Origin of the sequence: Pseudarthrobacter sp. NPDC092424, assembly GCF_044754925.1 — a bacterium.
In the GTDB taxonomy this organism is placed as follows: domain Bacteria; phylum Actinomycetota; class Actinomycetes; order Actinomycetales; family Micrococcaceae; genus Arthrobacter.
Genome location: NZ_JBIVQC010000006.1, coordinates 1 through 113,857 on the forward strand (window position 1 = coordinate 1; position 113,857 = coordinate 113,857).

At 66.9% G+C, this 113,857-nt stretch carries 104 protein-coding genes (1 of these 104 cut by a window edge); 40 read left to right on the forward strand and 64 right to left on the reverse strand.

The genetic code is table 11. From position 1 onward, the window contains the following. Positions 1–92: 92 nt before the first annotated feature. From ACIQCN_RS10365 to glpD, 4 genes are read right to left on the reverse strand one after another with little or no spacing between them, the layout of a single operon-like run. Entirely contained in the window at positions 93–1,811 is a 1,719-nt protein-coding gene (locus tag ACIQCN_RS10365) for a glycerol-3-phosphate dehydrogenase/oxidase (RefSeq protein ID WP_400610776.1), read from the reverse strand. Further along, positions 1,801–2,601, reverse strand: a complete 801-nt coding sequence (locus ACIQCN_RS10370; protein ID WP_400610778.1) for a lipoyl protein ligase domain-containing protein — start codon at positions 2,599–2,601, stop codon at positions 1,801–1,803. Before ACIQCN_RS10370 ends, ACIQCN_RS10365 begins: the two co-directional genes overlap by 11 nt. Further along, positions 2,598–4,109 carry an FGGY family carbohydrate kinase gene (locus ACIQCN_RS10375; protein ID WP_400607918.1) on the reverse strand — a complete coding sequence of 504 codons (1,512 nt, stop codon included), beginning with the start codon at positions 4,107–4,109 and terminating at the stop codon, positions 2,598–2,600. Before ACIQCN_RS10375 ends, ACIQCN_RS10370 begins: the two co-directional genes overlap by 4 nt. Beyond that, positions 4,106–5,752, reverse strand: a complete 1,647-nt coding sequence (glpD, locus tag ACIQCN_RS10380; RefSeq protein WP_400610780.1) for a glycerol-3-phosphate dehydrogenase — start codon at positions 5,750–5,752, stop codon at positions 4,106–4,108. The genes ACIQCN_RS10375 and glpD overlap by 4 nt, the downstream gene beginning before the upstream one ends. Positions 5,753–5,884: 132 nt before the next feature. Between glpD and ACIQCN_RS10385 the strand changes: the two genes are divergently transcribed. From ACIQCN_RS10385 to pepD, 8 genes are all read left to right on the forward strand, one after another. Further along, a complete protein-coding gene (locus tag ACIQCN_RS10385) occupies positions 5,885–6,919 on the forward strand; it encodes a sugar-binding transcriptional regulator (RefSeq protein ID WP_400610782.1) in 1,035 nt (344 codons plus the stop codon). A gap of 143 nt (positions 6,920–7,062) precedes the next feature. After that, entirely contained in the window at positions 7,063–8,010 is a 948-nt protein-coding gene (locus tag ACIQCN_RS10390; protein ID WP_400532422.1) for a 3-keto-5-aminohexanoate cleavage protein, read from the forward strand. A 38-nt stretch (positions 8,011–8,048) separates the two neighbouring features. Next, the gene (locus tag ACIQCN_RS10395; RefSeq protein ID WP_400607927.1) at positions 8,049–9,293 is read left to right on the forward strand and encodes an epoxide hydrolase family protein; all 1,245 of its coding nucleotides are present in this window, start codon (positions 8,049–8,051) and stop codon (positions 9,291–9,293) included. A 189-nt stretch (positions 9,294–9,482) separates the two neighbouring features. Beyond that, entirely contained in the window at positions 9,483–10,607 is a 1,125-nt protein-coding gene (locus ACIQCN_RS10400; RefSeq protein ID WP_377215116.1) for a sugar ABC transporter substrate-binding protein, read from the forward strand. Positions 10,608–10,692: 85 nt separating this feature from the next. Continuing rightward, positions 10,693–11,727, forward strand: coding sequence for an ABC transporter permease (locus tag ACIQCN_RS10405; RefSeq protein WP_400610784.1), 1,035 nt, complete (start codon positions 10,693–10,695; stop codon positions 11,725–11,727). Then, positions 11,724–13,274 (forward strand): sugar ABC transporter ATP-binding protein, encoded by a 1,551-nt coding sequence (locus ACIQCN_RS10410; RefSeq protein WP_400610786.1) that lies wholly within the window; start codon positions 11,724–11,726, stop codon positions 13,272–13,274. Before ACIQCN_RS10405 ends, ACIQCN_RS10410 begins: the two co-directional genes overlap by 4 nt. Before the next feature lie 5 nt (positions 13,275–13,279). Beyond that, complete coding sequence (locus ACIQCN_RS10415; RefSeq protein WP_377215113.1) at positions 13,280–14,299, forward strand: ABC transporter permease; 1,020 nt, start codon at positions 13,280–13,282, stop codon at positions 14,297–14,299. Between the two features lie 79 nt (positions 14,300–14,378). Continuing rightward, positions 14,379–15,842 (forward strand): beta-Ala-His dipeptidase, encoded by a 1,464-nt coding sequence (pepD, locus tag ACIQCN_RS10420; protein WP_400610788.1) that lies wholly within the window; start codon positions 14,379–14,381, stop codon positions 15,840–15,842. 400 nt (positions 15,843–16,242) lie between these two features. On the opposite strand, the gene ACIQCN_RS10425 is transcribed toward pepD, so the two are convergent. The 15 genes from ACIQCN_RS10425 to ACIQCN_RS10495 all read right to left on the reverse strand — a co-directional run bounded on the left by ACIQCN_RS10425 (position 16,243) and on the right by ACIQCN_RS10495 (position 31,240). Next, positions 16,243–16,911, reverse strand: a complete 669-nt coding sequence (locus ACIQCN_RS10425; protein ID WP_400610790.1) for a 2-oxo acid dehydrogenase subunit E2 — start codon at positions 16,909–16,911, stop codon at positions 16,243–16,245. Beyond that, positions 16,908–17,771 (reverse strand): ketose-bisphosphate aldolase, encoded by an 864-nt coding sequence (locus ACIQCN_RS10430; protein WP_400607940.1) that lies wholly within the window; start codon positions 17,769–17,771, stop codon positions 16,908–16,910. The genes ACIQCN_RS10425 and ACIQCN_RS10430 overlap by 4 nt, the downstream gene beginning before the upstream one ends. Positions 17,772–17,799: 28 nt before the next feature. Next, positions 17,800–18,042 (reverse strand): biotin/lipoyl-containing protein, encoded by a 243-nt coding sequence (locus ACIQCN_RS10435; protein ID WP_377215109.1) that lies wholly within the window; start codon positions 18,040–18,042, stop codon positions 17,800–17,802. 38 nt (positions 18,043–18,080) lie between these two features. Beyond that, a complete protein-coding gene (locus ACIQCN_RS10440) occupies positions 18,081–19,127 on the reverse strand; it encodes an alpha-ketoacid dehydrogenase subunit beta (protein ID WP_400607942.1) in 1,047 nt (348 codons plus the stop codon). Further along, positions 19,124–20,110, reverse strand: coding sequence for a thiamine pyrophosphate-dependent dehydrogenase E1 component subunit alpha (locus tag ACIQCN_RS10445; protein ID WP_400607944.1), 987 nt, complete (start codon positions 20,108–20,110; stop codon positions 19,124–19,126). Before ACIQCN_RS10445 ends, ACIQCN_RS10440 begins: the two co-directional genes overlap by 4 nt. A gap of 114 nt (positions 20,111–20,224) precedes the next feature. Then, positions 20,225–21,061: an HAD-IIA family hydrolase gene (locus ACIQCN_RS10450; RefSeq protein ID WP_400607947.1), complete on the reverse strand. Its 837-nt coding sequence runs from the start codon at positions 21,059–21,061 to the stop codon at positions 20,225–20,227. After that, positions 21,058–22,569, reverse strand: coding sequence for an FGGY-family carbohydrate kinase (locus ACIQCN_RS10455; protein ID WP_400607949.1), 1,512 nt, complete (start codon positions 22,567–22,569; stop codon positions 21,058–21,060). Before ACIQCN_RS10455 ends, ACIQCN_RS10450 begins: the two co-directional genes overlap by 4 nt. A gap of 4 nt (positions 22,570–22,573) precedes the next feature. Then, positions 22,574–24,055 carry an iron-containing alcohol dehydrogenase gene (locus ACIQCN_RS10460; protein WP_400610792.1) on the reverse strand — a complete coding sequence of 494 codons (1,482 nt, stop codon included), beginning with the start codon at positions 24,053–24,055 and terminating at the stop codon, positions 22,574–22,576. Positions 24,056–24,083: 28 nt separating this feature from the next. Beyond that, on the reverse strand, positions 24,084–25,145 hold the full coding sequence (locus ACIQCN_RS10465; protein WP_400607953.1) for an ABC transporter permease: 1,062 nt from the start codon (positions 25,143–25,145) through the stop codon (positions 24,084–24,086). Positions 25,146–25,159: 14 nt separating this feature from the next. Continuing rightward, positions 25,160–26,689, reverse strand: a complete 1,530-nt coding sequence (locus ACIQCN_RS10470) for a sugar ABC transporter ATP-binding protein (RefSeq protein WP_400607956.1) — start codon at positions 26,687–26,689, stop codon at positions 25,160–25,162. A 7-nt stretch (positions 26,690–26,696) separates the two neighbouring features. After that, entirely contained in the window at positions 26,697–27,692 is a 996-nt protein-coding gene (locus tag ACIQCN_RS10475; RefSeq protein WP_400607959.1) for a substrate-binding domain-containing protein, read from the reverse strand. 215 nt (positions 27,693–27,907) lie between these two features. Continuing rightward, entirely contained in the window at positions 27,908–28,051 is a 144-nt protein-coding gene (locus ACIQCN_RS10480) for a hypothetical protein (protein WP_400607962.1), read from the reverse strand. A gap of 1 nt (position 28,052) precedes the next feature. Further along, on the reverse strand, positions 28,053–29,447 hold the full coding sequence (locus ACIQCN_RS10485; RefSeq protein WP_400610794.1) for an OFA family MFS transporter: 1,395 nt from the start codon (positions 29,445–29,447) through the stop codon (positions 28,053–28,055). A gap of 133 nt (positions 29,448–29,580) precedes the next feature. Continuing rightward, positions 29,581–30,816, reverse strand: coding sequence for a hypothetical protein (locus ACIQCN_RS10490; protein WP_400610796.1), 1,236 nt, complete (start codon positions 30,814–30,816; stop codon positions 29,581–29,583). 4 nt (positions 30,817–30,820) lie between these two features. Next, the gene (locus ACIQCN_RS10495; RefSeq protein WP_400607971.1) at positions 30,821–31,240 is read right to left on the reverse strand and encodes a hypothetical protein; all 420 of its coding nucleotides are present in this window, start codon (positions 31,238–31,240) and stop codon (positions 30,821–30,823) included. 533 nt (positions 31,241–31,773) lie between these two features. Here ACIQCN_RS10495 and ACIQCN_RS10500 point away from each other — a divergent pair. The 3 genes from ACIQCN_RS10500 to ACIQCN_RS10510 all read left to right on the forward strand — a co-directional run bounded on the left by ACIQCN_RS10500 (position 31,774) and on the right by ACIQCN_RS10510 (position 34,548). Beyond that, positions 31,774–32,202, forward strand: coding sequence for a MarR family winged helix-turn-helix transcriptional regulator (locus ACIQCN_RS10500; protein ID WP_400607974.1), 429 nt, complete (start codon positions 31,774–31,776; stop codon positions 32,200–32,202). Beyond that, entirely contained in the window at positions 32,199–33,440 is a 1,242-nt protein-coding gene (locus tag ACIQCN_RS10505) for an MFS transporter (protein ID WP_400610798.1), read from the forward strand. Before ACIQCN_RS10500 ends, ACIQCN_RS10505 begins: the two co-directional genes overlap by 4 nt. Positions 33,441–33,546: 106 nt before the next feature. Then, positions 33,547–34,548 carry a bile acid:sodium symporter family protein gene (locus tag ACIQCN_RS10510; RefSeq protein WP_400610800.1) on the forward strand — a complete coding sequence of 334 codons (1,002 nt, stop codon included), beginning with the start codon at positions 33,547–33,549 and terminating at the stop codon, positions 34,546–34,548. An 11-nt stretch (positions 34,549–34,559) separates the two neighbouring features. Here ACIQCN_RS10510 and ACIQCN_RS10515 read toward each other — a convergent pair whose 3' ends face one another. After that, the gene (locus tag ACIQCN_RS10515; RefSeq protein WP_400610802.1) at positions 34,560–35,423 is read right to left on the reverse strand and encodes a DUF1524 domain-containing protein; all 864 of its coding nucleotides are present in this window, start codon (positions 35,421–35,423) and stop codon (positions 34,560–34,562) included. Between the two features lie 380 nt (positions 35,424–35,803). Between ACIQCN_RS10515 and ACIQCN_RS10520 the strand changes: the two genes are divergently transcribed. After that, on the forward strand, positions 35,804–35,974 hold the full coding sequence (locus ACIQCN_RS10520) for a hypothetical protein (RefSeq protein ID WP_400610804.1): 171 nt from the start codon (positions 35,804–35,806) through the stop codon (positions 35,972–35,974). A gap of 162 nt (positions 35,975–36,136) precedes the next feature. Here the strand turns inward: ACIQCN_RS10520 and ACIQCN_RS10525 are convergent, their stop codons facing one another. Next, a complete protein-coding gene (locus ACIQCN_RS10525) occupies positions 36,137–36,520 on the reverse strand; it encodes a VOC family protein (protein ID WP_400607989.1) in 384 nt (127 codons plus the stop codon). 173 nt (positions 36,521–36,693) lie between these two features. Next, complete coding sequence (locus tag ACIQCN_RS10530; RefSeq protein ID WP_400610806.1) at positions 36,694–37,611, reverse strand: 2-hydroxyacid dehydrogenase; 918 nt, start codon at positions 37,609–37,611, stop codon at positions 36,694–36,696. A 390-nt stretch (positions 37,612–38,001) separates the two neighbouring features. Here ACIQCN_RS10530 and ACIQCN_RS10535 point away from each other — a divergent pair, with 390 nt between their 5' ends. From ACIQCN_RS10535 to ACIQCN_RS10545, 3 genes are all read left to right on the forward strand, one after another. Further along, positions 38,002–38,700, forward strand: coding sequence for a hypothetical protein (locus tag ACIQCN_RS10535; protein WP_400610808.1), 699 nt, complete (start codon positions 38,002–38,004; stop codon positions 38,698–38,700). Between the two features lie 108 nt (positions 38,701–38,808). Then, a complete protein-coding gene (locus tag ACIQCN_RS10540) occupies positions 38,809–39,360 on the forward strand; it encodes an RNA polymerase sigma factor (RefSeq protein WP_400607997.1) in 552 nt (183 codons plus the stop codon). Then, positions 39,357–40,133 (forward strand): hypothetical protein, encoded by a 777-nt coding sequence (locus tag ACIQCN_RS10545; RefSeq protein ID WP_400610810.1) that lies wholly within the window; start codon positions 39,357–39,359, stop codon positions 40,131–40,133. Before ACIQCN_RS10540 ends, ACIQCN_RS10545 begins: the two co-directional genes overlap by 4 nt. Here the strand turns inward: ACIQCN_RS10545 and ACIQCN_RS10550 are convergent. Further along, a complete protein-coding gene (locus ACIQCN_RS10550; protein WP_400608002.1) occupies positions 40,108–40,443 on the reverse strand; it encodes a cupin domain-containing protein in 336 nt (111 codons plus the stop codon). The two genes, ACIQCN_RS10545 and ACIQCN_RS10550, sit on opposite strands and share 26 nt — an antisense overlap. Positions 40,444–40,590: 147 nt before the next feature. Between ACIQCN_RS10550 and ACIQCN_RS10555 the strand changes: the two genes are divergently transcribed. Together ACIQCN_RS10555 and ACIQCN_RS10560 are read left to right on the forward strand one after the other, a co-directional pair. Then, positions 40,591–42,018, forward strand: a complete 1,428-nt coding sequence (locus ACIQCN_RS10555) for an FAD-binding oxidoreductase (RefSeq protein ID WP_400610811.1) — start codon at positions 40,591–40,593, stop codon at positions 42,016–42,018. Between the two features lie 44 nt (positions 42,019–42,062). Next, positions 42,063–43,253 carry a mechanosensitive ion channel family protein gene (locus tag ACIQCN_RS10560; RefSeq protein ID WP_400610812.1) on the forward strand — a complete coding sequence of 397 codons (1,191 nt, stop codon included), beginning with the start codon at positions 42,063–42,065 and terminating at the stop codon, positions 43,251–43,253. Positions 43,254–43,319: 66 nt separating this feature from the next. On the opposite strand, the gene ACIQCN_RS10565 is transcribed toward ACIQCN_RS10560, so the two are convergent. From ACIQCN_RS10565 to ACIQCN_RS10595, 7 genes are all read right to left on the reverse strand, one after another. After that, a complete protein-coding gene (locus ACIQCN_RS10565) occupies positions 43,320–44,681 on the reverse strand; it encodes an MFS transporter (RefSeq protein WP_400610813.1) in 1,362 nt (453 codons plus the stop codon). A 126-nt stretch (positions 44,682–44,807) separates the two neighbouring features. After that, positions 44,808–46,025, reverse strand: a complete 1,218-nt coding sequence (gene fdhA, locus ACIQCN_RS10570; RefSeq protein ID WP_400608014.1) for a formaldehyde dehydrogenase, glutathione-independent — start codon at positions 46,023–46,025, stop codon at positions 44,808–44,810. A 338-nt stretch (positions 46,026–46,363) separates the two neighbouring features. Further along, on the reverse strand, positions 46,364–46,705 hold the full coding sequence (locus ACIQCN_RS10575; RefSeq protein WP_400608017.1) for a hypothetical protein: 342 nt from the start codon (positions 46,703–46,705) through the stop codon (positions 46,364–46,366). Then, positions 46,698–48,641 (reverse strand): glycogen debranching N-terminal domain-containing protein, encoded by a 1,944-nt coding sequence (locus ACIQCN_RS10580; protein ID WP_400610814.1) that lies wholly within the window; start codon positions 48,639–48,641, stop codon positions 46,698–46,700. The genes ACIQCN_RS10575 and ACIQCN_RS10580 overlap by 8 nt, the downstream gene beginning before the upstream one ends. Next, positions 48,638–49,984 carry an MGH1-like glycoside hydrolase domain-containing protein gene (locus ACIQCN_RS10585; protein ID WP_400610815.1) on the reverse strand — a complete coding sequence of 449 codons (1,347 nt, stop codon included), beginning with the start codon at positions 49,982–49,984 and terminating at the stop codon, positions 48,638–48,640. The genes ACIQCN_RS10580 and ACIQCN_RS10585 overlap by 4 nt, the downstream gene beginning before the upstream one ends. Beyond that, entirely contained in the window at positions 49,981–50,778 is a 798-nt protein-coding gene (locus tag ACIQCN_RS10590; protein WP_400610817.1) for a sugar phosphate isomerase/epimerase family protein, read from the reverse strand. The genes ACIQCN_RS10585 and ACIQCN_RS10590 overlap by 4 nt, the downstream gene beginning before the upstream one ends. Then, positions 50,775–51,839: a zinc-binding alcohol dehydrogenase gene (locus tag ACIQCN_RS10595; protein ID WP_400610819.1), complete on the reverse strand. Its 1,065-nt coding sequence runs from the start codon at positions 51,837–51,839 to the stop codon at positions 50,775–50,777. The genes ACIQCN_RS10590 and ACIQCN_RS10595 overlap by 4 nt, the downstream gene beginning before the upstream one ends. 121 nt (positions 51,840–51,960) lie before the next feature. Here ACIQCN_RS10595 and ACIQCN_RS10600 point away from each other — a divergent pair, with 121 nt between their 5' ends. After that, positions 51,961–52,944: a Gfo/Idh/MocA family protein gene (locus ACIQCN_RS10600; protein WP_400610821.1), complete on the forward strand. Its 984-nt coding sequence runs from the start codon at positions 51,961–51,963 to the stop codon at positions 52,942–52,944. On the opposite strand, the gene ACIQCN_RS10605 is transcribed toward ACIQCN_RS10600, so the two are convergent. Next, positions 52,941–53,972, reverse strand: coding sequence for a LacI family DNA-binding transcriptional regulator (locus ACIQCN_RS10605; RefSeq protein WP_400610823.1), 1,032 nt, complete (start codon positions 53,970–53,972; stop codon positions 52,941–52,943). The two genes, ACIQCN_RS10600 and ACIQCN_RS10605, sit on opposite strands and share 4 nt — an antisense overlap. Before the next feature lie 89 nt (positions 53,973–54,061). Here ACIQCN_RS10605 and ACIQCN_RS10610 point away from each other — a divergent pair, with 89 nt between their 5' ends. Continuing rightward, positions 54,062–55,000 (forward strand): ROK family protein, encoded by a 939-nt coding sequence (locus ACIQCN_RS10610; RefSeq protein ID WP_400610825.1) that lies wholly within the window; start codon positions 54,062–54,064, stop codon positions 54,998–55,000. Here the strand turns inward: ACIQCN_RS10610 and ACIQCN_RS10615 are convergent. Continuing rightward, positions 54,967–56,742, reverse strand: a complete 1,776-nt coding sequence (locus ACIQCN_RS10615) for a class I mannose-6-phosphate isomerase (RefSeq protein ID WP_400610827.1) — start codon at positions 56,740–56,742, stop codon at positions 54,967–54,969. The genes ACIQCN_RS10610 and ACIQCN_RS10615 overlap by 34 nt on opposite strands. Before the next feature lie 77 nt (positions 56,743–56,819). On the opposite strand from ACIQCN_RS10615, the gene ACIQCN_RS10620 reads away from it, so the two are divergent. After that, positions 56,820–57,404: an SGNH/GDSL hydrolase family protein gene (locus ACIQCN_RS10620; protein WP_400610829.1), complete on the forward strand. Its 585-nt coding sequence runs from the start codon at positions 56,820–56,822 to the stop codon at positions 57,402–57,404. Here ACIQCN_RS10620 and ACIQCN_RS10625 read toward each other — a convergent pair. Genes ACIQCN_RS10625 through ACIQCN_RS10640 form a run of 4 tightly spaced genes read right to left on the reverse strand, consistent with a single transcriptional unit; the run spans position 57,385 to position 61,917 of the window. Then, entirely contained in the window at positions 57,385–58,581 is a 1,197-nt protein-coding gene (locus ACIQCN_RS10625; RefSeq protein WP_400610831.1) for an MGH1-like glycoside hydrolase domain-containing protein, read from the reverse strand. The two genes, ACIQCN_RS10620 and ACIQCN_RS10625, sit on opposite strands and share 20 nt — an antisense overlap. After that, positions 58,578–59,501, reverse strand: coding sequence for a carbohydrate ABC transporter permease (locus tag ACIQCN_RS10630; RefSeq protein ID WP_377215053.1), 924 nt, complete (start codon positions 59,499–59,501; stop codon positions 58,578–58,580). Before ACIQCN_RS10630 ends, ACIQCN_RS10625 begins: the two co-directional genes overlap by 4 nt. Next, positions 59,501–60,502 (reverse strand): carbohydrate ABC transporter permease, encoded by a 1,002-nt coding sequence (locus ACIQCN_RS10635; protein WP_400610833.1) that lies wholly within the window; start codon positions 60,500–60,502, stop codon positions 59,501–59,503. Before ACIQCN_RS10635 ends, ACIQCN_RS10630 begins: the two co-directional genes overlap by 1 nt. Next, on the reverse strand, positions 60,499–61,917 hold the full coding sequence (locus ACIQCN_RS10640) for an ABC transporter substrate-binding protein (protein ID WP_400610835.1): 1,419 nt from the start codon (positions 61,915–61,917) through the stop codon (positions 60,499–60,501). The genes ACIQCN_RS10635 and ACIQCN_RS10640 overlap by 4 nt, the downstream gene beginning before the upstream one ends. 288 nt (positions 61,918–62,205) lie before the next feature. On the opposite strand from ACIQCN_RS10640, the gene ACIQCN_RS10645 reads away from it, so the two are divergent. Both ACIQCN_RS10645 and ACIQCN_RS10650 read left to right on the forward strand, forming a co-directional pair. Continuing rightward, positions 62,206–63,354, forward strand: coding sequence for an ROK family protein (locus ACIQCN_RS10645; protein WP_400608057.1), 1,149 nt, complete (start codon positions 62,206–62,208; stop codon positions 63,352–63,354). A gap of 117 nt (positions 63,355–63,471) precedes the next feature. Beyond that, a complete protein-coding gene (locus ACIQCN_RS10650) occupies positions 63,472–63,801 on the forward strand; it encodes a DUF6457 domain-containing protein (protein WP_400608059.1) in 330 nt (109 codons plus the stop codon). 94 nt (positions 63,802–63,895) lie between these two features. Here the strand turns inward: ACIQCN_RS10650 and ACIQCN_RS10655 are convergent, their stop codons facing one another. After that, positions 63,896–66,193 carry an FdhF/YdeP family oxidoreductase gene (locus ACIQCN_RS10655; protein WP_400608062.1) on the reverse strand — a complete coding sequence of 766 codons (2,298 nt, stop codon included), beginning with the start codon at positions 66,191–66,193 and terminating at the stop codon, positions 63,896–63,898. 253 nt (positions 66,194–66,446) lie between these two features. Between ACIQCN_RS10655 and ACIQCN_RS10660 the strand changes: the two genes are divergently transcribed. The 3 genes from ACIQCN_RS10660 (at position 66,447) to ACIQCN_RS10670 (ending at position 73,239) form a co-directional block, all read left to right on the forward strand. Further along, positions 66,447–68,165, forward strand: a complete 1,719-nt coding sequence (locus ACIQCN_RS10660) for a RecQ family ATP-dependent DNA helicase (protein WP_400608065.1) — start codon at positions 66,447–66,449, stop codon at positions 68,163–68,165. A 36-nt stretch (positions 68,166–68,201) separates the two neighbouring features. Beyond that, positions 68,202–69,401, forward strand: coding sequence for a TerC family protein (locus ACIQCN_RS10665; RefSeq protein ID WP_400610837.1), 1,200 nt, complete (start codon positions 68,202–68,204; stop codon positions 69,399–69,401). Between the two features lie 163 nt (positions 69,402–69,564). Continuing rightward, positions 69,565–73,239, forward strand: a complete 3,675-nt coding sequence (locus ACIQCN_RS10670; protein WP_400610839.1) for a TM0106 family RecB-like putative nuclease — start codon at positions 69,565–69,567, stop codon at positions 73,237–73,239. Here ACIQCN_RS10670 and ACIQCN_RS10675 read toward each other — a convergent pair. The 3 genes from ACIQCN_RS10675 to ACIQCN_RS10685 all read right to left on the reverse strand — a co-directional run bounded on the left by ACIQCN_RS10675 (position 73,226) and on the right by ACIQCN_RS10685 (position 75,828). Next, positions 73,226–73,525 carry an acylphosphatase gene (locus tag ACIQCN_RS10675; RefSeq protein WP_400608072.1) on the reverse strand — a complete coding sequence of 100 codons (300 nt, stop codon included), beginning with the start codon at positions 73,523–73,525 and terminating at the stop codon, positions 73,226–73,228. The genes ACIQCN_RS10670 and ACIQCN_RS10675 overlap by 14 nt on opposite strands. Before the next feature lie 49 nt (positions 73,526–73,574). Beyond that, on the reverse strand, positions 73,575–74,513 hold the full coding sequence (locus ACIQCN_RS10680; RefSeq protein ID WP_400610841.1) for a glycosidase: 939 nt from the start codon (positions 74,511–74,513) through the stop codon (positions 73,575–73,577). Between the two features lie 274 nt (positions 74,514–74,787). Continuing rightward, a complete protein-coding gene (locus ACIQCN_RS10685) occupies positions 74,788–75,828 on the reverse strand; it encodes an adenosine deaminase (RefSeq protein WP_400610843.1) in 1,041 nt (346 codons plus the stop codon). 270 nt (positions 75,829–76,098) lie between these two features. On the opposite strand from ACIQCN_RS10685, the gene ACIQCN_RS10690 reads away from it, so the two are divergent. Further along, complete coding sequence (locus tag ACIQCN_RS10690; protein ID WP_400610845.1) at positions 76,099–76,743, forward strand: transglycosylase family protein; 645 nt, start codon at positions 76,099–76,101, stop codon at positions 76,741–76,743. Positions 76,744–76,935: 192 nt separating this feature from the next. Here ACIQCN_RS10690 and ACIQCN_RS10695 read toward each other — a convergent pair whose 3' ends face one another. Then, positions 76,936–77,463 (reverse strand): hypothetical protein, encoded by a 528-nt coding sequence (locus tag ACIQCN_RS10695; RefSeq protein ID WP_400608269.1) that lies wholly within the window; start codon positions 77,461–77,463, stop codon positions 76,936–76,938. 216 nt (positions 77,464–77,679) lie between these two features. Between ACIQCN_RS10695 and ACIQCN_RS10700 the strand changes: the two genes are divergently transcribed. The 3 genes from ACIQCN_RS10700 (at position 77,680) to ACIQCN_RS10710 (ending at position 81,258) form a co-directional block, all read left to right on the forward strand. Then, positions 77,680–78,582, forward strand: a complete 903-nt coding sequence (locus ACIQCN_RS10700; RefSeq protein ID WP_400610847.1) for an MSMEG_6728 family protein — start codon at positions 77,680–77,682, stop codon at positions 78,580–78,582. A 4-nt stretch (positions 78,583–78,586) separates the two neighbouring features. Continuing rightward, the gene (locus tag ACIQCN_RS10705) at positions 78,587–79,447 is read left to right on the forward strand and encodes an SDR family oxidoreductase (RefSeq protein ID WP_400610849.1); all 861 of its coding nucleotides are present in this window, start codon (positions 78,587–78,589) and stop codon (positions 79,445–79,447) included. Between the two features lie 146 nt (positions 79,448–79,593). Further along, entirely contained in the window at positions 79,594–81,258 is a 1,665-nt protein-coding gene (locus ACIQCN_RS10710; protein ID WP_400610851.1) for a DUF222 domain-containing protein, read from the forward strand. Between the two features lie 15 nt (positions 81,259–81,273). Here the strand turns inward: ACIQCN_RS10710 and ACIQCN_RS10715 are convergent, their stop codons facing one another. Next, positions 81,274–81,609, reverse strand: coding sequence for a hypothetical protein (locus tag ACIQCN_RS10715; RefSeq protein ID WP_400608091.1), 336 nt, complete (start codon positions 81,607–81,609; stop codon positions 81,274–81,276). Positions 81,610–81,672: 63 nt separating this feature from the next. Between ACIQCN_RS10715 and ACIQCN_RS10720 the strand changes: the two genes are divergently transcribed. After that, positions 81,673–82,470, forward strand: a complete 798-nt coding sequence (locus tag ACIQCN_RS10720; RefSeq protein ID WP_400610852.1) for a ZIP family metal transporter — start codon at positions 81,673–81,675, stop codon at positions 82,468–82,470. A 19-nt stretch (positions 82,471–82,489) separates the two neighbouring features. On the opposite strand, the gene ACIQCN_RS10725 is transcribed toward ACIQCN_RS10720, so the two are convergent. Continuing rightward, on the reverse strand, positions 82,490–84,979 hold the full coding sequence (locus tag ACIQCN_RS10725; RefSeq protein WP_400610854.1) for a Tex family protein: 2,490 nt from the start codon (positions 84,977–84,979) through the stop codon (positions 82,490–82,492). Between the two features lie 119 nt (positions 84,980–85,098). On the opposite strand from ACIQCN_RS10725, the gene ACIQCN_RS10730 reads away from it, so the two are divergent. Continuing rightward, entirely contained in the window at positions 85,099–85,416 is a 318-nt protein-coding gene (locus ACIQCN_RS10730) for a hypothetical protein (protein ID WP_400610962.1), read from the forward strand. Positions 85,417–85,435: 19 nt separating this feature from the next. Here ACIQCN_RS10730 and ACIQCN_RS10735 read toward each other — a convergent pair whose 3' ends face one another. From ACIQCN_RS10735 to ACIQCN_RS10745, 3 genes are all read right to left on the reverse strand, one after another. Further along, positions 85,436–86,506 carry an alkene reductase gene (locus ACIQCN_RS10735; RefSeq protein ID WP_400610856.1) on the reverse strand — a complete coding sequence of 357 codons (1,071 nt, stop codon included), beginning with the start codon at positions 86,504–86,506 and terminating at the stop codon, positions 85,436–85,438. 129 nt (positions 86,507–86,635) lie between these two features. Further along, positions 86,636–87,568 (reverse strand): hypothetical protein, encoded by a 933-nt coding sequence (locus ACIQCN_RS10740; protein WP_400610858.1) that lies wholly within the window; start codon positions 87,566–87,568, stop codon positions 86,636–86,638. 5 nt (positions 87,569–87,573) lie between these two features. Beyond that, positions 87,574–88,221 (reverse strand): DUF6318 family protein, encoded by a 648-nt coding sequence (locus ACIQCN_RS10745; RefSeq protein ID WP_400610860.1) that lies wholly within the window; start codon positions 88,219–88,221, stop codon positions 87,574–87,576. Between the two features lie 281 nt (positions 88,222–88,502). Here ACIQCN_RS10745 and bioB point away from each other — a divergent pair, with 281 nt between their 5' ends. From bioB to ACIQCN_RS10770, 5 genes are all read left to right on the forward strand, one after another. Continuing rightward, positions 88,503–89,522 (forward strand): biotin synthase BioB, encoded by a 1,020-nt coding sequence (bioB, locus tag ACIQCN_RS10750; protein WP_400610862.1) that lies wholly within the window; start codon positions 88,503–88,505, stop codon positions 89,520–89,522. 8 nt (positions 89,523–89,530) lie between these two features. After that, positions 89,531–89,785 carry a hypothetical protein gene (locus ACIQCN_RS10755; protein WP_400610864.1) on the forward strand — a complete coding sequence of 85 codons (255 nt, stop codon included), beginning with the start codon at positions 89,531–89,533 and terminating at the stop codon, positions 89,783–89,785. A gap of 68 nt (positions 89,786–89,853) precedes the next feature. Next, positions 89,854–90,288 carry a pyridoxamine 5'-phosphate oxidase family protein gene (locus ACIQCN_RS10760; RefSeq protein ID WP_400610866.1) on the forward strand — a complete coding sequence of 145 codons (435 nt, stop codon included), beginning with the start codon at positions 89,854–89,856 and terminating at the stop codon, positions 90,286–90,288. 19 nt (positions 90,289–90,307) lie between these two features. After that, positions 90,308–90,814, forward strand: coding sequence for a very short patch repair endonuclease (locus ACIQCN_RS10765; protein ID WP_400610868.1), 507 nt, complete (start codon positions 90,308–90,310; stop codon positions 90,812–90,814). 79 nt (positions 90,815–90,893) lie between these two features. Then, the gene (locus ACIQCN_RS10770; protein WP_400608273.1) at positions 90,894–91,316 is read left to right on the forward strand and encodes an Hpt domain-containing protein; all 423 of its coding nucleotides are present in this window, start codon (positions 90,894–90,896) and stop codon (positions 91,314–91,316) included. Here ACIQCN_RS10770 and ACIQCN_RS10775 read toward each other — a convergent pair. The 9 genes from ACIQCN_RS10775 to ACIQCN_RS10815 form a co-directional block, all read right to left on the reverse strand. After that, positions 91,277–92,107: a response regulator transcription factor gene (locus ACIQCN_RS10775; RefSeq protein ID WP_400610870.1), complete on the reverse strand. Its 831-nt coding sequence runs from the start codon at positions 92,105–92,107 to the stop codon at positions 91,277–91,279. The two genes, ACIQCN_RS10770 and ACIQCN_RS10775, sit on opposite strands and share 40 nt — an antisense overlap. A gap of 9 nt (positions 92,108–92,116) precedes the next feature. Next, a complete protein-coding gene (locus ACIQCN_RS10780; protein WP_400610964.1) occupies positions 92,117–93,346 on the reverse strand; it encodes a restriction endonuclease in 1,230 nt (409 codons plus the stop codon). A 28-nt stretch (positions 93,347–93,374) separates the two neighbouring features. After that, a complete protein-coding gene (locus ACIQCN_RS10785; RefSeq protein ID WP_400610871.1) occupies positions 93,375–95,606 on the reverse strand; it encodes an McrB family protein in 2,232 nt (743 codons plus the stop codon). Positions 95,607–95,673: 67 nt separating this feature from the next. Continuing rightward, positions 95,674–95,907, reverse strand: coding sequence for a hypothetical protein (locus ACIQCN_RS10790; protein WP_400608122.1), 234 nt, complete (start codon positions 95,905–95,907; stop codon positions 95,674–95,676). Positions 95,908–95,980: 73 nt separating this feature from the next. Beyond that, the gene (locus tag ACIQCN_RS10795; protein ID WP_400610966.1) at positions 95,981–96,397 is read right to left on the reverse strand and encodes an acyl-CoA thioesterase; all 417 of its coding nucleotides are present in this window, start codon (positions 96,395–96,397) and stop codon (positions 95,981–95,983) included. A gap of 320 nt (positions 96,398–96,717) precedes the next feature. Next, on the reverse strand, positions 96,718–98,424 hold the full coding sequence (locus ACIQCN_RS10800; protein WP_400610873.1) for a thiamine pyrophosphate-binding protein: 1,707 nt from the start codon (positions 98,422–98,424) through the stop codon (positions 96,718–96,720). Positions 98,425–98,429: 5 nt separating this feature from the next. Then, positions 98,430–99,494 (reverse strand): agmatinase, encoded by a 1,065-nt coding sequence (speB, locus tag ACIQCN_RS10805; protein ID WP_400610875.1) that lies wholly within the window; start codon positions 99,492–99,494, stop codon positions 98,430–98,432. 113 nt (positions 99,495–99,607) lie between these two features. Beyond that, positions 99,608–100,183: a helix-turn-helix domain-containing protein gene (locus tag ACIQCN_RS10810; RefSeq protein WP_400608129.1), complete on the reverse strand. Its 576-nt coding sequence runs from the start codon at positions 100,181–100,183 to the stop codon at positions 99,608–99,610. Between the two features lie 172 nt (positions 100,184–100,355). After that, positions 100,356–100,577 (reverse strand): hypothetical protein, encoded by a 222-nt coding sequence (locus tag ACIQCN_RS10815; RefSeq protein ID WP_400608131.1) that lies wholly within the window; start codon positions 100,575–100,577, stop codon positions 100,356–100,358. A gap of 303 nt (positions 100,578–100,880) precedes the next feature. Between ACIQCN_RS10815 and ACIQCN_RS10820 the strand changes: the two genes are divergently transcribed. Together ACIQCN_RS10820 and ACIQCN_RS10825 are read left to right on the forward strand one after the other, a co-directional pair. After that, positions 100,881–102,017: a VIT1/CCC1 transporter family protein gene (locus tag ACIQCN_RS10820; protein WP_400608279.1), complete on the forward strand. Its 1,137-nt coding sequence runs from the start codon at positions 100,881–100,883 to the stop codon at positions 102,015–102,017. A gap of 4 nt (positions 102,018–102,021) precedes the next feature. Next, positions 102,022–102,930 (forward strand): matrixin family metalloprotease, encoded by a 909-nt coding sequence (locus ACIQCN_RS10825; protein WP_400610877.1) that lies wholly within the window; start codon positions 102,022–102,024, stop codon positions 102,928–102,930. A gap of 27 nt (positions 102,931–102,957) precedes the next feature. On the opposite strand, the gene ACIQCN_RS10830 is transcribed toward ACIQCN_RS10825, so the two are convergent. Further along, entirely contained in the window at positions 102,958–104,091 is a 1,134-nt protein-coding gene (locus ACIQCN_RS10830) for an LOG family protein (protein WP_400610879.1), read from the reverse strand. Positions 104,092–104,385: 294 nt separating this feature from the next. Here ACIQCN_RS10830 and ACIQCN_RS10835 point away from each other — a divergent pair, with 294 nt between their 5' ends. Both ACIQCN_RS10835 and iolB read left to right on the forward strand, forming a co-directional pair. Beyond that, positions 104,386–105,126, forward strand: coding sequence for a GntR family transcriptional regulator (locus tag ACIQCN_RS10835; protein ID WP_400608137.1), 741 nt, complete (start codon positions 104,386–104,388; stop codon positions 105,124–105,126). 17 nt (positions 105,127–105,143) lie between these two features. Beyond that, positions 105,144–106,037: a 5-deoxy-glucuronate isomerase gene (gene iolB / locus ACIQCN_RS10840; protein ID WP_400608139.1), complete on the forward strand. Its 894-nt coding sequence runs from the start codon at positions 105,144–105,146 to the stop codon at positions 106,035–106,037. 178 nt (positions 106,038–106,215) lie between these two features. On the opposite strand, the gene ACIQCN_RS10845 is transcribed toward iolB, so the two are convergent. From ACIQCN_RS10845 to ACIQCN_RS10880, 8 genes are all read right to left on the reverse strand, one after another. Beyond that, positions 106,216–107,259: a Gfo/Idh/MocA family oxidoreductase gene (locus tag ACIQCN_RS10845; RefSeq protein WP_400610881.1), complete on the reverse strand. Its 1,044-nt coding sequence runs from the start codon at positions 107,257–107,259 to the stop codon at positions 106,216–106,218. Between the two features lie 79 nt (positions 107,260–107,338). After that, positions 107,339–108,265 carry an ATP-binding cassette domain-containing protein gene (locus ACIQCN_RS10850; protein ID WP_400610968.1) on the reverse strand — a complete coding sequence of 309 codons (927 nt, stop codon included), beginning with the start codon at positions 108,263–108,265 and terminating at the stop codon, positions 107,339–107,341. Positions 108,266–108,279: 14 nt separating this feature from the next. Further along, a complete protein-coding gene (locus tag ACIQCN_RS10855; RefSeq protein WP_400608143.1) occupies positions 108,280–109,329 on the reverse strand; it encodes an ABC transporter permease in 1,050 nt (349 codons plus the stop codon). A 56-nt stretch (positions 109,330–109,385) separates the two neighbouring features. Beyond that, positions 109,386–110,381 (reverse strand): substrate-binding domain-containing protein, encoded by a 996-nt coding sequence (locus tag ACIQCN_RS10860; RefSeq protein ID WP_400608145.1) that lies wholly within the window; start codon positions 110,379–110,381, stop codon positions 109,386–109,388. Positions 110,382–110,625: 244 nt separating this feature from the next. Then, positions 110,626–111,501, reverse strand: a complete 876-nt coding sequence (locus ACIQCN_RS10865; protein ID WP_400610883.1) for a sugar phosphate isomerase/epimerase family protein — start codon at positions 111,499–111,501, stop codon at positions 110,626–110,628. 41 nt (positions 111,502–111,542) lie between these two features. Beyond that, positions 111,543–112,556, reverse strand: coding sequence for a Gfo/Idh/MocA family protein (locus ACIQCN_RS10870; RefSeq protein ID WP_400610885.1), 1,014 nt, complete (start codon positions 112,554–112,556; stop codon positions 111,543–111,545). Between the two features lie 43 nt (positions 112,557–112,599). Then, positions 112,600–113,511: a sugar phosphate isomerase/epimerase family protein gene (locus tag ACIQCN_RS10875; RefSeq protein ID WP_400610886.1), complete on the reverse strand. Its 912-nt coding sequence runs from the start codon at positions 113,509–113,511 to the stop codon at positions 112,600–112,602. A 23-nt stretch (positions 113,512–113,534) separates the two neighbouring features. Next, positions 113,535–113,857, reverse strand: the 3' end of a protein-coding gene (locus tag ACIQCN_RS10880; protein ID WP_400610888.1) for a CoA-acylating methylmalonate-semialdehyde dehydrogenase. It continues 1,207 nt past the right edge of the window; 323 of the gene's 1,530 nt are visible here — the last part of the coding sequence; its start codon lies off the right edge, out of view — the gene reads right to left on this strand; it ends in the stop codon at positions 113,535–113,537.

The window sequence follows — 113,857 nt, forward strand, 5'->3', positions numbered from 1 at the left end:
CTTCGCCTTGATCCACTCCGGCTTCCGCTCCACCGGGACAGCCGCGTTACGCTGCTCAATCCGCAGCATCTTCCGGCCCTCAGGTGCCAATGTCATGACCGCACCCCCAGTGCCGCAGCGCCCGCGCCGTGGCGTTGGGCGAGCAGCATGAGCGCGTCCTGTGCCTCCTGCTCGATCCGGCGCTGGCCCCACCCGAGGTGCGGCGCCAGCTGCGCGGCCACCTCGTAGGCCACCTCCGCGGTGACCAGGCCACGGAAGGCCAGGCCCGTCCGGCGGATCAGGACGTCGGCCACGTGGGCCACCTGTTCGTGCGCCGCCATCCAGGCCAGCTCGCGGGTGCTCAGCTCAGCGGTGCTCCGCAAGGGCGCGTCGTCCCCCTCTGCCAGGAACGCCAGCACTTCGTCGGCGCGGGTGCCGTAACGGGCCAGAAGAGTCCGGGCGCGGTCCGCACTGATCCCGGGGCCGGTGCGGGCAGCGATCCAGGCCTCGACGGCGGAACCATCCTGCGGGTAGGCCCGTCCTCCGCCGATGGGAAGGTTCCGGGTGTCCACCGAGCGGACCCGCCCAAGCAGGCCCAGGACCTCGTCGGCCACCTGCTCGGACAATGCCCGGAAGGTGGTCCATTTACCCCCGACGATGCTCAGGACAGGCCGGTCGGTTCCGGGCAGGACCGAGCGCTCGATGCGGTAGTCGCGGGAAACAAAGCCCGGGGCGGTGTCGTCGTGCCGCGGCAGGGGCCGGACCCCGGAGAAGGTATAGACAATGTCCTCGCGGGAAACCGACACAGCCGGGAACACATGGCGGATCAGGTCGAAGAAGTACTGGATCTCGGCGTCGGTGCAGACGGGCTCCAGGTCCTCCCCCGCGTCGATGTCCGTGGTTCCCACCAGCACACGGTCAACCATGGGGTAGATCAGCACGATGCGCCCGTCGCTGTGCTCGAAGAAGATTTCGCGGCCGCCCGTGGCGGCCAGCAGGCCCGGGTGGTCCAGGACAATGTGCGAGCCTTTGGTCCCTCCCATGAAGCGCGACGGCGACCCCAGGGCGCCGTTGGTCGCGTCCACCCACGCGCCGGTCAGGTTGACGACGACGTCCGCGGCGAAGGTGAATTCCTCACCGGTGAGCTCGTCGCGGAGCCGCGCGCCGCCGTCGTGCGTTCCAACGAAGGAAAGGTAATTGGCAGCGCGGGCGTGGGGGCCTGCCTCGAGGCCGTCCCGGAGGGCGTCCAGGGTGAGCCGCTCGGGATCATGCACCGAGGCGTCGAAATAGGTGGCAGTGTATTTAAGATCGGCCCGCAGGGCGGGCAACTCCGCCAGAGAGCGTTTGCGGCCCACGAACCGGTGCCGCGGCACCGACCCGCCCCGGCGCGAGAACGCGTCGTAGAGGCTCAGGCCCACCTTCACCAGGATTGCCCCGCGTTCCTTCGGTTTGCCGGAGCGGTGCGTGATGAAACGCAGCGGCGCGTTCAGCAGCCCGGAGAACGTTGAGAACACCGGGATGGTGGTCTGCAGCGGCTTGACGTAGTGCGGCGCGATGTTCAGGAGCCGGTTCCGCTCCACCACGGACTCGTGCACCAGGCGGAACTCGCCGTTCTCGAGGTACCGGATGCCGCCGTGGATCATGTGGGAGGAGGCACCGGATGCCCCTTGGCAGAAGTCGCCCCGTTCCACCAGCGCCACCTCGACGCCCTGCAGCGCAAGGTCGCGGAAGGTGCCGACGCCGTTGATGCCGCCGCCGATGATGAGGACTCGGGCGCGGGGGCGGTCCTGGAGGGCCTGGACGGTGGGGCGGGTGGAATGGTCAGTGGACACGGGTGGCTCCAGAGAGGGTGTGTTGCGAATGGTGGTTGATGGCACGCGGGGCGCGGCACGCCGTGGACGTGGCCCCGGGGCGGGCGGCTGGCTCAAGCAGGGGCATCAGCGTGCCGGCCAGGGCGTCGCGGACATCGTCCACGGTGGTCCCCGGAACGGCGTCAGCGACGCAGCCGACGGATTCCGGCCGGAAGTCGAGGTCCAGGAGGGCGTAGGCCTCCTCGAGGGCCGCCCGTGCCGGGCCGGCGTCCTCGACCATGACGACGGCGCTGAACAGGTATCCGTGCTTGGTGAGCCGCTGCCCGGTCCCTGCCAGCTTGGCGCGCCCGGCGTCGTTGACGCTGAATTCGCCGGTGCAGTATTCGCCCGGTACGGCACCGACCCGCGCGTCGGCTCCGAGGACCCGGAGGGCGGCGGCGGAGTGGTGGGCGAAGGACTCGAAGCGTTCTTTGATCGAGGACCTGGCGTCCGGGTTGGGCGCCCAAAGGTGGACCACCAGGTCGCCGGGACCGTACAGCGCCAGGTGTCCCCCAACCGGCCTGATGATCGGTTCATAACCGCGTGCTGCCAGGAACTCGCGGGCCGCCGGGTAACCGGCGCGGAGCGAATCCCTGCGGCTGAAAGCCGCCGTCGGAAGCGGCCGGGAGAAGTTCAGCTCACCGGCCCGTGCGGAAGGGAGCGCGAGGAGCCGGCCGGCGATGAACTCCATGTCCTCCGGACCGGAGCGCGGTTTCGGATCATGGACCAGCCGGACCGGCCCGGAGCCGAACGGCGGATGGACGGCGTTCACAGCGTTCCGGGACCCGGACTCCGCCCGGTCACGGTCCTCACGGCGTCACACCAGCCGGCGTACAGCTCCTCGCGCCGCTCCGCGGACATCTCCGGTTCAAAAACCCGGTCGATCTGCCAGCCTGTCGCCAGGTCGTCACGGCTCCAGAGGCCGACGCCCATCCCCGCAAGGTGGGCGACGCCCAAAGCGGTCCGCTCCAGCTCAGTGGGACGAAGCACCGGGACGCCGAGGATGTCCGCCTGGAACTGGCAGAGCAGGTTGCTGCGCGCCGCACCGCCGTCGACCTTAAGCTCCGGAACCGGGTTGCCGCCGGCGACGAGCACATCGATGTTGTCCCGCGTCTGGTATGCCATCGCCTCGATGCCCGCGCGCACAATGTGCTCGGAACTGCTCTCCAGCGTCAGCCCCACGATGCTCGCCTTGCTGTCCCGGGACCAGTGCGGGGCGCACAGTCCGGCGAAGGCCGGGACGATGTACACGCCTCCGGTGTCCTGGACCCGCCGCCCTAGTTCCTCGAGGTCGGTATCCTCGGAAAGGATCCCCAGCCGCTCACGCATCCACTGCAGGGTCTGGCCGCAGTGAAACACGACGCCTTCGATTTCATAGGCGGTTGTTCCACCCTCGGTCCAGCCGACGCTGGCGGTGAGGCCGTCCAGGATCGCGGGAGCGGGGCCGCTGTTGGCAGTCAGGACCCCGGCGGTGCCGTAGGTGTTCTTCACTGACCCGGCCTCGAAACACGCCTGGCCGAACATCCCCGCCTGCTGGTCTCCCATGATCGCCATGATGGGGACACTTGACGTGCCCGGGAGCCCGACGTCGGCCGGCCGCATGTCGCCAAAGTGCGAATCGGACGGCAGTGCCGGGGGCAGCAGCCGGCCCGGGATACCGCACGCCTCGATAAGCTTCTCGTCCCAGTCGCGTGTTTCGAGGGAGAACAGCGCCGTGCGGGACGCCTCGCTGTGGTCCGTGAAATGCGAACGGCCACCGGTCAGCTGCCACAGCAGCCAGGTGTCCACCGTGCCGGCGGCCAGCTCTCCGCGCTGGGCGCGTTCCCGCACACCGGCCACGTTCTCCAGCACCCAGGCGAGTTTGGCGGCACTGAAGAACGAATCGTTGAACAGGCCGGTCCGCTGCCGGAACTCCTGGTCAAGGCCGTCCGTACTCCAGCGCTGGACGATCCCGTCCGTCTGCTTGGACATCCACATGATCGCGTTGTGGACCGGCTCCCCCGTCCGGCGGTCCCACAGGAGGCAGGACTCCCGGTGGGTGGTGATCCCGACGGCGGCCAGATCGTCCGTCGTGGCGCCCACCTTGGCCATGACGGCCTGCATGCTGTTCCGCTGGGCCTCCCACAGCGCCGCGGGGTCGAGTTCGACCCACCGCGGTTTGGGGAAAAGGGGGACGACCGGATGGCGGGCCTCGGCCACGATCTGCCCGTCGAGGGACACCAGCACCGCGCGGGCGCTGGTGGATCCTTCGTCCAGGGCCAGGACGTAGCGCGCCGTCATGACGCGGAGCCCTCCGCTGTGGCCCGGTCCTGGGCAGCATGGGCAGGAACAGCCAGGCGTTCCAGCCATTCGCGGTAGCCCCGGATTTCGGCGGCCTGACGCTCACTGTCCCAGCCGCACTCGTCGCCCATGACGGCGGCGGCCCGCTCCACGACGTCGAGCCCGTGGCCCGGTTCGAAGGCCAGGAGCATCCGGCGTGCCAGGACGTCGGTGAGGGTCTGGGCGAACTCGTGCCGCACGGCGAGGAGGATCTCGGCCTCCAGCGCACCCGTTGCGGGATCGAGGACGGGGTAACCGCCGCCGGCCGTATCCGCCTCGGAGATGACGTCAAGGGCCCTGGTTCCGTAAAGGGCCAGCAGCCGTTCAACCGTCCGGCCGTCGAGGCCTTCCCGGCCGAGGGCAGTCCGCGCAGCCGTGAAGTCGCTGAAGTCGCCCGCCGCGCCGGGGAGCGGGAGGCTGGCGGTCACGCACCTGGGGCTCTTGCGTCCGAGGCGCTTGAAGACGTCGTCGATCGCGTCCTGGGCGAGCTGCCGGTAGGTGGTCAGCTTCCCGCCCACCACGGTGATGAGGCCGGGCAGGTCCGGGGCGTGGTCGTGCAGGACATGGCTGCGGGGAATCTCCCACTCCTCCACGTCCGGTGCGTACGGCAGCGGGCGCACCCCGGAATAGGTGAAGAGAACGTCTGCGGGGGTGAGTTTTGCCGATGGTATGAGTTCGTTGACCTCGCCCAGCAGGTAGTCCATTTCGTCGGCGTCGCAGCGGGCTTCGCCGGGATCCCTGTCGAAGCGCAGGTCCGTTGTTCCGATGAGGTAGCGGCCCATCCACGGGATCACGAGGACCAGGCGGCCGTCGGTCTTGGACTCGTAGTAGACGACGTCGTCGGGGGCTCCCGGGAAGGGGTCAACGATGAGGTGGCTGCCCTTGGTTCCTCCGTTCAGCCGCGGCTGCTCCGGCGCACCGCGCCGGAAAATCCGGTCAATCCAGGGGCCTGCCACGTTGAGGACGATCGGTGCACGGACCTCGTGCATCTCATCGGTCAGCGTATTCCGGTAGCGCACCCCGACAACGCGCCCGCCCTCCATGACGGGTTCTTCGACCCGCGCCTTGGTCCGGATCACTGCCCCGGCGCCGGCGGCGGCAAGGGCAACCTCGGTGCAGAGCCGCTCCGCGTATTCAACCTGTCCGTCGGTGAAGACCACTGCCCCGCGGAGGCCGTCGGGAGAGATCCCGGGGAACCGGCGGAGGATCGCGTCCCGGTTCAGGACCTCGTGGCCCTGGGTCTTCTTGTCGAAGGACAGGGCATCGTAGAGGAACATGCCGATCCGGATCAGCCAGGCGGGACGGCGGCTGTGCGAGCTCAGTGGCATGATGAGACGCAGCGGCTTGACCAGGTGCGGAGCCAGCCGGAAAAGAAGCTCACGTTCGCGCAGCGATTCACGGACCAGGGCGAAGTCACGGTGTTCGAGATACCGCAGCCCGCCATGGACCAGCCGTCCCGACCATGCGGAGACGCCGCTGCAAATGTCATCCTGTTCAAGCAAGACAACCCGCAGCCCCCGAAGGGCGGCATCCCGGGCGATTCCCAGGCCGTTGATTCCTGCCCCCACGACGACGACGTCGAACGGAGTGCTGAACTCCTCCATAGCGCTTCCCTTTCCTGCCCCACAAGCGATAGAATAAATATTTATGGGCTGCATTTACATTTACAAGTGTCATGTGCCCCGGATCACGTGTCAAGGGGGCCCTAAGATGGGCGGAGCAACAAAAGGAGTGCAATGAACGACGTCGACGCGCAGCGACTGATGATCAAGGTGGCGCGCCTTTACCATACCCACGAGATGCGCCAGACCGACATCGCGAAACGGCTGCAGATTTCGCAGTCCCGCGTGTCCCGGCTCCTGGCCCAGGCCGAGGAGGCCGCGATCGTGCGGACCGTGGTGGCGGTCCCCCCGCACGTCCACGCGGAGCTCGAAGAGCGCGTGGAGGCGCTGTATGGACTAAACGAGGTCCACATCATCGACGCCGTCAGCGACAACGAGGAAGAGCTGGGCAAGGACCTGGCGCACACCATGGCCTCGCTCCTTCAGGACGTGGCCTTCGAGGTCCGCACCATAGCCCTGACCTCGTGGAGCAAGACCATGCGGACCATGATCAACGTCATGCTGCCCATGCGCACCCGCTGCAAGCACGTCATCGAAACGCTCGGCGACCTTGGCCCGCCCTCCCTCCAGCACGACACCGCCCGATCCACCCAGCAGTTCGCCGCCCTCACCGGGGCGCAACCTGTCTTCCTCCGGACGCCCGGCGTCGCAGCGAGCCGGGAAATGAAGGAACTCCTGCTGAGCGGCGATCCGCACGCACGGGAGGCGCTGCAGATGCTCGATTCGGTGGACCTGGCGCTGGTGGGTATCGGTGCCGACGAGATCGATCCGGACCTCCGCCCCGGTGACAACTTCTTCACGGACGAGCAGTTCGCCCGCGTGCGTGAGCTCGGGGCGGTAGGGGAAGTCTGCCTGCACTTCCTGGACGCCGACGGGAACCCGATCGACTCGGAACTCGAAGACCTGGTGGTTGGCATCACCCGCGAGCAGCTCCGCAACGCGAAGCACCGCTGGGCGGTAGCCGGCGGTGCCCGCAAGCACCGCGCCATCAGGGCGGCAGCGGCCGGCGGCTGGGTGGACACGCTGGTCACCGATGCAGCCACGGCCCGCTTCCTGGTGGACACGGCGCCCGAGGACCGCAAGGCGGCGGCCGAACTGAAGCCGGCGCGGACTACGTCCCGGCGCCGCACGTCCGCGACCAAGGACTGAACCTCCCCGCACGGCGGTGACCTATTGACAACGGTGTGCCGTACGTCCCATGATCGATGGCATATTCATTTCAAGTGCGCATAACGATTCATGCCCGGCAGGTTGCCGTTGGATCGGCGCCACGCCATCTGCCAGGAGGTACTGTGACCACCGCCCTCGACAAGTATGCCGACATGAAGCCGAACTGGGACTACCCGGTGGTGATCGAGTCCCACATCAACGGCATCCGCACCAAGGAGATGAACCCCAATACCCCCATCTCCTACGAGGAAATCGCCGAAGACGCCATCCGGTGCTGGGAAGCGGGCGCCGGCGCGATCCACGCCCACAACACCAGCTTCGACCTGCTCGGCGAGAACGCCTACAAGGACTACATGCGGACGTGGGACCGGGTCTTGGAAAAACACCCGGACATCACCTGGTACCCCACCACCTGCAACAACCTCCGCCTGCTGCCCCATGAAAACGGACTCGAGCACGTACCGCACCTGTACGAGGGCGGCAACGTACGCATCGGCTGCGTCGACACCGGCCTGACCCTCTTCGCGGTCGAGGAGGACGAGGAAGGATACCTCTCCGGGCCGGAATTCGGATTCAACTACCAGCGCGTGGCCAGCCAGGTGAAGATGTTCCGGGAGCGGGACCTCGCCATGGTGTTCGGCGTGTACGAGCCGGGCCACCTGCGCCACGCCATGCACTACGTCAACCGGGGCCTGTCCACCAAGGGCTCCATGTGGGACTTCTACCTCATCGGCGACTACGGGCTCACCGCCATGGAGCCGATCGGCACCAACGGCATGAAGCCCAGCCTGGAAAGCCTCTACTACTACCTCTCCATGATCGAAGAGGCGAAGGTCAAGCACCCCTGGTACATCTCCATCTGGGGCCAGGGCGCCCTCGACGACACCGGCATCCTCCGCCGGGCGATCGAGCTCGGCGGCCACATCAAGACGGGCCTCGAGCTCTTCTACGACCCCGCCCGCAACCCCACCAACCTGGAACTGCTGCAGCAGGCCCAGGAAATCGCGCGCGAGGTCGGCCGGCCCATCGCCACGCATGAAGAAGCCCGGGCCCTCTACAACATCACCTGAGCACGTCAATTCCAACCACCTATTTCCGAGGAGGCGCAATGGCTGCGCACAACGAAGGCGGGGTAACCCCCTTCACCATCTCGATCCCCGATGAGGACCTCAAGGACATGAACGAGCGGCTCCGCCGCACGCGGTACCCTGTGGACTTCGCCAACGACGACTGGCGGTACGGCTACAACACCGACTACCACAAACAGCTCGTCGACTACTGGATCAACGAATACGACTGGCGCGACGTCGAGCAGCGCATGAACGAGCTGCCGCACTTCAAGACCGAACTGATGGGCGTCCCGCTCCACTTCATCCACGTCAAGGGCAAGGGGCCGAACCCCATGCCCCTGCTCATCCACCACGGCTGGCCCTGGACCTTCTGGGACCTGCGCAAGGTGATCGGACCCCTCTCCGACCCGGCGAGCCATGGCGGGGACCCGGCCGACTCCTTCGACGTGGTCCTGATCTCGCTGCCGGGGTACGGTTTCTCCTCGCCGCTGACCGAACCGGGCTGGAACTGGTGGCGGACGGCCGACCTGGAGAACGCCCTCATGAAGGACGTCCTGGGTTACGAGAAGTACGCCACCGCCGGCGGCGACTGGGGTGCCCTGATCGCCCAGCAGCACGGCCATAAATATGAGGACGACGTCTATGGCGTCTACACGCACTTCCCGGCACAGATGAGCCACTACCTCGCCGACCACCCGGACGCGCCTCCGGGCGTGAAGTACGACCCCTTCCTGGGGCTTCCGGACGAAAGCGAATACAACGACGCCGACGAGAAGGGCTGGTTCGAACGCGGCAAGCTCTTTGTCCAGAAGGAGAGCGGGTACGGCGAGATCCAACTGACCAAACCGCAGACGCTGGCCGCCCTCGTGGCGGACTCCCCTGCCGCCCAGCTGGCGTGGATCACCGAAAAGCGCTACTTCTGGGGCCTGGAGGAACGCGGCCAGGGCACCGAAGCGTTCGAACGGGTATGGCCAAAGGAAGACCTGGTCACCACCGCGGCCGTGTACTTCCTGACCAACACGGGCGGCACGTCCTCGCGCTACTACTGGGAATGCAGGGGCAACCCCTGGAAGCCCTCGCACGACCGCTTCCCCGTGGTGGGTGCGCCGACCGCCGTCGGAATCTATCCGGGTGAAATCTATAAGCCGCCCATGAGCTGGACCGAGAAGTACTTCAACCTCCAGCAGTACCGCGTGCATGACGACGGCGGGCACTTCGCTCCGCTTGAGGTGCCGGATACGTACGTGGACGACGTCCGGACGTTCTTCAGGACACTCCGCTAGGTCTGCATGACCACTGTGGGGAGGCTGCCATGCAGCCTCCCCACAGTTATTTAAGCCACCTCTAGAGCGAGTGTGCCGCGACCTCTTGACAGGCGCCTGTGAGGTATCGCACACTCATAAGCATGCAAATGCAGTAGCTGAATATTTATTAATCACTACTTCGGGTCGTCTCTCACAAAGGAGTCTTTGATGCACCTCAGGAAAACCATCACCCGCCGTGTAGCGGCGTTTGGGCTGGTGGCCGGCTTGCTGGCCACCACCGCCTGCTCTTCCACCACGGCCACCAGCCAGCAGCCGATCGACAAGAAGGACATCGTCCTGGTCGCGTCGGTCATCAACACCACCAACCCCTACATGGCGTCCATGATCGAAGGCGCCAAGGCCCTGTCCAAGAAGCTGGACGTGCCGCTCGAAATCGTCGACTCCGAAGGCAGCTCGCAGACCGAGATCTCGAAGATCCAGGCCATCCTTGCCCAGGGCAAGAAGGTGGCGCTGATGGTCAACACCGTCGCAAGCTCGGACGCTCCGCCCATCGTCAACGCAGTCAAGGCCGCCGGCGGTTACGCAACGGTCTGGTGGAACAAGCCGGACAACTTCGAACCCTGGGACCAGGGCGACAACTTCGTTGCCTTCCAGAAGCACTCCGGCGTTGAGAGCGGCCAGTGCACCGCCAAGGCACTCGCCGACAGCATCGGCGGCAAGGGGAACATCGTGGCCCTCGCAGGCGTGCTGGACAGCACCACCAGCCAGACCCGCGTCGCCGGCCTGAAGGATGCACTCAAGGCCTACCCCGACGTGAAGCTCCTGGACACCCGCCCCGCCAACTGGGACCCGCAGCTCGGCCTCAAGGAGACCCAGAACCTCCTGGCCAAGTACGGCGACAAGGTTGACGGCATCTGGGCCGCCGACGACGGCATGATCATCGGCGCCGTCCAGGCCGTGAAGGACGCGGGCCGCATCAACGACGTCAAGTTCGCCTCCGACGGCCTGTACCCGCCGGTGGTCGACATGATGAAGGAAAACATGGGCAACGGCGCCATCGCCGGCGAGACCTTCCACCGCGGATTCATGGCAGCGGCCATCGGCCTCTACACCTCCTACCTCGCCGCCACCGGTGAGATCAAGCCCTCGGAACTGCCCAAGGAAAAGCGCAACAGCCTCTTCAAGCTGAGCTGCGTCACCCCGGAAAACTACGCCGAATTCACCAAGTTCGACGGTGACATCGACGGCTGGATGGACGACCTCATCGAAAAGGGCCCTTGGGAGACCGACCCCGTGCCGCTGGTTTCGGGTGGCCCGGAGAAGTTGCCCTAACGGATCACAGACGCTGGGCGGCTCCGGATAATGCGCAGGCGCATCCGGAGCCGCCCCTCGGCAGCAACCACGACAGGTGAAAGTAATGACAGACAAGGACACCGGGACCGGCCTCCTCGAGGCGGCACCCGCCCCAGCACAGCCACCCCACAGGCAGGGCCGCCGGTTCAATGCAAAGAACTTCGGCGAAGTGCTTGCACTCGTGGGGCTGATCGCCGTTTTCGCGGCGCTCAACCCCGGGACGTTCCTGACGCCGGAGAACCTGCGGACCATCCTGGACCACGCGTCCCTTCCGCTGATCATCGGCGTCGGCGCCACCCTGGTCATCCTGACCGGTTCGATCGACCTCTCGGTAGAGGGCGTCATGGGAGCCGCCGGCATGACCTTCGTCCTCATGACGGCCAACAGCCGCGGCAGCGCAGACTTTGGCCCGTGGGCCATTGTCGCCGCACTGGCCGTAGGCGTGGGCCTCGGGCTCCTGAGCGGCTTGGTGCACACCCGCCTCAAGGTGCCCTCGTTCATCGTCACGCTGGGCGTCTGGTTCGTGGGCCTCGGAATCGCCACGGTGCTCTTCGGTGACGAATCCATCCCCTTCCTTCCCGACGGCGGCATCAAGGGCTGGCCGTCCACGCTCACCTTCGGCCTGCCGAACTCCTTCCTCCTCGCCGCGGCGTTCGTCCTGGCAGGCATGTTCGTGGCCCGCTTCACCAGGCTGGGCCGCTTTGCCTACGCCATCGGCGACAGCGAGGAAATCTCCAAGGGCAACGGCATCCCCGTGCTCAGGTACAAGCTCTACGTGTTCGTTGTGGCCGGCGCCTGCAGCGCGGCCGCCGGGGTGCTGGCAGCCCTCAAGCTCGGCGCCGGCTCGGCGACGGTGGGCGTGGGAACGCTCTTCCTGACCATCGCGGCCGTGGTGATCGGCGGCACCTCCCTTGGAGGCGGCAAGGGAGGCATCCTCCGCACCGCGATCGGCGTACTCATGCTGACCGTCCTCAACAACGGGCTCATCCTCAGCGGGGTCAGCCCGAACATCCAATCCGCGGTCTCCGGAACCGTCCTGATCGCGGCCGTCCTCGTGGCCACCTGGCCGCACCGCAGCAGACTGAGGATCGTAAAATGACCAACGCTTCCCTGGCCCCCCGGACCGGAGTTGAAACCCCGGCACTTCGGCTGACCAACATCTCGAAATCCTTCGGTTCGACCCACGCGGTCAAGAATGTCTCGCTCGAGGTGCCGCGCCACGAAGTGGTCGGACTAATCGGCGAAAACGGCGCCGGAAAGTCCACGCTCCTGAAGATCCTGACCGGCCTCTACCAGCCGGATTCGGGAACCATAGAAACCGACGGCCGTCCCGTGAAGTTCCGCCGGCCGCAGGACGCGGTGGCCGCAGGCATCGGCGTGGTGCACCAGGAGCAGTCGCTGCTGTCCAACCTTTCTGTCGCGGAGAACATCGCGATGAACGCCCTCTCCTCCAAGGATGCCGCCACCCGCTACGGGTTCTACCGCTGGAAGCGGCTGAACCAGGAGGCAGCCACCATCCTCGCCCGCGTCGGGTCCACCATCGACCCGCGCACCCAGGTCAGCGACCTGTCGTTCGTGGACCGCCAGATGGTCGAAATTGCCCGCGCCCTGCGAGTGGACGAGGCCATCCACGCGGCCCCCCTGGTAATTCTGGACGAGCCCACCTCCGTGCTGGAGCGCAACGAAACCGCGATCCTCGAACGCGAGATCCGATCACTGCGCGAAATCGGCTCCGTGCTGTTCGTCTCCCACCGGCTGGACGAAGTGCTGCGGATCTGCGACCGCGTCGTGGTGATGCGCCACGGCGAAGTAGTGGCGGATGTACGGCGCGAGGACGTCACCGAGGACGAACTCTTCCGCCTCATGATCGGCCAGGAATCACGCGCACGGGTCCGCAAGGGCGGCAGCGCCGCGGGCGCCGTCGCAGCGGTCGAAGCCAAGGGCCTGGGCCGGACGGGGCAGTTCAAGGACGTCTCCTTCGCCGTCCCCGCCGGACGGTCCCTTGCGATCGTCGGTGCCATGGGCTCCGGACGCGAATCCGTCTGCCGCGCCCTCTTCGGAGCAGAGGCCTTCGACGCCGGCACCCTCGAAGTTGGCGGCCGGCCCGTGCAGAACTGGTCGATGCGCCGCGCGGTCCGGCACGGACTCGCCTACATTCCCTCCGAGCGCAAGGTTGAAGGCATGGTGGGCGGCCTGAGCGCTGCCGAGAACCTCACCCTGGTGCACCCCCGCGAGGCCGCCAAGGGCCCCCTCCTGCGCCGCAAGGCCCGGATGCAGGCCGCGGAGGAATGGTTCGAGAAACTCGACGTCCGCCCCCGCGACCCGCGCCTGCCGCTGGGACGCTTCTCCGGCGGCAACCAGCAAAAAGTGGTCATGGCCAAGTGGCTTCGCGCCGAGGAACTGAGCGTCCTGATCCTTGACCACCCGCTGCGCGGCCTCGATCCGGGAGCCTCGCAGACGGTGAACGACCAGATCCGCGCCGCCCAGGACGACGGCGCAGCGGTCATCCTGCTGCCGGACACCCTCGAGGAAGCCCTCGAGATGGCGGACGAGATCATCGTGATGCGCGACGGCGAAATCACCGCGCGCTTCGACCTCTCCGTCGACAGCCCCACTTCACTCGACCTGCTGGAAAAGATGGTGTGACTCCCATGTCAAAGAAAGCTCTCCTCGAGCAGCCGGCCGCACTGCCGGCCACCGCCGACGGCAAGGCGGCGCCCGCACGGCGCAGGCCACGGAACCTGTGGTTCACTTTTGGCCCGTTCGCGGTGTTCCTCGCCCTCTTCGCCCTCGTCGCCGTCCTCCGGCCGGCGTTCCTCACCGGCGGCGGCATGGCGATCCTCGCCGTCCAGGCGGCAACGATCCTCCTTGTGGCGCTGGGGCAGGCCATGGTGCTCCACGTCGGCTCGATCGACCTGTCCAACGCAGCGATCGTGATCTTCGCAGCGATCGTCCTCGCCCAGACCCTTGGCCCCCTGGGTGCGCTTGCCCCGGTAGTCACTCTCGCCGTCGTCACCCTCATCGGAGCCGCCAACGGCTTCCTGGTGGCGTTTGGCCAGATCCCCTCCTTCGCGCTCACGCTCGGCACGCTCGGCATCCTGCAGGCAGCTTCCCTGGTGATCAGCAACGCGACCACCGTCTACGCCACGGCGAACGGCCAGCTGCTCGCTCCCCTGTTCGGCACAGCCCTTGCCGGCCTGCCCATGGCATTCTGGGTGGGCGTGGTCCTGGCAGTAGGGCTCTGGGCGTTCCTCCGCTTCACCCGGGCCGGCGAAGGCATGACCGCCGTGGGCCTCAATGAAACGGGCGCCCTGTTCTCGGGCTTGCGGACCCGCTGGTTCAAGGTAGTGGCCTTCGCCCTCTCCGGCCTGCTGGCCGGCGTCGCCGGGGTCCTCGTGATCGCACAGGCCGGCGCGGCGTCGTCCTTCGGCCTCGGAAGCGACCTCCTGCTGCCGGGCATCGCCGCCGCCATCGTCGGCGGAACCGCTATCACCGGCGGCATCACCAACCCGATCAACATCGTCTTCGGCGCCCTGACCGTGGCGCTCGTGCCCATCGGCGCGGCCGCCGTGGGCGTAACCCCCCAGGCGCAAAGCCTGGTCTACGGCCTGGTCATCATCGCCGCGGTGGCGCTTACCATGGGCCGGGGCCACAACGAAGTGGTCAAATAACAATGACCAACAGCATCTGAAAACACTCCGTCCGCCGCAACGCCGCGGCGACGTCCCTACCCTTTCCGAAAGGCACCCCATGTCAGTCCTGAAATCCCTCCAGCCGCAAGAGGTGTTCTCCTTCTTCGAAACCCTCGCCGGCATACCCCGCGGCTCCGGCAACGAAAAGGAGGTCGCCGACTGGGTGGTCAACTTCGCCCGGGACCGCGGGCTGGAAGCCACCCAAGACGACCTGCACTGCGTCCTGGTCAAGAAGCCGGGCCAGCACGGACTGGAAGACGCTCCGCCGCTCATCCTCCACGGCCACCTGGACATGGTGTGCGAGAAGGAGGACGGCGTGGTGCACGACTTCGAGCAGGACCCGATCGAGCTCCTCATCGACGGTGATTTCGTCACCGCCAACGGCACCTCACTGGGCGCCGACAACGGCATCGGTGTCTCCTACATCCTGGCCCTCCTCGACTCCAAGGACATTCCGCACCCTCCCCTCGAGGCCGTCCTGACCGCGATGGAGGAAAAGGGAAAGGTGGGAGCCGCCAGTTTCGACACGTCCAGGCTGACCGGCAAGCGGATGATCGACTTCAACTGGATCACCGACAAAGAAATCCTCGCCGGCTGCAGCGGTGACATCACGTTCACCGTGGACATCCCGGCCGAGTGGGAGCCGGCCCCGGCCACGCACCCGGAGGCCCTGCTGCTCAAGGTCCGGGGCCTGTCCGGCGGTCACTGCGAATTCGACATCCACCTCGAGCGCGCCAACGCCGTCCTGGTCCTGGCCCGGGCGCTCAACGCCCTGCTCTCGCAGTACGACGTAAAGATCTCGGCCCCGCACGGCGGCGCCCAGAACAACGCCATCCCGATGGATGCACAGGCCGTCCTGCTGGTGCGCCCCGAAGACGCCGAGGGCGTACGCTCCGTCATCTCCGAGCTTGAGGCAGCGCTGCAGAACGAATACCGCAAGGCCGACCCGGACCTTCGCCTCGAACTGGAGCCCGGGGAGGCCCCGGAGCGGGTCTTTTCCTCTGCAGCCGCGGCACGCTTCGCCCGCCTGACGGCGCTCGTCCCCAACGGCGTCCTCAGCTGGAGCCTGACCGTTCCGGGAATCGTGGAAAGCTCGAACAACCTCGGCACCGTGCGGACCACGCCCGACGGCGCCCGGCTGATGTCCACGATCACCGCGGCAGTAACCTCACGCAAGCACGAGATCCTGGACCGCGTCCGCGCCCTTGCCAGCCTGGCGGGCGGAGGCGTCCGGGTGGAGGAATACGGCCTGGACGCAGCCGAATTCCCGTACAGGCCCGATTCACCGCTCCTGAAGACGGCGCGGGAGGCGTTCAGCGACGTCATGGGCCACGACGCCGACGTCCACGTCTCCCAGTGCAGCCTGGAACTTGGCATGTTCAGCGAGAAGATTCCCGGCCTGGACATCATCTCCATCGGCACCGAGCTGCACGATCTGCACTCCCCCAAGGAAACGGTCAACCACACCTCGGTGACCCGGGTATGGCCCCTCGTCAAAGAGGTCGTCTCCCGGCTGAAGTAAGCGTAGAAGGTAAGCGCGCACGGCGCGTGGCTGCAAGGGCCTGACCCCGGGTATTGAACCGGGGTCAGGCCCTTGAGCTTTGTGGAGATCTTTGCCAGGAACCCCTGACCGCAAGGCGCATCAAGACAACGGACCGCCGCGGGGGAAGTGAGAGAGCGTTGGCCCAGAACCCGCATTAGGTGAGAGAGCGTTGGCCCAAAACCCGCATTAGGTGAGAGAGCGTCCCGGGGTGGAAAGCTGGATCACCCGTGCCGCCCCCCTTCCGCCGTCCTGTTTTGCTGTGTGGTCCCGATTGCTTGTCGTCCCGGCTCCGACGCCGTTTGGTCCAGCCGCACACACAAGAGGGAGGCCCGGACAACCTTTCGGTTGTCCGGGCCTCCCTCGCCGCGGGTGGTGCAGGTCAGCTGGACTCCAGGTTCTCCCGTACTGCGGCCAGGAACCGGGCGCCGGTGGCGCCGTCGATGGCGCGGTGGTCGCAGGTGAGGGTGAGCCTCGCCCGCGGCCGCCAGGTGCCGTTTCCGTCCTCGGTGTGGACGAACTGCTGGCGCGTGGCGCCGACGGCCAGGATGGCAACCTGGGGGACGTTGAGGATGGCATCGAACCCGTCGATCCCCATCATGCCCAGGTTGGAGACGGTAAAGGTCCCGTCGGTGACGTCGTCCATGGTGAGCTTGCCGTCACGGGCGCGCTGGACGATATCCCGGCGCGCATCGGCCAGGCCCGCGACGTCGAGCGACGCAGCGTCCTTGATCACGGGAACCACCAGCCCGGCCGGAGTGTCGACAGCCATGCCGACGTTGACACGCTCGAACCGGGTGACGGCCTCGTCGGCGTAGTGCGCGTTGAGGGCCGGGTGGTCACGCAGCGCGGCCGCGCAGGCGGCGAGGATGGCATCGGTGACCGTGGCGCCGGGGCTGCGCTCCTTGACCAGGAGCGCAGCGCCCATGTCCGCCTCAACGGCAAGGTGGAAGGCAGGCGCCTCCCACGCGGCAACCATGCGCCGCGCGGCAGTGCGCCTGATTCCCTTAAGCGGGACGACAGTCCTGCCCTCTTCCTCGACAGCTGTCACCGCCCTACCTGGGCCAGGCCCCGGGCCTTTCCGGCGCAGCCGTAGAGCTCCATCTTCTCGATGGTCGCCTGGATCATGCGCTCCCGGCCCTCCGCCATCGCGTCCTCGAGCTGGCGGTCGCCCTGCGACCAGACAGCCTCGATGCCCGAACGGAACGCCAGGCGCAGGTCCGTGTCCGCATTGAACTTGTGCACGCCGGCGGCCATGGCGGCGCGTATCTCGTCATCCGGGACGCCGGAGGCGCCGTGGAGCACCAGCGGGATGTTCACGGCTGCCTCGATTTCCTTGACCCGCTGGATGTCCAGGGGCTGCGCGGTCGCCAGCGGAACACCGTGGACGATTCCCACCGAAATAGCGAGGAAGTCGACCCCGGTCTCCGCAACGAAGCGCTCCGCCTCGGCGACGTTCGTGTAGTAGGACTGCCAGTCGACCTGCTGGTCGGCGTCGGGGATCTTGCCCAGCTCGGCCTCCACGGGGATGCCGAAGGAATGCGCCACCTCGACGACCTTCCGGGTGGTCCGGATGTTCTCCTCGAACGGCAGGTGCGCGCCGTCGTACATGATGGACGTGAAGCCAAGCTTGATGGCCTCGAAGACTTCCTCCCACGGCCCGTGGTCCAGGTGGATGACGTATTCCGCGTCGGATTCCTCAGCGATGCGGCGCGTCATCTCATAGGCCTTCTTGAGCCCCATGTGGGGGACGATCGCCCGGCCCACCTGGAGGAAAACAGGAGACTTGGCACGTTCGGCGGCCCTGACGAGCGCCTCAGTGGTCTCATCGTTGTGCATGTTGAACGCACCAACTGCGTACGCACCCTCGGACGCGTCCTTGATGATCTGGCGTGGATCGACCTGTGGCATAACCGGCTCCCTTTCCTGCCCTGGACCGTCAGGCGGTCTCGATGTAGGCGATCAGGGTGCGGACGTCCACTGTTTCGCCTTCGGGGACGACAATTTCAGCCAGGGTGCCGGTGGCCGGGGACTCCAGGGTCTCCTCCACCTTCTCCGCCTCGACTTCGGCCAGCGGCTCGTCCTCGGTGACGGTGTCGCCGACGCTCTTGAGCCAGGTGGTGATGGTGCCTTCGCTCATGCCCATTCCCCACTGGGGCAGCAGGACCTCAACTCGTGCCATGTTCTTTTCTCCTTGCTTTGGTGTTCTTTTAGGGGGTGTCACATGCGCGGTGCGGGCGATGTGAGTTCGTTGTTCAGGGTGTTCGCCATGAGTCCCGTGATCCGGCGGACAGCGTCCTCGATCTTCGTCCGGTTCGGGTAGAGCTGCTTCTCGAGGGCGGGACTGAACGGAATCTGGGTATCGGGTGTGGTGACCCGCATGATCGGAGCCCGCAGGGACTCAAACGCTTCCTCGGCCACGATGGCGGAAATCTCTGCCGCGGCGGAGCAGGTGCGGTGTGCCGGGTCGGCGATGACCAGCCGGCCGGTGCGCTGGACGGACCGGATGACTGCTTCGCTGTCGAACGGGACCAGGGTGCGCGGGTCGATAACTTCCACCGAGACGCCTTCCCCCGCCAGGGTCTCGGCGGCCGCGAGGGCTTCCGGAACGGCACTGGAGATCGCGACGACGGTCACGTCGTCACCGGTACGGGCCACGTTGGCCTGGCCGAAGGGGATCTTGTACTCCTCCTCCGGGACCTCGCCCTTGCTGCCCCAGAGCATGCAGGCCTCAAAGGTCAGGACCGGGTCGTCTGAATCCACGGCGGTGCGGAGCAGGCCCTTGGCGTCATACGGGTTGGACGGAACGATGATCTTCAGCCCGGGAACGTTCATAAACATCGGGTACGGCCGGTCCGAGTGGTGCGCGCCGGTGTTCAGACCGTAGAACATGGCCGAACGGAACACCACCGGGATGGACGCCTGGCCGCCGAACATGTACCGGTTCTTGGCGGCCTGGTTCACAAACTGGTCCATGGCCATGTAGAGGAAGCTCGAGTACGAGAGGTCGACGATGGGACGCAGCCCGGTCATCGCGGCGCCGATTGCGGCCCCGACAATGACTTCCTCGGAAATGGGAGTGTTGCGGATGCGGTTGGCCCCGAACATCTCCAGGAAGTCGCCCTTGTCCTTGCGCGACTTGCCCGCGCCGGTGGTGCCGTAAACGTTGGCTTCGACATCCTCGCCAATAATGACGACCCGCTCGTCGGCCTCCATGGCCTCGCGCTGGGCTGCGCCGATGGCGCCAAGGTAGCTCATGACAGTCATGCGATTGCTCCGATCGGCTCGGTGTAGAGGTCTTTGAATGCGACGCTGGGGTCCGGGTAGGGGCTCTCGTCCGTGAAGCGGACGGCCTCGTCCACCTCGGCCAGGACTTCCGCTTCCAAGGCGTCGAGTTCCTCCGCCGTGGCGATCCCTTCGCGCTCGAGGTACTGGCGGAACAGGACGATGGGGTCGCGTTCGACCCAGGCGGCCTTTTCTTCGGCGTTGCGGTAGTCGGTGCCCAGGCGCAGGCCCTCGGAGTGCTCGTTGAAGCGGTAGGTGACCACTTCCACGAGGGAGGGGCCCTCGCCCCGGCGGGCACGGTCGACGGCGGCCGTGACCGCTTCGAATACCGCGAGCACGTCCTGGCCGTCCTCCACCCGGACGCCCGGCATACCGAAGCCGGCGGCGCGGTCCGCGATCACGCCGGAGGTCACCGTGTGGGCGGGGGTGGACAGTGCGTACTGGTTGTTCTCACAGAGGAACACCACCGGCAGGTTCCAGACGCCGGAGATGTTCATCGCCTCGTACAGGCAGCCCTGGTTTGCGGCGCCGTCGCCGAAGAACGCCAGGGAAACCTTGCCGTTGCCCAGCACCTTGCTGGAGAGTGCGGCGCCGGTGGCGATGGGAATCGAGGATCCGACAATGCCGGACTCTCCAAGGCTTCCGACGGCGAAATCGGCCAAGTGCAGCGACCCGCCCTTGCCCTGGCACACGCCCGTGGCCTTGCCCACCAGCTCTGCCATGAGCGGTCCCAGCGGGGAGCCCTTTCCGATCGGGTGGCCGTGGCTGCGGTGGTTGCCGGACATGTAGTCCCCGTCACCGAGTGCCATACACGCACCGACCACCTGGGCCTCCTGCCCGATGCTGGTGTGCACGGTGCCAGGGATCTGGCCGCGCTTGACCATCTTGGACGCCCGCTCGTCAAACCGGCGGATACGCAACATGCGCCGCTGCATCTCCAGCAAATCCTGCGATGAAAGATCCATCACGGTTCCTTTCTGAGTAAATATTCAAGCTATGAATTCTAATTCTATTGTTAGGTAGCCGAACTGGCAATAGCTTCGGCCGCTCAAACTGCCCCTGCTTCGCGGGGAAGCCCCCTAGGAGGCCCGGAAAGGCTCCAAAAGGGCGTCAATGCGCGGCAGCACGAGGGTCGGCTGCCGCTCGGGAGGCAGCAGGCCCGCCATCTCCACCGTGGCCTCCCCCGTCAGGACCAGCGCCGAATCGATGCCGGCGTCCACCGCCATGGCGATGTCGGTCTGCAGCCGGTCCCCCACCATGACGCAGTCCTGCCCGGGCAGCCCCAGGACGTCCAGGGCAGTCTGCAGCATGACCCCCGCCGGTTTCCCGACGTTTGCCTCGCACCGCACGCCGGTGCACGCCTCGATGGCGGCGATGACAGCGGCAGCATCAGGCTCTCCGCGGCCCATCGGCATGGGGCAGTAGGCATCCGGGTTCGTCGCCACCAGGCGCGCCCGGCGGTGCTGCCAGAGCGCATCGAAGGCGATCTGGAGCTTGCGGTAGTCGAAGCTCCGGTCATAGCTCGCCACCACCACGTCGATCTCGCGGGGGTCCTCCGTCAGCCGGAAGCCGGCCGAGCGGATGGCCTCCTGGAGCGGCTCTTCGCCGATGACGAAGACTCCTGCCTCCGGCGCTTCCTTCCGCAGCCACGCGACGATGGTGACCAAGGGGTTCACGATGCGGTCGACGGGAGTGGGAAGGCCCAGCCTGGTCAGCTTGTCCGCGTACATCTGCGGGTTCTTCGTGGGGTTGTTGGAGAGGAACAGTGTTTCCCGTCCGGCCTCCCGGAGGCCGTGCACCAGCTCCGCGGCACCCGGCAGCAGCTCGTCGCCGAGGTAGATGGTGCCGTCCAGGTCGAAGAGGTAGCCTGCGTAGGCCCGCACGGGCCTGGCGGTCAGGGTGGTCGGGGCCGTCATCGGGTTGCCTCCGCAAGTTTGGCGAATACAGCCCGGTTGGCCGGGTAGATATCGCGGTAGACGTCGTAAAGCCGCTCATAGGCTGCGGCCGCGGCGGGTTGGGGCTCGTAGGAGAGCCCGGTTCCGCTCATCGCCTTTGCGGCGGTGTCCACGGAGTCGTGGATGCCGACGGCGGCCGCGGCCAGCATTCCCGCGCCCAGGCAGGTGCTTTCCGGGTCGCGCACCACGGACACGCTGCGCTGCATGACGTCGGCGATGATCTGGCACCATACCGGGCTGCGGGATCCGCCGCCCAGGGCAACCACTTCGGCCACCGGTTCTGCCAGGGCCTTTTCCGCGCCGGTCGTCAGGAGCCGCTGTTCGAACGCGAGGCCCTCAAGCAGTGCCCGGTACACGTGCGCCTTGCCGTGAATCCCCGTCAGGCCCACCAGGGCACCACGTGCATTGTGGTCCCAGTACGGGGTGAGGGCACCTGTCCAGTACGGCAGCGCCAGCAGGCCTTCGGAACCCGGGGGCAACGCCGCCGCCGCGGTTTCCAGTATCTGCTCGGGGCTCAGCCCCAGGCCGAGTCCCTGGGCGTCGAGCCCGGAAAACTTCTCGACGAACCAGCCCAGGTTGATGGTCCCGCCGCCGATGAAGGTCTCGAGAGTATAGGCCCCCGGGACCGCAGCGGAGAGTGTCCTGTACTCCCGCGCATGGGAATAGTGGTCCGAGAAGGTCCCCGACACGATCCCGCTGCCCAGGTTGAGGTAGGCCCGGCCGCCCGTGGTGGCACCGGCACCCAACTGCGCGCACTGCCCGTCCCCGGCGCCGGCCACGACGGCAACTCCCGACGGCAGGCCCAGGCGCGCGGCGGCGTCGTCCGTCAAATTGCCAAGGACGCTGCCGGGTGGCCGGAGCCCGCTGAGCTGACCACGGTGGAGCCCCACCGCTGCGACCAGGCCGTCGTCGTAATCGAAGGTGGACATGTCCACCAGGCCCAGCGGGTCTGCCGATGCCCACGAGGTGAGCCACGCGCCGGTGAGGCGCTGGACCAGGAACCCGTGGACATCCACTACCTTGCCGATGCGGGCCATGGTGTCCGGTTCATTGGCCGCGAGCCAGTGCAGCTTGTACCAGGCCGGCGTGGGGTTGGCGGGCTTACCGGTGAGGCGGTGCACCTCGTCGGTGCCGAAGGCGGCCACCTCCGCGGTGGCACGGGTGTCGAGCCACAGCATCGCCGGCCGGAGCGGAATGCCGTCGTCATCCAGGCAGACAAAGCTTTCCCGCTGATGAGTGATGCTCAGGGCTCCGATGCGGGAGGTGTCCACCGTCTGGGCTGCCCGCCGGATCGCTTCAGCCGAGGCAGTCCACCAGTCCTCCGCGTTCTGCTCGCCCCAACCGGGCCGGGGCTGGCTGAGGCCGAAGGCGCAGCGCGCCTGCGAGAGGGCTTCACCGCGCGCGTTCCAGACAACGGCCTTGGCCGCCGTGGTGGAGCAGTCGACGCCGATCACATAGTCAGGCTGCACGGTTTCAGTTCCTTCCCGCTTCGGCAGCTGCGGCGGCGCGGGCGGCACGCTCCAGCACCTCATCCACGTCCGCGTCTTCCCACCAGCCGAGGAGCGTCAGCATGTCCACCACGGTGAAGCGGTTCCGCATGAGGGCGCAGTTCTCCACCGCCCAGCGGCCCAGTTCGGCGTCCACCGACGGCTCAAGACCGGACAGTGTGACGGCGGCTCCGGCGCCCGCGAGCGCCGCGGCGAGGGAGTCTGCGGGCCGGACGAGCCCGCGGAGTTCGTCCCGGACGTCGGCCCAGCCCTCCAGCAGCGCTCCGACGCGGGGCAGCCCGCGCCCCACGGTATCGAGTTTGGCGGAGTAGTCGCGCCAGCATTCTTCGGCCACGCGCAGGGTCGGATCGACGCGTTCGAAGGCGCCGAGGACCTTCCGCCTTGCGGTTGCATGGTCCAGGGTGGCCACGTCCGGCCGGGTTCCGGGCGCCGCGGCGAGCCTTTCGAACAGCATGTCCCAGGCGCTGGCGGCGATGACGGAACCGGCCCCCACCTGGGCGCCGTGGAAACCGATGGGCTGGTCGTGGGCGCCATGGTACTGGTCGAGCATGTGGCTGATCAGGTGTTCCACGCCGGAAAGGACTGCGGTGGTCCCGGCGACGCCGGTGACGATGCCGCGCAGGGCCAGGGCGCGGGCGAGGGCACCCACGGATTCCGGCTCTGCCTCCCGGACGCCGGAGCTCCAGTTTTCCAGGTCCTTGCCCACCATGCCGAGCAGGCGCACGGCGCTGGGCTTGTAGGTCGGATCGGTGCCCACCAGGTAAGCCAAGCGCCAGTCCGCCGGGGCAACCAGCATGGACGTCATCTCTCCGAACCCGGCACGGTTCATGGCTTCGGGCGCCTCTGCGATGACGTCCGTGTCGGAGATAACGGCGTCGGGCCAGCACGAGGGGACCGTGCGCTTCACGCCGTCCCGCAGGACGACGGAGACGTCGTCGGTGTAGCCGTCCACGGAGGCCGCCGTCTGTACTGACACCAGGACCGGCGTGGTTCCGGCAGCCCCGGCGCGCTGGACGGCCACCTTTGCGATGTCGCTGATGGTTCCGCCGCCGACGGCGACCACGGCATCCGCGCCGAGGACCACGCCGGCAGCCTCGTCGAGCACGCTGTCCACGACGTGCAGTTCGGCGTGCCCGTCGTCCAGCACGGTGCGGACCACGGCGAACCGGGCCGCGAGCTGGGCCTGGATCAGGTCTTTGACGTCCTCCCCGGAGCGTACGATCCGGGTACGGTCCACCAGGAGCGAGACCCGGGGCCGCGTGCCCTGGTTCTCTGCGCCCTCAGGCTGCGCGGCCGGCAGGAGCCGGGTGACCTCGTCGGCCACTGCCGCAACGGCGCCGGGGCCAATGATGAGCTGCCGGAGTCCGCAGGGGGCGAGCGTCTGGTCGGGGTCGGCCCCGGCGATCAGTTCCTCTATGGGCTCTACGACGTAGGTGTCGGTGGTCATGGTGTCCTCTCGGAACAGGGGTGCGCCGTCAGGCGCCGTGTCGGGAGCGGCTGGCCCGGTCGGTCAGGACGGCGATGATGATCGCGACGCCGATGACCACCGGCTGCAGGTTCGGGGAAACGTTCAGCAGCGACATGCCGTTGTTCAGGACACCGATGATGAGGAGCCCGATGAAGGTGTTCAGCATGCCGCCCGAGCCGCCGGAGAGGCTTGCGCCGCCGATCACGACAACGGCAATGACGTTCAGGAGGTCGGCTGTACCGGCCGTGGGCTGGGCAGAGTCGAGCCGGGAGCCGACGATGACGCCGGCGAGGGCTGCGAGGAAGCCTGCCACCACGTATACGCCGATCTTGATGCGTGTGACGTTGAGCCCGGAGAGGCGCGCCACTTCGGCGTTCCCGCCGATGGCGTAGAGGGCGCGGCCGGAAGGACGGAAGCGGAGCCAGTACGCCGCGATGAGGAACGTGGCCACCATGATGATTCCTTCAAGCGGGAGACCCAGGATGTCGTTGCTGGTGATGGCCAGGTACCACTCCGGGAAGCCGTTGATCGGGTTGCCGTTGGTCAGGTAGAGCGCCAGGCCGGCGGCAGCGGACATCGTGGCCAGGGTGGCAACGAAGGGCTGGATGCGGCCGTAGGTCGAGAGCACGCCGTTGATGAAGCCCACGGCCGCGCCAACGGCGAGACCGAGAATGACGCACAGCTCGAACGGCAGGCCGGCGGAACGGTAGAGCCATGCACTGGTCATGAGCGACAGGGCCAGCGTGGACCCCACGGACAGGTCGATGCCGCCGATAAGGATGACCAGGGCTGCGCCAACGGCCATGATGCCGATGTCCGCGTTTTGCGTGATCACGTTGGAGAGGTTGCGCCACGTCAGGAAGTACGGCGACATGATGGACAACGCGACCATCACGGCGACGAGGCCGATGAGCGGCCCCGGCACGCGGCGGAGCACACTGGCGGCAATCCCGCCGGGGCCGCGGCCCGCTGCCCCGTCCCGCCTGCTGTCCGTTCCCGAGCCTTCCGGGGCCGGGCCTCCGCGTCCTGGGGACCTCTTTTGGATGGAGTGATCCGTTGTGGTTCGCATGGCTGCTGCTCTTTCTACTGCTGGGAACTAAGGGGGGAGGCCGTGGATTCCGAAGAGTGCACGGCGAGTGACATGACGGACTCCGGGGTTGCTTCGCCCCGGCGGAGGATTCCTTTTTGCCGGCCCTGCGACATCACCAGGACCCGGTGCGAGAGCCCCAGGACCTCGTCAAGCTCGGAGGAGACGACAATGACGGACATCCCTTCAGCCGCGAGGGAGCGGATGATTTCGTAGATGGCCATCTTGGCGCCGACGTCGACGCCGCGGGTGGGTTCGTCGATGATGAGGACCTTCGGATCCTTGACCAGCCATTTGCCGATCAGGACCTTCTGCTGGTTGCCGCCGGACATCGACTTCACCGGGAGGGCCATGTTGCCGCGGACATCGAGGCGCCGCGCCTGTGCCCCGGCGACGTCGCGCACGACCTTGCGGGTGATCAGGCCCTTGCGGGCGAGGTCGCGCTCCCAGGGAAGGGTTACGTTTTCCTCTGCCGTGCGGTCCAGGTTGAGGCCCTGGCCCTTGCGGTCCTCAGGAACCATCACCACTCCGGCACGGATGGCCGACTGGGGGCTGCTGCAGGGAAGCTTGCGGCCCTCCAGGAGGACTTCGCCCGAATCCGGCCGGTCCACACCTGCGATGGCCCGGACCACCTCGGTCCGTCCTGCACCGACGAGGCCCGCAATCCCGAGGACTTCCCCGGCCGCCAGTTCGAAGTTGATGTCCGCGAACACGCCGCGCCGCCCGAGATCCCTGACCTCCAGCACGGTGGTTTCGCGGCTGGGCTGCGGCGGAACGTGCTCGTAGGTGAACTCGCGTCCCACCATCGCGTTGATGATCTTTCCCTTGTCCACGTCTCCCGAGCTCCAGGACTGCACCCGTGAACCGTCACGCAGGCACACGATTTCGTCGGCCACCTCCCGGACCTCGTCGAGGCGGTGGGAGATATAGACGACGCCGGCGCCCGCGGTCCGCAGGGCACGGATCCGGTCGAGGACGTGCTCGGTTTCCGACTCGCCAAGCGAAGCTGACGGCTCGTCGAAGACGACGTACCGCGGGCGGCGGCTGAGGGCCTTGGCGATCTCGATTTCCTGCTGCATGGCCATCGAGAGGCCGCGGACTGGGCGGCGGACGTCGAGGTCCACGCCGAGTGAATCCAAGGCCTTCCGTGACTCGCGGCGGACAAGTTCCCAGTCCACCCGGCCGAAGCGGCGCGGGAGGCGTCCGAGGAAGATGTTCTCGGCGACGGAGAGGTCCTGGATGAGGCGCGTCTCCTGGTGGATCAGCGCCACACCCTGCCGCAGGGCCTCGGCGGGGCTGGACGGAGCGTATTCCGCCCCGTCCAGCCGCATGGTGCCGCCGTCGGGCTTCACCACGCCGGTGATGATCGAGCTGAGCGTGGACTTGCCTGCGCCGTTCTCGCCCACGAGTCCGACGACCGTGCCCGGTGCGACCCGGAAATCGACTGATTTCAGGACCGTCACCCCGGAGTAGGCCTTCATCAGGCCGGTGCCCTCGAGGCCGGCAGAAACTGGTTGAGTGGTCATGGCAGGATCACTTGAAGGACTGGGCGTCCGGGCCGTAGAAGTCTTCGACCTTGTGCTTGGTGACCGTTTCCTTGTTGATCAGCACCGTGTCCTGGTACTGCTCCTTCGGGATGTCCTGGCCCTTGCCCTCCATGAGCGCCACAGCGTTGCGCACGGCGAGCTGGCCCATCATGTAGGGCTGCTGTGCCATGGTTGCCTGGGTCAGGCCGCTCGCGACCGCATCGAACATGGTGGGGAAGCCGTCGATGCCAACGGAGAAGATCTTCTTGCCGGCGGCCTTGGCTGCCTTGGAGGCACCGAGGGACATCGCGTCGCTCTCGCCGAACACGGCCTTCAGGTTGGGGTTCGCCGTGAGGATGTTCTGGGTGGCCTTGTAGGCTTCGGTCTCATCCCAGTTCGCCGTTTCCTCGGCGACGACCTTGATCTCCGGCGTCTCCTTCAGGGCCTTCTGGCATCCCTCGGTGCGCTGGATCTCCGCGGTGGACCCGAGCACGCCGTGAAGGATAGCGATCTCGCCTGAGCCGCCGATCTGCTCAAACATCCACGTGCAGAGCTCGTAGGCGGCCTTGACGCTGTCGGTGGCGATGTAAGTGGCGAGATCACCCTGTCCGGACTCAGGCCGCTGGTCCACGGCAACCACCGGCACGTCGGCCTTGTTGGCAGCACGGACGCCCGCAGCCGCCGCGGTGGAATCCTGGGAGGTGAAGATCAAGGCGCCGATCTCCTTGGTCAGGAGGTCGTTGACCTGCTTGACCTGGGCCGAAGAGTCGTTGTTGGCGGAAGTGATGTTCACCTCGTAGCCGAGCTTTTCCGCCTCGTCCTTGATGCCCGCCACCTCAGCCACATAGAAAAGGGACTTCTGGTCCGCCACGGAGACGCCGATCACCTTTTTCTGGCCCTCGGCAGCCGGGCCGCCCCCTGTGCCACAGGCCGCAAGAGAGAACGCCGTGAGTGCGGCGGTGAGAGCGGCGCCGCCCCAGCGGACCATCTTTTTGGAAGTCATCTTTGTCTCCTCATGCCGAGCGACAGGTCGTCGCTGAAATTTTTATGCAGTGCATCAATTACTATGCACTCGATAATGAGGCCTGGGTCACATCCCTGTCAAGACGGTGGGGAAACCTTGCCTGTGAGCCGTGAAGGAATTGGCTTCTGACACGCAAAAGGCGGGTGCCGCCGTCGTGGATTCACGACGGCGGCACCCGCCTTATGCTGGTTGCGTCAGCCGAACAGCGCGGCCACCCGCGTCAGCGTCTGGAAGACGCCATAGGCCAGCGGGATTCCCACCAGGGTCCAGGCAATGGCGAGCCTCCCGGCGGAGACTTTGACGGGCGCCTGCGCCCCGGGCGTGTATTCAGTGCTCATCTCAGGCCTCCATTGCAGCTTCGGGTTCCCGGCCGCGGTCGTGGCGGGGTTCATGGAATCGGTGGTCAACGGGCTTCACCATCAGGTTCGCCAGGAAGCCGATCACCAGCAGGGCCACCATGGTCAGCAGCGCCGGCTGGTAGGACGCGGCGGTCAGCTCGCCCGGCTTGCCCTGGGCGTCCAGGAACGCATTGACGATCAGCGGCCCGGCCACGCCGGCGGCAGACCACGCGGTCAGCAGACGGCCGTGGATGGCGCCCACCTGGAAAGTGCCGAACAGGTCCCGCAGGTAGGCCGGAACGGTGGCGAACCCGCCGCCGTAGAAGGAAATGATCACGAAGGCCAGCGCTACGTAAAGGACCGTGGTGCTGGAGCCGGCCAGCGCCAGCACCGTGTACAGGACGGCACCGACGCCCAGGTAGACCATGTAGATCCGCTTGCGGCCGGTGATGTCCGAGGTGGAGGACCATACGAAGCGGCCCACCATGTTGCCGATCGAGAGCAGGCCCACGAAGCCGGCGGCGACCGCGGCGGTCACCGCGGAGACGCCGTCGGACTGGCGGAAGAAGTCCTGGATCATCGGCGCGGCCTGCTCCAGAATGCCGATCCCGGCGGTGACATTGCAGAACAGCACAATCCAGACCAGCCAGAACTGCCTGGTCCTGATCGCATTCCTGGCCGAGACGTTCTCCGTGGTGACCAGTGCGGCCTTCTTGACCTTGGCCGGGTCGAAGCCGGCAGGCCGCCACCCTTCCGCGGGGACCTTGATGGTGAACGCGCCGAACAGCATATAGGCCAGGTAAACGACGGCCAGGGTCAGGAAGAGCTTGCCCACGGCGTCACCGCTGGCAACCCAGCCCTGGGCTCCGGAGCCGGGGTCGTACATCTTCAGGAGGGCCGTGGAGACCGGGCTGGCGATCAGCGCGCCGCCGCCGAAGCCCATGATCGCCATGCCGGTGGCCAGGCCCGGGCGGTCGGGGAACCACTTGATCAGCGTGGACACCGGCGAAATGTAGCCGATGCCCAGGCCGATGCCGCCCACTACGCCGTAGCCGAGGTAGACCAGCCACAACTGGTGCGTGAAGATGCCCAGTGAGCCGATCAGGAAGCCGCTGGACCAAAAAACAGCGGACGTGAACATGGCCTTGCGCGGGCCCTTCGTGTCCACCCAGGTGCCCATGATCGCCGCCGACAGGCCCAGCATCACGATGGCGATCGAGAAAATAATGCCGATTTCGGTCAGGCTGGCTTCGAAATGCTTGACCAGCGCCGTCTTGTAGACGCTGGTGGCATAAGCCTGGCCGATGCACAGATGCACCGCGAGCGCCGCCGGCGGCACGAGCCAGCGGTTGAAGCCCGGCGGGGCGATGGAGTGGTCACGGTCCAGTAAGCCCATACATTTTCTCCTGTTTATCGACGGCGTCAGAGGCCAGTGTGCCAGAGGCGAAAGACCCTGATTGGCCCACGCCTCACGCAATCATGATGCAGATCACACAGGAATGCATGGCAGCCGCGCCGAGCGGTAGGAATTACACGACGAACGGCTCCTCAGGGCGCGGTGCACCTCGGGGCGTCCGCCCCACCGGCTTGAGTTCGGAGGCCATCCGCAGCGCGTCCCCGAACGCAACCCCGTCCAGCCGTTCCACCAGGCGCTTTGCCTGGCGGACCACCCTTCGGGTGTGCGCCGAAGCGTCCCCCGACACCGCGTCCAGGACCGTGTCCAGGCGTTCCCTCGCCGCCCCGTCGATTGGCGCAGACTGGTCGCCAAGCCAGGTGCCGGCGTCGTGCAGCAAGCCGTTCAGCGCATCCTGGACCTCCGGCCGCTTTGCGGCAATGTCCGCGAGCGCCGGGCTAGCCGTCGTGAACTCCGCCCACCATGCTCCCAGCCCGGGAAATTCGCGGAAGCCACCTTCCCGGAAGGCCCGCATCGCCTCGAAACTGCCGGTCTGTGCGGCATCCTGCGGGGAGCCGCCGGCAGCATTGACCGCGAACAGCGACTCGAGGCTGCAGTCCACCTGCGGAAAGCCCCGGAAGACCCCGCGCAGCTCCCAGTCCCCGTCGCCGGACTCGTCACCGGACCAGCGCCGGCTGAAATTGATGGCCGGGGTGTCCACCAGTTCATCGGTGGTGGTGGTGAACGCCTCTGTACCCACGCTGTCGTCGTTATTGCCGAAGGTGCCGTACCAGATGAGCTGCCAGCCGGACATGGCGTTCTTGACCGCCGCACGAACCGAAGACGCCGCGGATTCCTTCACCACCTCGATCTGGTCCTTGATCTGCTGCGGGGTGGGCGCGGCCAGCGCGCGCTGGAAGCTGGCGGCCACCTTCACCACCGCAAGATGGACCGCGTCCACGAACGCCGCATAGCCGGTGTCGGCCAGGGAATCCGGCCAGCCGTCCTCCTCCATCACCGAAACCACGACGCCGGCAATGGCGGGAACGTCGTCAGCGCCCAGGAGGGAGCGGAGGACCGCGTCGTTAATGGGTATGGGTTTGAGCTTGGTGGACCAGCGGCCCACCGCATCCGGAACCGGCACGTCGTAACCGGCATCCACGTCGGTGTCACCGAGGTTTCCGTGGCTGCCGCTGCTGGACACGATTGTCGGCGAACCAATGAGGCCGGAACCGGCCTCGACGGCGAAATTGTCGCCGTCGACTTTGAAGAACACCGTCCAGATGTACGGCTCGGCGTTGCCCCAGCCGTCTCCTTCGTCGTGGCAGTGCAGTTCCTGCAGGACGGTCTCGAGGTTCAGAGTCGGGCGCATGGGACTACTGCCCCGCCCCGTCGCCGGGCGACCGCTGGTCCTTTTCCTCGACCAGCGGGCGGTGCACCGGCCTGCGGATCTGCCGGCGGGCAGTCGACTGGATGCGCGGGAGGGCGGCGGTGACGCTCAGGCCTGAAACGGCGGAGCCCTCACAGCGGCCGGAGGAGCTCAGCTGGCTGGTGAAGCACATCCGTCCGCCACCGTAATGGGTAGTGCCAAAGATGCCGAAGGAAAAAGCCCACCACGTATAGAGGGTGCCGTTTTCACAGCCCTTCAGATGGCTGGCCACTCCGTACCCTGTCTCCTCGACCCAACTGAAGTCGTAGCACCACTTGGTGACCTGGCGGGTGCAGGTGTCGAACCATTCCCACGGCCAGCCGCCAGGACACCAATAGCGCTCGGTAACAACCACTTGCTGCGGCATTGCCGCCTCCTGAGAAAAATGTGCGCGCCACTGGGGCCGGGCGGGCAGCCCGGGACGGCGGATCACGCGAATGAATTACAACCGGTTCCTGTGACGGAGCCGAGGCAGGCGAAGAAGCCTGTTCAGGAAGGCTGCGCGCTGTTCGCAGCCCGTGCACGGCGGAATGCCGGTCAACGTCGTTAGGTCTTTGACCGCATCGCCCAGTCCGATGGTTTCGCCACCGGTGATCCGAGTCAGGGATATGCGCCGGTCTTGCCAGTGGCGTGATCTCGCGGGCCATTCGCGGACATTTTTCTGGACCATTGCCCATCCCCTACGGACACCATGTGGGGTGGTTTCCTGCCCTCCGGCTACCGCCCCTGCTTGAAATCTTCCTCCGGGCAGTGGTGCCCGTCAACAGTTTTTTCCATCGATTTACTAAAGTCATGGTCCACTCTTGTTTCGCCTGGCCGGTTGCCTCGAAGGGCGCTTGGGAGCATACTGTTAGCTAAGCTAATTAGCAGTGCTAACCATTAAGGAAGCGCGCCTCCTCCATGACCCGGAACCCCAACGACACCCTCGCCATTGACCTCCGCACCGCCGTGATGCGCACCTCGCGCCGGCTCCGCGTCGAGGCCACCGGCGAGGCCATCACCCCCGGCCAGTACACCGTTCTGGCCGTGCTGAACGAAGATGGACCCCGCACCCTCCGCGCTCTCGCCGAGCGGGAACACGTGCAGGCTCCGTCCATGACCCGGATTGTCAACGCCCTCGCCGGCCAGGGTTTCGTCACCCGGAGCACCGATCCCGACGACGGCCGCCAGGTCCAGGTGGAGATCACCGACGCGGGACGCACCGTCCTCGAGGAGGCCCGGAACCAGAGGACCGCCTGGCTGGCCCGGCGCGTGGCCGGCCTCAGCGAAGACGACCGCCGCACCCTCAGCCGCGCCGCCCGCATCATGCAGGAACTGAGCGGCAAATGACCCCTATGTTCCGCGCCCTGGAAAACCGCAACTACCGGATCTGGGCAGGCGGAGCACTGGTGTCCAACATTGGGACGTGGATGCAGCGGGTGGCCCAGGACTGGCTGGTCCTGACCGTCCTCACCAACCACTCCGGCACGGCCGTGGGCATCACCACCGGGCTCCAGTTCCTCCCCATGCTCCTGCTGGGTCCCTACGGCGGCGTTCTCGCGGACCGATACCGCAAACGCATCCTCTTGCTTTGGACCCAGCTGGCCATGGGAGCCACCGGCCTGGCCATCGGCCTCCTGGTGGTCACCGGCACCGCACAGCTCTGGCATGCCTATCTCGCCGCGTTCAGCCTGGGCATGGCCAGTGCCCTGGACGCCCCGGCCCGGCAGGCTTTCGTGTCCGAACTCGTGGGCCAGGAGAACGTCTCCAACGCCGTGGCCCTGAACTCCGCGTCCTTCAACACCGCCCGCCTCACCGGTCCCGCCATCGCCGGGGTGCTCATCGCGTGGGTGGGAACCGGTCCTGTATTCCTGCTCAACGCAGCCAGCTTCGCCGCCGTCGTGGTTTCCCTCTTCCGCATCCGCACGGCCGAGCTCTCCCCCGCAGCACCGGCCGTCCGCGGAAAGCGGAAGGTTGCCGAGGGCCTGCGCTATGTGCGGCGGCGGCCGGACCTGATGATGATCATGATCCTGGTAGGCGTGCTGGGTGCGTTTGGCATGAATTTCACCATCATCAACGCGCTCATGTCCACCACCGAATTCCATGCCGGCCCCGGCGAGTTCGGCCTGCTGGGCTCGATCATGGCGGTGGGCACGCTGGCCGGTGCACTGCTGGCCGCCCGACGCGCCGGACCCCGCCTCCGGTTCCTCCTGGGCGGTGCGCTGGGTCTCGGTTTCTTCACGCTGCTGGCCGGGGCTTCGCCGTCGTTCTGGCTCTACGCCGCAGCGCTGGTCCCGGTGGGGCTGGCAACCATCACCTTCCTGAACAGCTGCAACACCAGCATCCAGCTCTCCGTCGAACCGCAGTTCCGCGGCCGGGTGCTGGCGCTGTACCTGGCGGTCCTGCAGGGCGGGACCGCGCTCGGCGCGCCGCTGATGGGCTGGGTGGGCGGCGAATTCGGCGCGCGCTGGGCCGTCGCTGCCTCAGGTGCCGTGGTGCTGCTGGCCGGGTCGGCGGCCGTCGTGGCGGTGACAAGGCGCAGCCGGCTCACCCTCCGCGGCGTCTTCCGGCTGGCGTTCGGGGGCTGACCGGCGTAAACCGTACCGCCGGGCTGCCCCGCCATCCAGCGTGCAGGCAGCTGAGCTGCGGCGACACAGTTCCGGAACCGGGCCCGCGGTGTGATAGTCCGGAGGTATGCTTCCCGAATCCAAGCCTTCCTCGCCGGCGACCGGCGCCGAAGAACGCAACGCCCGCATCGCCGTCACCCTGTTCCCGCTCCTGATCCTGGCGGGAGGAGCCATAGCCCTTGCATCGCCGTCGTCCTTCACCGGGCTGGCACCGTGGATCAGCCCGCTGCTGGGACTGATCATGTTCGGCATGGGCCTGACGCTGACGCCGCCGGACTTCGCCATCATTGCCAAGCGGCCGGTTCCGGTGGTCATCGGCGTGGTGGCGCAGTACGCGGTCATGCCGTTCCTTGGCTGGCTGATTGCGGCGGCGCTGGGCCTGCCGCCCGCACTGGCGGCCGGCGTCATCCTGGTGGGCTGCTGCCCGGGCGGCACGGCGTCCAATGTGGTGTCCTACCTGGCCAAGGGTGACGTGGCACTGTCCGTGGCGATGACCAGCGTGTCCACTCTGATCGCTCCGCTGCTGACCCCGGTCCTGGCGCTGTGGCTGGCCGGCCAGTACATGCCCGTGGACGCCGGCGCGATGGCGTGGTCCATTGCGCAGATCGTGCTGTTCCCCGTGATGGTGGGCCTGGTGATCCGGCGTTTCGCCCCCGGACTGGTTTCCAAAGCCCTTCCCGCCCTGCCGTGGATTTCGGTGCTCGCAATCACCCTGGTGGTCACCGCGGTGGTGGCCGGCAGCGCGAAGGCGATCTTCGCCGCCGGCCTGCTGGTGCTCGCCGCTGTCATCCTGCACAACGGCCTGGGATACGCCCTCGGCTACGGCGCCGCCCGGCTTTTCAAGCTTCCCGTCCCGGCCCGCCGCACCACGGCCATCGAAGTGGGAATGCAGAACTCGGGGCTCGCCGCAGGACTCGCCCGCCAGTACCTCACCCCGGAAGCAGCCCTGCCCGGGGCCATCTTCTCGGTATGGCACAACGTGTCCGGTGCCGCGCTGGCGGCCTATTGGCGCCGCGGCACCCGGGCCGGGCGTGCCGGCGAACCGGTTCCGGTGGCCGTCACCGAGTAGCCCGCGCCCGGTCAGCCCTCGCAGGCCACCCCGTCGCCGTCCCCGTCCAGGCCCGAACGGTAGCCGGGCGATCCGGCATAAAGGGGCGCCGCACCGGCGTCGTACGCTTCCGCGCAGTTGGCGAAGTAGACGTCGGCGGTCCCGGCAGGCGCCACCGACGTCGGCGCCAACTGGCCCGGGCAGCCGGCCAGGACAGCGGCGATCGTGTCGTGTTCGGCCTGCGTGACCCAAAGGCTGTAGCGCGCCTTCACGGACACCTGCCGCGCCACATACTCGCACCGGAAGCCCTTGTTGCCGGGCAGCCAGGTGGCGGCGTCGCCGTCGCCCTTTTGCTGGTTGGTGGGGCCGTCCGTGGCCTGGAGGTTCAGCGGATCGTTGGCGAACGCGGTGCGCACTTCCGCGCTGAGCTGCTGTGCACCCTTCTGCCAGGCGTCGCTGAGGGCTACCACGTGGTCGATCTGGACGGCGCTGCTGGTGGTGGTGCCGCGGACAAAGCTGATCACAGTGCCGGTATACGGGTCGGCGAGGGTGCCCGACTGGACCTTGCACGGAACGCTGTTGACATACGTTTTGTCAGTCAGGTCGCGGTTGAGGATGTCGTTGCGGGTGTCGCAGCCGTTCTGGTCGACGTCCGCCCAGGTGGGCCCGAACAGCGAGCGCTCGTAGCCGGTCTTCGGCGCACGGCCCTTGACGGGGAGGGTGGCCAGAAGGTCGGCGGCCTGGACCTCTGGCTGCGCGTCCGCCGTCGTGCTTTCTGCGAACGCGGGCATTCCGGTAGTGAAGAACCCCAGGAACAGGGAAAGTACGACGGCGGCGGCGCACTTTCTGGCGGCCAGCAGGGCGCGGGAGCCGGGCAGCGAGTGGTGGTTGGGCATGGCAGATTCCCCCAGGTAGGTGCCGTAAATGGTGTCCGGCGCGGACGAGTTCGTCCCGCGCCAGCGACGAGCCTACCGGGCTGCGTCCGCCGGATTGGGCGGTTCTGGCCGACCTTGGCCAATGCTTCCGGACTCCTGCGCGGATCCTGCGCTGCCGGGCACGGGCGGGAAATTTTCTCCGAGATGTTGATTATCAGCATACTTACTATTAATCACGAATGAGGGAGTACGCACACCGCTCCCAGGGGCCGCCCATAGCGGACCCGCCACAACCGGGGAAAACCCCCGGTGCGCGATACGGGCTACTGGGGGTCCGTGAAACGCCTCCCTCTTGCTCTGCCGCGCGTGGTTCAGCAGTTAAGAGCAGAAGGAGAAAGTCAATGCGAAAGCTCTCGATGATCACCTTGGCAGCTGCGCTGACCCTCGGCGGCACTGCCGTTGCCACCCCCGCCCTGGCAGATCAGCCGGGCCCGGGAGACAAGCAGTGCATCCCTGGCCAGAACGGCAACCCGCACCCCGGTTTCAAAGCCGGAGCATGCTCCAACCGCTAGCAGTTTCACGCCGGCCTGGCCGGACACCAAGGGACCCTTCCCCGCGGGGGAAGGGTCCCTTGCCACGTCCGGGCGGCCAGCCTCCGTCAGGACATCGGCAGGTGCCGGCACATCGCTTCCCGCACGCGCGGAACAGGCGCGGATGGCTTCCGAAGCCTGCCGTTACGGCAGCGACGAGATGTTCAGGATGTTGCCCTCGCTGTCAAGGAACCAGGCTGCCTTCCCCAGGTCCGGGAGCGTGGCAATGCCGTTCTCGGTCTTGAGGCCCGGGAAGTCGTACTCCTCGAAGACGACGCCGCGGCCCCGCAGCTCTTCGACCTCGCGGTCAACGTCGCTGGTGGCCCAGCCCATCTGCGTGTTTTTCGCGGTCCCGGCGTTATCCGTCCGGTAGAGGAGGAAGCCGGAGCCGTTGCCGCAGCGGTATATGAGGTTGTCCTCGTCGACGACGGTGGCAGGCTCCAAACCCAGCTTGTCCCGGTAGAAGTCCCTGGCCCGGTTAATGTCCTTGGCCGGCAACACGGGCATGACATCCAGATCTTTGAGCATGACGATTCTCCTTGCCGCATGTAATGGCGATGCTCTCCCCCGGTTCGGTCCCGCCGTTGCAGCGGCCCGGGCCGCGAGGCCGCCCGTCGCGCCGTTTGCCGGGGCGGCCACCTGCTTACGAGGCCATTATGGGACTGAACGCGTGCAAGCGGAATAGCCACCGCAACGTAGGGTCAGGGGAGCACCACGTTGACCGGGTCCTTGCCCTCCTGCAGCAGCCCGATCTGCTTCCGGACCAGCTTGACCATGCGCGGGAACATGGCGGAACTGGCGCCCCCGACATGCGGGGTGATCAGCACACCGGGGCTGGTCCAGAGCGGGTGGTCCGCCGGCAGCGGCTCCGGGTCGGTAACGTCCAGGGCCGCACGGAGCCGCCCCGAGGAAGTCTCGGCCAACAGCGCGTCGGTGTCCGCTACGGGTCCGCGGGCCACGTTCACCAGCAGGGCACCGTCCGGCATCGCCGCCAGGAACTTGGCATCCACCAGCTGCCGGGTCTGCTCGCTCAGCGGCACGCTGACCGCCACGATGTCGTGCAGGGGCAGCTGTTCGTACAGCGAATCGATCCCGTAGATGGTCCCGGCGGCGTCCTCGCGGGCCCGGCTGGCCATCCGCGTGATCACGGTTTCGAACGGCAGCAGCCGCGCCTCGATCGCCTTGCCCACTCCCCCGTAGCCCACCAGCAGCACCCGCCGGTCCGCCAGGCTTGGCCGCTGGGCGTTGTCCCAGACACCTGCCGCCTGGTTGCGCGCGAAATCGGGGAGCCCGCGCTGTGCGGCGATCATCATGCCTACGGTGAGCTCAGCGGTTGATGTCTCATGGACCCCCGCCGCGTTCGCGAAAACGCAACCCGGGGGCAGGACGTCCGCCACGCCGTCGTACCCGATCGACTGGCTCTGCACCAGCCCCACGTCCACGCCTTCCAGCGCGGCCAGCACGGACGACTTGCCCATGTACGGCGGAACCACCAGGTCCAGCCGGCCTTCGGGCGCGGGACCGGACAGATCCCACAGCACAAACTCCACGCCGGGCATCGGCTCCAGAGCCTCCAGCAGGTTTTGTTCAGGCAGGCTGACCCGCAACGGCGCGCTCACGCTGCCGCCTCCCCGAAGCAGCCCGGAACTGGTGGGACAAAGTGCATGGTGGCCTCCCGGCGTCGGCAGCCCGCCGCTTCCACAGCGGGCGCGGTCATCCCCTCCAACTTACTTTGAGCCGCCTTGGAATGACAGGCGTAACACGGCTTAGCGGAGGCTGTCATGTCCTGACGGTACCGCCGGTGATCGCGCCGGCCGGGAAACACACATACCCGCCCGGACCCCGCGGCCAGGCCTGGCCGGACACGCGGCCGGTCGCCAGCGTATGACAACTTCGTCAAACTTTTTTCTAAAACCCGTAACCCCAGTGACCGGATTTTCGATCCAGTAAGTGCGGGGACATCCCGCGAAGTTGAACGCAATCCATAAAATTCGTCAACGGAGGGTCTCATGTCTTACTTCACCTTTTCAGGCAACAAGCTGATTATGACCGCACTCGCGGCGGGCGCACTGGCCGTCGGCGGCACTGGGGTCGCGGCAATGGCCGACTCACACGGGGACACCCCGGTGGCGCCGATTACGGAGTCACCGGCGCCCGATCCCACTGAAACTGAAGCCCCGGAGCCCACCCCCACGGAGACTGAAACCGAATCTCCGGACCCGGAACCGACCGGGACCGAAACGGCTGAGCCGGAACCTACCGATGATCCGGAACCCGAGCCCACGGAAACGGATGACCCCGAGGAAAGCCCCACCGCCACCCCGGTTGGCCCTGACGTCACCGGACCGGCAGCCGTGGGCCTGTGCAACGCGTTCGAGCACGGCGGCCTGAGCTCCACCTCCACCGCCTACACCGTCCTGATGGAGGTGGCCGGCGGCGATGAGGCGATCGTCGACTACTGCGCCACCATCCCCGCCCCGCAGGACATCGATGACGGAAGTGTCGACGACGGCACGGACGGCGGCACGGATGACGGCACGGACGACGGCACGGATGACGGTGAGGGCACCGTGCAGCCGCAAAACGTTGAGTTGCAGAACGAAGGCGCGCCGGCCTCCAATGGCGCTAACGGCGGCCACGGTTCGCCCGGCTCCAGCGGTGGCGCAGGCCACCAGGGCAACAGCGCCAAGCACTCCCACCACGGCTAGGAGTAGCCTGCTTTAAGGAGCGGGCACGCCGCACCGGGGCGGTTTTTTCCTCCCGGTGCGGCGCCATCCCAACGATGTCCCGCAGGGGTATCTGCCGCAGGGGGGCGGATGCAAGAAGAGATCAGCCATGAGGCACAGGCGCAGCGCCAGGCCGGTGAGGGCGCCTTTTGTGCTGTGTACAGGGAGCTCGCTCCGGCGGTCCTGAGCTACCTGCGCGCCCGGGACGTCGAAGATCCCGAGGCCATGACCCAGGAAGTATTCCTGGCACTCTACCCGCAGTTGGACGGGCTCGACGGCGGCGCCCGCGGAGCCAAATCCCTCGCCTTCTCCATCGCCCACGCCCGCTACGTGGACGAGTGCCGGCGCCGGGTGAAGACCCCCTTCAGCACCGGTTACGACCCCGATGCCGACCCGCGCCGTGCCGCTTCCGCCGAGGACCAGGTGGTGGCCGCCGCGTCCACCGAGAACGTCAAAGAACTCCTGGGGACTCTGCAGCCGGACCAGCAGGAGGTGCTGGCACTGCGGATCGTCGCCGACCTGTCGCTCGAAACCACCGCCGAAATCATGGGGAAAACCACCGGCGCCATCAAGCAGCTCCAGCGCCGCGCCCTCTGCCGGCTCCGCAAACTCCGTCCCTCTTTGAAGGAAGACGCGTCATGACCAGTGAACACACCAGGCGGAGCCGCCGCCTCGAGGACGGGCTCTACGTGGACGCGCTTCTCGCCGAAGCGGGCTTCGACGCGCGGTCCGCGGACGACGACGGGCTGCGGGACGCGCTGCTCCGGCTGCGGTCCTTCCGGACTACTGAGGTTCCGGTGCCGTGCGCGGAGCTGGCGGCGCTGATGGACGGGGCCGAACCCGGTTTCGCAAAGGTGATCCCGCTGGCAGGCCGGACACGGAAGCGTCCGCGGAAGAAGCAGGCGGCCCTCACCAGCCTGGCCGTGGCCGCTTCGCTGGGCATTGCCGGCGGAGCTGCCGCGGGGAACGAAACCGTCCGGCGCCATGCGGAGGGGACCATCGACACGATCGTCCGGTCGTTCTCCCCGCCGGTCCGGACTCCGGCCCAGGCGCCGGCCCCGGCCCCCGCACAGCCGGCGGAAATACCTGATCCGGCTCCCGACGCCGTACCTTCCCCTGCAGCAGTCCTGCCGCCGGGGACGTCCGCACCCGACGTAACTCCGGGCCACATCGGAACCCCCGGCGGCGCCGGTGCAGGCTCGGGCAAGGAGCCCTCCGCGGAAGCGGAATACGTCCCGGGCAGGGCAGCCGCGCCGTCGCCACGCGCACAAGAAGCGGACGGGATTCGCAAGCCCTCAAGCGGCACCGCACCCGGGACACCGGGCCAGCCCGGCACGCCGCCGGCGGCGGCAGTTCCGCCGGCGGCAGCGGACGTGCCGGAACCGAAGGTCAGTCGCGGTACTTCGCCACGGTGAACAGGAATGTCGAGTCCTCCTCAGCGTCCAGGCTGTGCAGTCCCGGCGGAACGATCAGCAGGTCCCCGGGCTTGCCCTGCCAGGACTCGGCCCCCGCGTGGAGCCGGATGCAGCCGCTGATCACATAGAGAGTGGCGTCGCCTGGATTCTTGTGCTCGCTGAGCCGGGTCCCGGCTTTCATGGCGAGCACCGACTGGCGCAGGATCTTCTCGTGGCCCCCGTAAACGGTGTCTGCGGCGCGGCCGTTAGTGGCGGCGAGCGCCGCGCTGAGCTGCTGACGGGCCAGGGCTGCGATCGATATTTTCTGCATGCGCCCAAGGCTACCCGTGTCTTGACCCTCCCGGGGCGCCGCCAGATACTGGGAGTACTGCCGCAGTTGAGCGCCGTTCCTTGCGCTTCCCCTTCCGAGATTCCGGCCGGACCAGCGACGCTCCGGCAACCAGTGGCGAGGCCACCCATGGACCTGACAACACCGCCTCCTGCAGAAGACCACACCGCCGAGGTACTGAATGATCTGCGGCAACAGCTCAGCGGACCGCTGCTCGAACCGCACGACCCAGGTTATGACGAGGCCCGGCGGGTGTGGAACGGCATGCAGGACCTTCGCCCGCGCGCCATCGCCCGCGCCGGCTCCATCGCAGACATCGATCCCGTCCTGGCCGCAGCCCGCAGCACGGGCCTGGTGCTGGCCGTGCGGGGCGGCGGACACAACATCGCGGGCCACGGCAGCGTTGAGGGCGGCCTGGTGCTGGACCTCGGCGGGCTGCGGCGCGTCACGGTGGACGCCGAAGCGCTGCTGGTCACCGCGGAACCCGGTGCCACGCTGGCGGACATTGACCAGGCCACGGCAGCCCACGGCCTCGCCGTCCCTGTGGGCGTCATCAGCCAGACGGGAATCGCCGGGCTCACCCTGGGCGGCGGCGTGGGATGGCTGACCCGCAGCAACGGGCTGACGCTGGACAACCTCGCGTCCGCCGACGTGGTGACGGCCACCGGTGAACACCTGCATGCCGGCCCGGAGGAAAACGGCGAGCTCTTCTGGGGACTCCGGGGCGGCGGCGGAAATTTCGGCGTCGTGGCCTCCTTCACCTTCAGGGCACGCCGGCTGCCCGGTCCCGTCCTGGGCGCCAACCTGTTCTACCGGCCCGAGCACTGGAAGGAAGGCCTGCAGCGTTTCGCGGCCTGGGCCACGGACCTGCCGGAGGACATGAATCCGATCCTCAGTTTCCTGGTTTTCCCGCCGGAGTTCGGGCTGGGCGCGGCACCTTGGATGATCATCGGCTGCGCCTGGGCGAACGCGGACCATCAGCCCGGGCTGGAACTCATCGGCAGGCTCCGCGATGCGGCACCCCCTGACCAGGACGAGGTGGGACCTGTGTCCTGGCCGGAGTGGCAAAGTGCGATGGACGGGCTCTTTCCAAAGGGCTCGCGTGGCTACTGGAAAAACGCCTCTTTTTCGCGCCTCGACGATGAAGTCATTGACGTGGTGATTGGCTTCGCTTCCAAGGTCGCCTGGCAGGGCACCGGAATCGACATCCACCTGCTGGGCGGAGCCTTCGCCAGCGTCCCGGAGCAGGCAACGGCCTACCCCAGCCGGGCGTCCCGCTACCTGCTGAACATCTACGGGTTCTGGCCCAGCCCCGAGGACGACGCCCGACTCACCGAATTTGCCCGTGCGGCCCACGGACGGATGCAGCCTTTCGCCGAACAGGGGGAATACCTTAACTTCCTGGGCAGCGAGGAGCGGCCGGACGTCCAGGCGGCACGCCTGACGTACGGCCCCGATAAGTACGGGCGTCTCCTCAGCCTCAAGCAGCGATACGACCCGGACAACCTCTTCAGCCGCAACCACAACATCGTGCCATCCCGGTTGCCTGACGCTTAGCCCCGATTTCGCCCCGCACGCGGCCGGTTGATAGTGATTAAGGGATGCGAGACCTACTCAACCCCGCCATGCCCTTCATCGCCGTGACGGTTGCGGTGGCTGCCGGGCTGGTCCTGTCCTGGCTGCTCCGCCGGATCGTCCTCCGGCTCAACCGCAAGCGCCCCGGGCTGCGCACCGCCTCCCGGGTGGCCCGCCAACCCCTGCGTCTGGCACTGTGCCTGGTCGGCGTCCGCGCCGCGCTGGGACTGACGGCGGCGCACGAAAGCTGGCACGCCGCCGTCGACCATTTCCTGCTCATCGGCCTGATCTCGTCCCTGGCCTGGCTCGCGGTGGCGGTGCTGCTGATCCTCGAGGCGGTGGTGCTGGACCGCTACAGCGTGGACGTGGCGGACAACCGCAGAGCCCGGAGGCTGCGGACGCAGACCATCCTGGCGCGGCGCATCGGCGTAGCCCTCGTGGTGGTCATCGCCGCGGGCTCGGTGATGCTGACGTTTCCCGCCATCCAGGCGCTGGGCGCAGGGCTGCTGGCGTCCGCGGGGGTGATTTCCATCGTGGCGGGCCTGGCCGTGCAGACGTCCCTGGTGAACGTGTTCGCGGGCATGCAGCTGGCGTTTACGGACGCCATCCGGGTGGACGATGTGGTGGTAGTCCAGAAGGAGTGGGGCCGCATCGAGGAAATCACCCTTACATACGTTGTGGTGCATATTTGGGACGACCGACGCCTGATCCTGCCCTCGACGTACTTCACGACGACGCCGTTCGAGAACTGGACCCGCCGCCAGTCGGCCGTCATGGGCACGGTGGAATTCGACCTCGACTGGCGCGCCCCCGTGGAGGATATGCGCGCCGAGCTCCGCCGGGTGCTGGCGGACACCGACCTCTGGGACGGGCGCGTGGGCATCCTGCAGATTACCGACGCCACCGGCGGATTCGTCCGCGTCCGCATCCTGGTCAGCGCCGCGGACAGCGCCGCACTTTTCGACCTGCGCTGCCTCATCCGCGAAGCCATGGTCACCTTCCTGCAGCAGGGCCACCCGGAGTCGCTTCCCCACCAGCGCTGGGAAAAGTACGACGGCGGTACCTCCTCCCGACAGGGTTTGGAACGCCGCCCCGACCGGGGTGAGTCGCAGCTGTTCACCGGGTCGCTGGAGGCCGTGGAACGTTCGCGCGCGTTCAGCGGCCCCGGCGAGGAAGTGTTCGAGGACCGGGACAAGCACCTGGCTGCGCGCAACTGACGTGGGCTGGTACGGCCTCGGTGGCGCCGCCGGCCGGTGCGCAGCTTCCGCTGGCCGGTCCGGCGGCTATTCCGCCCGCGGCCGCCACACCAGGAACACCGCAAGCGTCGCCGCGCAGAGGACCAGCATGGCAGCCACCATCCGCGCCCAGCTGTCCTGGTGCACGCCGCCGGACGCGAACACTCCGATCATCACCGTGGCCGTGATCGCACCGACATACCGGCACGTCTGGTAAATCCCGGCAGCGACCCCACGCTCCTGCGGACGGCTGGAGATGAACATGCCCTGGTTCGTCGCGATGCCGAGCACGCCGTAGGGCACGCCCATGAGCGCCGTGAGGACCACGACGACGGGAATCACCAGCGTGCTTGTCAGGAGCCACATCAGGGCGGCCACCAACGTCAAGAGGACGACGCCGGCAATCAGCACGCGGCGGACGCCGAACCTTCCCATGGCGCGCACTGCCCACGGCGTGGCCACGACGGACATCGCCGCGAGCGGCAACATGAGCAGGCCCACGACGGCTGGGCTGTATCCGCCGGACTCCTGCAGGAGCTGCGGCAGGCCGAAGAAAACGAAGTAGTAGACGCTGCTGAACACCGCGAAGCCCAGGTAGACCAGCATCAGCGGCCGGTTCCTGCCCAGCAGCCGCAGGTCCAGGAACGGCTTGCCGAACCGAAGCTCACGCCAGGCGAACAGTCCACCGATGACAGTTCCGGCGGCGAGCATCCACCAGCGGTAGTCCGGCGCGACATTCAGCGCCGACATCATCACCAGCAGCAGCGCCGCGATGAAGGCGGTGATCCCGGGAATATCCGAGTCCCGCAGCAGCTCGGCCATGCTCCCCCGCTCGCGGGAACCGTCCGGCGGCGCGGCCTTCCGGACAATCAGCAGGGCCGCGAGCGCCAGCGGCACGTTGATGAGGAACAGCGCCTCCCAGCCGACCAGGCCCACCAGCAGCCCGCCGGCCACCGGGCCGACGGCGGCCGCGGAGGTGTTGGCCATCTGGATCCTGCCGAGCGGGCGGGCGGCTTCAACTTTGGCCCGGGCGGCGATGGCCCCCACCATCACCACGGCACTGGGATAGGCGGCCGCGGTGCCCAGCGCCATGACGGCCCGCGCGACGCACAGCAGGGCGAAGTTGGGCGCGAACGGCGCCAGCGCGCACGTCACGGCGACCAGTGCCATCCCCAGCAGGAACATCCGGCGGGGCCCGAACCTGTCCGCGAGGCGGCCCATTACGGGCTGCCCGGCGGCGGAGGCGAGGTAGAAGGCCGTAATGACCCACGTGACACCGGCGACATCGAGCCCGAAATCGGCGCGCAACACCACCAGGGCCACGGCAATCATGGACGAGTTCAGCGGGTTCAGGGCCGTGCCCAGGCTCAGGCCGGCGACGGCCAGTGCGGTCCGGGGCTCGTTGCTCACGGTAACAGTCTGGTCTACGCGGGACTCCCGGGCGAGTTCATGACCCGCCCCGACGCGCAGATCCGCATTCGCCCCACATATGCGAAAGCGCACCTCAGATACGAGGTGCGCTTTCGGATACGCCTGTCAGCTCAGGTAACCGTTCGGGTTCAGGACGTACTTCGTTGCAGCGCCCGCGTCGAACTCCGCATAGCCTTTCGGTGCGTCCTCCAGCGAGATCGCCTTGGCGTTGACATTCTTGGCAATGTTCACCCGGTCATGCAGGATGGCCATCATCAGCTGGCGGTTGTACTTCATCACCGGGCACTGGCCCGTGGTGAAGCTGAGCGATTTGGCCCAGCCAGTGCCCAGGCTCAGGCTCAGCGACCCCTTCTTCGCTGCTTCGTCAACACCGCCGGGATCTCCGGTGACGTAGAGCCCGGGAATGCCCAAGGCGCCACCGGCAGCCGTGATATCCATCAGGGAGTTCAGCACCGTGGCCGGGGCTTCCTCCGCGTCTTTTCCGTGTCCCTGCCCGCGCGCCTCAAACCCCACCGCATCCACACCACAGTCCACCTCCGGGACGCCGAGGATCTGTTCGATCTGTTCGCCCGGGCCACCCTTGGTCAGGTCAACGGTTTCACAACCGAAACTGCGGGCCTGCGCCAACCTGTCAGGGTTAAGGTCGCCGACAATCACGACGGCGGCGCCCAACAGCTGCGCGCTGGTGGCCGCAGCAAGGCCTACCGGTCCGGCACCGGCGACATAGACCGTGGAACCGACGCCCACGCCGGCTGTCACGGCACCGTGGAATCCAGTGGGGAAGATGTCTGAGAGCATTGCCAGGTCAAGGATCTTCTCCATGGCCCGGTCCTTGTCCGGGAACTTCAGCAGGTTCCAGTCCGCGTAAGGCACCAGCACGTAGTTGGCCTGGCCTCCCACCCAGCCGCCCATGTCCACGTAGCCGTAGGCACTGCCGGGCCGGTCCGGGTTCACATTCAGGCAGATGCCGGTCTTGCGCTCCTTGCAGTTGCGGCACCGCCCGCAGGCTATGTTGAAGGGCACCGAGCAGAGATCGCCGACCTTGATGAATTCGACATCGCGGCCGACTTCAACCACTTCTCCCGTGATTTCGTGTCCGAGCACGAGGTTCGCCGGTGCCGTGGTGCGGCCGCGCACCATGTGCTGGTCCGAACCGCAGATGTTGGTGGCCACGGTCTTTAGGATCACCCCGTGCGGCACCGGGCGACCCACGTTGTCCGGATTAACACCCGGCCCGTCCTTCAGTTCAAAACTTGGGTAGTCAATGTCGATAAGTTCGACCTCGCCAGGAGCCTTGTACGCGACTGCCTTGTTCCCTGTCATTTGTCTCTCCTCTGGCCAGGCTGACCGCGTGCGGACAGCCATGATTACTGGGTAGTGACGCGCCCCTTCGGCCAGGACTGCGAACCGGGCACCAGCCGTTGTCTTCGGCTGGGTCGTGGCGGGACGCTCTCACCGGCGCGGCCGATGGTCAGTGGGGTCCGCCCAGTCTAGGCACGGAGGAGCGGCAGCGCCAGAGGTAGTAAGCCGGGCTTCCTATCGACGCGCAGATTCGGGTTCGACGCGCATGCGCAAAGGCGCACCTCAGATATGAGGTGCGCCTTTGAATAGCCACGTCGAGAGCAACTTTGCGCGTCCAAAACGGACGTTTCCGGAAGCGGCTAGGCCCCGCCCGGCTGCTCCCGCACCAGCCCGAACGGCACGGCGGGGTGGGCACGGACCACGTAGCAGCCGTCCCCCACGTCGGTGATCATGATGCCGGTGCCGTAGCGCTCGGCCGCCTCCTCGACGGTCCGGACCGCATCCGCCAGGGCCTGCTGCAGCTGGGCCTTGTCCTTGACCCGGACCTCCACCATGCCGGCGCTTCGCGCTTCCGGGGCAGCGTTGACCCCGGTGGATGGAGGAACCTGGGCGGCGCCGGTGGCAGGACTGCCACGGCCGGCGCGTCCCGCCGTCGTCCGCGGACGCCCCTCGGCGCGGGGACGCTCACGCAACCTACTCACCTCCGGCTCCACTGTCGCCACCGGCGAGGCGCTCCGCCGTCAGCCCGGCCGCAGCCGCCCAGGCCTGCGGGGAGCCGGCGTGGTGATACGTGACCGGGACCGGGAAGTCGGTCCGGGAGAACCCGCCGAACAGCTCCGGGAGCGTATTGCCGAAGTGCGCGGCAGCATCCCGCATGCCGCCGGCCACCTTGCGGGCCTCGTCGAGGAAACCGTAGGCGGCCATGCCTTCGGCGGCGAGCATGGTGTCGTGCGGCCATACGGACCCGTTGTGGTAGGACATCGGGTGGTAGTAGAACTGGTCCCCGGCGAGGGTACGGATGCCCCAGCCGGTGAAGAAATCCGGCTCAAGCAGGCGGGTAGCCACGGCGCGGGCGTCCTCCGGGTCCAGGATTCCGGCCCACAGCAGGTGGCCCGCGTTGGACGCGAGGGAGTCCACCTGGACGCCTTCACCGTCCACGGCGAGAGCGGGGAAATCGTGGACCTCCATCCAGAAAGCCTTCCGGAAACGGGCTTTGAGCTCGTCGGCGAGGACGCGGAGGGTCTCCGCCCAGGCGGTATCTCCCCAGTGCTCCGCAGCGACACGGGCGCATTCGCGCAGGCCCCGCCACGCATAGCCCTGGACCTCCGCCAGGGCGATGGCGCCCTCGGGCTGGCGGCCGTCCGCTCCCGCCACGGCGTCGAACGAGTCCTTCCAGCCCTGGTGCAGCAGCCCGTTGGGGTCCGGGGTGTAGCGGAGGAAGCCGGTGGCGCGGAGGCCGCCGTCCCCCAGCATCCAGTCCACGGCCGCGCGTGCCGGCGCTTCGAGTTCGCGCAGCAGCGCCGGGTCCTTGACCTGGCCCAGAGCCATCAGGAACAGCGGCGTTGAATCCACGGTGCCGTAGTAGCGGCCGTAGGGAACGGCGCCCAGCTGGGCCAGTTCGCTGATACGAACCTCGTGGACCATCTTGCCCGGCTGTTCCACGCGGGACGGATCATCGACGGTGCCCTGCGTCGCCGCCATGGCCCGCAGGACGTCGGCCAGGAGTTCAGGCCGCTCCGCCCGCGTCAACAGCGTGGACAGCAGCGAATCCCGGCCGAACAGCGTCAGGAACCACGGAAGGCCGGCTGCGGGGATGGTCAGCTCCGGCTTGACGGGGCAGGGCATGAGCAGCGAGTCGAGATCGGTCAGGCACTGCCTGCGGAGGGCGCTTCCCTCAGGGTTGCGCACGACGCCGGCACCGGCTGCCGTCCGGTCGGCACCTGCGGCTGTGGCTGCGTTGGCCGTGCTTCCGGCTGCGGTGGACCGCGCCGCAATGCTGAGGCTGCGGGACTCGCCCGGGCCCACCGGCAGCTCCCAGGAAAGCACCGCGCCCACGAAGCGGTCCGCTGCCGGCTCCCGGCGGACCGACGGCGGGATGCTGGCGGTTACCCGGGTACCGGCGGTGAAAGTACGCACGCGGTAGGTGTGCCGGTAGTCGAAGGTGAGGGAGCCGTCGTCGTCCACGGCGAGGCTGCTGGCCGCGCCGCTGAGGTCGAAGGTGCGCCCGTCCGTCCGGACCGTGAACTGGTCCGCGAAGTCCGTTCCGGCGCGCAGCACCAGCCGCGCCGTGATCGGTTCGCGGCCCAGGTTGCGGATGGAGAGGGTCTCGGTCAGGCCTGCCGCGTCCAGTTCCTGGCTGCGGAAGACGAATAGATCGTGGGTCTGGTTGCGGCGAGCCACGGGGCTGAGTGCGGTGTCGCGGCGGCCCGGGCTACGGACTGTTCCGACGTCCCAGAAGGTGGAGTCGTCGATTTCCAGGATCCAGCGGGACAGCAGTCGGGTGTCCGCCACGTAGAGGCCTTCGGTTCCCTGCGCCGGCGCGTCGGCGGTGCCGACGCTGCCGTCCGCCGCGCCGCGCATCATGGCGCCGTGGGCCACCAGGACCGAGACGGCTGAGGGAGGAGGAACGGCGGTCATGACGGGCTCCCGTGGTAAGTGGTTTCGAGGGCGAGGGCGGCGGTCCAGCTGAAGCTCCGGGTGCCGTGCGCGGCCCCGGTCCAGGGGTCCACGTATTCGGGGAAGTCCTGCTCCGCGGCAAGCCGGGCAATGTTGTTGCGGAGGAAGGCGGCCTTCTCCGTGTGGCCCTGCTGCTCCAGTGCGACGGAGACCATCCAGCTCATGTTGAACCAGGCCGGGCCGCGCCAGTACAGGGCGGGGTTGTGGTCCTCTGCCGTGGCATCGTAGCTGGGCACCATGAGGGCGTTGTTCCCCATGAAGCGCGGGCCGTAGAGGGTCTCCAGCAGGGCGTCCGCGTGCGGCAGTTCCGTGAGCAGCAGCGGGATGAGGCCGTTGACCGTGGCTTTGTGGACCATGGTTCCGTCGGTGGCGTCGCGGGCGGAGTAGCAGCCCAGTTCCGGAACGTAAAGGGCCTCCAGCGCGGCGCTGATCCCGCGGGCACGTTCCAGGTGCGGCCCGGCGGGCAGCCCGAGTTCGCCGGCGATTTCCGCCAGCGCCAGTTCCGACACCGCGAGGAGGGTGTTGAAGAGCGGATCCTCCATCAGGAAGGGATAGTCCGGATCCGCGTCATCGCAGTTGTGGTCGCGGTAGCGCTCCGCCATCCAGAAATATTTGCCGTACTCCTTCTGGCTGGGGCGCTCGCCGGCATCCGCGTGCTGCAGGTCAGGCCGGTTCAGGACGGTCTTGCAGTTGCCGGGGATGCGCTTCATCACGGTGTCCCACAGCGGGGAGTTGTCCGTGCCCGACTCCCAGGGGTGGACGATGCATGCCAGCCCCGATCCGTTGCGGTCGCGCCGCCCGGAGAGGTATTCGTGCCAGTGCACCAGCTTGGAATAGTTCCGTTCCAGGAAGGAGCGGCGCCTTGATTCCGCGGGGTCGGCCTGGTGGATCTTCCAGACGGCCCAGGCGTGGTTGGGCGGCTGGACCAGTCCGGCAGTTTCAACGTGCTTCGGGGCGCCGGGGATCCGGCTGGACTGCCAGAACGAGGCGCCGGGGGCGTAATCCGCGTCGCGGTAGGGATCGAAAATGATCTGCGGCAGCCTGCCGTCGTCCCACTGGCCGGCGAAAAGGGCGTCCATCTCCTGGCCGGCCCGCCGCGGGGAAATCCGGCTCAGGCCGATGGCGATGAAGGCCGAGTCCCAGCTCCACTGGTGCGGGTACAGGCCGCCGGCGGGAACCGTGTGGGTCGTGCGCCAGTTGGCTTCCAGGACGGCAATGGACTGGGCGGCAATCTGCCGTGCGCCGACCGCAGCCGCGGCACCCGCGGCCGTTCCGCCGTCGTCAGTTGTGGCAGGGGTGTTCACAGGTACCTCCCCAGCAGCGCGGGGACGCGCGGGAGAACGTCCGATGCCGGCCCGGACAGCCGCGATTCAAGCGCCACGGTTCCCTGGTAGCCGATCGATTTCAGGGTGGCGCCGAACAGTGCCCAGTCGATGTTTCCTGCGCCCGGCTCGAGCCGGTTGGAGTCGCTGGCCTGGACGTGGCCGATGAAGGCGGCGGCGGCCTGGAGCGCGGCGGCCGGGTCGCTTTCCTCGATGTTCATGTGGTACGTGTCAGGCGCGAGCTTCACGGACTCCAGCCCGACGAGCTTCAGCAGCCGCACGCCGTCGGCAAGACGGTTGACCATGTGGTCCTCGTAGCGGTTCAGCGGCTCAAGGTAGATCTCCACGCCCTCGGACGCGGCGTGCTCCCCCAGCGCGGTGAAGGCTTCCACCAGGACGGCGGTGTCCTCCTCGTCGGTGCGGGGCGGGACGAACGGCGGGAGGCGCTTGGAGAACATGCCGTAGGCCGCGGGCGTCATCACGCCGCGGCCGCCGATCTCCGCCATGACGCTCAGCTGGGATTTGAGCTGGGCGACGGCGTCCTTCCGCAGGTCAGCGTCGAACGCGCCGACGAAGTGGGTCATGTCCACACAGGCGGTGGGCATGACGACCCCGGCCTGGCGCGCCCGGCGCAGTTCCGGCAGCCGCGCCTGGAACTGCAGGTCCCCGGCGGAGCGGAGCTCGATCCCGTCATAGCCCCAGGCCACGGCCTGCTCGAATTTCTCTTCCAGGCTGATGCCTGGAAGGTGCTGCTCCTGCACGGTGATGAGGGTCATGGGAACTCCAATACAACCTGGAGGGCGGATGCGGCATCCGTGTCCAGGAGTTCGTAGGCCTTGGCTGCATCAGCCAGGGGGAAGGTGTGGGTAACGAGCGAGGGGGCGTCCACCAGCCCGCGGGCGAGGTGGTCCGCAACCGTCTGCTGCAGCCGGGGGACCGTCCAGCGGGAACGGAGCCGATTGGGGACGGAACCGATCTGTGAGGCCAGGAGCTGGACCCGGTTGTGGTGGAACTCTTCACCGAAGCGAACACCTGCAGCCTCGCCCTGGTAGAACCCTGCGGCGATGACGGTACCGTCAGCTCCCACCGCGCGGGTTGCCTCATGCAGGGCCCTGTAGTTTCCGCTCAGCTCGATGGCCACGTCCACGCCCGCCCCTGCGGTGATCCGCCGGATGTCTCCCGCGAGCTGCGGAGTGGGCGCAAGCGCATGGCCGGCACCCCATTCCAGGGCCTTGTTGCGCCGCGCTTCGATGCCGTCCACGGCTATCACGTTGGCGCCATTCAGCACCGCGAAGCGGGTGGCCAGCAGGCCAATGACTCCTTGGCCGAAGATGGCCACCGTGGAACCCGGTCCGAGGTCGGCCGCAAGCACAGCACTCAGTGCGATGGCGCCCACCCGGACGAACGCCCCGGACATCGGGTCCACGCCGGGTGGCAGGACGTGGCCCCGCAGCTGCTCTGCCGCGAGGATTCCTTCGTCCCGGTGGCCCCAGATGCCCCAGACCACGTCGCCGGGCTGGACGGGCGGGTCCGCTTCGGCACCTTCAGTTCCGGCGCGGACAGACGGGGCAACCTCCACCACTTCGCCCACTTCCGAGTAGCCCCAGCCGTCCAGCGGATATCCAAGGGACTCCTGGCCGGGCTCGAAGAGGCGGGACTTTGGGTCCCACACGGAGGTCAGGTAGGGGTTGGTGCCGCGATAGGCGGTCAGCTCGGTGCCGGCGGAGATACCGGAGTAAATGGTCCTGATGCGGACCTGGCCCGGCTCAAGCGGCGCGGGAGGCTGATCAATGATGGCGACGCTGCGGGGCGCCGCTATTCGCAGGAATCGGGACACTGTGGGGCGGTCCTTTGACGTCGGAAAGAGTGGATGCACTCATGTGATGCAATCGACATTAGCATAAGAACTAGCCCACTTGTGTATAGAAATTATGCAGAATCTGCAGTACGTTTTTCCCATGACTTCCTCCCCTGCTCCTGCCCCCTCAGCGGCCAGCTATCCCCCGGTCCGGGTCGGCTTGGTCGGCGCGGGCCAGTGGGCCGCCACCATGCACGCTCCGCTCCACACTGCCGGAGCCGAAACGGAGTCGGTGGGCATTTGGTCCGGCGGCGGCCGCAGCTCTGCCGCGCTGGCCGCGCAGCACGGAGTCCGCGCATTCGAATCCTTCGAGGAATTGCTGGCTTCCTGCGAGGCGGTCGACTTCGCGGCTCCGCCCACCGTCCAGGCCGCGCTTGCCCCGCGGGCAGCCGATGCCGGCCTGGCGCTGCTCCTGGAAAAGCCGCTGGGCGGCTCGCTGGAGCAGGCGTCAGCGGTGGCCGAGGCCGTGCGGCGCAACCGGACGCCGAACGCCGTCGTCCTCACCAAGCGGTACCACCCGCGGACCCGGTCCTTCCTGGCCGCCGCTGCCGAACTCGGCGAGGAGGCGCCGGTGCTGGGCATCACCGGAACCTACCTTCACGGCGGTTTCCTGGCCGGCGGCTTCCTGAGCGCAGGTCTGCCTTCGGGCCAGCGAAAGACGGGCTGGCGGGACGAGCTCGGCGCCCTGTATGACCTTGGCCCGCACCTGCTGGACCTGATGGAGCTTGCGGCAGGACCGATCGAGGCGGTCAGCGCCCACGGCAGCCGGGACTACGCAGCGCTGACGACCTTCCATGCCGGCGGTGCCACCGGCCAGGCGTCACTGTCCGGATCCGTGCAGCTGCCGGCGGTCAGGACCAGACTCAGCGTCTACTCCCCCGCAGGGACCCTGGACTACACCACCGAGGGGATGGACCATGCAGAATGCTGGCCCATCCTTCGCCGGGAGTTCGCCGACGCTGTCCGGCTGGGGAGGACGCCCACCGTCGATGTGGAGCGGGCCGTGCAGATCCAGGCGATCGTTGAAGCCGCCGCCCTGTCCGCCCGGGAGGGCGGCCGCCGGATCGCAGTTGAGCGGACCTAATAGCTGTGCACGCTGACCGGCAGCTGGACCACCCGCGGTTCGGGACCCGCCTTACCTTCCAGCCGCTCGAAGAGCATCCTGGCGGCCGCGGCCCCCAGTCGCCGGGGATCGTGGGACATCACGGTGAGCGGAATGCCCAGGAGGTCGGCGAGCTCCACATCATCGAAGCTGGCCAGCGCCGGCACGCCGGCATCGTGCCCTTCCGTGCGCCACTCGCAGATGGCGCGCAGCGCGCCCACCGTGGTCCGGTTGTTGGCCGAAAAGAAGGCTGTGGGCGGCTGGCGGCAGGCCAACTGCCGGTGCACGGCGGCTGCCGCCAATGCCGTGTCCCTGACGGCGGCCAAAAGGCCTTCATCAAACGCCGTGCCGGCGTCCTCGAGGGCCTGCCGGAATCCCTCGTAGCGCCGCTGCGCCGTGGACGTGCCCGCGAGGTCGCCGATGAATCCGATCCGCCGATGGCCCTGTGCCAGCAGCACCGCGGTTCCCGCCGCAGCCCCGTTCACGTCGTCCACGAGGGCGGCGTCGTATTCCGTGTTGCCGACGGTCCGCGTGGCCAGGACCACGGGAAGCGCACCGGCCCCGGGAAGGGCCCTCGCTCCGGGCACGCTCTGTGCGGCAAGGTCCCGCCCCGCGGGCACCAGGATCACGCCTTCCAGCTGGCGGTCCGCGAACTCCGCCAGGAGCCGGTCTTCCTTCCCGGGATCGCCACCGCTGGTACCCATGACGATTTGCCTCCCGTATGCGGCCGCAACCTCCTCGACACCGAGGGCGAACTGCCCGTAGTAGGGGTTGGCGAGGTTGGTGACAGCCACCCCGATGAGGCCGGTGGGCTTGCGCAGGCGGGTGTTCCGCGCGCTCTGGTTGGGCCGGTAGCCGAGCTTTTCCACCGCAGCGCGCACGCGGTCCTGCACCTCGGGGCGGACGTTGCGGCCGCCGGCCATGGTCCGGGAAACCGTCATCGGGCTGACACCGGCCAGGGCTGCGACGTCCCGGACGGTGGGCGCAGAGTTGGTAGTGGTGCCGGACATTTTTTCACCCCGAAGACTTGCAATGGACGTGCGCCGCGGCCGCTTCGCGCCGGACGCTGTCAACGTTACCAACAGCCAGGAGACACCGCGTGAACCATCCCCTTCCACCAACACCCGTGCTGGAAATTGGCGGCACGCATGTAACCGCCGCACTGGTCCATGGTCCCGGTGGCGGGTGGCGGGTGGCACAGGACAGCATTGTGCGGCGCGGCCTCGATGCACATGCTCCTGCTGGCGGCCTCCTGGACGCGATCGCGGCGGCAGCTGCGGGTTTGGGCGCCGCCCACAGCGGAGCCTGGGGGGTGGCGCTGCCGGGGCCCTTCGATTACGCGGCCGGGGTGGCGCTGTATGAGCACGTGGGAAAGTTCGATGAGCTCAAGGGCGTGGATGTAGGTGCGGAGCTGGCCCGAAGGCTCGGCACGACGGCCCGCAGCATCAGCTTCCTCAATGACGCCGACGCCTTCGGAATCGGCGAGGTGGCCCTTGGCGCTGCGGGCGGCAGCCGGCGCGCCGTGTGCATCACCCTGGGAACCGGCGTGGGTTCGTCATTCCTGGCCGACGGAGTCCCGGTGAAGAGCGGCAGTGAAGTACCGCCGGAGGGAAGCTGCTACCTGTTGACGTATGGCGGGCTCCCCCTCGAGGACACCGTCTCCCGGCGTGCGATCCGTCGGGCCTACGCGGCCGCAGCCGCGCCCGGGGAAAACCACGACGCCGGCACCCCGGACGTGCGGGAAATCGCCGGAGCCGCCCGGGCCGGGGACCCTGTGGCGGCAGCGGTGCTGGACCATGCCTTCGGGGCGGCCGGCGCCGCCGCCGCTCCTTACCTCAAACGTTTCGGGGCAGAGGTGCTGGTGGTGGGCGGGTCCATGACCGGATCCTGGGACCTGGTGGAACCCTCCCTCCGGCGGGGCATCGCCTCGGTGGAGCCGGGCCTGGCCCGACTCCCCCTCCGCAAGGCCGAACGCTCAGAGGAAGCCGGGCTGGTGGGTGCCGCCTACTGGGCGAGGGCGGCCGGCAACGCTGTCTGAGTCCCGCGCACAAAGGCCTTCACGGTACCCAGCTTCCGGCCCACGCCGCTGCCATGCGGACGGATCGTGTAGGCACCCACCGACGCCGGGATGATGAACGTTTCGGCGTAGCTGACCACGAAGGGTTCAAACGCGCCGTCCGGGCTCTCGACAACCGCCTCGGGGCCTTCCACCAGGTTCAGCACATTCACCGTGCCCTGCGTATGGTGCTCCACCATATCGGTGAACCAGTGCCTGCGAACCTCGATGAATTCCAGCTCGTGCAGGCCGGTCCGTTCCTCAGTCCAGCCCGGCCCCGACCCGATCTGTTCCACTTGGTCAAGGAGCTGTTCGCGGGCCCATTCGGTGTCGCGTTCCCACTGGATGTTCCGGCTGGCGTGGTCCACGTGGATGGGCCTGGGGCGGCCGTCGAGTCCCAGCCGGCCCCAGTCCCACATCTTAAACGTAAAGATGTAGGGCGTGGCCGAAATCTCCAGCACCATCGAATTGGCACCCGAGCAGTGGACTGTCCCGGCGGGAATGGAGAAGTGGTCATGCTTCTTGGCCGGGAACGCGTTGACGTAATCTTCGGCCGGGAAGGATGTGCCGCCGTCGGACGCTTTCCTCAAGGCCTTCAACATGTCATCCGGATCCGTACCGGATTTCAGCCCCAGGTACACCACCGCGTCGTCGTCACAGTCCAGGAGGTAGTAGCTCTCATCCTGCGTGTAGTGCATGCCGAAGCGGTCCTGGATGTAGTCCGTCAGCGGATGCACCTGCAGCGAAAGGTTGCCGCCTTCCATGGTGTCCAGGAAGTCGAAGCGGATGGGGAACTCGGCGCCGAACCTCGCGTAGGTCTGCTGGCCAAGGAGCGCCTTGGGCTGGGTGAACACGACGTCGATGGACGGCAGTTCGATGACCGTCCCTCCGACGTCGAGCAGGATGCTGTTCTCCTCCGGCACGCAGTCAAAGCACCAGGCGTAGTTGTCCGCGTCGCTGTCCAGGCCGATGACATGCTTCATCCACTGCCCGCCCCATACGCCGGGGTCGAAGAAGGGCACCACCCGGAACGGCGCCGACGCCGCGGCCGCCATTCCGCGGTGGAACGTGTTCCCGGTGATGAGCGTGGCCTTGGAGGTGCTGCGGTTGGTGTCCAGGACGTAGTCCAGCTCGCCGAACAGCTGCCGCTTGTGCCGGTCCGCCACGCGCCACTCAACGAAGAAGCTGCGCTTGTACTTGCGCAGGTTGTCCTCGCCGCCGTTGTCGCAGCGCCAGTTCGGAGCACCGGCACGTTGCCGCTGCTGCAGTTCCCAGCGGGCCATGTCGGCCAGCACCAGGGTGCGTTCCGGCAGCGGCACCAGCGCCGCCCCCCAGCCCACCAGGACCACGGGAGCGCCCGACGACGACACTTCCGTCGCGAGCGCGGCAAGCCTTTCGGCGTCGTAGAAGTCGCGTAGGGTGTGGTGGCTGAGAACGCCGAAGACCCTGTCGTCGGTGAGGTTGGCCTCGATCAGGGCGTCGATTTCCGCGATGGGCCGGGCCGCCCGCTCCTCTACGTCGAGAAGGCGGTGGCCGGGGAGTGCCTCGGCGATGCACCGCTTCAGTTCCGGGAGGTCCGTGCCAGGGTAAGTGTCCACCACGATGGTCCGGGTGCCCCGGGCGGCAATTTCCCGCCAGGCGTCTGCGCCTGACCAGGCGCGGTGGTCGCCTGGAACGGTCACGGTGGGGAACTTGTCGTAGCGCCGGGGAGGATTGTGGCTCATGGTCTTCCGATCGGTTTGCTTGGTTTGATAACGTTACCAGAACCGCCCGGCGCCTGCCGGACGGAGCCAGGAGAAGGGTGGTTGCCGCAATGCGGCTGATGGTTTCCTACGGACATTCGTGGATTGACGGGGACGGCGCGTCCGCACCGGAAACGTGCCTGGCGGCCCGGGTGGCGGCCGGTCTGGGACTGGAGCTGGACAACCGCGGTGTCGGCGGGAGCAGCAGCACCGGAACCGCCGCCCTGGTACTGGCTGACCCTCCCCCGCCGGCCGCCCTGTACCTGCTGATGACGGGGCTGAACGATCTTCGCCTGGGTGGGGACTCGGCGTCGACCCTTGAAGACTACGCCGCCGCGCTCCGCACCATCCTGAACACCTTCCGGAGCGCGTCCCCGGATGCACTGGCGGTGGCCGTCGTGCAGCCGCACCTGCTGGATTACAGTCTTTACGCCCCGCACAACCAGGGCTCCAACGAACTGGTGGACATCTACAACGGGATGCTGGCCCGGGTGGCTGGCGGGTACCCGCAGGTTGTGCTGGCGAAGGCTCCGGACTGGGACGCGGCCACCATGCTGGACGACGACACGGTGCATCCGAACGACGCGGGCCACGCCTGCCTGGCCCGCGCCGTCCTCCGCGTGGCTACTGCTGCATGGCAATGACCAGACCCGCCCAGCTCTGGGGCACCGCGCCGAGGCCGCGCCCGTTCTCCGGGTTCCAGTATTCGGCCCAGCCGCTGGCCATGGCGCCCTTCGCCGTGACCTCCGCCATGGCCTCGGCTTCCCGCGCCATGCCCTGACCGAGGAAAGCCCGCTGGAACAAGTAGTTCAGCGGGGGCCAGGCCGGGCCGCGCCAGTAGGTGTCCGGATCGTAGGCCGGGTGCTGCCGGACCACGTTCGCCGGGCCGAACTCGGCCCCGAAGCGGACCGGGTCCCACAGCTGGGACAGGGCGGCGCGGGCTTTGTCCGGATCGGCGGTGACCAGGGCACCCATGACGCCGTCGCTGATCGGGATGGCGGCCGAAGGTCCGCCGCCGACCACTGCCAGGTCGGACCACAGCTGCTCGCCGGCATCCCATAGATGCTCGTCCATCGCAGCCGCAATGGCGTCCCCCCGGTCCGCCAGCTCCCTGTCGCCGGTCACTGACGCCAGCTCGCGCATGTTGAACGCCGTGTAGGCGTTGAACGCCGCGGGGCACGCCACAAAGCTGGTGGACCAGTGGGCGGCACCGTCCTCGGAGAAGGTGACCTCGGTCATCCGCTCTTTGTTCCAGGCCGTGCGGGCCGGACGGCTGTACCCTTCCCTGGTGCGGCCGGGGGCACCCCAGTCGTCCCAGCGCGGCGAGTGGTCGTTGCCCGCTTCCCAGGGATGGACCACATAAATGATGCCCTCGGGGGTGCGCCGGTTGTCCCACAGCCAGTCGAGCCCGGCCTTCGCCCTGGCCAGCGTTTCCGGAGCCAAGGCGATGCCGGCGTCCGCCAGCAGTTTGATCGTGTGGCCAAACATGGGCGGCTGGGTGAGGGAGGACGTCCGGGTGAGGGGGCCCAGCCAGGTGTCCGGGCCTTCTCCGCCATACCGCATGTGCGGGACCATCCCGTTCTCCAGCTGCCCGGCCAGGACAGCATCGAGTTCCTTGACGGCGCGGGCATCCCCCAGCTTCGCCCAGATGATGGCGTGGAAGCAGGAGTCCCACAGCCACAGATGCGGATAGGTGCCGGGGTTCGGCACCGAGTAGCCGTGCTCCGGCCGCCAGTGCGCCTCGAGAAGGTTCCGCACCTCTTCGGTGAGCGCCGCCGTCGTGTTTTCCTGCATGTTTTCCTGTGCGTGTTTGCCCGTCACCCCTTCTCAGCTCCCGCTGTCAGGCCCTCGGTGAGAAGTCGTTCGGCGGCGAAGAAGATAATGATGATCGGCAGCGTGAGGATCACGGAACCGGCCATCAGGACCGTGGCAGGCACCTCAATACTGCCGGCCAGCTGTGACAGGCCCAGTGAGACCGTCCAGTTGGGGCGCGAGTTCACCAGGAACAGCAATGCGAACAGGAATTCGTTCCACGCGATCATGAAGACGAACAGGCCGTTGCTTACGATGGCCGGCATGGCCAGCGGCAGGCTGATCCTCCGCAGCACTCCCAGGCGGCTGCAGCCATCCAGCGCGGCGGCTTCCTCAAGGCTGGTGGGGATGGTGTCGAAGTAGTTCCGCAGCATATAGATGGTCACCGGAATCACCTGTGCCACGTACACAATCAGCAGCGCCACCAGCTGGCCGCGGAGGCCGATTCTGGTGAAAAAGGTGAATAGCGGGATGGCCAGCAGGATGCTGGGAAACAGGTAGACCGCCAGGAACAGGCCGCTCACCTGGCGGCGGCCGAAGAAGTTCAGCCGACTGATGGCGTAGGAACCCGGGATAGCCACCAGCAGCGAGATCAGCACGGTCCCCAGCGCCACGATCGCACTGTTGCCCATGAACTTCAGGAAGCCATGACCGCCGTCCTCCTGCGTGGCCATGATGGACGTGTAGGCGCTCCAGTTCAGTTCCTGGAATGGAATCACCAGGGAGCCGGGGTCGCTCAAGAGCGATTCCAGCGGCCGGATGGACAGGATGAACATGTAATAGAACGGGAAGAGGGTCGCCAGCAGCAGCCCGACAATGACTACCCACCGCAGGACCCCGAATATCTTGGTCTCCACAACGTCGCGGGACACCCCGGAGCCCTCCGGCCTCCTGGAGGAAGTGCGCCTGGTCTCAACGGGTACCGCCATCAGGAGACCTCCTCTTTCCTGGTGAAGAACTTGATGTAGATGCCGACGAACAGGCCCAGGATCAGTGCCAGGACCAGCGCCTGCGCGGAGGCCGCACCGATGTCGCCGCGGGCCGTCAGGAAGTTGTAGACCGTCACGGCCACCACTTCCGTGCCGGCGCCGCCGCCGGTGAGCAGGTAGATGTCGTCAAAGCTGTTGAACGTCCAGATGAAGCGCAGCACCGACAGCATCGCGATGGTGGGCAGCAGCTGGGGAAGGATGATGTAGAAGAACCGCTGGATGGGTGTGGCGCCGTCCACGCGGGCGGCTTCCTCCAGGCTGTCCGGCACCGCGTGCAGGCGGGCCGTCAGGAAGAGGAAAGCGAAGGGGAAGGAGCGCCAGGCCTCGAAAAGGATCACGGCGATGAGGGCCGTGGGTACCTCGATCTGCAGGCCCAGGAAGCTTACTTCCCGGACGCGCTCGCTCAGGAAGGGAATGGACTCCTCCCAGCCGAACAGCCGTTTTCCCCAGTAGTTGACCACGCCGAACTGAGGGTCAAGCATGGTGGCCCACGTGAACGTGACAGCCACGATCGGTGCCACGTAGGGCAGCAGCATGGAGGCCCGGATCAGCGTCCTGCCCTTGAAGGGTTTGCGCAGCGCCAGCGAGGCGATCAGGCCGAGCAGGATGGCGCCGGTGGTGCCCAGGACGGAGTACGCCAGGGTAGTGCCCAGCGCCTGGAAGAAAGAGCCCGAAAAGACCTGGTCAAAGTTGGCCACCGTGTACGGGCCGAAGAGTCCGACGGAGCGGATGTTCAGGATCCGGACCTTCTGGAAGGCGAGCAGGATGGTCCAGAGAATCGGCAGGACCACCATGACCAGAACCAGGACAAGGGTGGGCGAGAGCAGGGTCAGGCCGGCCCGCTGTTCCTCCCTGGCCATGGGGGAACGCCGGGGCCGGCGCCCCGGCAGGGCGGCGGCGCGTGCCGCCTGCCCTGCCGGGGCGTCCTTATTCAGTTTCACTTCAATGAACCCTGGATGGAACGAAGGGTCTCGGCGGCCTGCTTGGCTGCCTTCTCCGGGTCGACGCCGCCGGAGGTGACGTCGCTGACGGCCTTGGCGACCGGGAGTTCACCCAGTGCCGCGCCCACCAGGTCGCCCTGGCCCTGGGTGATGCCCCAGCGCTTCAGCTCGTCCGGGCCCTTCTGGAGGATGGAGAGCACGTCCTCGGAGTAGAACTTGCCCAGCGGTTCCTTGCGGTCAACGCCGGCAGGCATGTCCTTCCACTTGTCCGCGTACTCGGTGCCGTTGTCGGCGTTGCCGGCACGGACCGGGAGCCGGCCTTCGGGAGCGATGGACAGCCAGTCCGCGTAGCCCGTGCTCATGAAGTACTCCACGAACTTCTGGGCGGATTCAGTGGCTGAACCCTCCGTGATGGTCCAGGAGACGACCTCACCGAACTGGGCCGGCTGATCGCCATCCGGGCCCTGGATGCCGGTGACTACGCCGGTGTTTTTGGCCAGGAAGGCGGGGTCGGCCTTGCACTCGGGGCAGGTGGGCATGGCGTCGTCGCGGAGTCCGGCCATCTCATCGAGGATGAACGTGGACCAGATCGCCATGGCGGCCTTGCCGGAGAAGTACGCCGCACGAACGGTGTCCACGTCCTGGGCACCGGGCACCGAGTAGTTCTTCAGGGTGTCGCGGTAGAACTCCAGTGCGCGCACGCACTCGGGGCTGTCGAAAGTGATGTCCCCCTGGTCGTTGACCATTTCGCAGCCATTGCCCTGGGCGATGTGCTCGAAGGTCTGCTGGGTAAAGGCTTCGCCCGGCTTGTTGGCGGCCACCAGGCCGGCAAGTTCCGGGGAATCCAGCTTCTCGGCTGCGGCCTTGATGTCGTCGTAGGTCTTCGGCGCCGTGATGCCGGCCTTGTCGAAGAGGTCCTTGCGGTAGTAAAGCAGCTGCTGCCAGGACGAGTCCGGCACGCTCAGCTGCTCATCGCCGTCGCGTGTCAGCTCGAGGGCGCGCGGGGTGAAGGTGTCTTCACCGAGGGTTTCCACCACAGCCTTGTTGGCGGCGGGGTCAACCAGGTCGTTGGCAGCGAGGGTGCGGACCTGGGCCAGCGAGATGGAGCCGATGACGTCCGGCAGGTCACCGGCCGCTGCGGAGGAGGTCAGGACCTGGTTGAACTGGTCCTCCGGAACGCCGACGAGTTCAACCTCAACGCCGGTTTCCTCGGTGAACTTGGCGATGATTTCCTTGGTCTTGGCCACACGGTCCGGGAGGGTATCCGCGGTCCAAACGGTAATAGCTTCAGCGTTGCCGCCGTCGGTGGAACCGCCGTCGGATTCACCGCCCTGCGTACAGCCTGCAAGCATTGCCACCGACAGCGACGCTGCGGCGAGCACGGCCAGTTTTGATCGGCCTCTGGTTATGGTCACTTGGATGCTCCTGTCTACGGCGGCACCAGCACCGGTGCCGCGGGATTCGCGCCTCAGCTTCCGCTCCTCCGCCCGGACCGCGCCGGCCGGATGGAATGACAGTTACTGGAAATTTCCGGCAGTGAGCGCAGTCACAATCGGAACTTGTGCCTAAAGGCTATCCAAATGTTGTCTAGCTGTCTAGCATTAGCTGCAGAATGATTCGGCTTGAAGATCGCCGCCTTCTGCGCTTCAACAGCGTCAAACCCCTAGGATGGCAGGAATGCCTTGCGACAAAAGGAGCCGCAAATGTACGTGGGACCCGGTGATGTCCTGCACCTGATCCGCTCCGGCAGGGCGCGGACCCGTGGCGACATCCAGGAAGAGACCGGCATGTCCCGGATGACGGTGGCCCAGCGCGTGGACGCGCTCCTTCGCGCCGAACTGATCCGGGAAGCGGGCTCGGCCCGGCCCTCGGGCGGCCGCCGGCCCACCGACCTCGCCTTCAACCTGCAGCACTCCTGCACTCTCTCCGCTTCCGTGGAGACGCGTTCCAGCCGGGTGGCCCTCACGGACCTCGGCGGTGAGATCCTTGTCGACGAGCATCTGGACATTGCCGTCACCGACGGCCCGGAGAAGGTCCTGAACGCCATCACCGCCGCCGGGCAGCGCCTGTTGAAGCGCGCCAAGGTGCCCATGGCAAAGATCTCGGGCGTCGGACTGTCCATCCCCGGGCCCGTGGACCCGCAGACGCTTCGGCCCAGCCAGCCTCCGATCCTGCCTGGGTGGGATGCCTACCCCATCGTGGAACTGGTCCAGGAGTCATTCCCCGTTCCGGTCCTGGTGGAGAACGACGCCGATGCCATGGCTGTGGGTGAGTACAGTGCAGGGTTTGCCGGAGTCAGTTCGCTCTGCCTGGTCAAGGTGTCCACCGGCATCGGCACGGGCCTCGTCATCCATGGCCGCGTGTACCAGGGCGTGGACGGCGGCGCCGGCGACATCGGCCATGTCCGGCACCCTGCATTTGCCGGGCTGGTGTGCCAGTGCGGCTCACTCGGCTGCCTGGCCGCCGGAGCCAGCGGCGGGGCCGTCGCCCGCCAAATGACGGACCTCGGCATTCCCGCAGAGTCCGGCCGCGACGTACGCAGGCAGCTGCTGGCGGGAAACGTGGACACGATGCGCCTGACCCACGAGGCCGGGCAGCGGCTGGGCGAGGTCATGGCCACCGTGGTGTGCCTCCTCAATCCCGCCGTTCTGCTGATCGCCGGGGACCTCGCATCGTCTTCCCTGATAGGCGGCATCCGCGAAACGCTTTATCCCATGTCGCTGCCCCGCGCCACGCGGCACCTGGACGTGCGGCTGGCGGCCCTCGGTGAGGACGCCGCCATCCGCGGCATGTCGTCGCTTCTCGTGAACGAGGTCTTCTCGCCGGCGGCAGTCAACGCCCGGCTCGGCTGAATTTCGCGGGTCCTCGTCCGGGAGTCCGGTGACTTCTTTGCCGAAGCCTTGTAGTGTCGGCGTCAGTACGGCGGGCCTCGACAGGCGGCCCGCACCCAAGCGTTGAAGGAGCGGAACATGGCTGTGAGTGAGCACGAAGCCCAGGTACTTGACCAGTGGAGCAACCGGCTGGCCCAAGCACTGCAGATCCTGGACCTCAAGGTGGACCAGGAACTGCTCCTCGACCTGGCCCGGGAGTCCGCGGATTCCGTGATCCATGCGGCAGCGCCCGTCACCACGTTCCTGGTGGGCTACGCGGCCGGGCTCGAAGCCGGCACAGGCAGCGCTGGTTCGAAGGACGCGTCAGCCGCCGCGGTGGAGAAGGCAGCGCGCGTCGCCTTTCAGCTTTGCAGCGACGGCGCCGACGGCGGTCCCGCCAGCCGTGGCTGGGCGGACACGGCGCAGTAAGCCAATCAGCCCGTACCGGCGGGGCTCAAAAGCATGAGCGGCGCCGGCCCGCACAGTCCGTGCTGGCCGGCGCCGCTCATTTCCGCGGTCCGGCTCAGCCCACCGGTTCCAGCTTGACGATGACGGCCTTGGACACGGGCGTCTGGCTTCCTTCGGCCACGCTTTCCAGCGGCACCAGGACGTTGGCCTCCGGGTAGTAGGCAGCGGCACATCCGCGCGCGGACGGGTACGAGACCACCCGGTAGTTCCTCAGGACGCGCTCCACATTGTCTGGATGAACGCCCCGGACATCCACATGGTCGCCGTCCGAGATCCCCAGTTCAGCCAGGTCCTCCGGATTGACGAACACGACTTCGCGGCCCTTCTTGATGCCCCGGTACCGGTCGTTGTGGCCGTAGATGGTGGTGTTGAACTGGTCGTGGGAGCGCATGCTCTGCAGGATGAGTGTGCCGTCCGGCCGCTGCACGTGTTCCAATTCGTTGACCGTCAGGATGGCCTTGCCGGTAGGGGTGTTGAACGTCCGCGAATCCCGGGGACCGTTGGGCAGGATGAACCCGCCGTCCTGCCGGATCTTCCGGTTATAGTCCTCGCAGCCGTTGACCACGCGGGAAATATGCTCACGGATGAGGTCGTAGTCCTTTTCGAAGCCGGCCCAATCGGCCGTGGTCCGGCCACCCACCGTCGCTTCGGCCATCCTGCAGACGATTGCCACCTCGGACAGCAGGCCAGGGGCTACGGGTTCCACGGTGCCGTGCGAGGCATGCACCGCACACACGGTGTCCTCCACGGAGACAAACTGCGGGCCGGACTCCTGCCGGTCGATCTCGGACCTGCCCAGTGTCGGAAGGATCAGGGCCTCGGTGCCCGTTACCGTGTGCGAGCGGTTGAGCTTGGTGGAGATCTGGACTGACAGTTCGGTGTTTTCCATGGCGGCCTCGGCCGCCGTGGTGTCCGAAATCGCCCCCACGAAGTTGCCGCCGAGGGCGATGAAGGCCTTGATGCCGCCATCGGCCATCCGACGCACTGTCTCCACGGCGTCATAGCCGTGGCTTCGGGGCGGTTCGAAGTTGAATTCCTTGCCCAGGGCATCCAGGAAGGCCGGCGGCATCTGTTCCCAGATACCCATGGTGCGGTCGCCCTGGACATTGCTGTGGCCGCGGATGGGCGAGGCGCCGGCCCCCGGTTTGCCGATATTGCCGCGCAGGAGCAGCAGGTTGATGATCTCCTTGATGGTGGCGACGCCCTTTTTCTGCTGGGTGATACCCATGGCCCAGGTGATGATCACCTTGTCCGCAGCCAGGTAGCGGGCAGCAAGTTCGTCGATCTCTTGGGCCCGCAGGCCGGTGGCCTCCAGGACCGCTGCGTCGTCCAGGCCCGCCAGGTGGGCGCGGAGTTCCTCCAGGCCTTCGCAGTGCTCTTCCAGGAATGCATGGTCCAGCACGGTGCCAGGATTGGCGGCCTCGGCGTCTAGCACGCGCTTGGAGACCGCCTGCAGCAGCGCCATGTCCCCGCCGATCCGGACCTGCAGGAACTGGTCCGCCAGGTCAGTGCCGCGGCCGATAATTCCTTTGACCTTCTGGGGGTTCTTGTAGCGCATCAGCCCGGCCTCCGGCAGCGGGTTCACTGCCACGATGCTGCAGCCGGCTTCCTTGGCTTCCTCCAGGGCGGTCAGCATCCGCGGGTGGTTGGTTCCCGGGTTCTGGCCCATGATGATGATGAGGTCGGCCTTGCCGAAGTCGTCGTAGGACACGGTGGCCTTGCCGATGCCGATGGTCTGGCCCATGGCCCAGCCGGAGGATTCATGGCACATGTTGGAGCAGTCCGGCAGGTTGTTGGTCCCGTACGCGCGGATGAACAGCTGGTACAGGAACGCGGCCTCGTTGGACGTGCGGCCGCTGGTGTAGAAAGCGGCCTCATCAGGGCTGTCCAGTGAAGTGAGCTTGTCCGCCACGATGCGGAACGCCTCGGCCCAGGTGACGGGGCGGTAGTGGTCCTCCCCCGCCTTCCGGTACACCGGTTCGGTGAGGCGGCCCTGCATGCCCAGCCAGTATTCGGACCGCTGCCGCAGTTCGCTGACGGGATGCCCGGCCCAGAAGTCGCTGCCAATGACTACCGGGGTGGCTTCCCAAGTAACGGCCTTGGCGCCGTTCTCGCAGAACTCGAAGGTCTTGCGATGGCCCGGGTCTGGCCAGGCGCAGCTCATGCAGTCGAAGCCGTCCTTCTGGTTCAGCGCCAGAAGCGTCTTTCCCGCCCGGCCCACGCCCATATGTTTGAGCGCCGGCTGCATGGAGTAGTAGACCCCGGGAACCCCGGCAGCCCAGGTTTTGGGGTGCCCGCTGACTTCCAGTTCGGACTCGTCGGCTTCTTCGACCTTCGGGTTTTCACGCGTCACGCGACATGCTCCTTGGCTTGGTCCTGGCCCGGGTACCCGCGGCACATGCCGGCGGACCAGATTTCTCCAGACTTGTTCAGGGTGCGCAGGAAGTCAAGGAGGGCCCACGGTGCGCGGCGGCCGGGTTGCAGACCAATTCAGGGATTTTGTCCACATAGCGGATTTTCCATGGCGACGACGGAACCTGGCCCGCGTACGCTGGATTCCACGGCTGAAGCAAGCGGCCGCTGGAACCACCGTGCGGAGAAGCCAGATGCCGGACCACCATGACCTCAGCGCCCTCGCGGCGTCCGCCTTCAACCTGCCGTGCCTGCGTGAGGGCCAGCTGGCCGGCATGGCGGCCCTGGCCGCGGGCCGCGACGTCCTCGCAGTGATGCCCACCGCGTACGGCAAGTCGGCCATTTACCAGGTGGCGGCCCTGTACCTGCACCAGGGCGGCGGAAGAGCCGAGGGCGCTCCCGCCGTCGTCGTTTCGCCGTTGATTGCCTTGCAGGAGGACCAGGTGGACGGGCTGCTCGAGGACCTCGGGACGGACGCCGCGGTCGCCATCAATTCTTCCCATGGCGACGCGGAGGTGGAAGCAGCGTGGCAGGCTATGGAGTCGGGAAAGGCAACGTTCCTCTTCCTGGCACCGGAGCAACTGGCCAAGCCCGCCACGGTGCAGCGTATCGCAGCGCTCGGCATTTCGCTGTTTGTCGTGGACGAGGCCCACTGTGTCTCGTCCTGGGGCCACGATTTCCGCCCCGACTACCTCAGCCTGGGCGAGGTGCGCAGGCAGCTGGGGAATCCGCCGGTCGCAGCACTGACAGCTACGGCTTCCCCGCCGGTACGCGACGAGATCGTGGAACGGCTGGGGATGGCGGACCCGCTCATCCTGGTCCACGGGTTCGACCGGCCCAACATCAGCCTGGACGTGATCCGACACCACGAAGACAAGATCAAGCGCCAGGCCGTCCTGAGCCAGGTGGCTGCACTTGCGGGCGACGGCCACGGCCTCCTGTACGCTGCCACGCGCAAGGACACGGAAGTTTACGCCTCCGGACTCGTCGCTGACGGGCTGCGCGCAGAGGCCTATCACGCAGGCCGTCCGGCACGGGAACGCGAACGAATCCATGAAGACTTCCTGGCGGACCGCCTGGACGTGGTGGTGGCCACCACTGCCTTTGGCATGGGAATCGACAAGCCGAACGTGCGTTTCGTGGTCCATGCCGACATTCCGGAATCGCTGGACGCCTACTACCAGGAGATCGGCCGTTCGGGGCGGGACGGCGAACCTGCGGCGGCAATCCTGCACTACCGCTCGGAGGACCTGGGGCTGCGAAAGTTCTTCACCACCCGCGCTCCGGACCCGGACGCCCTGCTCGCGGTGCTGAAGGCGCTCAGGTCAGCGGGCGGGCCCACACCCCGGAGCGCGCTCGCGGAACAGACCGGCATGCCGGCGCGGCGGATTACCGGCCTGGTCAACCAGCTCGAGGAAGCCGGAGCCGTGGCGGCAGGTAAGAGGGGCGTCCGCCTCATGTCGGCGGAGAACCTTCCCACTGTGGTGCGCACCGCCGTCGAACTTTCCGAAGCCCGGCAGAACGTCGAGCATTCCCGGCTGGCCATGATGCGCGCCTACGCCGAGACCGATGGCTGCCGGCGGCAGTTCCTGCTGGGGTACTTTGGCGAGGATCTGCCACAACCCTGCGGAAACTGCGACAACTGCGTGGAAACGGCTGCCGCCAGCAGCGCCAGGGAACCGGCAACGCACGGCGCCGCCGGGCCGGGAAGGGAGGCCGGGCTTACCGGCGCAGTGGATCCGGCGGTTGCGCAAGCTTTTCCCCTCCAGTCCGCAGTGGTGCACAAGGAGTGGGGCCCGGGCCTGGTGATGCGGCATGAGGATGACGTCATCACCGTGCTCTTTGAGCAGGAGGGCTATAAGACGCTTTCAACCCCGGCCGTCATCGAGCACGAACTTCTGAAGCCTGCTTAGGTACGCTGGTAGGGACTCCAACGAAAGGTCCGCCGCGTGGAAGTACCCACTTATGTCTGGACGCTGACCGTCGCCGGAATCGTGGCGCTGCTGGCGTTCGATTTCTTCTTCCACGTGCGCAAGGCCCACACTCCTTCGCTGAAGGAGGCGGCCATCTGGTCGTCCCTGTATGTGGGCATCGCGCTGCTTTTCGGGCTCGGCGTGCTGCTTTTCGGCGGAACCACCATGGGCGCCGAATACTTCGCGGGCTACATCACAGAGAAGGCGCTGTCCGTCGACAACCTCTTCGTGTTCCTGATCATCATTTCCAGCTTCAGGGTGCCCCGGGCTGACCAGCAAAAGGTGCTGCTGTTCGGCATCGTCTTTTCGCTCATCGCGCGGACGGCCTTCATTTTCCTTGGCGCTGCCCTGATCAACAGCTTCGCCTGGGTGTTCTACATCTTCGGATTGATCCTCCTGATCACGGCCGGCAACCTGCTCCGCCCCGACGACCACGACGATGACGCCGAAGGCCTGGTGGTGCGGCTCGCGAAGAAGTTCCTGCCGGCGTCGCAGCACTATGACGGCGACAAGCTTTTCACCGTGGAAAACGGCAAGCGCGTGCTCACCCCGATGCTCCTGGTCATGGTGGCGATCGGCGGCACCGACATCCTGTTCGCACTCGACTCGATTCCCGCCATCTTCGGGCTCACCCAAAACGTGTTCATCGTGTTCACGGCGACTGCGTTCTCACTGATGGGACTGCGCCAGCTCTTCTTCCTGATCGACGGACTGCTGGACCGGCTCATCTTCCTGTCCTACGGCCTGGCGGCCATCCTGGGCTTCATCGGCGTCAAGCTGATCCTGCACGCACTGCATGAAAACACGCTGCCGTTCATCAACGGCGGCGAGCACGTGGAGGTCGTCGAGGTCAGCACCGGCGTATCCCTCACTGCGATCCTGGGAGTGCTGCTGGTCACCGTCCTGGCGTCGATCTTCAGCCCCAAGGGCAAGGCCAAGAACGCCGTCTCCAATGCCCGCCGGCACGCTACGGACTACCTGGACCTGAACTACGAGACGGACATGGTGGAGCGGGACAAGATTTTCGCCCGCATGGTGCGGGAGGAAGAGCAGATCCGCAACCTGCCCGAGAAGTACAAACGGCTTATCCGGAACGAAACGGAATTCACGGACCTGCTGCGCCGGGCCCGTGCCGAGCATGACAAGGCCCAGGTGCGCGCCGCCAACGGCGGCTAGCACCAGCGCCCCGGTCCACACCCGAACAGCGGCAGCGGGGTTCGCAGGCGCGCGCTGGCAGCCGAGGTCTTCGGGCGCTGCCCGCTTTGTCAGTGCCGGTTGCTACGTTTATTCCAGGGCCCGGGCAACCGTCCGCCGGCCCGGCTGTCGATGGGGAGGCCCCGTGTTTCTGCTCGAAGCCGCCGGCAACGGCGGCCCCGGATCACCGCCGGACCTGGTGTTTTCCGCCAGCGACCTGGTGGCGGCCAGCGAATGCGAATACCGGACCCTGCGCATCCTGGATGAGAAGCTGGGCCGCTCTCCCAAGGCCGGGTTCCCGGCCGACGATATGCAGGCACGTGCCGGCGTCCTGGGCGACAGGCACGAACAGGAGGTCCTGGCCAGCCTCACCGCCAGGTACGGAGTGTGGGACGCGTCGCGGGGTGCCGGGGTCTACTCGCTGGAGCGCGGGCCCAACACCCGCGGCGATCTCCAGGCGAGGCATGCCGAGACGGAACTCGCGCTCCGGTCCGGGGCCGACGTCGTCTTCCAAGCCACTTTCTTCGACGGTGAGTTCCTGGGGTATGCCGACTTTCTGGTTAATGAGGCCGCGGGGTCCGGGACGCCGGGGCGTTATGAAGTCTGGGACACCAAGCTGGCGCGGCACGCCAAAGTGGGCGCGCTGCTGCAGTTGGCCGCCTACGGTGACCAGCTCATCGGGATGGGCCTGGACCCCTCCCCCGTCGTCACACTGGTGCTGGGCACCCGCGTAGGCGACGACTGGCTGCGCAGCACGCACTCACTTCCGGACCTGCTTCCGGTTTTCCACGAACGACGGCGGCGCTTCCGCCAGCTGACGGCCACCCACCGCGAGAGCGCGGGGACGGTTCAGTGGCAGCAGCCAGGTGTGGTCCACTGCGGCCGCTGCGATTACTGCGCCGAACAGGTCCAGGCGCACCGCGACCTGCTCATGGTGGCGGGGATGTCCGTGGTGCAGCGGCGGAAGCTGCTCGCCGCGAACATCGCCACCATCGACGAACTGGCCGACATGCCGGCTGCCGTGGCACAGGGGGCCGTGGCCCGGCTTCGGGCCCAGGCGCGCATGCAGCTGGGCCTTGACCCGGTAGCCGGGTCGCGCACCTTCACCAAGGACGGGGAGCCCCACACGGTGTCCTTCACGGTGTTGCCGGAGAACAGCATCGGCTCCCTGCCTGCCCCGAGCCCGGGTGACATTTTCTTCGACTTCGAAGGCGATCCGCTGTGGCAGGACCCGGCCACAGGAGTGTGGGGCATCGAGTACTTGTTCGGGGTGGTCGAAGCACCCGCGCCCGGGACCGGCAAATGTCCCGGGGCCGGAACGGAACCGGTCTTCCGGCCCTTCTGGGCCCATTCCCGTTCCGGCGAGCGCAATGCATTCCTCGCCTTCCTCGCCTACGTGGAAGAGCGGCGGGCCGCGTACCCGGACATGCACGTCTACCACTATGCGCCGTACGAGAGGACTGCCCTCCGGAATCTCTCCCTGGTCCACCAGGCCGGGGAGGACACCGTGGACCAGTGGCTGCGGGACGGCGTGCTGGTGGACCTCTACGCCACGGTCCGCCATTCGCTGCGGATTTCCGAAGCCTCCTACTCCATCAAAAAGCTCGAACCTCTCTACATGGGCGACAACCTCCGCTCGGGCGATGTGAAGGACGCCGGCGCCTCCGTGGTGGCCTACGCCGCTTACTGCGCGGCACGGGATGCCGGGCGGCAGGAGGAGGCCGAGACGGTCCTGGCCTCCATCGCGGACTACAACCGTTATGACTGCCTGTCCACGCTGCGGCTGCGGGACTGGCTGCTGGACATTGGTGGAGCAGCCGCAGGCACGCCCGGCAGCGAAACGTCAGGGAAGGCCTCCAGTGATCCAGCCGGTGAGTACCCTAAGAATCCCGGCACTGAGTCCACGGGGGAAGCCGCGGACGGAATCCTCACCGAGTCCGGCGGGGAATCCCGGCTGCGCCGTTACCTGTCAGTGCTTCCGGACGATCGTCCGTGGACGGACGACGAGCGTGCCATCGCCATGGTGGCGGCGGCCACGGGCTACCATCGGCGTGAGCGCAAGCAGTTCTGGTGGCAGCACTTCGACCGCGTCGAAGCGCCGCTGGAAAGCTGGTCGGAGCAGCGGAACGTGTTCGTTGTCTCCTCCGCCGAGGTTGAGCAGGACTGGGCTCTGGCGAAACCTCGCGAACGGATGCGCAGCAGGGTGGTGCGCCTGCGCGGCACCATGACGGAGGGATCGGATTTCCGCGCCGGTTCCACCTGGTGCCGACTTTTCGACGCTCCCCCGCCGCCGGGCATGGCCGCCCCGGATGCTGCCGCCGATGCCCGGGCCTATGCCTTCGGCACCCGGATCACCGACCTCGTGCCGGCACAGGACGACCCCGCTCAGGTCCTGGTTACGGTAGTGGAGCGTGAGACCGGCAAGGTTGCGGCGTACCCGGACTTTCCCGTGGCCCTGACGGAGGACCAGCCCATTCGCACCCCCGGCATCGAAGCCGCCCTTGCGGAGATCGCGGACAGCGTTGCCGCCACATTCCCGGACCTGCCCGCCCACCCGGGCCTGGACATCCTGCGCAAACGGCCGCCCCGGTTCCACACGCTCACCGCCCCGGTCCCGGTGCGGTACAGCCCGGACGGCACGGCCGGCTACGCCGCCGCCATCGCGGAATCATTGCTTGACCTGGACCGGTCCTTCCTGGCCGTGCAAGGGCCGCCCGGTACCGGCAAGACCTTCGTGGGAGCCCACGTCATCGGCAGGCTGGTGGCCGAGGGATGGAAGATCGGCGTGGTGGGCCAGTCCCACAACGTCGTGGAAAACCTGCTCTGCCGGGCCGTCGACACCGGCGGCGTCAGCCCCGCAGTCGTCGCCAAAAAACTGGCCGACCGCCACGAGGTGCCGTGGAACCACACACGGGACGGGGACGTCGCCGCGCTGCTCGCGGCTCCCGGCGGATGCCTGGTGGGCGGAACCGCGTGGGTCATGACCGGCAAGGAAGTTCCCGCAGGCTCCCTGGACCTGCTGGTCATCGACGAAGCCGGGCAGTTTTCCCTTGCCAACACCCTGGCAGTGTCCCGCGCGGCACGGCGGCTGCTGCTGCTGGGCGATCCGCAGCAGCTGCCGCAGGTCACGCAGGGCGCGCACCCGGAGCCGGTGGACGAGTCAGCACTCGGATGGCTCGCTGCCGGACATGCCACGCTGCCGGCCCCGCTCGGGTACTTCCTGGCTGACTCATGGCGGATGCATCCGGATCTTTGCGGCAAGGTCTCGCGGCTGAGCTACGACGGCCGGCTGCAATCCGCCCCCGCGGCGTCGCTCCGGTCCCTGGAAGGACCGGCCGCCGGGGTGGAAACTGTCTTCGTGGACCACACGGGTAACACCACCTCCTCCGTCGAGGAGGCCGGCGAAGTGCTCCGACAGGTTCACCGCCACCTTGGCCTGAAGTGGGTGTCCGGCCCCGACGCGGAGCCCCGCCCCCTGGACCAGCAGGACGTGCTGGTAGTGGCCGCCTACAACGCCCAGGTCCACCTCATCCGGAAGACCTTGGCCGACGCCGGACTGCCCGGAGTACGGGTGGGCACAGTGGACAAATTCCAAGGCCAGGAAGCGCCTGTGGTCATCGTGTCCATGGCCTGTTCGGCGGTGTCGGAAGCTCCGCGCGGGGCGGATTTCCTCCTGAACAGGAACCGCATCAACGTCGCGGTGTCACGCGGCCAGTGGCGTGCCGTGATCGTGCGCGCTCCGGAGCTGACCAGCTACATGCCGCACAGACCGGCGGCCTTGGAAGAGCTGGGCGCGTTCCTGGGGCTCAGCGGGCGCTGAACTCCCGGAACGTACCCTCTGCCGCGGTAAACGACTGGTCCACCCGTTCAACTCGTCCGGGCGCGTGGCTGGAACGCAGCCAGTCGAGGAGGCTGGATACCTGCTCTTCCGGCCCTTCGGCCACCACGGAGACGGAACCGTCGGCGAGGTTTTCCACCACCCCGGTGAGGCCCAACTCCTCGGCTTTGCCCATGGTCCGGAAACGGAATCCCACACCCTGGACCACGCCGTGGACCCGCGCGCTCATCCGCACCGCGCCGTCTGACGGACCGCTGTGCCTGCCCATGGTGCTCCCCTCCGGCGCCGGCCCCGGCTGCTCAGGTGATGATGACCTGCTAGTTGATGGTGATGTCGCGGGTGCTGTGGTTGTAGCGGATGGTCACCGTGCCACCGCTGTGGTGCAGTTCGTGGTTTGCGCCGTCGAAGGTGCCGAATGCGCCGTAGTTCTCGTCCCAGGACCGGTTGAGGGCGATCTTGAACGTGTAGTACCCGGCGGGGAGTTCAGCGCTCTTCTTCCAGAGCTGGTCCAGGAAGTCGAATTCCATTTGGGCTTCGTCGTACTGCGGTGCCCAGTTTTCCGGGGCTCCCAGGATCGTGTTGAAGTCGCCGGCTACGGCCACGGCCTCAGGCTGCGGCAGGGTTTCGACGTCGGGACCCCCAAGGGGCTCGGCGGCGGCGCCCGGAGCGGCGGCTTCAGCCGGCGCTGCCTTGCCCTTGCGCACGGCTTTCACCACGGGCTCGACGGCGTCCTCGATAACCTTCGCTGCCTTGCCCACCGCCTCGGCGGCCTTCTTCGCCGGGGTCCGCTTGGCGGTCTTCTTCGCAGCTCCCTTGTCCGCGGCCTTTGCCGCGTCCGCACCTGCGCCGGTCGCTGCTACCGGAGCGAAGCTGCGGACGAATCCGGCGGGAGCCTCGGGAACGGGAGTACCGGCCGGAACCGGGGTGCCGGCGTCGAGCGCGGTGGCGAAGGAGACCGCATCCGGGAAGGCGACCGTGGCACGCATTCCGTCCTCGGTGATGGTCCAGCCGGAACGGCCCTTGACCAGCCAGCCGGCCTTGACCAGCTTGGCCGTGGCAGCGGTGAGGGTCTTGTGGCCGCGGGGAATGCCACCGCTGAGAAGCTCGGCCTCATGCTCGTTGAACGGCACCCGGGCCGTGGCCTCGGCCAGGACCTGTCCGGCGTTCAGCGCATCGCCTGACCACACACCCTCGGTCAGGACATCCAGCACCGTCTTGAGTCGAAGGAAGGTGTTTTCTGCGGTGGACTTGGCCATGATTCCCCTTTTATAAAGCGATCGGTCTTAGGCATCTTGCCAACTGCCGGTTAATTCGCGCGACTTGAAATGGTTAACTCTGCGTGTCATGACCATCTATGAAGCGGTCATCGCAACAAGTGAGGCGGAGATCCCGGTAGGGGCTGACTGCACAACCCGCAGACATGGGTGCCGCCCTGCACTCTCCAGACACGCCTGCGGGAACCAGTTTAGCGGCATCGCGCACCGGTTGTTGCGTAGGACACAGGACAGGGCGGCAGTGCTGCGCGGCGCCCTACAGCCCGTTCAGTTCGTCCAGCAGCTGGGCCTTCCGCTCCTCGCTGGCGAAGGACGAGTGGACGGAATTCGCGGCGAGCCGGGCCCGATCGAAATCGGAGAGCTCAAAAACGTCCTGGAGCTGGGCGAAGTTATCGTCCACATAGCCGCCGAAGTACGCGGGATCGTCTGAGTTGACCGAAACGTTCAGGCCTGCGGCGAGCATGGCCGGCAGGGGATGGTCCGCGAGAGTGTCTACGGCACGAAGCCGGACGTTGGAGAGCGGGCAGACGGTCAGCGGGATGCGGGCATCGACCAGGCGTTCCACCAGGTCGGGATCCTCCATGCAGCGGATGCCATGGTCGATCCGTTCCACGCCCAGTACATCCAGGGCCTCGATAATGTACGACGGCGGACCCTCCTCGCCTGCGTGCGCGGTCAGCCTCAGGCCCGCCTCGCGCGCCCGGGCAAAGACCCGTTCGAACTTGGCTGGCGGGTTGCCCACCTCTGCCGAGTCCAGGCCCACGGCCCCGATGGGAGCGCCCATGGCCAGCAGTGCCTCCAGGACCTCCAGCGCGGAGTCCTCCGGCAGGTCCCTCAGGAAGGCGGCAATCAGCATGGTGGAGATTCCGTAGTCCTGCATGGAGCTGGCCAGGACGGAGGCGACACCATTGACGCAGGTCTCCAACGGAATGCCACGGGACAGGTGCGCCTGCGGGTCCATCATGACCTCCGCATGCCGGACACCCGCAGCGGCAGCCCGTTCCAGGTACGCACGCGTCATGTCCGCGAAGTCCTGCTCCGTCTGCAGCACCGCCATGTTGGCGTAATAGAGGTCCAGGAAGGACTGAAGGTCGGTGAACTCGTAGCGCCGGCGCAGCTCGTCCAGACCGGAATAGGGCAAGTCGATGCCGTTGCGCTCAGCCAGGGCAAAGATCAGTTCCGGCTCCAGGGTGCCTTCGATGTGAAGGTGGAGTTCGGCCACCGGAAGCAGTTTGGCGGGAACGGCCGCCTGGTCCGGGAGCTCTGACACAGCCGGGCCATCCGCAATGTTATCCATCCGGTCAGGATAGTGCGCGCGGACGGATCGTGCCTCGTCCAGCCGACCACCAGCTTCCACCCAGGTTTGATCTCGATTTGATAACGGCCCCGCCATGTCCTAGCGTGAAGTGCATGCCCGCCCGGCGGGCCCATGAATGCCCGGCGCTGCCTTCACCCAACTGCCCAACGGCAGCAGCCGAAGTTGACCTCTATTCGTCAGGGGCGGGCAGTGGCGCGATCATCTTCGGGGACGGAGCCAGCGCTGGTGGCCTTCAGGAGCATCACCATCATGAAAAACACCACTTTCCGTACTGCCGCGCGCCGCGGGATGACCGTAGCTGCCATTTCCGCAGCAGGCCTGGCTCTCTCCGCCACTGCCGCAAACGCCACCACCAGCTCCTCCACCTGGGATGCCCTGGCCGAGTGCGAGAGCGGCGGCAACTGGTCGATCGATACCGGCAATGGCTTCAGCGGCGGACTGCAGTTCACCGACTCCACCTGGTCCGCATACGGCGGCACCGGCGCGGCATCTGATGCCACCCGCGAAGAGCAGATTGCCGTAGCTGAGCAGGTCCAGGCTTCACAGGGCTGGGGCGCCTGGCCCTCCTGTTCCGCCCAGCTGGGCCTGAGCGGCGGCGCGACGGGCACGGTCCAGACCCAGGCAGCCCCGGTTGAAGCCGCTCCGGTCCAGTCAGCCCCGGTGGAGAGCGTGCCGGTACAGAACGCCCCGGTGGGCACCCCTGGCGCCGCGCACGCAGCCGAGGTGGCACTGAGCGGCGAGACCCACACCCTCGCCGCCGGCGAAACGCTGAGCATCGTGGCTGAAAAGCTGGGCATCGAAGGCGGCTGGCAGCACTTGGCCGACGCGAACGCGGACACCATCGCTGACCCGGACCTCGTCTTCGAAGGCCAGGTCCTGCAGCTCCCCGCGTAATCCAGCACCCGCGGCTGCGCCAGCAGTTGCACCGCCCGCCCAGGGCGACCCAATATCGGGCCGGCGATAGACAAATTCCGTTGGCCACAAAGCACGACGCCGGCACCCCCAAACGGAGGTGCCGGCGTCGTGCTTTAACTGTTGCTGCCCGGAACCGGGACGGCCAGGGGAAACGGATGTTGGGCCAGCGCGTCAGCCGGCTGCGGGAAGTTCCCGGACGATGCGCACTTTCCAGGCGGAGTCGTCGCTGGTATCCAGCAGCGCCACCGTGCCGTGCGCAAGGTTCAGGGCAACTCGCTTGACGGCAAGCAGTTCAAGGTAGAGCTGCTCATTCATCCGGCTGGGAGTGTCGATCATGTACTTCACGGCGTCCCGCACCTTGCGGTAGTTGGCACTGCGTTCGCGGTGCATGTGCAGTTCCAGCGCGGAGCGCTGGCGGATCCTGGGCTCGTGCCGGTTGATGAGGGTCACCGCCACATGCACGCCGACCACCAGCGCCAGCGAAACGCCGTAGATCCACCAACCGCTCGAGAGCAGGAACAGGGGGAGGTTGCCGATGGCGACGATTGCGACGATTACGCGGAGCGCTGCGATCCTGCGCACGGTGCGGGCGACTGCCGCCATGCCGTCACGGAAGCGGTGCTGCTCGTGGAGCGCGGCGGCCGGGTCCAGGGTGAACTCGTCAAGGACCAGGATGCCATTGGCCTCCGGGGCGAGCATTTGGCCGTAGCGGGGCAGCGGGGCCGGTGCTTTTTCAGGGATAAATTGGGATGCAGTAGTCATGGGAAGCTTCCAAAACGCTGGGGTGGTTGCGGAGATCTTAGTGCACCCGAAGCGCCGCCGTATGCGTGCGTCCATTATTCGGACACCTCGCGCAAGGATGTGTCCGCGGGCACTGCAATTGGAACATCGGCCGGTTGCCGTCAGACTGAATGGATGCAAACCTTCCTCCCGTACCCTGATTTCCGGCAAAGCGCCGCCGCCCTGGACACCGCCCGGCTCGGAAAGCAGCGCGTTGAGGCGCTCCAGATCCTGCGTGCACTGGTCATTCCGGAATACGGCTGGCAGACCCACCCCGCCGTGCGCATGTGGATGGGGCACGTGCCCGCGCTCACCATGTACGGGCTGGCGATGGTTGAGGAGTGGGAGCAGCGCGGCCACCCGGATAACACCCGTGCCAACATCACCGAGTTCGCGCCCCAGGCCGCCCACCCGGACTACGCTGCGAAGATCACCCTGCCGCCGTGGCTGGGTGATCCTGATTTCCACCTGAGCCACCGCTCGCGGCTGCTCCGCAAGGAACCGGCCTTCTACGGCTCCGTCTTTACCGATGCTACCCCGGACCTGGATTACGTCTGGCCCGAACCGCGGCACGAGTTCCTGCCCCAGGAGCCGGAGGGTGAGATCCTCTGGATCCTCCGTTCCCCGCACGACGATGTCGACCCCGCCACGCTGGACACGGTCGCCCTGCCCTTCGTGAACCGCAGCGCCGCTGCCGCGGCTGAGGATTACTCCCCGGTCTACATCGAGGACGGTTCGCGCCGGCCGTCGAAGCAACCCAAGAAGGCTGCACCCAGGCCCAAGCTGAAGAAGCCCACCCGCAAGCGTCAGGCGCAGGAGGACGCGTTCTCCACCCTTCCGGGCAAGACCCCGGTGGCTGTGCCGTTTGAAAACGGCTCCAAGTTCGCCGTGGGCCAGGTGGTGGGCCGGCCCATCACGCTGGAGGATGGCCGGTTCGGCCGGAACTTCACGGTCACCGAGATCATCGACCGATCGGCCTTCACCTACCCGGCATTGTTGCAGGACCCACGGGTGTTCTTCCCGGTGGAGGCTCCGTAATAGCATGACGATCCTCTTGGCCGGCTGCGGAGACCTGGGCACCGAGGCAGGGCTGCGGTTCGCCGCGCAGGGGCACCGCGTTGTCGGGTGGCGGCGCAGCCCCGCGAAACTGCCGCCTGCCATCGAAGGCGTGGCGGCTGACTTGAGTGCCCCCGATCTTCCCCGGGTCCCGGCCGATACCAACGCCGTCGTAATTGCCGTGGCAGCTGACTCCCCCAGCGAGGAGGCCTACCGGGCCGCCTACCTGGGCGCTGTGAACCACGTGCTGGATGCGTTGATGCGTGACGGCGTCGCGCCGCAACGGGTCCTGTTCGTCTCTTCCACCGCGGTGTACGGCGACGCGGGCGGCGACTGGGTGGACGAGAGCACCATGCCGAACCCCGGGGGATTCTCGGGCCGGGTCCTAGTGGAGGCGGAGGACCTGCTGCATACCCGGCTGGCGGGCACCGGGACTGCGGCGGTGTCGCTGCGGCTGGGCGGCATCTACGGGCCGGGCCGCACCCGGCTCATCGACCAGGTGAAGACCGGATCCGCCGTCATCCCCCGCGACGTCCGTTACACGAACCGGATCCACCGGGATGACGCGGCAGCCTCGATTGTGCAGTTGTGCAGCATGACGGCGGACCCCGCGCCCCTCTATGTGGGGGTGGATGACGCCCCCGCGGACCTGGGCTCCGTATTGCGGTTCCTGGCAAACGAACTGGGACTCGCTGAACCGCCCGTGGGCGACGCCGGGCCTGCCCGAGGTGGCAATAAGCGCTGCCGGAACACCCTGCTGCGGAGCACCGGCGTGGACTTTGTGTTTCCCACCTTCCGTGAGGGGTATCGGAGTGTCCTGGCGGGGCACGGAACCAGGCACCCTTAGGAGAACGCCGTTAGCGGCCCCGGAAGCTACCGGACGGCTGCCGTGGCAGCCACCCGGTGACACGTCAATGTCCCCGTCCGGGCGGGTTGTCCACATAGGGAAATTGGCCGGTGACGGCGGGCGCTGCCGTTTGACAGGGTTGAGTCGTGGAAGCATTCGGGCAAGCTCTTGCGGGGAATGGCGCGGACGACGCCGGCACGCGGCTTGGCGTGCCGGGCCGCCTTCACGCCGTGGCCGTCTCCGATTTCGGGGGCACTGACCCGGCTGAACCGGAGCTGGGCCCTGATCTGGCCCGTTGGGTGGAGCGCGCTGGTGTCCTGATTTCGGCGGCAACTTCCGTGGCATCGGCGTCGCTGGATGCGGTGTCCTACGTGGAGGCTGCCCACACAGCCGGCATGGTGGAGGAACTCGCCCGGAGGGTGGAATACCTCCAGCTTCTGGCGGCGGGCGCAGTGGAGCGGACCCGGACCCGGGCCATCAGTGTGGCAAATGCAGCAAGCGCAGCGGGCCGGCCGGACGGGAAGGCCAGGACTTCCCCCGCGGACGACGGTTGCCGGGACGCTTCCGAATTCCTCCGAATCAGCCTGCGGATCCCCAGGCAGGAAGCGCGCCGCCGGCTGGCCTTGGCGCGCCAGGTCCTGTCAGCCACCGCCCTGACGGGCGAGATTGTCCCGGCCTCCCGAAGCCATCTGGCTGCCGCACTTATGCCAGAGGTCTGTGGCCCTGAGCAGCTGCCCTCCCCCGACACGGCGGACGAAAAACTGCCCCGCCTGGCCGCGCCACAAATGTCCTCATACGCCGGAACCGTCATCAGCGCCACTTTGGACCGGCTTGAACGGCTCACCACTCCGGCGGTCCTGGACCGGATCGAACAAGACCTGAGCCGGACCGCAGGGTCCGCCGACCCGGACTTCCTGGTTCGGATGGCCCGGCGCTGGGCCGAGACCGTCGACGCCGATGGCACCGAGCCCAGCGAAGAGGCCCTTCGCCAAATCCAGGGTGCGTTCATCCGGAAGCCCCGGCACGGCCTTCACCACATCGAGGTATTCGCCACCACCGACCAGTTCGAGCACCTTCTCACGGTCATGAACGCGGCGACCAATCCGCGGGCGAACGTCGAGGCAGTTGGGGCCAAGGCCGGTGCCGACGAGGCGATGGAACCCCGGAGCTTCTCCGACGGCAAACCTCCCGGGGCCGAGGTCCGGCTCGACCTTCGCTCCCGCCCGCAGAAGCAGCTGGATGGGATCGTAGCTGCGGTCAAGGCGGGACTGTCCACCGATGCACTGCCGGCAACTGGTGGGCGCAGACCGCAAATTATGGCCACGGTCCACTACAGGGATCTGTTTCCGCAGGAGCCTCATGTGGGGGCCGGCACCGGAGCGTTCGCCTTCACAGGACCGGTGGCCGCCGTGAGCCTCCGCAAGCTGGCGTGCGACGCGGACATCCTTCCGGTCCTCTTGGGTTCCAGCAGCGAAGTCCTCGACCTCGGCCGCAGGACAAGGCTGTTCACGACGGCGCAGCGGACTGCGCTGACGGCCCGCGACCAGGGCTGCACGTTTCCCAACTGCACCATGCCCGCTCCCTGGTGCGAGGCACATCATGTCCACTACTGGTCCCGGGGCGGCGCCACGTCGGTAGACAACGCTGCGTTGCTTTGCTCCCATCACCACCACGTCATCCACAAGGAGGAGTGGGGTATCACCATGCGCAACGGCATCCCGTGGTTTACCCCGCCGGGCCATATCGATCCCCGGCGGACGCCCCAGCGGAACCGGTATTTCAGTCCGCCGCCGCTGCCGAGGTCCACTTAGCTTTTTGCGCGGCTTTTATGGCTCTCCGGTCGCTTCGTCCTGCCAGCCGAAGCCTTCACGGAAGGTTGCTACCAAAGTTCCCACTCCGGCTTGCAGTGAGTTTGACGGGTCAAAGTAAAGGGACCCCTCCGTGGCGCGGCTGTGTCCGATGAGCTGTTCGGCTTCGAGCTTGGCTTCGGGGACCGTGGCACCGACGATGCCGGTGCGTGCAGGCAGCTCGGAGGCATGGACGTGTTCGGCACGGGTCTCAGACAACGGGATGGTCGTGCCGGAATTGATCTCATCATGGGGAAACTCGAACTCGTCCGCGCCGGCAGGGGCAGGAATTGTGTACTCCAGGAAATAGGTCATACGCCCACCATTACAGAAAAACCCGCACTGCCGAAAGTCGAACACCGCTCCTATACTTGCGGCATGTTGATGTCGTTGTGGTTCGGCGTCATTGCATCCAGTGCCCTGTTGCTGGGTGCCCTCATCGGTGTACGCTTCGAGCTTCCGAAACGGCTGCTGGCCATGCTTCTGGCTTTCGCTGCCGGTTCGCTCATTACGGCGTTGGCGTTCGAACTGTTCCAGGACGCCTATGAACGCGGCGGCATCATCAGGGCTGCCGCCGGCTTGCTGCTGGGGGCCGTGGTTTTTACTGTGCTCAGCGCATTCCTTGACCGCTGGGCCCAGCCAGGGCCCGCGGAAGCGGCCGCCCCTGCGGACGAGGTGCGAGGCAGTGCGAAGCTGGACACGGGAGCCGCCGTCCAGGAGAAGCCGGCAACCGCGGCCTCAACGCAGGGCGCCGCCGGGCTGGCCTTGCTGGCGGCAGTAACCCTGGATGGAGTTCCGGAGAACATAGCGCTCGGGGTCTCCCTGGGCGAAGGGACCGGCGGGCTGGCGCTGTTGGCGGCCATCTTCGTCTCGAATCTCCCCGAGGCGTTGGTCGGAGCGGCATCGATGCGCAGCCAGGGCCGCTCCGCCGGGAGCATTATCGGGCTCTGGGTGGCTTGTGGCATCCTGCTGGTGGCCGCCGTCGTCATTGGCGCCGGCCCACTGAGCGGGACAGACCCGGAAGCCATCTCCCTGCCATTGGCGTTCGCCGCCGGGGCCGTGATCGCTTCGCTCGCGGACACCCTGATGCCCGAAGCCTACGAACACGGAGGTCCGGCGGTGGCACTCAGCACTGCGGCCGGCTTCGTCCTCGCCTTCGTGCTTTCGCTCGCCTGACATCTAGCCCGACAGGCGACTACTTACCCAGGCCAGCCCTGCGAAGCGCCTCAGCCATGGCCGTGTTGGCCGGATCCGGGACCGGGACCGCCCTGCCGGGGGCCTTTCCGGAGGCCTTTCCGGGGGCCTTTCCGGAGGCCTTTCCGGGGGCCTTTCCGGGGGCCCGTGAAGGCTTCTTGCCGGATCCCGTTCCGGGCCTTTGGGCCAGACCCGTGCCGGATCCCTGCGGGCCCGGCTGCCCGACACGGGAGTCATTTCCGCGCTGCCGCGAGGCATTGCCGGAAACGGCACCGGGCTCGTCGTCGAGCCTCAAGGTCAGCGAGATCCGCTTACGTTCAGGGTCCGCTGCCAGGACCTTGACGCGGACAACCTGGCCGGACTTGACCACCTCACGGGGGTCGGCGACGAACCGGTCGGCCAGCGCCGAAACGTGCACCAGTCCATCCTGGTGAACACCGACGTCCACGAAGGCACCGAAGGCCGCCACGTTGGTGACCGTCCCTTCAAGCACCATTCCCGGCCTGAGGTCCGAGATCTTCTCAATGCCTTCAGAGAACGTTGCCGCAGCAAAGGCCGGGCGGGGATCGCGCCCGGGCTTGTCGAGTTCCGCCTGGATGTCCCGGACGGTGGGCAGCCCAAACGTGTCGTCCACGAATGCGGCGGGATCCAGCGAAGCGGCAGGCGCCGAGCCGGCGGCCGCGCGGATCCGCCGCGCCACAGCGTACGCCTCAGGGTGCACGCTGGACGCGTCCAGGGGCTCGGCTCCCCCAGTGATGCGCAGGAACCCGGCGCACTGTTCAAAAGCCTTCGCACCCAGCCGGGGGACTTTCTTCAGGTCTGCGCGTTTGGCGAAGGGGCCGTTCTGGTTGCGGTACGCCACGATGTTCTGGCTAAGGAGCGGCCCGACGCCGGCCACCCGGCTCAGGAGCGCCGGCGAGGCTGTGTTCAAGTCCACGCCAACGGCATTCACGCAGTCCTCCACCACAGCGTCCAGGCTGCGGTCCAGTTTCGCCGCCGTGACGTCGTGCTGGTACTGGCCCACGCCAATGGATTTCGGGTCGATCTTGACCAGCTCGGCCAGCGGGTCCTGGAGGCGCCGGGCAATTGATACTGCACCGCGCAAGGACACATCCATTCCGGGCAGCTCGGCGGCGGCGAGCGCGGAGGCCGAGTAGACGGAGGCGCCAGCCTCGGACACCACGAGCTTTTGTGGCTTCCGGTCCACGTCCGGCAGCAGTTTGATGAGGTCAGAGGCCAGTTTGTCCGTTTCGCGGGAGCCGGTGCCGTTGCCGATGGCGATAAGTTCGACGTTGTGCTGCCGCGCCAGCCGGGACAGGGCGGCGAGGGCTTCGTCCCATTTCCTGGCCGGTGCGTGCGGGTAAACAGTATCCGTCGCCACCACCTTTCCGGTCCCGTCCACGACGGCTACCTTCACGCCCGTGCGCAGGCCGGGGTCCAGTCCCAGGGTTGAGCGGTTGCCGGCCGGGGCCGCGAGGAGGACGTCGCGCAGGTTGGCGGCGAAGACGCGGACCGCCTCGTCTTCGGCGGCGGCAAACATCCGGCCACGGAGGTCAGCCGTGAGACGGGCCAGGACGCGGGAACGCCAAGCCAGCTGGGCGGTCTGCACCAGCCAGGCATCGGCCGGCCGGCCGCGGTCGGCACCCCCGAGGAACCTGGCTACCGCAGACTCGTAGCGGGTGCGGGCGGCGGCCAGGGCGCCGTCGTCCGCGGGGTCTGCTTCAGCCAGATCGAGGTCAAGGATCCCGTCCTTCTCACCCCGAAGCAGCGCCAGCACCCGGTGGGAAGGCATGCCGGCGGGGGCCTGCGCGAACTCGAAGTAGTCGGCAAATTTTTGACCTTCAGACTCCTTGCCCTTCTTCACCCGGGAGACGAGCCTCCCCTGGGTCCACAGCCGTTCGCGGAGGGTCTCGGCAAGGTCTGCATCCTGCGCGGCACGCTCCACGAGGATGGAACGGGCGCCGGCAAGAGCGGCCGCAGAGTCATCGATGGCGTGCTGTGCATTGCGGTACTTGGCGGCCTCGCGCTCGGGATCAAGGTCCGGATGCTTGACCAAGGCGTCCGCGAGCGGTTCCAGCCCGGCTTCGCGCGCGGCCTGTGCCTTGGTCCGGCGCTTGGATTTGAACGGGAGGTAGATGTCCTCCAACCGGGACTTGGTGTCAGCGGAGAGGATTGCCTTCTTCAGTTCGGGCGTCAGCTGGCCCTGCGCGTCAATCGCATCGAGGATAGTACGACGGCGGTCCGCCAGTTCGCGGAGGTAGCGGAGGCGTTCGTCGAGCTCGCGGAGCTGGCCGTCGTCCAGCGTCCCGGTGGCTTCCTTGCGGTAGCGGGCAATAAACGGAACGGTGGATCCGCCGTCGAGCAGTTCGACTGCCGCTTTGACCTGCCATGGCTTTACGCCGAGCTCATCGGCCAGCTGGGCGTGGATTGCCCCGTCTGGGCGGTCTGTCGACGTTGACGTTGGGGCTGGGGTGCGCGGCAGTTGGGTCACCAGAACATCTTGCCGTATGCGTCCTGCGCGCTCCACCGGGGCGCCAGGTCTCCTGCTGCTGGGGGCTGTTCCGCTGCGGCACCAAAAGTGCTGTGATGGAACTGCCGTCACCGGCTCCGCTGCTCGAGGAAGAGGCACCCATGAGGGAACTGCTGGTCGTATTTCAAGAGGGGTTCGAGGACGCCAACATCACCTTGACGGTCAATGGCAAGCAGGCGCGGAGGGATGTTGGGGTGTCAACGAATCCTATTCTGGGCATCGCTGCGGAAGTCTCGGTGGAGCTCCCGGCAAAGGGCGCACAGGTGGGAGTGGAGGTCACTAACCGCGGGCTGAAGGCCATCAAGAAAGTCACTGGCAGGCCACGGAGCGTCCTCGTTTCCGTCGAGGACGGAAAGCTGGTGATGCGGGAGGGGACCGGCCGGGAAGCGTTGCTTTAGGGGCTTCCCGGCCGGCAGGTCAGCCCTGGTAGGCCGGGTAGTCCGTGTAGCCCTCGGCGCCCGAGGCGTAGAAGGTGGCGGCGTCCGGCTCATTCAGCGGCAGGCTTTCCCGCCAGCGGCGGGCGAGATCCGGGTTGGCGAGGGCGGGCCTGCCCACCACCACGGCATCTGCGTGGCCGGAGGACACCAGACCGGCTGCCTCGTCCCGCGTGGTGACAACACCGAAGCCGGTGTTCACCAGGAATGTGCCGCTAAAGCGGGCGCGAAGGTCCTGCACCAGCTCGCCCGATGGGTCGTGGTGGAGGATGCTGAGGTAGGCGAGGTTCAACGGTGCGATGCTGTCCACGAGCACTTCGTAGGTGGCGCGGACATCACCCCTGTCCGTTTCGGCAATGCCCTGGACGTTGTGCTCGGGCGAGATGCGGATACCCACCCGGTTGGCACCCAATGCGGCCACCACCGCGTTAACGGTCTCGATGACGAAGCGCGCCCGATTCTCCGGAGAGCCGCCGTAGCTGTCGGTCCGGACGTTCGAGTTGGGCGCCAGGAATTCATGCAGAAGGTAACCGTTGGCGGAGTGGAGTTCCACGCCATCGAACCCTGCCTCCACAGCATTAAGCGAGGCTGTGACGATTTCCTGGATGACCACCGGAAGTTCATCCGTGGTCAGGGCATGCGGCACGGGGTACGGCTGCTTGCCCGACGGGGTGCGGACTTCGCCCTCGATGGCCACCGGGCTGGGCGCGACAACGTCCTGGCCGCCCGTGATTTCAGGGTGCGAGACCCGGCCTCCGTGCATGATCTGAGCGAACATGCGGCCGCCCTCGGCGTGCACGGCGTCCGTGACCTTCTTCCAGCCGGCGATCTGATCTCCAGTCGCGATGCCGGGCTGGCCGGCGTAGGAGCGGCCGGCGATAGTGGGATAGATTCCCTCGCTGATGATGAGTCCCAACGAAGCACGCTGACGGTAGTGTTCCGCCACGAGCGGCCCGGGAATGCCGGCCTCACCGGCTCGGAGCCGGGTCAGGGGCGCCATGACCAGACGGTTGGGAAGCTCGAGTTCGCCAAGGGTCAAAGGGGAAAACAGCATGCGCGGTTCCTTTCAGGGACAGAAGCGGTACTGCCATTGCCAACCTCACGGACCGGGCTGCTATTCCGGGTGGGACAGGGGTCACAGGGGTGGGCGGGACGCCCGACAGGTTTTAGGCAACGCCAGTTCCTACGAACCCGGACAACCCTGCCCACTCGGATTCACGTTGCAGTCGTCTGCGTAGTTGCGCGTGATTGAACGCCAAACGCTGATCGTTTGGGGGGCGGCACTGAACTGGCCTTCTCCAGGAATCGGCAGCGGAGGTCCGTCGTTGACGGAGTACGTCCCCCGGAAACTGGTGGTCATGACGACTTGGAAGTCCCCTGTAGCCCCGTAGGCGTGGCTGGTCCTGGTTTTCTCACCCCAGCGATCCTGCGGTAAGGGTCCGCCCATGGAAGGCTGGGGCCCAAAGACCGCTCCATCGCCGTAATTCCATGTGTACTGAACTGGCGTGGCCACGACATGAACCTTCTGGCCGAACATGGTGATGTCGAACTGTTGCTCTCGAGCGTCAGCGTAGAAATTGGTCTCCGCTCCCCGCAGCGTGTGCGGGCTCGGCTGGGCAACGACGGCTCCAGCGTCAACCGGCAGGGTTTCGAATCGTTTCTGGATGGCACCGGCAATCCGCGGAAGAACGTCTTCCGGCTTCGGATCATAAAGGCATGTGGGACCCGAATGGCGAGCCCAGACAGCACCCGGAACCCCTCGGGGCTTCGACAGCCACACAACCGGGATTCCATCCTCATCGTTGGGGCCGTTGGTACATTTCAGTTGAGTGCGGAGGCACACCGAGTCGAAATCCCCGTCGCCCAAGTGGCACTGCAGCTCGTATTTGTAATCGTTTGGGTCCGTGGGTGCTTGGCCTGGAGCCAGCCGCACCGGAAACCCGGTTTCCTTGTCAAGGATCCATTTGTCTGCGCCAACATGAATCCCACGGTCTACGTAACCAAAATCGATTTTCTTCTCATCGCCAGCCACCGACTCGTCCGCCAAGACCAGTTCTCCGCTGGTACTGATGAGAATCAACGCAAGTAGTGCCGCGCCCAGGCTACGCTTATTCATCGCGTCTAGCCTATGAATCCGATCTCATCCATGGCCCAGCCGTCAGGGCCAAAAGTGGCACTTGCGCGGCTACCACTGTTAGTGGAGGGCGTCGGATCTTGATACAGAGTTCCGTCCGGCCTTCTTATTTCAACATCCTGCTGAATTACCTGCACGACTGAATATGCGTCCTGTCCCGGCGCAAGCCGGGCCGTTATGGCAGGAGTCTCAATCTTGCCCCCGACCACCCAACGGCCCTCGCCCCATGCTTCCTCAATACCTTCACGAAGGCCAGCGCAAAAACGGCACCCCGGCGCAGAAGCACCCGCGAGAGGTCGGGTATCACCAGTCTGATAGCCGTAGTCGAGAAGCTGATACCAATACTTGGTAAACGCTTCTAGCCCCTCTTTAGTCTTCGTCTTTGCGACGGCCGGAAGTACTGGCACCGGCACATTCTGCGCGGGACCGGATGCACTGGCCGGTTTATAGGCAGGAGCGGCCGTCAGGGTCGGCGTCGGGGAGGGTGAAGCGCTCGCTGCCGCAGACTGGGTGCTCTCGGGGCTGGCTGCGGGATCAGGTGCAGGGCCAGCGCATCCAGCGAGCATCAACGCCGCCGTCGCCACCAAGGCGACGCCGCCAAGCGATGCATGCTTAGAGATAACGTGCGTTGTCATGGGCCGCTACTCCCCCAATAGTCTTCAAAACGGCGTGCTCCGGACGGTGATTCAAGAGTAGCCCAGCTCACATTCCCGCAGTCAAAGTTATCCACAGCCACTCGTCCTCGGTTCTACCACCCCGGCGGCCCAGGAGGAAGTCACATTCGGATGCCGCTGCGAGGCAAACCGCAATACAAACCCTTCCCCGCAGGCTTGTGGCCCTCCAACAAAAACAGCCCACCCACCCCAAACTACGGTCAGAAAGAGAGACTCACTGCCCCACCAGTTAAGGAACCTCAATGACGATGCCCCCGCAGCAACTCACCCACCCGATCCTCGAAACAGCGCGCCGGCAGGTCCTCGAAGACGGGGTCGGCCTCAGCGAGGCGCAGCTCATCGACGTCCTCCGCCTCCCGGACGAGGCCCTACCGGCCGCCCTGGACCTGGCCCACCAGGTCCGCCTCCGACACTGCGGGGTAGACGTCGAAGTCGAAGGCATCATCTCGATCAAGACCGGCGGCTGCCCGGAAGACTGCCACTTCTGCAGCCAGTCCGGCCTCTTCGATTCCCCCGTCCGCGGCGTCTGGTTGGACATTCCGGAACTGGTCAAAGCAGCGAAGGAAACCGCCGCCACCGGCGCCACGGAGTTCTGCATCGTCGCCGCCGTCCGCGGCCCGGACATCAAACTGATGAACCAGATCAAGTTCGCCATCGACCGCATCAACGAGGAAGTGGATATCAACATCGCCTGCTCCCTGGGCATGCTGACCCAGGGCCAAGTGGACCAGCTCAAAGAATGGGGTGTGCACCGCTACAACCACAACCTCGAAACAGCACGCAGCTACTTCCCCAAGGTCGTCACCACCCACACCTACGAGGAGCGCCTCGAAACCTGCAACATGGTCAAGGACGCCGGCATGGAACTGTGCTGCGGAGCCCTGATCGGCATGGGCGAAACAGTCGAACAGCGCGCCGAACTCGCCGCCGAGCTCGCCGCCCTCGAACCCCACGAAGTTCCGCTCAACTTCCTCAACCCGCGCCCCGGAACCCCGCTGGAAAACCAGGAGATTATGGACGGCAAGGACGCCCTGCGCGCCATCGCCGCCTTCCGCCTTGCCATGCCCCGCACGGTCCTCCGCTATGCTGGCGGCCGCGAACTCACCCTCGGCGACCTCGGCACCCGCGAAGGCCTCCTGGGCGGCATCAACGCGGTCATTGTCGGCAATTACCTCACCACCCTGGGCCGCCCCGCAGACGCCGATCTCAGCCTCCTCGTGGACCTCAACATGCCCATCAAGGAACTCCAGAAGACCCTATGAACCGTCCCGTGACCGTTCCCCAAACGCCCGCCGCACCGCGTTATTGCGGGCACTGCGGCGGGGACCTGCAGGAGGAAGCGTACGACGGCGGCGCTGTCCCGCCGTCGTACGCCCACCAGGCAGCCGCCCACCAAGGGTGCGCCCACCACCTGGAAATGGAACCGCCCCGGTACTGCGGCGAATGCCGCCGGCGCCTGAAAGTGCAGGTGTCCCCGCTCGGGTGGCGCGCGGAATGCAGCCGGCACGGCATGATCCTTTCCTGACAGGCACAAGATGAAAGAAGGGACTTCCGGCACTGGCAAACTTCTACCGGACGTAGAAGGATGGATTCATGATGTTCGAACATGCAGATGCAAACCCCGTACTGGAACTCAACGACGAGCAGTCCTGGAAGCTGCTGGAAGGCACAAGGCACGGCCGGCTGGTGGTCTCCGTGGCCGGCGAACCTGACATCTTCCCCGTCAATTACCTGGTTTCCAACCGGAGGGTGTACCTCCGGACGGCGCCGGGAAACAAGCTCGCCCAGCTGACCATCAACGCCAAGGTTCTATTCGAAACAGACGGCATCCTCTCCGAGGAGGCCTGGTCCGTCGTCCTTCGCGGCACCGCCCGGGTGCTGACCAACTCGAGCGAACTCGCCGCCGTGGAGGAACTCGGCCTGAAGACGTGGGTGCCCACCCTCAAGGACTTCTATGTGGAGATCGAGCCGGTCTCCATCAGCGGCCGCCATTTCGTTTTCGGCGAGCAGCCCGAGCGGGAGATCTGAACCCTCCTAGACTGGATCCATGGCGGACAAGCTCACACCTGAGCAGCGCAGCTGGAACATGTCCCGCATCCGGGGCAAGGACACGAAGCCGGAGCTGCTGGTGCGCCGGCTGCTGCACGCCAAGTGCTACCGTTACCGGCTCCACGGGCGGGCCGGGAGCCGCCGCCTTCCGGGCAACCCGGATCTTGTGTTCGCCGGCCGACGCAAGGTCATCTTCGTCAACGGCTGTTTCTGGCACTTCCACGACTGCCGCGCGGGCCTGCACGCTCCTCAAGCGAACGCCGCCTTCTGGGAGGCCAAGCGCACCCGCACCCGGGAGCGCGACGCCCGCCAGCGCAGCGAACTCGAGGCCGCGGGATGGGAAGTGCTCACGGTATGGGAATGCCAATTGAAGGACAGTTCGGCGTTGGAGAACCGGCTGGTGCAGTTCCTGGACCTCCACCTCAACATAAGCCCGCAATCCCATCAAGAAACCCACAATTCTCTGCCGGACCATCCCCAGGCCCCGGGATCGGACCTACCCTGAGATGGAGCGGAGGGCCTCCGCCGACCGCTTTGTTCCCCGGCTGGTCTCGCCGCAGGACACCGGACCCGAAAGGACCGTCGTGGGCGCAGCTGATGATGTCTCCAGGCCCTTGGTGGACCAGTCCGTGCTGGACCGGTTGCGCGAGGAGCTGGAAGATGACGAAGGTTATTGCAGGATGTTCGTGGCTGACTTCATCCAGTGCCTGCCGCAGCGGATCGGCCGGCTTCGCCTGGCGCTCACCACCGGGGATCTGGACGGGTCAGTGGATGCGGTCCTGAGCCTGAAAACCTCCAGCCAGATGGTGGGCGCCGAGCGCTTGGCCGGCCTGGCCACCGAGCTGGAAAGCGAGATCCGCACGGAAGCCCGGGAAGCCGACGTAGCGGTGGCCCTCCCCCGGCTCGCAGCCTCGTTTCTGCGGCCCATCAGCCAGTGCAGCCGGCTGACCACACACCGGCTCCAGACTCAGTGTTCGGCCGGTGGTCCGCCCGGCGCCAAGCGGTAACCCACGCCGCGGACCGTCTGCAGCCAGCGGGGGTGCTGCACCGAATCGCCCAGCTTCTTCCGGAGGTTTCCCATATGGACTTCCACGGAGCGTTCGTCCGCCTCGCTGATATAGCTTCCGACGTCGTAGTCCTCCTCCCGCAGGCGCCGGACCAGGTCCGCTTTCGTGCGGACAGTCCGGCCGGCTTCCAGGATGGCGCGAAGGAGTTCGAATTCGGTGCGGGTCAGGTGCATTTCCTCCCCGTCGACGGTCACCGTGCGGGAAGCGTAACTGAGTTCAAGGCCGTTGTGGCTGTAATGCCGGTCGCCGTTCTCCGCCGGATGCACAGGGTCCGTGCCGCCGGCGCGTGCAGCGGCTCCGGAAAGCCCGACGGCGGCGGCATCACCGGAGGCTCCGGCACCGGCCGGGACGGGCACGGCAGCCCGGGGCCGGCGCATCATCGCAGCCACGCGGGCCCGCAGTTCGCGCGGACGGAACGGTTTAGTGAGGTAGTCGTCGGCACCGGATTCCAGCCCGATCAGCGTGTCCAGCTCTTCGGCCCGCGCGGTGAGCATCACGATGTAGGCATCAGAGAATTCGCGGATCTGCCGGGCTACTTCGAAACCGTCGATATCCGGCAGCCCCAAGTCCAGGGTGATCACGTCGGGGCTTAGCCCGCGGGCGGCGGCAACGCCTTCCGCTCCGGAGCTCGCGACAGTCACCTCAAACCCGGCCTGGGTCAGCACCGTCCGGACCAGCTCCCGGATATCCTGATCGTCCTCAATGACAAGTCCCACTCGTGCGTCACCCATAGCGTCCCCTCACAAGCCAACGTCAGCAGTATAACTGTCACCTGCCCCGCTGCTCCGTGCTTGCCGCACCACTTCGCCCCAGGATTGCTGCGCAAGGTCCGAAATGGCCGCCAGGATTTCCGACGGCGGCCGGGAAAGGTCCAGGGGAAACTCCACAATGTCAATGTCGGTATTGAGGATTCGGCGCAGTTTGACCTCCCCCGCACCGGCATACACCAGCCACGCTGTGGGCACCGCGAGGGCCGTGCAGTGCGCCAGCATCTGGTAATGGTCGGCCGTCAGGGAGGCGCCCGTGTCCGTGGCTGCTTTGTATTTGGCGTTGTACACAACCACCGGCCGACCACCCAGCAGGTGCACCACGTCCGGCCGCACCGAGAGCCGATCGGCGTCCCGCACGGCTTCGCTGAGCAGGGCGTTGTATTTAAGCCGCAGTTCTCCCGGGAACGCGGACATCGCCTCGCGGAGGGCCGCCCCTACGAAGTCCCGGAACACCTCCCCCATGTCCACAACAAAGGAAGCGGTCTGCTGTTTCCCCTCCCCTGACTCGGCAGAGGAATTTCGCAGGATGAGTTCGGCCAGGCGCAGAACCGGGTGGTAACGGAGGTTCATCCGGGTGGGTCTCCACGGCGGCAGTGGGGCGCCGGCGGGGAGGCGCGTGACGGCGTCGAGCTTTCCCTTGAGCTGGCGCAGCCTGCTCAGCACTTCCGGCCGGACCCGCGGCACCTGCCCCATGCGTTCCAGCGCTGCCCGGAGGATGCGGTTCTCCGCGATGTCCTCGGTGAATTCGTCGTACGACACTTCCAGCGGCACCAGCATCCCCGGGCGGCGGGAGATCTGGTCCGAAATCCGGATCCGTCCCTTCACGGTCCGGAGTGATTCATCCACGGTCAGGTAACCCTGCAGCACGCCGCGGCCCAGCGCGCGCTCGGCCAGCTTGGCCAGCGATTCGGCCAGCGCCCCCCACAGGTCACGCTCCTCCACCGCCGCCACGGTGTCGGGCCGGAAGCCCTGGTCGCCGGCATAGCTGAGGAGGAACAGCAGGCGGCTCAGGTCCAGCCGGTCCTTGGGCCGAACATCCAGCTGGACAGTGGGTGTGCGGACCGATCCCACCTTGCCCACCGGTTCGATCCGGTACAGTCCCATCCCCATGGGCGAGGCCTTGGCCAGGCCGCTGGAGTTCAGAAAGGAGGCACTGGCCGGATCCAGCCGCTCCACGATTCCGCGGGAAAGTTCGTCCAGAACCAGGTGCCGGACCGTTCCACCGGGTTTAACCCGTTGCAAGGCGCCCCAGCAGCTGTTCCAGTCCGAATCGCTCCTCCAGCTGCGCCCGGGTCAGCTGGCCGTGATAGTGCTCCTCGAGCAGCGGCATGAGCTCGTACTTCCAGATCCGGCGCAGCCCGGCCGGGGTCTGGGCCGCCGGTTTCATGAAGTAGGACGGGCCGATCATCAGGTCCCGGTCCCACTCGTCGATGGCCGCGTTCAGGGCATCCAGCAGCAGCGCGGGCGTCAGGTCCAGCTTCCGTGCCTGAAGGAACCGGAGCAGTGATCCCTTCACTGGCTCCGTCTGCGGGTGAAGCTCGATAAAGGAGAAGCGGCGGCGGATCGCGGCATCCATCATGGCGATCGACCGGTCGGCCGTGTTCATGGTGCCGATGATGTACAGGTTGTCCGGCAGCGTGAACGGCTCGTTGGGGCTGTACTGCAGGTAGATCCGGTCGTCCCGGTACTCCAGAAGGAAGTACAGCTCGCCAAACACCTTTGCCAGGTTGGCCCGGTTCATCTCGTCGATGATCAGGAAGTACGGCTTGTTCTCGTTCCCCGGCTTGGCAGCTTCCTCGGCCAGGCGGCGCAGCGGCCCTGCCACGAGTTTGAAGGAAACCTGGCCTTCGTCCGTCTTGTCCGGCCGGTAGCCTTCGAAGAAGTCCTCGTAAGCGTAGGACGGGTGGAACTGCACCAGCTTTACCCGCTCATCCGTGGTGTCATTGGCGAGTTCCGCGGCAAGGTGCTTGGCCAGGTACGTCTTTCCGGTGCCGGGCGGGCCATAAAGGACCAGTTGCCGGTTTTCCTCCAGCAGGTCCGCGATCTCCTGGAGGGGCTCAAGCTCCATGTGCAGCGACGCGGCGAACTCAGGCGTCAGCGGGCGAAAACCTTCCTGAACCACCGGGATGAGGCCGGTGGCCTCCACGTCCTCGTCCGGTTCTGCCTCCGCTTCGGCCGGCACCAGGGCCTGCAGCGCCTGCACCACCCGGGTTACGTCCACCACGATTCCGGGCGTCGCCAACTGCCGCTGCACATGGCGGGGCAGGTCCGTGGTGGTGTGCCCTTCATCGAACCAGCGCACCTTCCGGCGCAGCCGCCGGTTGTCGTCGTTGTGCTCCGGCTCGCCGAGCACCACACCCAGCCGCACCGCACCCGAATGCTGGTACAGCACCAGGTCGCCGGGCTTCATCACGGTCAGGAAAGCGAAGACGGCGGTCTTGGTATCTTCGCGCTCCACATAACCCAGGTGCTTATAGTCCTCGTCCACGGCATGCTGCACCAGCCCGGCAGTAACGCCGGGGTCAAGCAGGCGGAGATGTTCGACGTCGAGGGTCACCTTCTCCTCGCCCCGCCAGGCCGTGAGCAGTTCGGTGTTGTCACTGTGCGTGCGAAGCAGCCACGCCCGCCGCCCGGGGTCCCCCACCTTGCGCCACTGGCTCACCAGCTGCCGGGAATACCAGTCGATGCGCTGGCCGGCCTGCTCGTCCAGGTGCCGGCGGATCCGGTGGATGTCCGCGGTGATGTCTTCCTCGGCGTCGCCCTTGGCACCCCCGACCAGGGAGGCGAAGGCATCCCGGATCTCCTGGCGCTCCACGTCAGCCACCACGGGCTCGAAGTAGCTGGGCCAAGTAAGGAACTCGATGCTGCGGCGGATCGCCGGCTGGTCGTCCGGCGTAGCCGCGGCCAGACGGTGGAATGCGAGAGGGTCATGCAGCGCAGCGGCGATGGCCCGCGTGGGCTGCTGGTCCACGTGCTGCACGAACCGGCACAGCCACTTCAGGTGGTCCCAGATGGTCCAGTTGAACTCTGCCGTCCGGTCCCTGATGACGCCGTGGTCCGTCATGCCCTGGTACAGCTCCTCGGGCAGTTCCAGCGGCGGTTCGAGCCAGGACGCGGCCTCCGCCACCCGGGCCCGCTTGACCTTCAGGGACTTCACCTCGTGTGCCAGCGGAAGGGACTGCAGGAAGAGCAGCTCAACGGCCAACTGCTTGGCCTCGCGAGAGGCACCTTCGAGGTTGTGCCGGAGGTTGGTCATCATGGGAGCCTTGGGGTCCGGAGTGCCCCGCTCCAGCCGTTCCAGCAACTCCGCGGCGGCGTCCGCAGTCCAGGTCAGGGTCCGGCCGTCCAGCGCGGAGGGCTTGCCCAGCATCCCCGGGCCCAGCACAAACCATGCCGCGTCCTCAATCTCGCGTGAGATACCTGGGGCACGTGTCATGGCAGCAGTTGAGACGGGGGTCATGTTTCAAATTTACAGGGTCAAACTGGACAGCCGCTCAAAACCGCCGGCAGGAGCCCGGCAGCAGGCCTCAGACGTGCGGAACCGGCCGTTTGCGTCCCAGGACGAAGTAACCCATCGGGCCCACGAAGTTAATGAAGGATGCTGCCCGCCACGCAGCCTTGGGCCCATTGATCAGTTCGGCCGGCCGGCGCGAAATATCCCGCTGGGCCGCCAGCAGCAGCGAAACCTGCGCAATGCCCACCAGGATGAACCCGGCGCGCGCCGAGGGCGACATTTCTTTCCAGGTCTTCTTCTGTGCCATGTCGGGACTCCTTCATTCTCGGGTGATGCCTATTGTCCGACACCAGGTGACTCCCGCACAGTGCCTTCCGCCTCTAATGGGTGAAGGGTGCCAGCCGTTCCTTCTGCTCCGGCGTGAGCCGCTGGACCCGGCCGGTGGCTTCATCCACGAAAGCCAGGTGGCTGCTGGCTTTGACGCATTCCTCACCCGTGACGGGATCGTTGATGAGGTAGTGGATGTCGAAGCTTGCCCCCTTCACGGCGCCGATCCACACCTCCACCACGGCGGGGATGTTGCGGTATTCCAGGGTGCGGACATAGCGGATCTTGTGGTCCACCACCAGCGCCATGGTCCCCTGCGGGACGTCGTTGAACAGGGAGACCTGCGGTTCCACGCCGGGGAGTCCTGCGCCTCGCGGGGGCCCGAAGGCACCAATCCGTGCCTCTTCCAGCATGCGGACAATCTGCACGTTATTGATGTGGCCATAGGCGTCCATGTCACCCCACCGCATGGGAACCAGCACCTCGATCCGCCGGGGACCGGAACTCAGCCGGGTCTTTGGGCCTACCCGCGCCTGCGCACCCGCCTGCGCACCGCCGTCGGGCGATTGGTAGCCGGTCTCCCCCAGGGGCCCGTCCTGCTTCACGCTGCTGCCGTTGTCCATGAGCAGAATCGTATCGGCTCGCGGATGGCGCCGGGCGCGGAGCAGATCCCGTCCCCATGTCGGCGGCCAGCGCAGGAATGGCTCCTCAAATTCTTTGCCATAAGCAACTACGGATGCAAAGGACCCCGGCTCCTTTTGGGAGCCGGGGTCCGCGGTGATGCTGCAGGTTAGTCGCCCAGGTGGGTGGGGGCGAACATTTTCAGGAGCGTTTCAACCACGACGACGTTGGGTCCGTCTGCGGCGAATCCCGCCTTCAGCGCGTCCCCGACGTCCTCCGGCGCTACCCGGGTTGCCGGGACGCCGAACGATTCAGCAAGCTTGACGAAGTCCGGGCGAGCCAGCTCGGTGGCGGTAGCCTTGCCGAACGCACCCATCATGTACTCGCGCAGGATTCCGTAACCGCCGTCGTCCACGATCAGCCAGGTGACCGGAATGTTGTGCTGCCGGGCCGTTGCCAGTTCGGAAATGGAGTACATGGACGAACCGTCGCCGGAGACCGCCAGCACGCGGCCGGGCTTGCCCACGGTTTCCAGTCCGACGGCTGCGCCGATCGCCGCCGGGAACCCGAAGCCCAGGCCGCCCGCGCCCTGCGCCGAGTGGAATTCGCCCTCGCGGGCGTCCCAGCAGCTCCAGCCCCAGTAGGCGGCGATGGTCATGTCCCAGAAGGTCTGCATGTCCGCGGGAACGGCCTCGCGGATGTCCGCCATGAACTTCAGCTCCTTAGCGAGATCCTGCCCTTCAAGACGGCCGCGGACGCTCGCCAGCGAGTCCTTCACCAGCTGTTCCGGGGAAGCGCCGTGCCAGTCCGGCTGCGCGTTGCGGTCCCTCCGCAGCGCCTCATCGAGGGCAACGTCCAAGGCGGCGAGCGCCTGCCCGGCGTCGGCACGGATACCCAGGCCCGGCCGGTTGGACTCGAGGACCCGGGGCTCGGCGTCGATCTGGATGATTCGGCCGCGCGGCTCGAACGTGAAGTAGTTGGAGGTCACCTCGCCCAGGGACGAACCGATCACCATCAGGACGTCAGCGTCCTCCAGCAGGTCCGTCATGTAGCGGTCCTCGATCCAGGACTGCAGGGACAGTTCATGGTTCCACGGGAAAGCCCCGTTGCCGCCGGGCGTGCAGATCACCGGTGCCCGAAGCTTTTCGGCAATGGACAGCAGGGACTTTTCGCCCCGGCCACGGCGCGTGCCGCCGCCGGCGATGATGGCCGGCCGCTTGGCTGCCGATAGCCACTTCACGGCTTCGCGCACCAACTCCACCCGGGGCGGGTTGTCCGCGGCTTCCGCGAGCGCATCCTCCACCGGCGGCACCATGATGGGATCCAGCAGCACGTTCTGCGGTATTTCGATCCACACCGGGCCCTGCGGGGACGAGATGGCTTCCGTCCAGGCGTCCTGGATGGCGGAGGGAATGCCGGAGGCGTGCTGGATCAGCCGCTGGCTCTTGGTGACGTTGGCGGCGGAAGCCTTCTGGTCATCGAGCTGGTGGAGCATGCCCTTGCGCCGCGCGCCGAGCCCCTCCAGCGGGATTTGGCTGGCCACCACCACCATGGGCACCCCGGTGGCGTACGCTTCCTGCAGCCCGGCCAGGGATGTCAGCGCGCCCGGGCCGGTGGAGAGGAACAGCACGCCCACCTCGCCGGTGGCGCGGGAGTAGCCGTCGGCGGCGAAGGCGCTGTTGTTCTCAACCCGTGACGAGACGAACTGGAGATTCCCGCGGCCCATGGCGTCGAACAGGCCGAGCGCGTGCTGGCCGGGAATGCCGAAGACTGTCTTGGCACCCAGGGCTTCCAGGGTTTCGACGACGAGGTCCCCGCCGTTGCGGACATCGGTACCCTTCGTGGGGGCTGCAGTGCCGGGATCGAAATCGATCATAGTGACTACTCCTTGATTCCAGCGGCGAATCCGGCAGGCTGCCGGACTTCCTGGCCGAGGGCCTGGGCGGCGTACCCGTTGGCTGCCCCGAAACGGTCGCCTTGTACTGCGTTGTCGGCCATGAGCGTGACGAGTTCGTAGGCCACGTGGCTGGCTGCGACGCCGGTGATTTCCGCGTGGTCGTAGGCCGGTGCCACCTCCACCACGTCCGCGCCCACCAGGTTCATGCCGCGGAAGCCACGGATGATTTCCAGCAGTTCGCGGCTGGTGATGCCGCCGGCCTCGGGGGTTCCGGTGCCGGGTGCGTGGGCAGGATCCAGGACGTCGATGTCCACGGAGATGTACAGCGGACGGTTGCCGATGCGGTCCCGGACCTTGGCCACGGTTTCAAGGACGCCCTGGTAGTACACGTCCGCGGAGGTAACGATGCCGAATCCAAAGCGGTGGTCGTCATCGAGGTCCTTTTTGCCGTAAAGCGGGCCGCGGGTGCCGATGTGGCTGATGGCCTCCGTGTCCAGGATGCCTTCCTCCACCGCGCGGCGGAAAGGTGTGCCGTGGGTGTACTCGGCGCCGAAGTAGGTGTCCCAGGTGTCCAGGTGGGCGTCGAAGTGCAGCATGGCGACCGGTCCGCCCGCGCGCTCGGCGGCTGCGCGGAGCAGAGGCAGGGCGATGGTGTGGTCGCCGCCCAGGGTGACCAGCCTGCTGCCACCGGCCGTGAGATCCAGGGCGTTCTGCTGGATGGTCTCGATGGCTTCATTGATGTTGAACGGGTTGACGGCCATGTCCCCCGCGTCCGCCACCTGGACGTTCTCGAACGGACTGACATCCCAGGCCGGGTTGTAGGGCCGCAGAAGACGGCTGGCCTCGCGGACATGGTTGGCGCCAAAGCGGGCGCCGGGCCGGTAGGAGACGCCGGAGTCGAACGGGACACCCACAACGGTGACGTCCGCTTTGGCCACCTGGTCGAGGCGTGGCAGCCGGGCGTAGGTCGCTGCACCGGCATACCGGGGAATCCGTGATGAATCAATGGGGCCAAGGTTGCCGTTGGCTTCGATGCGGAGCTCTTCCACTGAAGGCCTCTCTGCGGAGTGGATGTGGTGTGATAGCCATCATACACCCTTGTTTTCCTCTGGGCACCAATTGTTTACCAAAACCCGTCCCGTCGGCTCTAACCGTGTCGGGTTTAGCGGCTGGCGGCGGGCACCAGAACCCAGAGCACCTCCACGGGCTGGCCCGTGGGGTTGATCCAGGTGTGCGGTTCCCGGCCCGGGAAGGTGACGGTATCGCCGGCACTGAGGTCGAATTCCTCGTTGGTGAGGATCAGCCGGAACTCGCCTTTGATCACGTGCAGCACGTCAACGTCGCAGTCCACGGCGTACAGCTCGGACTCGCCCCGGCCGTGCGGCTCGATGACCGCCTGGATGATCTGCACCCGCCGCTCGGAACGCGCGGTCAGCAGGCGCTCCACGATGCCGTGGCCGCCCAGCGAAATCCGCGGGCCGTGGTTGCGCTTGGTGAGATGGGTCTCAGGGGCGGCAAACAGTTCGCCGATGGAGATGGACAGCACCTGGCACAGTGTCACCAACGAGGCCACCGACGGCGAGGTCAGGTCGCGCTCCACCCGGCTAAGGAATCCCTTGGTCAGCCCGGTGGCGTCCGCAACCTGTTCAATGGTGAGCCGTTGCGACTGCCGGGCGGCGCGGATCCGGGAGCCGATGGCCACCGGAATATTGCTCGGCTCAACTGGCAGTGCCTTCATCTACGAACCTTTCATCGCCGGCTGACCGGGCCGCTCTGGAGCAATACTAATGGGCCGGCCGCCGCTGTGACGCGATCGTGGCGGACTCCCCCGCCGCGGCGGCTGGTTCATGACGCACGACGGCGGCACCTCCTTCCGCGCTCAGCGCAGGGAGGTGCCGCCGTCGTCCGTCCTATTCGGTCTCGCGCTCCCCGTCATCCAGCGGGACCACCCGGTCCTCGGCATCGACCACGACAGGCGGCGCCTGGACTACGGGTTCTTCCTCGTCCAGGAACTCGTCCTCGGTGTCCCACTCGTCCTGGTCGACCGGTGCGTCCTCGGCGTAGTCGTACGCCGGATCCGCTTCTACGGCGTCCAGGTGCGGCATGTCCGGGTGCTGTCCGGTGGTGCTCATCTTCCTACCTCCGATGGTTCGCCTGACGTGCTTTTTACGGTGGGGCGCGGACGCGCCACACTTTCATCTCAACACCGGGCCGCAGGCGGGTCAAGAGCGGCCGGCGGGGGCACCCGGACGCCCCGGCGCACCGTTCCAGGTTGAGGTTTACCGAAACCGCCCACGCAGGTTTACCGGCCAAAAATCCGCGGAAATCCGCAGTAAGCTGGCACTGCAACGGGGCCGAAACCATGCCCTTCCAGTCCAGGAGCTCCCGTGTCCAACCCTGCAGAACCGTTCCGCCCGGCAGATCCGGACCACTTCCTGGCCGGCGGACCCCGGGGCGTCCAAAGCCCGGGCGAAGACGCGGAAGCGCAGCGGCAGCCTTCCTCCGCGGATATCCGGCGCTGGCGCCAGTACCTTGCGGACGAACGCGCCGAAGCCGCCGTCTACCGCGACCTCGCACAGAGCCGCCATGGCGAAGAGCGGGCAATCCTGCTGGCATTGGCGGAGGCGGAAGGCCGGCACGAGGCGCACTGGCTGGCACTGCTCGGGCAGCACGCGGGAAAACCCCGCCGCGCCTCCGTCCGCAGCCGGCTGCTGGGCTTCCTGGCCCGGAACTTCGGCTCTGTGTTCGTCCTGGCGCTGGCCCAGCGCGCCGAGGGCCGCTCGCCCTATGCCAAGGATCCGAATGCCACCGACGCCATGGCGGCCGATGAGCAGATCCACGAGGAAGTGGTCCGCGGCCTTGCCACCCGGGGCAGGAACCGTCTGGCCGGAACCTTCCGGGCCGCCGTCTTTGGCGCCAACGACGGCCTGGTCAGCAACCTGTCCCTGGTGATGGGCATGGCCGCCTCCGGCGTGGCCAGCAGCGTGGTCCTGCTCAGCGGCATTGCGGGCCTCCTGGCCGGCGCCATGTCCATGGGCGCCGGCGAGTTCATCTCCGTCCGGTCCCAGCGGGAACTGCTGGCGGCCACCCGGCCGACGCAGATCACCCTGGCCGCCGCACCCAAGCTGGACCTGGAGCACAACGAACTGCTCCTGGTGTACCTTGCCCGCGGAATGACCCAGGAGGCGGCCCGGCACCGCGTGGCCGAACGCATGGGCCTCCTCTCCTGCGACTGCGACCCCAGCCTGTCGCTCCAGCCGGAACTTCCCGACTCCGGGGACCAGCACGAGGCCGTAGGAACCGCATGGGGGGCGGCGCTGTCCAGCTTTGGTTTCTTCGCCTCCGGCGCGATCATTCCGGTGCTCCCGTTCCTGTTCGGAATGACCGGAATGGCTGCGCTGGTGACGGCCGGGGTGCTGGTGGGCATTGCCCTGCTGGCAACGGGCGGCACGGTGGGTCTGCTCTCCGGCACTTCGCCGCTGACCCGCGGCCTGCGGCAGCTGGGCATCGGACTGGGCGCTGCCCTGGTCACCTACCTGCTGGGCCTGGCTTTCGGCACGGTTGTGGGCTAGGCGCTTGGAGCTTAACGAGACCCGGACACCGCGGCATGTCGATGCCAACGCGCGTAAGCGCAGTTCCGCGACGGCGGTACGGATCCTCCTGGCCGGACTCCTGTGTGCAGCAGCGGCCTTCGGCGGCGCCGCAGCCCTGGACGATCCCCGCATCCACGAACTCCTGGACATCAGGATCGGCACCGCACCAAGGGCCGTGGGGGTTGCCGGGAACGACGGCGCCCAGCCGGCCAGCGTGGCACCGGAAACGCCCCCGCCCGGTTTCGAGGAGGCTGACGAGCCCCTCTCCACCCCGGCCCGGCCGGCCGTCGCCAGCGATTCCTACCGCTTCCTGGCGGTCAACGGCGACGGCAGCCCCGTGGGCTACTCCCCCTGCCGGCCGCTTCATTATGTGGTCAACGCCGCACTGGCCCCGGCGGGTGCGGAACACCTCGTCCCGGACGCCATCAGCGCCATCTCGGCCGCCACCGGCATCACGTTCGTCTACGACGGCACCACCGCCGAGCAGCCTTCCGCGCAGCGCCCCCCGTACCAGCCCGAAGCTTACGGCGAGCGCTGGGCACCCCTCCTGATTTCCTGGACCACCCCGGAAGCGGCCCCGCAGCTGAAGGGCAAGGTCATCGGCACCGGCGGCAGCACGCATTTCGGGTACGACGGCGGACCCAAGACTTTCGTGACCGGCGGCCTGGACCTCGACGCCCCGCAGATCGCCAACGAGCTGCAGCACCCGGACGGGCCGATGTACGCCACGGCGGTAATCCTCCACGAGTTGAGCCACGTGATGGGCCTTGACCATGTGGAGGACCACACCCAGCTGATGTACCCGGAGATCGGGCTGCCGGAAGGTCTCTCCGACGGCGACCTCAACGGGCTGTTCCAGCTCAGCAAGGTCCCCTGCCGCAAGGACCTCTAGCCGCAAGCCGGCCAGCTGCCCAGCTGCTCAGCTCCCCAGGACCTCCACGGCCTCCTCGACCGTGTCCACCAGGAAGATGCTCCCGGCCATGGCGCGCCCCTCCGCCAGGCTGCGGAGCATGGGCCACGCCGGGTACCGGTTTTCCCAGTGGTCCCGTCCCACCAGGACCATGGGCGTGATTTTTTCGCGGGCGCCGTAATAGTTTTCGCAGGCGTCCTGGAAGATTTCCTGGACGGTTCCGGCCGCGCCGGGCAGGAAGACGATGCCGCCGCGGCACAGCTCCAGCAGGATGGCCTCGCGGATGGCGTTGGCAAAGTACTTGGCGATGTGGCTGGCAAAGTAGTTGGGCGGCTCGTGCCCATAGAACCAGGTGGGGATCCCCAGCGACGGGGTGCCTGCCGGGTGGCGTTCGACGACGGCAGCCGCCGCGCGCGCCCACGCCGACACCGAGGGACGGAACCCCGGGACGGCGGCCAGGGTCTCCAGCGCGGCCTGGACGTCGCCGTCGGACGCCGCGCTGAGGTAGGCACCCAGGTTGGCCGCCTCCATGGCTCCCGGCCCGCCGCCGGTGGCCACGAGGCGCCCGGACTGTGCGACGAGCCGGCCCAGCCTCGCCGCCTGGGCGAAATCCGCGCTGCCGCGCTGCGCCGCGTGGCCGCCCATCACGCCCACTATCTGGAGGCCGGACCACTCGCCGGTTCCGGTCAGTTCATCCAGGGCATCGCCGATGGCGTGGTCGTGGAGGGCGGAGGCGAGAGTCGCGTCGACGCGGTGGCGCTGGCCCGGCCGAATGCTCCACTGGTAGATGCGCGCATCGGGCAACTCCTCATAGGGGGCGTCCGCCAGGCCGGCGTACAGTTCCTGCGGGCTGTAGAGGGCGGCGCGGTACGGGTTGAAGGGCACGCCGTCCAGGCGGGGAAAGATCAGGGCGCCGCGGCGGCGCAGGGAGTCCTCCATCCCGTCGTCGAACGTGCAGCCCAGGAAGATGGCGCCCTCAACCTGCAGCCGCTCCAGGTCCGCGGACCTGCCGCGGAGGTCCAGCGACTGCGCATGCCAGCCATGCATGTCCACGGACCCTGCCGCCACCATGCGGTCAAAGCTCGCCAGGTCCTCAACCTCAAGGCTGTGGGGGTGGGGGCCGAGGCTTCCCGAGAGGTTCATGGGCGCCGCCTTCTGCTGGTCATTTTCCCAGCGTAGGCCACCCGCCCACGTAACGCCGGGTCATATCCTGCGCTCCGGAGGCCCGGAACCGGGCAGCGTCTGGCCCTGCGTTGCGGTGAGGGAGCGGCCCCGGCCCCGGCGCAGACCAAGGCTCCCCTCATGCCCTTGACCGGCCGCGTCGGACTGCTACGATCTAGTACAAACGTATGTCCTATCAAGAGAACATATGGCGGCAAAGCAGCCAGGTGCCCGACCGGGTCCAGCGGCAGCCGCAACCTAGAACAGGAAAAGAACGTGGCGAACAACCTGGGTCTCAGCATCGACCGCTCCTCCCCCGTACCCCTTTACCACCAGGTGGTGCAGGGTATCGAGGCGGCCATCTACAGCGGAGTACTGGAGCCGGGCAGCAGGCTGGACAACGAGATCGACCTTGCCGCCCAGCTGAACCTCTCCCGGCCCACCATGCGCAAGGCCATGGACGAGCTGGTACGGTCCGGACTGCTGGTCCGCAAGCGCGGTGTGGGCACGCAGGTAGTCTCCAGCCAGGTCCGCCGCCCGCTGGAACTGTCCAGCCTCTTTGACGACCTCACCAACAACGGCAAGAAGCCCACCACCGAGGTCCTCAGCTTCGCCCACGTGGAAGCGGACGAGGCCACCCTGGCCACCCTCCAGCTGCCCGCCGGCTCCAAGGTGTACCACTTCACCCGGCTCCGCAAGGTGGGCGGCACGCCGCTGGCGCTCATGGAGAACTGGGTGCGCGATGACATCGCAGAGATGGACGAGGCCATGCTGGTCGCCGAAGGGCTCTACTCCATCCTCCGCCGCGGCGGCGTCAACTTCCGCCTGGCCAACCAGCGGATCGGCGCCATGATCGCCAACGACTACCAGGCACCCCTCCTGGACGCAGCCCCGGGCTCCGCCCTGGTCACCATGGAACGCACGGCCGTGGACGACACCGGCCGGCGCGTGGAGACCGGCCACCACGTTTACCGCGCGGACTCCTACAGCTTTGAAATGACACTCGTACAGCGATAACGCAAAGGAACTTCTTCATGACCAATTGGGTCTACCCGCTGGGAACCGCCGCCGAGGGTGCATGGGACGTCTCAATCGGCACCTCCGACTCCGCCCTCGCCGTGGACGGGTGGGCACACACCGGACTGAAGGTGGCCACCTTGGCCGCGGGCGACGCCGTCGAACTCCCTGCCGCCGATGAGGAACGCATTGTGGTGCCGCTCAACGGGGCATTCACCGTCACGGTCGACGGCACGGACTACGCACTGGGCGGGCGCCCGTCCGTTTTTGCCGGCCCCAGCGACGTCCTGTACTCCGGCGCCGGGCGCGAGGTCGCCATCAGCTCGTCCGACGGCGGCCGCGTCGCCGTCGCCACGGCGCCCGCCCGGGCGTCGTACCCCACCCGCCTGGTCAGCGCTGCCGAAACGCCGGTGGAGCTGCGCGGGGCGGGAAACTGCTCCCGCCAGGTGCACAATTTCGGCACTCCCGCGGCTCTGGAAGCCGACCGCTTCATCGTCTGTGAAGTCCTGACCCCGGCCGGCAACTGGTCCTCCTACCCGCCGCACAAGCATGACGAGGAAAAGGACGGCGAGACCCAGCTCGAGGAGATCTACTACTTCGAAACGCAGGTCGCCGCCGGCTCCGGGGCGCCGGCTGACGCGGATGCGATCGGCTACCAGCGCGTTTACGCCTCGGACGAGCGGCCCATCGACGTGGCCGCGGAGGTCCGCACGGGTGATGTTGTCCTGGTCCCGTACGGCTGGCATGGTCCGGCGATGGCCGCTCCCGGCTACGACATGTACTACCTCAACGTGATGGCCGGGCCGGGTCCCGTGCGCGAATGGCTGATCAGCGACGACCCCCACCACGGCTGGGTCCGGCAGGGCTGGGAGGCCCAGGACATCGACCCCCGGCTGCCGTTCGGAGCCTGAGGCCGGCCGCGGCCCGCAACTGGCATCGTTGGCTTCCGTGAGGACCTCCTCCCGCACCGCCGCCTTGGACGACGTGGCGCGGCAGGCCATACCGGCCCCCGGATGAGGCGGAGGGCGCGCTGCGGGGCGACGGCGGACCAGCCCGCCGTCGCCGAAAAGCTCGAGCCGGCGCCGCAGGTCAGGAGCTCAACTGCCCCGCCCCGGACCTGACCGCTACCGGCCCGCCAGTGGCCAGGGACTCCTGCGCCGCGTCGGCCACGCGCGAGGCGGCGACCGCGTCCTCGGGGGTGCACGGGTTTTCCCGCAGCCCCAGGACCAGTTCCACAAAGGCCCGCAGTTCTGAGCGGTAGGCCTGGTCGAAACGCTCGGCGAAGGTCCGGTGCGGGGTGCCGCCCGGGAAAGTGACGCCGGCTTCGGCCGAGCGCAGGGCTGCCTTCCCGTCCAGCCCCACCATCAGCGATCCTTGAGAGCCCTGGATCTCAAGCCGCACGTCGTGCCCCGCCCCGTTGTAGCGGCTTGCAGAGACGCTGCCTACCGTGCCGTCGTCGAACGCCACCACGGCGAGCGCCGTATCCACGTCTCCCGCTGCACCTATGGCGGGGTCGCCGTTGTTTGAGCCGGTGGCGTAGACGGAGACAATCTCGCGCCCGGTCAGCCAGCGGAGGATGTCGAAGTCGTGCACCGAGCAGTCGCGGAACAGCCCGCCGGAGGTGGCGATGAATTCCACCGGCGGCGGGGCCATGTCGCAGGTGACGGCCCGGAGGGAGTGGATCCAGCCGAGTTCACCGGCCTGGAAGGCGCGCCGCGCTTCCAGGTAGCCGGCGTCGAAACGGCGCTGGTGACCGATCTGCACCACGCCGTTCCGGGCACGGATGTAATCCAGCACGGGCAGGGACTCGTCCACGTTCATGGCGACGGGCTTTTCGCAGAACACCGGGATCCCGGCATCCACGCCGGCGCGGATCAGGTCCGGATGCGTCGCGGTCCCGGTGGCGATCACCAGCCCGTCGATGCCGGATCCGATCAGCTTCTCCACGGTGGGCAGGAACTCCGCCCCCAGTCCGGCCGCGACGGAACGGGCGTGCTCCTGCGCGACGTCGGTGATCCGGAGCCGGACGTTGATCTCCGCCGGGTTCAGTTCGGTGTTCAGGGCTGCGATGTTGTTGGCGTGCATGACGCCGATGCGCCCTACGCCGACCAGTCCGAGGACCACGTCTTTCATGCTTGTTCCTCCGTTGCAGGGATGGTTGGTGGGGCCAGGGGTTTTCGCAGCCCCTGCCGCAGCCTGTTGCCTGCCGGTGCTAGGCGTGCCGCGCGTGGCTGCCGTTCGAGGCTTCCGCTGTCTCGGCAACCTCGGCCTGTACTTCCTTGACGATGTCGCCATGGCCGCCCAGCTGCTCCAGTTCGTGGGCCAGTTCGGCGAGTTCGGCGCCGCCGGCCATTTGGGCCGTGAGCTCGTCCAGGGTGATGTCCTTCTTGTCGTAGTAACCGATCGACTTGCCGCGCTTGAGCAGGAGGAACCGATCACCGACAGGGAAAGCGTGGTGCGGGTTGTGGGTAATGAAGATGACCCCAAGGCCGCGGTCCCGTGCCTGCAGGATGTAGCGCAAAACCACACCCGACTGCTTCACGCCGAGCGCCGCCGTCGGCTCGTCCAGGATCAGGACCTTGGCGCCGAAATACACAGCCCGGGCAATGGCCACGCACTGGCGCTCGCCGCCGGAGAGCTGGCCGATGGGCTGTTCCACATCGCGCAGGTCGATGCCCATGTCCGCGAGCTCTTTCTTGGTGATGTCCTTCATCCTTTGGACATCGAGGCTCTTGAACGGGCCGAACCCGGTGGTGAGCTCCGAGCCGAGGAAGAAGTTCCGCCAGACCGGCATCAGCGGGACTACCGCAAGGTCCTGGTAGACCGTTGCGATGCCGACGTCGAGGGCATCGCGGGGGGAACCGAACTTTCGCTCCTCACCCATGATGTTCAGCGTGCCTTCATCGTGCTGGTGCAGGCCCGCGATGATCTTGATCAGGGTGGACTTGCCTGCCCCGTTGTCACCGAGCACGCAGGTGACGCGGCCATTATCCACGGCCATGGTGACATCCCGCAGGGCCACGATGTTGCCGTAGTGCTTGCCGACGTTGTCGAGGGAAAGCAGGTGCACGGGCGTGTGCGTGAGCGGATCTTTTTCGTTTTGAAGCAGCGTCTGCTGGTTGATCTCTTGCGCGTTCATGATCTCCATGCCCCTTACTTCAGTTCCGCACGGCGTTTGACGATGAGGTTGACGATGGTGGCCAGCAACAGCATGAGGCCAAGGAAGAACTTGAACCAGTCGGGGTTCCACTGTGCGTAGACGATGCCCTTGTTGGCCATGCCGAAGATGAAGGCACCGATCGCACCGCCGACGGCTGAACCGTAGCCACCGGTGAGGAGGCAGCCGCCGATAACCGCGGCGATGATGTAGAGGAACTCATTGCCCACGCCCTCCCCGGACTGCACCGCGTCGAAGGCGAAAAGGTTGTGCATGCCCAGGATCCAGCCACAGAAGCCCACGGCCATGAACAGCCCGATTTTGGTCGCCTTCACCGGAACTCCCACGGCGCGGGCCGCGTTCGCGTCACCACCCACGGCGAATATCCAGTTGCCCACCTTCGTGCGCAGCAGCACCCAGGAGGCCACAGCAACCAAGGCGATCCAGATGAAGACCGTGTTGTTGACGTCCACCCCGGCGATGTTTACCGAGGAGGCAAAAATGGCACGCGCGGCCTGGTAGCCGTCCATGTCGGATATGGACGGGGAGGACACTCCGCCGCCAATCATGCGGGTCAGGCCGAGGTTCAGGCCCGTCAGCATCAGGAACGTTGCGAGCGTGACGATGAAGCTGGGCAGCTTCGTCTTCATCAGAATCCAGCCATTGATGTACCCGATGCCGAGCGAGACCACGAGGGCGAGGGTCACGCCGACCCACACGTTCATGCTGAAGTACCAGCTGAACATCGAAGCCGTGAGGGCGGAACTGATGACTGCGACGCCGGTGGAGAGGTCGAACTCGCCGCCGATCATCAGCAGGGACACGCCCACTGCCATGATTCCGATGGTGGAACTGCCGTACAGCACGGTGGCGAAGGCATTCGGCTGGATGAACGTCTGCGATACCGAGGCGAAGAAGACGAAGAGGACGATTGCGCCCACCAGGGCGCCAACTTCCGGGCGACCGAGCAGCTTCTGCAGAGGGTTTCGTTTAGCAACGCGCTCATCTGCCACTGCTGGTTTTGTGATCGTTGAGGTCATGGTCATGATGGTTCTCCTTGCTTCCGGGGCCCGGCGTCAGCCTGCCCCCGGCTAGCGGGCTGTTAGCGGACGCCGTCCTTGGCGAACTTGAGAACGTCGGCGGCTGCAGCCTTGTCGACGATGGACGGGCCGGTCAGTACGGGCTGCCCGCCGCCGATTTTGAAGCCCCCGCGCTTAGCCTGCCACAGGGCGTCGATTGAGCCGTAGCCCTGCAGCCACGGCTGCTGGTCAACCGTAAAGATCACTTCTCCGTCGGCAATCTTCTGGGCGAGTTCGGGGTTCATGTCGAACGAAGCGACCTTGGCTTTGCTGCCGGCGCCGGCCACCGCCTTCAGGATGGTCAATGTATACGGCGCTCCCAAGCCAATGATGGCATCAGCATCAGCCGTGGCCTGGAGCTTGGCGGTCACGGTGGAGGAAACCTGGGCCATGTCAGTTCCGGGAACGTAAAGGATCTCCGTTCCGGCCACCTTTTCCTTGACCCCTGCGCACCGGGCTTCCAGACCCACGTGGCCCTGCTCCTGGATTACACAGATGGGGTGCTTCAGGCCCAGTTCGCTGAGTTTGGTTCCAACTGCGGCACCAGCGAGCTTTTCGTTGGACCCGAAGTGGGTGAAAGCGCCCAGTTGGGCAGAGACCGATTCGCCGGCATTGAGGCTGACTACAGGGATGCCGGCTTCCGCGGCCTTCTTGAGGGAGTCCTTCAGTGCATCCGGCTTAGCCAGCGTCACCGCAATGCCGTCCACCTTCTGGTCAATGGCCTGCTGGATAAGTTGTGCCTGGCGTCCGCCTTCGGGGTCCGAGGTGTAGAGCAGTTCCACGTTATCCTTTGCGGCGGCCTCTTCGGCCCCCTTGCGGACGATGTCCCAGAAGGTGTCTCCGGGAGCAGCGTGGGTGATGAGGGCGACCTTCATGCGTTCCGTTGCAGCGACCTGGCCGCCTCCGGCTGCGCCGCCGGCCTCCTCGGTCCTGCCTCCGGTGCTTGAGCAGGCGCTGAGCGCCATCATGGGCACGACGGTTGCCACCACGGCCGCCTTCCGCCAGGAAAACTTCTTCACGATCTATCTCCTTTGATCCGGACTGAACGGCGCCTCATTACGCCTATTCATTTTGCCTTCCCCACGATCATGAGTGACCCGCCTCACCAATGTCAATAGTTTGTACTGACATTAGGATGTTATGACGTTGGCAACGGATACAGGGCCGGCCAGTGGGGCTCGAACGACGGCGGGGCCCTCAGCCAGTGGCTGGGGCCCCGCTGCGCGGCGTACCGTCGACACACGCCGCCAAGGCGGCAGCTGCCTACTCCATGACCTTCTGCACGTACTGCTTCATCGTCTCCAGCTGGTAGCGGGAGATCTCCCGGGCGTTCTCGTCCTCGGCAAAGACGCTGGAAACCATTACCGTGTCATCCCGGTCCAGGAATCCAATCTCCTTCAATCCGCCGAAGAATTCATCCCAGTTCACGTCGCCGTCGCCGATCTTCAGGTGCTGGTGGACGCGCACGGGGTTGCCCGGAGGGTTGGTGATGTAGCGCAGGCCGTGCGAGGCGTGGTGGTTCATGGTGTCCGCCACATGGACCAGGCGGAGCTTGTCCCCCGCTGCCCGCATGATGTCCAGCGGCGCGTTCTGCATGTGGAAGCTGTGCGAGGCCACATAGACCAGGCCCACATTCTTCGAGTTCAGGCCGCGAATCACACGAATGGCAGCCAGCCCCTCCTCCACGAAGTCATCCGGGTGCGGATCGATCAGCAGGTCGATCCCTTCCCGTTCAATGATGGGCAGCAGCTCCTCCATGGAGCGGTAGAACGCGCGTTCAGACTCTTCAGCCTTTTCCGGCCGGCCGCTGAACTCTGTGTTCATCGTCTTCACGCCCAGGTCCACGGTGATCTGAATAGCGCGTTTCCAATACCGAACGGCGGCCTCGCGGGCGTCCTCGTCCGGCCCGGACCAGCGCAGCACCGGAAGCACGGAGGCAATCTCGATCCCCGCTTCCCGGCACGCTTTGTTCAGCTTGCCCACCAGTTCGTCATCTGCCTTGGGGTGGTTGTAGAACGGGATGAAGTCCGCGTGCGGGGTCATCTGCATGTACTTATAGCCGAGGTCCGCCACAACCTTCGGGAACTCCAACAGGCTGTGCGAGTGGTGGAACGGCGTGGGGTCAAGGGCGATTTTCACGTGAACACTCCATAGAAGATCAGTCAGCCCGAACCGGCGCGCTAGTTGTAGAGGTCCGGCTTGGCGGCCAGCTTCACGGCCACCTTTTCGCCGTTCTTCTGCGCTTCGACGCCTGCCTCGCAACACGCGGCGGTGGCGTACCCGTCCCAGGCGGAGGGGCCGCCTATTTCGCCCTTAAGTGCCGCGTCCACCCATGACTGGATTTCGACGTCGTACGCAGCGCCAAAGCGCTCTTCGAACCCGGGCGTGACCTTGCCGCCCCAGCGGCCGGCGCTGCGGGTGTAAGGGCCCTTGTCGCCGCCGATGCTGACGATGCCGTCCTCGAAGGATGCCTGCGTGGCCACCTCGTAGCCGTACTTGGCATTGACGAAGATTTCGACGTCGGCCAGGACGCCGGACTCGGTCTCGATCAGGACATGCTGGGGGTCGTGCTGGCCATTGGGCGCGTTCCTGGTGGGCTTGCCCAGGCGGACCTGGACGCTGGTGATTTCCTCGCCGGTGAAGAACCGGACCGCGTCGAACTCGTGCACCACGGAGTCATTGATGAGCATCTCGTTGGTGAAACCCTCGGGCGTGGTGGGGTTGCGGTGCTGGTGGTGCAGCATGAGCAGCTCGCCCAGTTCGTTGTCCCGGATGATCGAGCCCAGCGCTGCGTATTCGGCGTCGAACCGGCGCATGAAGCCTACCTGGATGCGCTTGCGGCCCAGTTCCACCTCGGCTTCGACGATCCGCCAGGAGGATTCGGCGTCGGGGGTCAGCGGCTTCTCGCAGAGGATGGGGATGTCCTTGGCGATTGCCTTGAGCAGGATGTCCTCGTGCAGGAAGCCGGGAGTGGCGATCAGGACGGCATTGACGTCGCCGTTGTTGAGCGCTTCCTCGGCGTCGGCCAGTGCCACCGCGCCCGGGATGCCTTCGATAGCGGCCTGGGCGCGGGCCAGGTCAACGTCCACGACGGCGGCCACTTCGGCTCCGTGGATGCGCGTGTTCAGGCGCTGGATGTGGTCGGCGCCCATGCGGCCGGCGCCGATGACGGCCACGCGGAGGGTTTCAGTCATGTTCTGTCCTTTTGGTCTGTAAGGGGTAGTTGTCAGCGTGCCGTCAGTTGACGGCGGTGCGGGAGCCGCAGGACAGCAGGTAGTTGCGGGTCCGCTTGGCGATGGGCATGGGCACATCGAAGGCCACCGGGTACATGTCCTGTTCCACGATGCCGAAGATCGGCCTGTCCAGGGCCTCCACTGCTTCGATGACGGCGCGCAGGTCCGGCAGGCCATTCGGCGGTTCGGTCATGACCCCGGCCAGGTTGGCGGCGGCCCAGGTCATGTTTTCCTCGTTGACCTTCCTGAGGATGTCCGGGTTGACCTGCTTCAGGTGCAGGTAGCCGATGCGGTCCGGGTAATTCTTAATCAGCTCCAGGCTGGAAGCCCCGCAGTATTCGGCGTGGCCGGTGTCCAGGCAGAGGTTCAGGTACTTCGGGTCCGTTGCACCGAGGAGCGTTTCGATGTCCTTCTGGGCGCCGACGTGGGAGTCAGCGTGCGAGTGGAACTGCTGCTGCAGGCCGAAATCCTCGAGCAGGGTCTTGCCCAACCGGTTGTGGCCGGCGAACAGGTCATCCCAGGCTCGGGGGCTCAGCGTCCCGCTCTCCACGGCCTCGCCCGTAACGTCGTCCCGCCACATGGCGGGGATGACCACAATGTGTTCGCCGCCCATTGCTGCAGTGAGTTCGGCAACCTTGCGTGCGGGCTCCCACGCCGTTTCCCACTGGTCCAGGCCGCGGTGGAAGGCGGTGAAGACAGTGCCGGCAGTGACCTTGAGGTCGCGCTGCTTCAGTTCCTCGGCCAGGCGGGCCGGGTCCGTGGGGAGGTAGCCGTACGGGCCCAGTTCGATCCACTTGTAACCGGACTCGGCCACTTCGTCCAGGAAGCGCTCCCAGGGGGTCTGCTTGGGATCGTCCGCGAACCAGACGCCCCAGGAGTCCGGAGCGGTGCCGATGATCAGCTTGTTCTCAGTCATGACAGCGTTGTCTCTCTCTGGTGTCAGTTGGACGGGAAGTTGTAGGAAGCGCCGGAGGCGTGGTGGGTCTCGGGCCAGCGTGAGGTGATGACCTTGCCGCGCGTGTAGAAGGAGACGCCTTCGGGCCCGTAGATGTGCTTGTCGCCGAAGAGCGAGGCCTTCCAGCCGCCGAAGGAGTGGTGCGCCACGGGGACGGGCAGGGGCACGTTGATGCCGATCATGCCCACGGTGACGGAGCGCTGGAACTTCCGGGCCGCGGCGCCCGAGGAGGTGAAGATGGCGGTGCCGTTCCCGTAAGGGTTGGCGTTGATGAGCCGGATGCCGTCTTCGAGGGTGTCCACCCGGA

Excerpts from the sequence above, each read along its gene's own strand:
- ACIQCN_RS10445 (WP_400607944.1), bottom strand. The coding sequence starts at position 20,110 with ATGGATCTTTCATCGCAGGATTTGCTGGAGATGCAGCGGCGCATGTTG.
- ACIQCN_RS10480 (WP_400607962.1), bottom strand. The coding sequence starts at position 28,051 with ATGAGCACTGAATACACGCCCGGGGCGCAGGCGCCCGTCAAAGTCTCC.
- ACIQCN_RS10580 (WP_400610814.1), bottom strand. The coding sequence starts at position 48,641 with ATGACCGCCGTTCCTCCTCCCTCAGCCGTCTCGGTCCTGGTGGCCCAC.
- ACIQCN_RS10760 (WP_400610866.1), top strand. The coding sequence starts at position 89,854 with ATGATGTTCGAACATGCAGATGCAAACCCCGTACTGGAACTCAACGAC.
- ACIQCN_RS10505 (WP_400610798.1), top strand. The coding sequence starts at position 32,199 with ATGACCCCTATGTTCCGCGCCCTGGAAAACCGCAACTACCGGATCTGG.
- ACIQCN_RS10745 (WP_400610860.1), bottom strand. The coding sequence starts at position 88,221 with ATGACAACGCACGTTATCTCTAAGCATGCATCGCTTGGCGGCGTCGCC.
- ACIQCN_RS10545 (WP_400610810.1), top strand. The coding sequence starts at position 39,357 with ATGACCAGTGAACACACCAGGCGGAGCCGCCGCCTCGAGGACGGGCTC.
- ACIQCN_RS10400 (WP_377215116.1), top strand. The coding sequence starts at position 9,483 with ATGCACCTCAGGAAAACCATCACCCGCCGTGTAGCGGCGTTTGGGCTG.
- ACIQCN_RS10405 (WP_400610784.1), top strand. The coding sequence starts at position 10,693 with ATGACAGACAAGGACACCGGGACCGGCCTCCTCGAGGCGGCACCCGCC.
- ACIQCN_RS10720 (WP_400610852.1), top strand. The coding sequence starts at position 81,673 with ATGTTGATGTCGTTGTGGTTCGGCGTCATTGCATCCAGTGCCCTGTTG.
- ACIQCN_RS10510 (WP_400610800.1), top strand. The coding sequence starts at position 33,547 with ATGCTTCCCGAATCCAAGCCTTCCTCGCCGGCGACCGGCGCCGAAGAA.
- ACIQCN_RS10685 (WP_400610843.1), bottom strand. The coding sequence starts at position 75,828 with ATGGATAACATTGCGGATGGCCCGGCTGTGTCAGAGCTCCCGGACCAG.
- ACIQCN_RS10695 (WP_400608269.1), bottom strand. The coding sequence starts at position 77,463 with ATGCTCGCCCCGGAGGCCAATGGCATCCTGGTCCTTGACGAGTTCACC.
- ACIQCN_RS10375 (WP_400607918.1), bottom strand. The coding sequence starts at position 4,109 with ATGACGGCGCGCTACGTCCTGGCCCTGGACGAAGGATCCACCAGCGCC.
- ACIQCN_RS10645 (WP_400608057.1), top strand. The coding sequence starts at position 62,206 with ATGTACGTGGGACCCGGTGATGTCCTGCACCTGATCCGCTCCGGCAGG.
- ACIQCN_RS10590 (WP_400610817.1), bottom strand. The coding sequence starts at position 50,778 with ATGACCCTCATCACCGTGCAGGAGCAGCACCTTCCAGGCATCAGCCTG.
- ACIQCN_RS10435 (WP_377215109.1), bottom strand. The coding sequence starts at position 18,042 with ATGGCACGAGTTGAGGTCCTGCTGCCCCAGTGGGGAATGGGCATGAGC.
- ACIQCN_RS10715 (WP_400608091.1), bottom strand. The coding sequence starts at position 81,609 with ATGACCTATTTCCTGGAGTACACAATTCCTGCCCCTGCCGGCGCGGAC.
- pepD (WP_400610788.1), top strand. The coding sequence starts at position 14,379 with ATGTCAGTCCTGAAATCCCTCCAGCCGCAAGAGGTGTTCTCCTTCTTC.
- ACIQCN_RS10465 (WP_400607953.1), bottom strand. The coding sequence starts at position 25,145 with ATGCGAACCACAACGGATCACTCCATCCAAAAGAGGTCCCCAGGACGC.
- bioB (WP_400610862.1), top strand. The coding sequence starts at position 88,503 with ATGACGATGCCCCCGCAGCAACTCACCCACCCGATCCTCGAAACAGCG.
- ACIQCN_RS10650 (WP_400608059.1), top strand. The coding sequence starts at position 63,472 with ATGGCTGTGAGTGAGCACGAAGCCCAGGTACTTGACCAGTGGAGCAAC.
- ACIQCN_RS10775 (WP_400610870.1), bottom strand. The coding sequence starts at position 92,107 with ATGGGTGACGCACGAGTGGGACTTGTCATTGAGGACGATCAGGATATC.
- ACIQCN_RS10395 (WP_400607927.1), top strand. The coding sequence starts at position 8,049 with ATGGCTGCGCACAACGAAGGCGGGGTAACCCCCTTCACCATCTCGATC.
- ACIQCN_RS10525 (WP_400607989.1), bottom strand. The coding sequence starts at position 36,520 with ATGCTCAAAGATCTGGATGTCATGCCCGTGTTGCCGGCCAAGGACATT.
- ACIQCN_RS10520 (WP_400610804.1), top strand. The coding sequence starts at position 35,804 with ATGCGAAAGCTCTCGATGATCACCTTGGCAGCTGCGCTGACCCTCGGC.
- ACIQCN_RS10490 (WP_400610796.1), bottom strand. The coding sequence starts at position 30,816 with ATGCGCCCGACTCTGAACCTCGAGACCGTCCTGCAGGAACTGCACTGC.
- ACIQCN_RS10830 (WP_400610879.1), bottom strand. The coding sequence starts at position 104,091 with ATGAACCTCTCGGGAAGCCTCGGCCCCCACCCCCACAGCCTTGAGGTT.
- ACIQCN_RS10385 (WP_400610782.1), top strand. The coding sequence starts at position 5,885 with ATGAACGACGTCGACGCGCAGCGACTGATGATCAAGGTGGCGCGCCTT.
- ACIQCN_RS10700 (WP_400610847.1), top strand. The coding sequence starts at position 77,680 with ATGCAAACCTTCCTCCCGTACCCTGATTTCCGGCAAAGCGCCGCCGCC.
- ACIQCN_RS10785 (WP_400610871.1), bottom strand. The coding sequence starts at position 95,606 with ATGACCCCCGTCTCAACTGCTGCCATGACACGTGCCCCAGGTATCTCA.
- ACIQCN_RS10870 (WP_400610885.1), bottom strand. The coding sequence starts at position 112,556 with ATGACTGAAACCCTCCGCGTGGCCGTCATCGGCGCCGGCCGCATGGGC.
- iolB (WP_400608139.1), top strand. The coding sequence starts at position 105,144 with ATGACCAATTGGGTCTACCCGCTGGGAACCGCCGCCGAGGGTGCATGG.
- ACIQCN_RS10735 (WP_400610856.1), bottom strand. The coding sequence starts at position 86,506 with ATGCTGTTTTCCCCTTTGACCCTTGGCGAACTCGAGCTTCCCAACCGT.
- ACIQCN_RS10515 (WP_400610802.1), bottom strand. The coding sequence starts at position 35,423 with ATGCCCAACCACCACTCGCTGCCCGGCTCCCGCGCCCTGCTGGCCGCC.
- ACIQCN_RS10855 (WP_400608143.1), bottom strand. The coding sequence starts at position 109,329 with ATGACCATGACCTCAACGATCACAAAACCAGCAGTGGCAGATGAGCGC.
- ACIQCN_RS10410 (WP_400610786.1), top strand. The coding sequence starts at position 11,724 with ATGACCAACGCTTCCCTGGCCCCCCGGACCGGAGTTGAAACCCCGGCA.
- ACIQCN_RS10615 (WP_400610827.1), bottom strand. The coding sequence starts at position 56,742 with ATGAGCCACAATCCTCCCCGGCGCTACGACAAGTTCCCCACCGTGACC.
- ACIQCN_RS10460 (WP_400610792.1), bottom strand. The coding sequence starts at position 24,055 with ATGACCACCGACACCTACGTCGTAGAGCCCATAGAGGAACTGATCGCC.
- ACIQCN_RS10475 (WP_400607959.1), bottom strand. The coding sequence starts at position 27,692 with ATGACTTCCAAAAAGATGGTCCGCTGGGGCGGCGCCGCTCTCACCGCC.
- ACIQCN_RS10540 (WP_400607997.1), top strand. The coding sequence starts at position 38,809 with ATGCAAGAAGAGATCAGCCATGAGGCACAGGCGCAGCGCCAGGCCGGT.
- ACIQCN_RS10485 (WP_400610794.1), bottom strand. The coding sequence starts at position 29,447 with ATGGGCTTACTGGACCGTGACCACTCCATCGCCCCGCCGGGCTTCAAC.
- ACIQCN_RS10795 (WP_400610966.1), bottom strand. The coding sequence starts at position 96,397 with ATGCGGTGGGGTGACATGGACGCCTATGGCCACATCAATAACGTGCAG.
- ACIQCN_RS10875 (WP_400610886.1), bottom strand. The coding sequence starts at position 113,511 with ATGACTGAGAACAAGCTGATCATCGGCACCGCTCCGGACTCCTGGGGC.
- ACIQCN_RS10500 (WP_400607974.1), top strand. The coding sequence starts at position 31,774 with ATGACCCGGAACCCCAACGACACCCTCGCCATTGACCTCCGCACCGCC.
- ACIQCN_RS10765 (WP_400610868.1), top strand. The coding sequence starts at position 90,308 with ATGGCGGACAAGCTCACACCTGAGCAGCGCAGCTGGAACATGTCCCGC.
- ACIQCN_RS10535 (WP_400610808.1), top strand. The coding sequence starts at position 38,002 with ATGTCTTACTTCACCTTTTCAGGCAACAAGCTGATTATGACCGCACTC.
- ACIQCN_RS10740 (WP_400610858.1), bottom strand. The coding sequence starts at position 87,568 with ATGAATAAGCGTAGCCTGGGCGCGGCACTACTTGCGTTGATTCTCATC.
- ACIQCN_RS10705 (WP_400610849.1), top strand. The coding sequence starts at position 78,587 with ATGACGATCCTCTTGGCCGGCTGCGGAGACCTGGGCACCGAGGCAGGG.
- ACIQCN_RS10440 (WP_400607942.1), bottom strand. The coding sequence starts at position 19,127 with ATGACTGTCATGAGCTACCTTGGCGCCATCGGCGCAGCCCAGCGCGAG.
- ACIQCN_RS10450 (WP_400607947.1), bottom strand. The coding sequence starts at position 21,061 with ATGACGGCCCCGACCACCCTGACCGCCAGGCCCGTGCGGGCCTACGCA.
- ACIQCN_RS10675 (WP_400608072.1), bottom strand. The coding sequence starts at position 73,525 with ATGGGCAGGCACAGCGGTCCGTCAGACGGCGCGGTGCGGATGAGCGCG.
- ACIQCN_RS10690 (WP_400610845.1), top strand. The coding sequence starts at position 76,099 with ATGAAAAACACCACTTTCCGTACTGCCGCGCGCCGCGGGATGACCGTA.
- ACIQCN_RS10600 (WP_400610821.1), top strand. The coding sequence starts at position 51,961 with ATGACTTCCTCCCCTGCTCCTGCCCCCTCAGCGGCCAGCTATCCCCCG.
- ACIQCN_RS10850 (WP_400610968.1), bottom strand. The coding sequence starts at position 108,265 with ATGAACGCGCAAGAGATCAACCAGCAGACGCTGCTTCAAAACGAAAAA.
- ACIQCN_RS10470 (WP_400607956.1), bottom strand. The coding sequence starts at position 26,689 with ATGACCACTCAACCAGTTTCTGCCGGCCTCGAGGGCACCGGCCTGATG.
- ACIQCN_RS10815 (WP_400608131.1), bottom strand. The coding sequence starts at position 100,577 with ATGAGCACCACCGGACAGCACCCGGACATGCCGCACCTGGACGCCGTA.
- ACIQCN_RS10550 (WP_400608002.1), bottom strand. The coding sequence starts at position 40,443 with ATGCAGAAAATATCGATCGCAGCCCTGGCCCGTCAGCAGCTCAGCGCG.
- fdhA (WP_400608014.1), bottom strand. The coding sequence starts at position 46,025 with ATGACAGGGAACAAGGCAGTCGCGTACAAGGCTCCTGGCGAGGTCGAA.
- ACIQCN_RS10810 (WP_400608129.1), bottom strand. The coding sequence starts at position 100,183 with ATGAAGGCACTGCCAGTTGAGCCGAGCAATATTCCGGTGGCCATCGGC.
- ACIQCN_RS10800 (WP_400610873.1), bottom strand. The coding sequence starts at position 98,424 with ATGATCGATTTCGATCCCGGCACTGCAGCCCCCACGAAGGGTACCGAT.
- ACIQCN_RS10660 (WP_400608065.1), top strand. The coding sequence starts at position 66,447 with ATGCCGGACCACCATGACCTCAGCGCCCTCGCGGCGTCCGCCTTCAAC.
- ACIQCN_RS10555 (WP_400610811.1), top strand. The coding sequence starts at position 40,591 with ATGGACCTGACAACACCGCCTCCTGCAGAAGACCACACCGCCGAGGTA.
- ACIQCN_RS10415 (WP_377215113.1), top strand. The coding sequence starts at position 13,280 with ATGTCAAAGAAAGCTCTCCTCGAGCAGCCGGCCGCACTGCCGGCCACC.
- ACIQCN_RS10845 (WP_400610881.1), bottom strand. The coding sequence starts at position 107,259 with ATGAAAGACGTGGTCCTCGGACTGGTCGGCGTAGGGCGCATCGGCGTC.
- ACIQCN_RS10430 (WP_400607940.1), bottom strand. The coding sequence starts at position 17,771 with ATGCCACAGGTCGATCCACGCCAGATCATCAAGGACGCGTCCGAGGGT.
- ACIQCN_RS10560 (WP_400610812.1), top strand. The coding sequence starts at position 42,063 with ATGCGAGACCTACTCAACCCCGCCATGCCCTTCATCGCCGTGACGGTT.
- ACIQCN_RS10605 (WP_400610823.1), bottom strand. The coding sequence starts at position 53,972 with ATGTCCGGCACCACTACCAACTCTGCGCCCACCGTCCGGGACGTCGCA.
- glpD (WP_400610780.1), bottom strand. The coding sequence starts at position 5,752 with ATGGAGGAGTTCAGCACTCCGTTCGACGTCGTCGTCGTGGGGGCAGGA.
- ACIQCN_RS10680 (WP_400610841.1), bottom strand. The coding sequence starts at position 74,513 with ATGGCCAAGTCCACCGCAGAAAACACCTTCCTTCGACTCAAGACGGTG.
- ACIQCN_RS10790 (WP_400608122.1), bottom strand. The coding sequence starts at position 95,907 with ATGGCACAGAAGAAGACCTGGAAAGAAATGTCGCCCTCGGCGCGCGCC.
- ACIQCN_RS10495 (WP_400607971.1), bottom strand. The coding sequence starts at position 31,240 with ATGCCGCAGCAAGTGGTTGTTACCGAGCGCTATTGGTGTCCTGGCGGC.
- ACIQCN_RS10630 (WP_377215053.1), bottom strand. The coding sequence starts at position 59,501 with ATGGCGGTACCCGTTGAGACCAGGCGCACTTCCTCCAGGAGGCCGGAG.